At 66.2% G+C, this 113098-nt stretch carries 106 protein-coding genes and 1 pseudogene (1 of these 107 cut by a window edge); 58 read left to right on the forward strand and 49 right to left on the reverse strand.

Annotation, left to right across the window (positions count from 1 at the left end):
* Positions 1–50: 50 nt before the first annotated feature.
* Positions 51–707 (reverse strand): CoA transferase subunit B, encoded by a 657-nt coding sequence (locus tag N7422_RS02960; protein WP_279805104.1) that lies wholly within the window; start codon positions 705–707, stop codon positions 51–53.
* 35 nt (positions 708–742) lie between these two features.
* Positions 743–1441 carry a CoA transferase subunit A gene (locus N7422_RS02965; RefSeq protein WP_279805105.1) on the reverse strand — a complete coding sequence of 233 codons (699 nt, stop codon included), beginning with the start codon at positions 1439–1441 and terminating at the stop codon, positions 743–745.
* A 120-nt stretch (positions 1442–1561) separates the two neighbouring features.
* On the opposite strand from N7422_RS02965, the gene N7422_RS02970 reads away from it, so the two are divergent.
* Positions 1562–2467 (forward strand): LysR family transcriptional regulator, encoded by a 906-nt coding sequence (locus tag N7422_RS02970; protein WP_279805106.1) that lies wholly within the window; start codon positions 1562–1564, stop codon positions 2465–2467.
* Positions 2455–3276 carry an aldo/keto reductase gene (locus N7422_RS02975; protein WP_279805107.1) on the forward strand — a complete coding sequence of 274 codons (822 nt, stop codon included), beginning with the start codon at positions 2455–2457 and terminating at the stop codon, positions 3274–3276. Before N7422_RS02970 ends, N7422_RS02975 begins: the two co-directional genes overlap by 13 nt.
* A gap of 92 nt (positions 3277–3368) precedes the next feature.
* Here N7422_RS02975 and N7422_RS02980 read toward each other — a convergent pair whose 3' ends face one another.
* Positions 3369–4712: an OprD family porin gene (locus N7422_RS02980; RefSeq protein WP_279805108.1), complete on the reverse strand. Its 1344-nt coding sequence runs from the start codon at positions 4710–4712 to the stop codon at positions 3369–3371.
* A 285-nt stretch (positions 4713–4997) separates the two neighbouring features.
* On the opposite strand from N7422_RS02980, the gene N7422_RS02985 reads away from it, so the two are divergent.
* Complete coding sequence (locus N7422_RS02985; protein ID WP_347815258.1) at positions 4998–5321, forward strand: DUF2790 domain-containing protein; 324 nt, start codon at positions 4998–5000, stop codon at positions 5319–5321.
* 6 nt (positions 5322–5327) lie between these two features.
* Here N7422_RS02985 and N7422_RS02990 read toward each other — a convergent pair whose 3' ends face one another.
* A complete protein-coding gene (locus tag N7422_RS02990; protein WP_279805111.1) occupies positions 5328–6482 on the reverse strand; it encodes a GGDEF domain-containing protein in 1155 nt (384 codons plus the stop codon).
* A gap of 131 nt (positions 6483–6613) precedes the next feature.
* Positions 6614–7498 carry a LysR substrate-binding domain-containing protein gene (locus N7422_RS02995; protein WP_279805112.1) on the reverse strand — a complete coding sequence of 295 codons (885 nt, stop codon included), beginning with the start codon at positions 7496–7498 and terminating at the stop codon, positions 6614–6616.
* A gap of 101 nt (positions 7499–7599) precedes the next feature.
* Between N7422_RS02995 and N7422_RS03000 the strand changes: the two genes are divergently transcribed.
* Positions 7600–8556: a DMT family transporter gene (locus N7422_RS03000; protein ID WP_279805113.1), complete on the forward strand. Its 957-nt coding sequence runs from the start codon at positions 7600–7602 to the stop codon at positions 8554–8556.
* 20 nt (positions 8557–8576) lie between these two features.
* Here the strand turns inward: N7422_RS03000 and N7422_RS03005 are convergent, their stop codons facing one another.
* From N7422_RS03005 to N7422_RS03035, 7 genes are all read right to left on the reverse strand, one after another.
* Entirely contained in the window at positions 8577–9284 is a 708-nt protein-coding gene (locus tag N7422_RS03005; RefSeq protein ID WP_279805114.1) for a putative DNA-binding domain-containing protein, read from the reverse strand.
* Positions 9277–10110: a DUF692 domain-containing protein gene (locus tag N7422_RS03010; RefSeq protein ID WP_279805115.1), complete on the reverse strand. Its 834-nt coding sequence runs from the start codon at positions 10108–10110 to the stop codon at positions 9277–9279. The genes N7422_RS03005 and N7422_RS03010 overlap by 8 nt, the downstream gene beginning before the upstream one ends.
* Before the next feature lie 82 nt (positions 10111–10192).
* On the reverse strand, positions 10193–10684 hold the full coding sequence (locus tag N7422_RS03015; RefSeq protein ID WP_279805117.1) for an EF-hand domain-containing protein: 492 nt from the start codon (positions 10682–10684) through the stop codon (positions 10193–10195).
* 167 nt (positions 10685–10851) lie between these two features.
* On the reverse strand, positions 10852–11403 hold the full coding sequence (locus tag N7422_RS03020) for a DUF4174 domain-containing protein (RefSeq protein ID WP_279805118.1): 552 nt from the start codon (positions 11401–11403) through the stop codon (positions 10852–10854).
* Positions 11404–11562: 159 nt separating this feature from the next.
* Positions 11563–16083: an NEL-type E3 ubiquitin ligase domain-containing protein gene (locus N7422_RS03025; protein WP_279805119.1), complete on the reverse strand. Its 4521-nt coding sequence runs from the start codon at positions 16081–16083 to the stop codon at positions 11563–11565.
* Between the two features lie 90 nt (positions 16084–16173).
* Positions 16174–18540: a DNA polymerase II gene (locus N7422_RS03030; protein ID WP_279805120.1), complete on the reverse strand. Its 2367-nt coding sequence runs from the start codon at positions 18538–18540 to the stop codon at positions 16174–16176.
* Positions 18541–18636: 96 nt separating this feature from the next.
* Complete coding sequence (locus tag N7422_RS03035) at positions 18637–19842, reverse strand: MFS transporter (protein WP_279805121.1); 1206 nt, start codon at positions 19840–19842, stop codon at positions 18637–18639.
* 114 nt (positions 19843–19956) lie between these two features.
* On the opposite strand from N7422_RS03035, the gene N7422_RS03040 reads away from it, so the two are divergent.
* Positions 19957–20868 carry a LysR family transcriptional regulator gene (locus N7422_RS03040; RefSeq protein ID WP_279805122.1) on the forward strand — a complete coding sequence of 304 codons (912 nt, stop codon included), beginning with the start codon at positions 19957–19959 and terminating at the stop codon, positions 20866–20868.
* On the opposite strand, the gene N7422_RS03045 is transcribed toward N7422_RS03040, so the two are convergent.
* Positions 20849–21769, reverse strand: coding sequence for a LysR substrate-binding domain-containing protein (locus N7422_RS03045; protein WP_279805123.1), 921 nt, complete (start codon positions 21767–21769; stop codon positions 20849–20851). The two genes, N7422_RS03040 and N7422_RS03045, sit on opposite strands and share 20 nt — an antisense overlap.
* Before the next feature lie 171 nt (positions 21770–21940).
* Here N7422_RS03045 and N7422_RS03050 point away from each other — a divergent pair, with 171 nt between their 5' ends.
* From N7422_RS03050 to N7422_RS03085, 8 genes are all read left to right on the forward strand, one after another.
* Positions 21941–22717 carry a YqcI/YcgG family protein gene (locus tag N7422_RS03050; protein ID WP_279805124.1) on the forward strand — a complete coding sequence of 259 codons (777 nt, stop codon included), beginning with the start codon at positions 21941–21943 and terminating at the stop codon, positions 22715–22717.
* Positions 22718–22719: 2 nt separating this feature from the next.
* Positions 22720–23355 carry a LysE family translocator gene (locus N7422_RS03055; protein WP_279805125.1) on the forward strand — a complete coding sequence of 212 codons (636 nt, stop codon included), beginning with the start codon at positions 22720–22722 and terminating at the stop codon, positions 23353–23355.
* Positions 23356–23380: 25 nt separating this feature from the next.
* Positions 23381–24481: a hypothetical protein gene (locus N7422_RS03060; RefSeq protein ID WP_279805126.1), complete on the forward strand. Its 1101-nt coding sequence runs from the start codon at positions 23381–23383 to the stop codon at positions 24479–24481.
* Between the two features lie 92 nt (positions 24482–24573).
* Positions 24574–25314: a sel1 repeat family protein gene (locus N7422_RS03065; RefSeq protein WP_279805127.1), complete on the forward strand. Its 741-nt coding sequence runs from the start codon at positions 24574–24576 to the stop codon at positions 25312–25314.
* A 128-nt stretch (positions 25315–25442) separates the two neighbouring features.
* Positions 25443–26066, forward strand: a complete 624-nt coding sequence (locus tag N7422_RS03070) for a ferric reductase-like transmembrane domain-containing protein (RefSeq protein ID WP_279805128.1) — start codon at positions 25443–25445, stop codon at positions 26064–26066.
* Between the two features lie 17 nt (positions 26067–26083).
* Complete coding sequence (locus N7422_RS03075) at positions 26084–26575, forward strand: DoxX family protein (protein WP_279805129.1); 492 nt, start codon at positions 26084–26086, stop codon at positions 26573–26575.
* A 62-nt stretch (positions 26576–26637) separates the two neighbouring features.
* Positions 26638–27501 (forward strand): LysR family transcriptional regulator, encoded by an 864-nt coding sequence (locus N7422_RS03080; protein ID WP_279805130.1) that lies wholly within the window; start codon positions 26638–26640, stop codon positions 27499–27501.
* Between the two features lie 49 nt (positions 27502–27550).
* Entirely contained in the window at positions 27551–28735 is a 1185-nt protein-coding gene (locus tag N7422_RS03085; RefSeq protein ID WP_279805132.1) for a glycosyltransferase, read from the forward strand.
* A 3-nt stretch (positions 28736–28738) separates the two neighbouring features.
* Here N7422_RS03085 and cobF read toward each other — a convergent pair whose 3' ends face one another.
* Both cobF and N7422_RS03095 read right to left on the reverse strand, forming a co-directional pair.
* Positions 28739–29488: a precorrin-6A synthase (deacetylating) gene (gene cobF / locus N7422_RS03090; protein ID WP_279805133.1), complete on the reverse strand. Its 750-nt coding sequence runs from the start codon at positions 29486–29488 to the stop codon at positions 28739–28741.
* A gap of 63 nt (positions 29489–29551) precedes the next feature.
* Entirely contained in the window at positions 29552–30841 is a 1290-nt protein-coding gene (locus tag N7422_RS03095; protein ID WP_279805134.1) for an OprD family porin, read from the reverse strand.
* A gap of 359 nt (positions 30842–31200) precedes the next feature.
* Between N7422_RS03095 and N7422_RS03100 the strand changes: the two genes are divergently transcribed.
* From N7422_RS03100 to N7422_RS03110, 3 genes are all read left to right on the forward strand, one after another.
* A complete protein-coding gene (locus tag N7422_RS03100; RefSeq protein WP_279805135.1) occupies positions 31201–31560 on the forward strand; it encodes a histone-like nucleoid-structuring protein, MvaT/MvaU family in 360 nt (119 codons plus the stop codon).
* Positions 31561–31769: 209 nt separating this feature from the next.
* A complete protein-coding gene (gloA, locus tag N7422_RS03105) occupies positions 31770–32297 on the forward strand; it encodes a lactoylglutathione lyase (protein WP_279805136.1) in 528 nt (175 codons plus the stop codon).
* 95 nt (positions 32298–32392) lie between these two features.
* Positions 32393–32635 (forward strand): hypothetical protein, encoded by a 243-nt coding sequence (locus N7422_RS03110; RefSeq protein ID WP_279805137.1) that lies wholly within the window; start codon positions 32393–32395, stop codon positions 32633–32635.
* An 82-nt stretch (positions 32636–32717) separates the two neighbouring features.
* On the opposite strand, the gene N7422_RS03115 is transcribed toward N7422_RS03110, so the two are convergent.
* Positions 32718–33539, reverse strand: a complete 822-nt coding sequence (locus N7422_RS03115; RefSeq protein ID WP_279805138.1) for a shikimate 5-dehydrogenase — start codon at positions 33537–33539, stop codon at positions 32718–32720.
* Positions 33540–33699: 160 nt separating this feature from the next.
* Between N7422_RS03115 and N7422_RS03120 the strand changes: the two genes are divergently transcribed.
* Positions 33700–34038, forward strand: a complete 339-nt coding sequence (locus N7422_RS03120; protein WP_279805139.1) for a hypothetical protein — start codon at positions 33700–33702, stop codon at positions 34036–34038.
* Positions 34039–34056: 18 nt separating this feature from the next.
* Here N7422_RS03120 and N7422_RS03125 read toward each other — a convergent pair whose 3' ends face one another.
* Positions 34057–34689, reverse strand: coding sequence for a response regulator transcription factor (locus N7422_RS03125; protein ID WP_279805446.1), 633 nt, complete (start codon positions 34687–34689; stop codon positions 34057–34059).
* Positions 34690–34700: 11 nt separating this feature from the next.
* On the reverse strand, positions 34701–36107 hold the full coding sequence (locus tag N7422_RS03130) for an ATP-binding protein (RefSeq protein WP_279805141.1): 1407 nt from the start codon (positions 36105–36107) through the stop codon (positions 34701–34703).
* A gap of 182 nt (positions 36108–36289) precedes the next feature.
* Here N7422_RS03130 and N7422_RS03135 point away from each other — a divergent pair, with 182 nt between their 5' ends.
* From N7422_RS03135 to N7422_RS03145, 3 genes are all read left to right on the forward strand, one after another.
* A complete protein-coding gene (locus tag N7422_RS03135) occupies positions 36290–37912 on the forward strand; it encodes an acyl-CoA synthetase (RefSeq protein ID WP_279805142.1) in 1623 nt (540 codons plus the stop codon).
* Between the two features lie 35 nt (positions 37913–37947).
* The gene (locus tag N7422_RS03140) at positions 37948–39717 is read left to right on the forward strand and encodes an acyl-CoA dehydrogenase C-terminal domain-containing protein (RefSeq protein ID WP_279805143.1); all 1770 of its coding nucleotides are present in this window, start codon (positions 37948–37950) and stop codon (positions 39715–39717) included.
* Between the two features lie 158 nt (positions 39718–39875).
* Positions 39876–40883 (forward strand): FecR family protein, encoded by a 1008-nt coding sequence (locus N7422_RS03145; protein ID WP_279805144.1) that lies wholly within the window; start codon positions 39876–39878, stop codon positions 40881–40883.
* Between the two features lie 69 nt (positions 40884–40952).
* Here the strand turns inward: N7422_RS03145 and N7422_RS03150 are convergent, their stop codons facing one another.
* Complete coding sequence (locus tag N7422_RS03150; RefSeq protein ID WP_279805145.1) at positions 40953–42272, reverse strand: Na+/H+ antiporter NhaC family protein; 1320 nt, start codon at positions 42270–42272, stop codon at positions 40953–40955.
* A gap of 263 nt (positions 42273–42535) precedes the next feature.
* Here N7422_RS03150 and N7422_RS03155 point away from each other — a divergent pair, with 263 nt between their 5' ends.
* The 3 genes from N7422_RS03155 to N7422_RS03165 all read left to right on the forward strand — a co-directional run bounded on the left by N7422_RS03155 (position 42536) and on the right by N7422_RS03165 (position 46665).
* The gene (locus N7422_RS03155; RefSeq protein ID WP_279805146.1) at positions 42536–44683 is read left to right on the forward strand and encodes a methyl-accepting chemotaxis protein; all 2148 of its coding nucleotides are present in this window, start codon (positions 42536–42538) and stop codon (positions 44681–44683) included.
* A gap of 120 nt (positions 44684–44803) precedes the next feature.
* A complete protein-coding gene (locus N7422_RS03160) occupies positions 44804–45820 on the forward strand; it encodes an ABC transporter substrate-binding protein (RefSeq protein ID WP_279805147.1) in 1017 nt (338 codons plus the stop codon).
* Positions 45817–46665, forward strand: coding sequence for an ABC transporter permease subunit (locus N7422_RS03165; protein ID WP_279805148.1), 849 nt, complete (start codon positions 45817–45819; stop codon positions 46663–46665). Before N7422_RS03160 ends, N7422_RS03165 begins: the two co-directional genes overlap by 4 nt.
* 39 nt (positions 46666–46704) lie before the next feature.
* Here the strand turns inward: N7422_RS03165 and N7422_RS03170 are convergent, their stop codons facing one another.
* The 3 genes from N7422_RS03170 to N7422_RS03180 form a co-directional block, all read right to left on the reverse strand.
* A complete protein-coding gene (locus N7422_RS03170; protein WP_279805149.1) occupies positions 46705–49842 on the reverse strand; it encodes a CusA/CzcA family heavy metal efflux RND transporter in 3138 nt (1045 codons plus the stop codon).
* A 15-nt stretch (positions 49843–49857) separates the two neighbouring features.
* Positions 49858–51054: an efflux RND transporter periplasmic adaptor subunit gene (locus N7422_RS03175; RefSeq protein WP_279805150.1), complete on the reverse strand. Its 1197-nt coding sequence runs from the start codon at positions 51052–51054 to the stop codon at positions 49858–49860.
* 160 nt (positions 51055–51214) lie between these two features.
* Positions 51215–52417 carry a TolC family protein gene (locus N7422_RS03180; RefSeq protein ID WP_279805151.1) on the reverse strand — a complete coding sequence of 401 codons (1203 nt, stop codon included), beginning with the start codon at positions 52415–52417 and terminating at the stop codon, positions 51215–51217.
* A 231-nt stretch (positions 52418–52648) separates the two neighbouring features.
* Here N7422_RS03180 and aroQ point away from each other — a divergent pair, with 231 nt between their 5' ends.
* From aroQ to N7422_RS03195, 3 genes and pseudogenes are all read left to right on the forward strand, one after another.
* Positions 52649–53098: a type II 3-dehydroquinate dehydratase gene (aroQ, locus tag N7422_RS03185; RefSeq protein WP_279805152.1), complete on the forward strand. Its 450-nt coding sequence runs from the start codon at positions 52649–52651 to the stop codon at positions 53096–53098.
* Positions 53095–53940 carry a shikimate dehydrogenase gene (locus N7422_RS03190; protein WP_279805153.1) on the forward strand — a complete coding sequence of 282 codons (846 nt, stop codon included), beginning with the start codon at positions 53095–53097 and terminating at the stop codon, positions 53938–53940. Before aroQ ends, N7422_RS03190 begins: the two co-directional genes overlap by 4 nt.
* Before the next feature lie 93 nt (positions 53941–54033).
* A pseudogene (locus N7422_RS03195) lies at positions 54034–54123 on the forward strand (GntR family transcriptional regulator); the annotation flags it as partial.
* A 54-nt stretch (positions 54124–54177) separates the two neighbouring features.
* On the opposite strand, the gene N7422_RS03200 reads toward N7422_RS03195, so the two are convergent.
* Positions 54178–54840 (reverse strand): TetR/AcrR family transcriptional regulator, encoded by a 663-nt coding sequence (locus tag N7422_RS03200; protein ID WP_279805154.1) that lies wholly within the window; start codon positions 54838–54840, stop codon positions 54178–54180.
* Positions 54841–54989: 149 nt separating this feature from the next.
* On the reverse strand, positions 54990–56897 hold the full coding sequence (quiC, locus tag N7422_RS03205) for a 3-dehydroshikimate dehydratase QuiC (RefSeq protein ID WP_279805155.1): 1908 nt from the start codon (positions 56895–56897) through the stop codon (positions 54990–54992).
* 407 nt (positions 56898–57304) lie between these two features.
* Between quiC and N7422_RS03210 the strand changes: the two genes are divergently transcribed.
* Positions 57305–58678 (forward strand): MFS transporter, encoded by a 1374-nt coding sequence (locus tag N7422_RS03210; RefSeq protein WP_279805156.1) that lies wholly within the window; start codon positions 57305–57307, stop codon positions 58676–58678.
* A 116-nt stretch (positions 58679–58794) separates the two neighbouring features.
* Here N7422_RS03210 and N7422_RS03215 read toward each other — a convergent pair whose 3' ends face one another.
* The gene (locus tag N7422_RS03215) at positions 58795–59706 is read right to left on the reverse strand and encodes a LysR substrate-binding domain-containing protein (RefSeq protein ID WP_279805157.1); all 912 of its coding nucleotides are present in this window, start codon (positions 59704–59706) and stop codon (positions 58795–58797) included.
* A 95-nt stretch (positions 59707–59801) separates the two neighbouring features.
* On the opposite strand from N7422_RS03215, the gene N7422_RS03220 reads away from it, so the two are divergent.
* The 5 genes from N7422_RS03220 to N7422_RS03240 all read left to right on the forward strand — a co-directional run bounded on the left by N7422_RS03220 (position 59802) and on the right by N7422_RS03240 (position 66381).
* Entirely contained in the window at positions 59802–60893 is a 1092-nt protein-coding gene (locus N7422_RS03220; RefSeq protein ID WP_279805158.1) for a tartrate dehydrogenase, read from the forward strand.
* A gap of 258 nt (positions 60894–61151) precedes the next feature.
* Positions 61152–62750: a BCCT family transporter gene (locus N7422_RS03225; protein ID WP_279805159.1), complete on the forward strand. Its 1599-nt coding sequence runs from the start codon at positions 61152–61154 to the stop codon at positions 62748–62750.
* Between the two features lie 145 nt (positions 62751–62895).
* On the forward strand, positions 62896–64017 hold the full coding sequence (locus N7422_RS03230; RefSeq protein WP_279805160.1) for a ring-hydroxylating oxygenase subunit alpha: 1122 nt from the start codon (positions 62896–62898) through the stop codon (positions 64015–64017).
* Between the two features lie 63 nt (positions 64018–64080).
* Entirely contained in the window at positions 64081–65055 is a 975-nt protein-coding gene (locus tag N7422_RS03235) for a PDR/VanB family oxidoreductase (protein ID WP_279805161.1), read from the forward strand.
* A gap of 165 nt (positions 65056–65220) precedes the next feature.
* Positions 65221–66381: a heparan-alpha-glucosaminide N-acetyltransferase domain-containing protein gene (locus N7422_RS03240; protein WP_279805162.1), complete on the forward strand. Its 1161-nt coding sequence runs from the start codon at positions 65221–65223 to the stop codon at positions 66379–66381.
* A gap of 32 nt (positions 66382–66413) precedes the next feature.
* On the opposite strand, the gene N7422_RS03245 is transcribed toward N7422_RS03240, so the two are convergent.
* From N7422_RS03245 to N7422_RS03255, 3 genes are all read right to left on the reverse strand, one after another.
* The gene (locus N7422_RS03245; RefSeq protein ID WP_279805163.1) at positions 66414–66734 is read right to left on the reverse strand and encodes a hypothetical protein; all 321 of its coding nucleotides are present in this window, start codon (positions 66732–66734) and stop codon (positions 66414–66416) included.
* A 200-nt stretch (positions 66735–66934) separates the two neighbouring features.
* Positions 66935–68020 (reverse strand): hypothetical protein, encoded by a 1086-nt coding sequence (locus tag N7422_RS03250; RefSeq protein WP_279805164.1) that lies wholly within the window; start codon positions 68018–68020, stop codon positions 66935–66937.
* A gap of 138 nt (positions 68021–68158) precedes the next feature.
* Positions 68159–68533 carry a GFA family protein gene (locus N7422_RS03255; RefSeq protein ID WP_279805165.1) on the reverse strand — a complete coding sequence of 125 codons (375 nt, stop codon included), beginning with the start codon at positions 68531–68533 and terminating at the stop codon, positions 68159–68161.
* Positions 68534–68705: 172 nt separating this feature from the next.
* Between N7422_RS03255 and N7422_RS03260 the strand changes: the two genes are divergently transcribed.
* The gene (locus N7422_RS03260) at positions 68706–68858 is read left to right on the forward strand and encodes a hypothetical protein (protein ID WP_279805166.1); all 153 of its coding nucleotides are present in this window, start codon (positions 68706–68708) and stop codon (positions 68856–68858) included.
* Positions 68859–68870: 12 nt separating this feature from the next.
* Here N7422_RS03260 and N7422_RS03265 read toward each other — a convergent pair whose 3' ends face one another.
* The 4 genes from N7422_RS03265 to N7422_RS03280 are packed head-to-tail and all read right to left on the reverse strand — an operon-like array spanning position 68871 to position 71510.
* Positions 68871–69917, reverse strand: coding sequence for a DUF1615 domain-containing protein (locus N7422_RS03265; RefSeq protein ID WP_347815259.1), 1047 nt, complete (start codon positions 69915–69917; stop codon positions 68871–68873).
* Positions 69918–69949: 32 nt separating this feature from the next.
* Positions 69950–70501 (reverse strand): hydrolase, encoded by a 552-nt coding sequence (locus N7422_RS03270; RefSeq protein ID WP_279805167.1) that lies wholly within the window; start codon positions 70499–70501, stop codon positions 69950–69952.
* A gap of 57 nt (positions 70502–70558) precedes the next feature.
* The gene (locus N7422_RS03275) at positions 70559–71278 is read right to left on the reverse strand and encodes an alpha/beta fold hydrolase (protein WP_279805168.1); all 720 of its coding nucleotides are present in this window, start codon (positions 71276–71278) and stop codon (positions 70559–70561) included.
* 10 nt (positions 71279–71288) lie between these two features.
* On the reverse strand, positions 71289–71510 hold the full coding sequence (locus N7422_RS03280; protein WP_279805169.1) for an MbtH family protein: 222 nt from the start codon (positions 71508–71510) through the stop codon (positions 71289–71291).
* A gap of 157 nt (positions 71511–71667) precedes the next feature.
* On the opposite strand from N7422_RS03280, the gene N7422_RS03285 reads away from it, so the two are divergent.
* Positions 71668–72285, forward strand: coding sequence for a LysE family transporter (locus tag N7422_RS03285; RefSeq protein ID WP_279805170.1), 618 nt, complete (start codon positions 71668–71670; stop codon positions 72283–72285).
* A 3-nt stretch (positions 72286–72288) separates the two neighbouring features.
* Here the strand turns inward: N7422_RS03285 and N7422_RS03290 are convergent, their stop codons facing one another.
* Entirely contained in the window at positions 72289–72684 is a 396-nt protein-coding gene (locus N7422_RS03290; protein WP_279805171.1) for a hypothetical protein, read from the reverse strand.
* Between the two features lie 62 nt (positions 72685–72746).
* On the opposite strand from N7422_RS03290, the gene N7422_RS03295 reads away from it, so the two are divergent.
* Positions 72747–73406: a nicotinamidase gene (locus N7422_RS03295; protein ID WP_279805172.1), complete on the forward strand. Its 660-nt coding sequence runs from the start codon at positions 72747–72749 to the stop codon at positions 73404–73406.
* Between the two features lie 24 nt (positions 73407–73430).
* Here N7422_RS03295 and N7422_RS03300 read toward each other — a convergent pair whose 3' ends face one another.
* Both N7422_RS03300 and N7422_RS03305 read right to left on the reverse strand, forming a co-directional pair.
* Positions 73431–74822: an FAD-dependent oxidoreductase gene (locus N7422_RS03300; RefSeq protein ID WP_279805173.1), complete on the reverse strand. Its 1392-nt coding sequence runs from the start codon at positions 74820–74822 to the stop codon at positions 73431–73433.
* A gap of 14 nt (positions 74823–74836) precedes the next feature.
* Positions 74837–76153 carry an MFS transporter gene (locus tag N7422_RS03305; RefSeq protein ID WP_279805175.1) on the reverse strand — a complete coding sequence of 439 codons (1317 nt, stop codon included), beginning with the start codon at positions 76151–76153 and terminating at the stop codon, positions 74837–74839.
* A 262-nt stretch (positions 76154–76415) separates the two neighbouring features.
* Here N7422_RS03305 and N7422_RS03310 point away from each other — a divergent pair, with 262 nt between their 5' ends.
* A complete protein-coding gene (locus N7422_RS03310; protein ID WP_279805176.1) occupies positions 76416–77285 on the forward strand; it encodes a LysR substrate-binding domain-containing protein in 870 nt (289 codons plus the stop codon).
* Between the two features lie 78 nt (positions 77286–77363).
* Here the strand turns inward: N7422_RS03310 and N7422_RS03315 are convergent, their stop codons facing one another.
* A complete protein-coding gene (locus tag N7422_RS03315) occupies positions 77364–78389 on the reverse strand; it encodes an Ldh family oxidoreductase (RefSeq protein ID WP_279805177.1) in 1026 nt (341 codons plus the stop codon).
* 143 nt (positions 78390–78532) lie between these two features.
* Between N7422_RS03315 and N7422_RS03320 the strand changes: the two genes are divergently transcribed.
* The 11 genes from N7422_RS03320 to N7422_RS03370 all read left to right on the forward strand — a co-directional run bounded on the left by N7422_RS03320 (position 78533) and on the right by N7422_RS03370 (position 91214).
* The gene (locus tag N7422_RS03320) at positions 78533–79405 is read left to right on the forward strand and encodes a MurR/RpiR family transcriptional regulator (RefSeq protein WP_279805178.1); all 873 of its coding nucleotides are present in this window, start codon (positions 78533–78535) and stop codon (positions 79403–79405) included.
* 26 nt (positions 79406–79431) lie between these two features.
* Positions 79432–80184 (forward strand): transporter substrate-binding domain-containing protein, encoded by a 753-nt coding sequence (locus N7422_RS03325; protein WP_279805179.1) that lies wholly within the window; start codon positions 79432–79434, stop codon positions 80182–80184.
* A gap of 148 nt (positions 80185–80332) precedes the next feature.
* Positions 80333–81052, forward strand: coding sequence for an ABC transporter permease subunit (locus N7422_RS03330; protein ID WP_279805180.1), 720 nt, complete (start codon positions 80333–80335; stop codon positions 81050–81052).
* On the forward strand, positions 81049–81759 hold the full coding sequence (locus N7422_RS03335) for an ABC transporter permease subunit (RefSeq protein WP_279805181.1): 711 nt from the start codon (positions 81049–81051) through the stop codon (positions 81757–81759). Before N7422_RS03330 ends, N7422_RS03335 begins: the two co-directional genes overlap by 4 nt.
* A gap of 16 nt (positions 81760–81775) precedes the next feature.
* Positions 81776–83020 carry an FAD-binding oxidoreductase gene (locus N7422_RS03340; protein WP_279805182.1) on the forward strand — a complete coding sequence of 415 codons (1245 nt, stop codon included), beginning with the start codon at positions 81776–81778 and terminating at the stop codon, positions 83018–83020.
* A 23-nt stretch (positions 83021–83043) separates the two neighbouring features.
* Positions 83044–83826 (forward strand): amino acid ABC transporter ATP-binding protein, encoded by a 783-nt coding sequence (locus tag N7422_RS03345; RefSeq protein WP_279805183.1) that lies wholly within the window; start codon positions 83044–83046, stop codon positions 83824–83826.
* Between the two features lie 484 nt (positions 83827–84310).
* Entirely contained in the window at positions 84311–85120 is an 810-nt protein-coding gene (locus N7422_RS03350) for a type 1 glutamine amidotransferase (protein WP_279805184.1), read from the forward strand.
* A gap of 445 nt (positions 85121–85565) precedes the next feature.
* Entirely contained in the window at positions 85566–86477 is a 912-nt protein-coding gene (kdgD, locus tag N7422_RS03355; RefSeq protein WP_279805185.1) for a 5-dehydro-4-deoxyglucarate dehydratase, read from the forward strand.
* 102 nt (positions 86478–86579) lie between these two features.
* Entirely contained in the window at positions 86580–87929 is a 1350-nt protein-coding gene (locus N7422_RS03360; RefSeq protein ID WP_279805186.1) for an MFS transporter, read from the forward strand.
* A 51-nt stretch (positions 87930–87980) separates the two neighbouring features.
* Complete coding sequence (garD, locus tag N7422_RS03365; RefSeq protein WP_279805187.1) at positions 87981–89534, forward strand: galactarate dehydratase; 1554 nt, start codon at positions 87981–87983, stop codon at positions 89532–89534.
* Positions 89535–89633: 99 nt separating this feature from the next.
* A complete protein-coding gene (locus N7422_RS03370; protein ID WP_279805188.1) occupies positions 89634–91214 on the forward strand; it encodes an aldehyde dehydrogenase (NADP(+)) in 1581 nt (526 codons plus the stop codon).
* Between the two features lie 150 nt (positions 91215–91364).
* Here N7422_RS03370 and N7422_RS03375 read toward each other — a convergent pair whose 3' ends face one another.
* Complete coding sequence (locus N7422_RS03375; RefSeq protein ID WP_279805189.1) at positions 91365–92114, reverse strand: FadR/GntR family transcriptional regulator; 750 nt, start codon at positions 92112–92114, stop codon at positions 91365–91367.
* 79 nt (positions 92115–92193) lie between these two features.
* A complete protein-coding gene (locus N7422_RS03380) occupies positions 92194–92961 on the reverse strand; it encodes a helix-turn-helix transcriptional regulator (RefSeq protein ID WP_279805191.1) in 768 nt (255 codons plus the stop codon).
* Between the two features lie 111 nt (positions 92962–93072).
* Between N7422_RS03380 and N7422_RS03385 the strand changes: the two genes are divergently transcribed.
* The 3 genes from N7422_RS03385 to N7422_RS03395 all read left to right on the forward strand — a co-directional run bounded on the left by N7422_RS03385 (position 93073) and on the right by N7422_RS03395 (position 95007).
* Entirely contained in the window at positions 93073–93888 is an 816-nt protein-coding gene (locus tag N7422_RS03385; protein ID WP_279805192.1) for a sulfite exporter TauE/SafE family protein, read from the forward strand.
* 64 nt (positions 93889–93952) lie between these two features.
* Positions 93953–94603, forward strand: coding sequence for a DUF998 domain-containing protein (locus N7422_RS03390; RefSeq protein ID WP_279805193.1), 651 nt, complete (start codon positions 93953–93955; stop codon positions 94601–94603).
* 74 nt (positions 94604–94677) lie between these two features.
* A complete protein-coding gene (locus N7422_RS03395; protein WP_279805195.1) occupies positions 94678–95007 on the forward strand; it encodes a hypothetical protein in 330 nt (109 codons plus the stop codon).
* 88 nt (positions 95008–95095) lie between these two features.
* On the opposite strand, the gene N7422_RS03400 is transcribed toward N7422_RS03395, so the two are convergent.
* Positions 95096–95416 (reverse strand): I78 family peptidase inhibitor, encoded by a 321-nt coding sequence (locus N7422_RS03400; protein WP_279805196.1) that lies wholly within the window; start codon positions 95414–95416, stop codon positions 95096–95098.
* Between the two features lie 288 nt (positions 95417–95704).
* Between N7422_RS03400 and N7422_RS03405 the strand changes: the two genes are divergently transcribed.
* Positions 95705–95917 (forward strand): hypothetical protein, encoded by a 213-nt coding sequence (locus tag N7422_RS03405; RefSeq protein ID WP_279805198.1) that lies wholly within the window; start codon positions 95705–95707, stop codon positions 95915–95917.
* Here N7422_RS03405 and N7422_RS03410 read toward each other — a convergent pair.
* The 7 genes from N7422_RS03410 to N7422_RS03440 all read right to left on the reverse strand — a co-directional run bounded on the left by N7422_RS03410 (position 95889) and on the right by N7422_RS03440 (position 103006).
* Positions 95889–96899: a nucleoside hydrolase gene (locus N7422_RS03410; RefSeq protein ID WP_279805199.1), complete on the reverse strand. Its 1011-nt coding sequence runs from the start codon at positions 96897–96899 to the stop codon at positions 95889–95891. The two genes, N7422_RS03405 and N7422_RS03410, sit on opposite strands and share 29 nt — an antisense overlap.
* A gap of 136 nt (positions 96900–97035) precedes the next feature.
* Positions 97036–97440 (reverse strand): D-ribose pyranase, encoded by a 405-nt coding sequence (gene rbsD / locus N7422_RS03415; RefSeq protein ID WP_279805200.1) that lies wholly within the window; start codon positions 97438–97440, stop codon positions 97036–97038.
* Positions 97437–98345, reverse strand: coding sequence for a ribokinase (gene rbsK, locus N7422_RS03420; protein WP_279805201.1), 909 nt, complete (start codon positions 98343–98345; stop codon positions 97437–97439). Before rbsK ends, rbsD begins: the two co-directional genes overlap by 4 nt.
* Before the next feature lie 9 nt (positions 98346–98354).
* Positions 98355–99380, reverse strand: a complete 1026-nt coding sequence (locus tag N7422_RS03425; RefSeq protein ID WP_279805202.1) for a LacI family DNA-binding transcriptional regulator — start codon at positions 99378–99380, stop codon at positions 98355–98357.
* A 4-nt stretch (positions 99381–99384) separates the two neighbouring features.
* Positions 99385–100377: an ABC transporter permease gene (locus N7422_RS03430; protein ID WP_279805203.1), complete on the reverse strand. Its 993-nt coding sequence runs from the start codon at positions 100375–100377 to the stop codon at positions 99385–99387.
* Positions 100374–101927: a sugar ABC transporter ATP-binding protein gene (locus tag N7422_RS03435; RefSeq protein WP_279805204.1), complete on the reverse strand. Its 1554-nt coding sequence runs from the start codon at positions 101925–101927 to the stop codon at positions 100374–100376. The genes N7422_RS03430 and N7422_RS03435 overlap by 4 nt, the downstream gene beginning before the upstream one ends.
* A gap of 131 nt (positions 101928–102058) precedes the next feature.
* Complete coding sequence (locus N7422_RS03440; protein WP_279805205.1) at positions 102059–103006, reverse strand: sugar ABC transporter substrate-binding protein; 948 nt, start codon at positions 103004–103006, stop codon at positions 102059–102061.
* Positions 103007–103347: 341 nt separating this feature from the next.
* Between N7422_RS03440 and N7422_RS03445 the strand changes: the two genes are divergently transcribed.
* Positions 103348–104436, forward strand: a complete 1089-nt coding sequence (locus N7422_RS03445) for an asparaginase (protein WP_279805206.1) — start codon at positions 103348–103350, stop codon at positions 104434–104436.
* A gap of 60 nt (positions 104437–104496) precedes the next feature.
* Here the strand turns inward: N7422_RS03445 and nfsB are convergent, their stop codons facing one another.
* Complete coding sequence (gene nfsB / locus N7422_RS03450) at positions 104497–105150, reverse strand: oxygen-insensitive NAD(P)H nitroreductase (RefSeq protein WP_279805207.1); 654 nt, start codon at positions 105148–105150, stop codon at positions 104497–104499.
* Between the two features lie 103 nt (positions 105151–105253).
* Between nfsB and N7422_RS03455 the strand changes: the two genes are divergently transcribed.
* The 4 genes from N7422_RS03455 (at position 105254) to N7422_RS03470 (ending at position 108365) form a co-directional block, all read left to right on the forward strand.
* Positions 105254–106174 (forward strand): LysR family transcriptional regulator, encoded by a 921-nt coding sequence (locus tag N7422_RS03455; protein WP_279805208.1) that lies wholly within the window; start codon positions 105254–105256, stop codon positions 106172–106174.
* 34 nt (positions 106175–106208) lie between these two features.
* Complete coding sequence (locus N7422_RS03460; RefSeq protein WP_279805209.1) at positions 106209–106823, forward strand: LysE family translocator; 615 nt, start codon at positions 106209–106211, stop codon at positions 106821–106823.
* 77 nt (positions 106824–106900) lie between these two features.
* Positions 106901–107731 (forward strand): AraC family transcriptional regulator, encoded by an 831-nt coding sequence (locus tag N7422_RS03465; protein ID WP_279805210.1) that lies wholly within the window; start codon positions 106901–106903, stop codon positions 107729–107731.
* Between the two features lie 49 nt (positions 107732–107780).
* Positions 107781–108365, forward strand: coding sequence for a LysE family translocator (locus N7422_RS03470; RefSeq protein WP_279805212.1), 585 nt, complete (start codon positions 107781–107783; stop codon positions 108363–108365).
* A gap of 22 nt (positions 108366–108387) precedes the next feature.
* Here the strand turns inward: N7422_RS03470 and N7422_RS03475 are convergent, their stop codons facing one another.
* Positions 108388–109596: a sugar transporter gene (locus N7422_RS03475; protein ID WP_279805213.1), complete on the reverse strand. Its 1209-nt coding sequence runs from the start codon at positions 109594–109596 to the stop codon at positions 108388–108390.
* A 222-nt stretch (positions 109597–109818) separates the two neighbouring features.
* Between N7422_RS03475 and N7422_RS03480 the strand changes: the two genes are divergently transcribed.
* On the forward strand, positions 109819–111126 hold the full coding sequence (locus N7422_RS03480) for a hypothetical protein (RefSeq protein ID WP_279805214.1): 1308 nt from the start codon (positions 109819–109821) through the stop codon (positions 111124–111126).
* A gap of 12 nt (positions 111127–111138) precedes the next feature.
* Here N7422_RS03480 and N7422_RS03485 read toward each other — a convergent pair whose 3' ends face one another.
* The gene (locus N7422_RS03485) at positions 111139–112191 is read right to left on the reverse strand and encodes an NAD(P)-dependent alcohol dehydrogenase (protein WP_279805215.1); all 1053 of its coding nucleotides are present in this window, start codon (positions 112189–112191) and stop codon (positions 111139–111141) included.
* Between the two features lie 177 nt (positions 112192–112368).
* On the opposite strand from N7422_RS03485, the gene N7422_RS03490 reads away from it, so the two are divergent.
* Positions 112369–113098, forward strand: partial view of an AraC family transcriptional regulator gene (locus N7422_RS03490; protein WP_279805216.1) — the 5' portion only. Its footprint extends 176 nt past the window's final position; the window shows 730 of its 906 coding nt (coding positions 1–730); its start codon is at positions 112369–112371; its stop codon lies beyond the right edge, outside the window.

Consider the following 113098-nt stretch of genomic DNA (forward strand, 5'->3'; position numbering starts at 1 on the left):
CCCTTTCGCGACACAAGGCCGCTCCTACAGGGGCAGTGTATGGCGAGTGATTAGAAGGTCATTTCCTTCACATCGTCCGGCACGATCAGCTTGCCGGCGGTCTTCTCGATGATTTCCTCGACGCTCACACCCGGCGCGGTCTCGCGCAGGATGAAGGCGCCGTTGTCGATTTCCAGGTAGGCCAGGTCGGTCAGCACCTTGCGGATGCAGCCGGCACCGGTCAGCGGCAGGCTGCAGCGCGGCAGCAGCTTGGACTCGCCGTCCTTCGAGGCGTGGGTCATGGTGACGATGATGTTGTCGGCGCCGGCCACCAGGTCCATGGCGCCGCCCATGCCCTTGACCAGCTTGCCGGGGATCATCCACGAGGCGATGTTGCCTTCCACGTCCACCTCGAAGGCACCGAGCACGGTGAGGTCGACATGGCCGCCGCGGATCATGGCGAAGGACTGCGCCGAATCGAAGATCGACGCGCCACGGCGGGCGGTGACGGTCTGCTTGCCGGCGTTGATCATGTCGGCGTCGATAGTGGCTTCGGTGGGAAACTCGCCCATGCCCAGCAGGCCGTTTTCCGATTGCAGCATCACGTCCATGTCGGCGGGCACATAGTTGGCCACCAGGGTGGGAATACCGATGCCCAGGTTGACGTAGTAGCCGTCCTGCAGTTCACGGGCGACGCGTTGCGCCATTTGTTCGCGGGTCAATGCCATGGTCAGGATCTCTTTGTTGTTCTGGAGGGCGGCGCTCAGGCCTTGACGGTGCGCTTCTCGATGCGCTTCTCGAAGGTGCCGACGATGATCCGGTCGACATAGATGCCCGGGGTGTGGATCTCGCTGGGCAGCAGCACGCCGGGCTCGACGATCTCTTCGACCTCGACCACGGTGATCTTGCCGGCGGTGGCGGCCAGCGGGTTGAAGTTCTGCGCGGTGTTGCGGTACACCACGTTGCCGTAGTGGTCGGCCTTCCAGCCCTTGACGATGGCGAAGTCACCGGTGATGGATTCTTCGAGGATGTATTTGCGGCCGTTGAATTCGCGCACTTCCTTGCCTTCGGCGACCGGGGTGCCATAGCCGGTGGCGGTGAAGAACGCCGGGATGCCAGCGCCACCGGCGCGCATCTTCTCGGCCAGCGTGCCTTGCGGGGTGAGCTCCACTTCCAGTTCGCCGCTGAGCAGCTGGCGTTCGAATTCGGCGTTCTCGCCGACATAGGAGGCGATCATCTTGCGGATCTGCCGGTCTTCGAGCAGCACGCCCAGGCCGAAGCCATCGACGCCGCAGTTGTTGGACACCACGGTCAGGCCCTTGACGCCGCGGCGCTTGATCTCGGCAATGAGGTTTTCCGGGATGCCGCACAGGCCGAAACCACCGGCCAGCACCGTCATGTTGTCGGTCAGGCCTGCCAGGGCCTCTTCATAGGTTGCTACACGCTTGTCCAGTCCGGCCATGCTCAGTCGCCTTTTGTAGTTGTTGGAACCGTGCGGTCATCTTCACCGCAGCCGACTGATTTGTTAATTTTGTTTTCGTCATCGATTGATAACTTTTACAAAACAAAGGTCGAGCCTGTCATGAACGTCAAGCAGTTGCGTGCCTTCGTCACCGTGGCCAAGTACCAGAGTTTCGCCCAGGCCGGCGAGCACCTGCACGTGTCGCAACCGGCCCTGAGCCTGACCATCAAGGCGCTGGAAGACAACCTCGGTGGCGCCCTGCTCACCCGCACCACCCGTAGCGTCAGCCTCACCCCCGAGGGCGAGGTGCTGCTGCCCCTGGCCCGGCGTCTGCTGGCCGACTGGGACGACACCGAAGAGATGCTGCGCCAGCGCTTCACCCTGCAACTGGGCCGGGTGTCGGTGGCGGCCATGCCGGCCTTTGCCGGCAACCTGCTGCCGCAGTCGCTGAAGGTGTTTCGCCAGCGCTACCCCAAGGTCAATGTCACCGTGCACGACGTGATCAACGAGCAGGTGCTGGAACTGGTGCGTCACCGCCGCGTCGAACTGGGCATCGGCTTCGAACCCGACAGCAGCGAGGCGCTGCGCTTTCACCCGTTGTACATGGACCGTTTCGTCGCCGTGGTCCCGGCCGACTCGCCCCTCGCCCGGCAGCCCCAGGTACGCTGGCAGGAGCTGCTGGCCCAGGACTTCATCGCCCTGCAACGTCCCTCGGCGGTGCGCCTGCTGCTCGAACAGCACCTGGCCGCCAACCACGGCAAGCTGGCGGTGGCGTTCGAGAGCCACCAGCTGTCGACCATCGGCCGCATGGTCGCCAGTGGCCTGGGAGTGAGTGCGGTGCCGGCCTTGTGCATCGGGCAGATGCAGGAGCTCGGCGCCCGTTGCGTGCCCCTGGTCGAGCCGACCGTGGAACGCCGCATCGGCGTGATCGCGCTGAACGATCACAAGCTGTCCAAGGCCGCCGAGGCGCTGCTCGACGTCCTGCTTTCCCACACCCATCCACAGGAGGTGACATGCGTTACGTGAATCTTGCGGGCAGCCGCGTTCCAGCCATTGGCCAGGGCACCTGGTACATGGGCGAGGACCCTGGCCGCCGCGCCGCCGAAGTGGCCGCCCTGCAACAGGGCATCGACCTGGGCCTGACACTGATCGACAGCGCCGAGATGTACGCCGAAGGAGGTGCCGAGCGGGTGGTCGGCCAGGCTATCGCCGGGCGCCGCGACCAGGTGTTCCTGGTCAGCAAGGTGTACCCGCACAATGCCAGCCGGCGCGAGGTGCCGACGGCCTGCGAGCGCAGCCTCAAGCGCCTGGGCGCCGACTGTATCGATCTGTACCTGCTGCACTGGCGCGGGCAGTACCCGCTGGAGGAAACCGTCGAAGCGTTCGAACGCTTGATCGACCAAGGCAAGATCCGTCGCTGGGGCGTGTCCAACTTCGACCTCGACGACCTGCGCGAACTCGACAACCCCGCCTGCGCCACCAACCAGGTGCTGTACAACCCGGCCGAGCGCGGCATCGAGTTCGATCTGCTGCCGTGGAGCCGTCAACATGACCTGCCGACCATGGCCTACTGCCCACTGGCCCAGGCCGGACGCCTGCTGGATCATCCGGTGCTGGCGCAGATCGCCGAACGCCATGCGGCGACACCCGCCCAGGTGAGCCTGGCCTGGGTAACGCGCGACGATGGCGTGATCGCCATCCCCAAGGCCGTGAGCCCGGAGCATGTGCGTCTCAACGCGGCGGCGGGCACCCTGGTGTTGGATGAAGACGACCTGCGCGCGATCGACCTGGCCTTCTCCCCGCCGAAACGCAAGCAGCGTCTGGCGATGGTCTGAGCGGTGCAAAAAAAGGCGCCTCGTCCGAGGCGCCAAACATTCACCTGTAACCAAAGGAGCACGTGGGCTTCTCAAGGTGAATCCGGATGTGATCAGAGAATCGACAGCGGGTACTCGACGATCACCCGCACTTCGTCCAGGTCCGACTCGAAGGCCGTGGCGCGGGTGGTGGCCTGGCGCACGCGCAGCGAAAGGTCCTTGGCCGGGCCGGTCTGCACCACGTACTTGACCTCGATGTTGCGCTCCCAGCGCTTCTGGTCGGTGAGCGGGTCGCCATTGTCGTCACGGCGCATGTAGTAGGCGTTGGCGCGGCTGTAGTCGGCATCGCTGCCACGCCCGTAGCGGGTCATGAACGACAGGCCCGGCACACCGTAGGCCGCCATGTTCAGGTCGTAGCGCAGCATCCATGAACGTTCTTTCGGCGAGTTGAAGTCGCTGTACTGGATGGAGTTGTCGAGGAAGATCGAGTCGGACTGGCGCAGGTAGTCGAAGTCGTCGTCACCGTTGTTGCGCTGGTGAGTCAGGGCCAGGGTATGGGCGCCATAGCGCACGCCGACCTTGGCACTCCAGATGTTGTTGTCGAACTGGCCGAGGCGCTGGCGGCCTTCATCCCTGGCATTGTAGAAATTGAACCCGCCGATCAGCGCCAACTCGTCGCTGAGCGGCCAGGTGACGCTGGTGCCGGCGTAGTACTGGTTCCAGACATCCTTGAGGCGGCTGCCGAACAGGCTGACGCTGACATTTTCGTTGATCGCGTAGTCACCACCGCCGTAGGCGATCCACGGCGAATCCACCGGGCCGCCATAGAAGGTCACGAAGTTGTCGCGCAGGTCGCTGGACACCGGCTGGCTCATGGCATGCAGGCGCCCGGCCTGCAGCGTCAGGCCCGACAGGCTGGTGTTCTCCAGCGTCACGCCGCGAAAGCTCTCCGGCAGCAGGCGCGAATCGCCGGCCGCCACCACCGGGTTGAGCGGAAACACATCGCCGACCCGCAGCACCGTGTCGAACAGGCGCACCTTGGCGGCGCCGCCGAGCTTGGTGTATTCGTCACGGGCCTGGCCGTCGCGGTCCACCGGCAGCACATCGAAGGAGCTGCGCCCGCCATTGCGCCCTCCCCCGGTGTCGAGCTTGAGCCCGAGCATGGCGAAGGCGTCCACGCCGACGCCGACCGTGCCCTGGGTGAAGCCGGACTCGAAACGGGTGATCACGGCATGGGCCCAGGCCTCGGAGTAACCGTTGTCGCTGGCCTTGCCGCTGTTGTAGGTAGGTGCAGGACCGTCGCGGTGATCGCGGTTGAAGTAGAAGTTGCGGTTGAGCACCGTCAGGGTGCTGCCCTCGATGAATCCCTCTTTCCGTTCGTCTGCGGCCCAGGTGGCCGGCGCGACGCCGGCCAGCGCCACGAGGGTGGCCAGGGAAAGTCTTGGATTGTTTTTCATCCATTGCTCCTTTGCTTGCGGCTGTTCTTTTTTTTTGTCGGGCCTTGGCGCTGGAGCGTCCCTGGTCTGGCCAGATGCATGCGCACCCAGCCCCGTCGGCCGAAGCTGATGCTCGCTGGCGGCAGATAACGGGAAGATGATCGGCGCATTACAATCGCGTCATGCGCGGCGGGTGCTGGCCGCGGCCACAGGGCACCTTTCACATCTGTAACCCTCGCGTCATGCCGCTGTTGGCTGGCCCTCGCTAGCGTGGACTTCGAAATGAACCTTTCGGAGGCACGCATCATGCTGCGACTGACCCTGACCGCCACACTGCTGGCGCTTTCCCTTTCGGCCCAGGCCACGGGCTTTTCCAGGCAAGCCAACGAGCAATTGCTGGAAGACCACCAGCAAGCCATCGCGGCCTACGCGCAGAAACGCGCCAAGCCGATGCCGGAGATCGTCGACTATCGCTACGGGATGAAACTGGATGTCGCCCGCTTCGTGCGCCAGTCGGGCGACCCGCGCAACTGTGAGGTCATCCCGCGGCTGATGACCTTCGAGGACAGCCAGGGCGCCCTGCGCACCGTGCGCTATTCGGTGCAGTCACAGTGCATCAACAACAAGTGACGCGGCTCAACCACGCAGGCCGTCCACCAACTGCAGACTGTTGCGCCCGGCGCGCTTGGAGGCGTAGAGCAGCACATCGCCCTGCTCGATCAATGCCGCCAGGCTGGCTGGTGGTCGGTCGAACAGGTTGGCGCCGATGCTCAGGGTCACCGCCTCGGGCGTGCTGAAGGACTGCGCGGCGGCGGCCTGGAACTGCTGGCGCAACGTGTCGGCCAGGCGCTGGATCGCCTCGCGCGATGCATCGCCCAGCAGGATCACGAACTCGTCCCCGCCCAGCCGCGCGGCGATCGCCCGCTCCGGCAGCAAGGCCCGGATCATTTCGCTCAGGGCCACCAGCAGGCGATCACCGGCGGCATGCCCGTGCAGGTCGTTGACCAGCTTGAAATGGTCGATGTCGATCAGCAGCAGCGCCCCCGGACTGGCCGGCGAGATGCCCTTGAACAGGTGCGAGGCCCGCACTTCCAGGGCCCGTCGGTTGTACAGCGCGGTCAGCGGATCGCGCGCGGCCAGGCGCTCGATGCGCTCTTCGCGGCGGTAGCGCACGGTGCCGGTCATCGACAAGGCGATCAGCATGATTGCCATCGCCCCCTCCACCAGCGACACCTTGATGATCTGCCCGCGAAACGCGGTCAGGTCGATCAGCGTGCCCGGCACCAGCGCCGGCAGGGTCTTGGCCAGGTAGAACACGCCATGTAGCAGCAGCACATAGCGCAACTGCACCGCGCCCACGCTCAGCGAGCGCCCATGAGGCCGCAACAGCCAGCTGGCGTACAGGGTGAACAGGGCGACCAGCAGCGAGTTGACCACCAGGAACGTCTTCGACCACAGCGGCCACTGTGGCAGGAGCAACAGGGCGCACCAGGCAACCGCTGCCAGGTAACACAAGCGCGACAGCCGCACCTCGGTGAAGCGCGACACGCCCAGCAGGAACAGCCAGTGGGCGATGATCAGCATGCCGTTGGCGAACCAGATGCCAATGAACAGATAGCCGCTGCCGCGCATCAGCGCGAGCGTGGAACCGACGCTGATGGTGGCGAAGCTCGCGCTCCAGCACAGCAACGAGGACTCGCGCACGCTGCGCCATTCGACGGCCAGGTAGAGCGCCGCGGCGGCGGCCAGCGCGATGGTGAGGGTGAGCATGGTGGAAGCGTCGAACGCCATGGGTGCGGGTGGCCTGTGCAGTACCTTTCAGAGCCGCTGATTGTATGCGTTCGCCGGTGTTTGCACAGTGCCGGATGATATCCAAATGATGGCATTCTGACGAAGAGTCGATTCGCTCGAATCTGCAGGCTTCACTGCCCGGACAGGAAGCTCACCAGCTGCCGCCCGTGGGAGCTCAGCGCCTCCCAGCCACGGAAGCAGATGCGCAGCTCCAGCGTCGCCCAGCGTTCCTCCAGCGCCACGCGTCGCACCGCCAGCTCCTGTTCGGCCCGCACGGCGGCGGTCTCCGGCAACATGGCGATACCGGCGTGCTGGGCCACCAGCTGGGCGATCGCCTCGAAACTCGGGGCACGCACCCGCACCTTCAACGGCATGGCCAGGTTCAGCGCCAGCTCCTCGACGAAGCGCTGCATGGCCCGCTCGGCCGGCAGGCAGACGAAGGCGAAACCCAGCGCATCGGCCAAGCGCAGTTGCTCGCGTCCGGCCAGCGGGTGGTCGGCGGGCACCAGCAGCACCAGGCGCTCGGTGCGAAACGGCAGCGACACCAGGCCGTCGTTGACCAGGTTGCCGTCGTACACGCCGATCTCGCACTCGCCGGCCAGCACCACCCGCAGCACATCGACGCTCTTGTGCTCGACCAGCTGCAGGTCCACCTCCGGGTAATCGGCCAGGAACGGGCCGAGCACCGCGGGCAGCAGGGTGCTGTTGGTCACCGTCGACGCCGCCAGGTGCAGGTTGATGCGCCGTTGCCCGGCCAGTTCGCGCAGGGTGTCGTGCAGTTTCTGCGCCTCGCCCAGCACGCCGCGCGCCGACTCCAGCACCAGTCGCCCGGCCGGCGTCAGCTGCATACCGCCGGCCTTGCGCACGAACAACGTCAGGCCAGTGCGTGCCTCGAACAGACGCAGCCGGGTACTCGCCGCCGATACCGCCACCGGAAAAGTCGCCGCCGCCTTGCTCAGGCTGCCGGTGGCGGCAATGGCAACCAGCAGGCGCAAGTCGGTGAGATCGAAATGCATTGAGGCTTCTCCGAATCAGAACGCCATGTTCGAAAAATAGCGATTCTATCGCACAGGGCATTCTGCACAGAATAAATCCATTCCCTTACCCCGGATGCCCCATGGACCGTCTCTCCGCCTCCCTCCAGCGTGCCCTCGCCAACGGCAGTCTCTATGCCGTGCTCGCGGCCCTGGGTTTCAGCTTCAAGGCCATTTTCGTCAAGCTCGCCTATGCCGCCGGGCCGGTGGACGCCATCAGCCTGCTGGCGCTGCGCATGCTCCTGGCGCTGCCGTTGTTCGCCTGGCTGGTCTGGGCCAGCCGCGGTCAGGACGGTGCGCCGCTGACCCCGGCTGACGGCATGCGCGTGGCCTTGCTCGGCTTGTTCGGCTACTACCTGGCCAGCCTGTTCGACTTCTACGGCCTGCAATACATCAGCGCCGGGCTGGAGCGGCTGATCCTGTTCACCTACCCGACGCTGGTGCTGGTCTTCCAGGCCGTCGTCCAGCGTGAACGCCCTACCCTGCGCACCCTGGCGGCCATGGGCCTGTGCTACCTGGGGCTGGGTATCGCCTTCGTCCATGACCTGAGCGTGGCGGGCATCGGCAGCCAGGTGGTGATCGGTTCGTTGTGGGTGTTCGCCAGCGCGGTGACCTACGCCCTGTATTACTCGGGCACCGGCATGATGCTCAAGCGCATGGGCTCGATGCGCCTGGCGGGGCTGTGCGGCACGGCGTCATCGCTGATGGTGCTGACGCACTACCTGCTGGTGGCGGATGTCGCGCCGCTGTGGCAGCTGCCGGGCGCGGTGTGGCTGAACGCGGCGCTGATGGCGGTGTTCTCCACGGTGCTGCCGATCTACTGGGTGGCGTTGGCGATACAGCGCATGGGGCCTACCCATACCGCGGCGGTGGGCAACCTCGGGCCGGTGCTGACGGTGCTGGCGTCGTGGGCGATTCTCAGCGAGCAGGTGTCGTTGTACCAGGTGGCGGGGCTGGCGCTGGTGCTGTTCGGCGTGTCGCGGCTCAAGCCCCGCAACAAAGCAGAGGTGGCAGCGGCTGCGAGAACGGCCGAACGCTGAGGGAAACCGCCGCGCCTCTGCTAGGCGGCGGTTCCGACGATGATGCCCTGCTCGCGTAGCTGCTCCAGCAGCCGCACCCCCTGCGCTTGCGCCTGGTCGTCGGCCAACGCTCGCAAACGCTCGCGTCCGGTGCCGGTCAGCCCCGCCAGCAACTGCCAGGCCATTGGCGTGAGCCGGAAGAACCGTACCTGCAAATCGGCATCGCGGTGGACCAGCAGCAGCGTGGGCATCGCCGGCGGCTCGAGCGGCTGGTCGTACGGGCCGATGCGCTCCACCGGCCAGCGATAGGCCAGCACCCGCGCCGTGCACGACAGCAAAGGTTCGCCGTCGAGCAGGTCGCCCACCGGGTCATGAGGAAGGTCCTGGGCGTCGCTCAGGTACAGCTGCGCCTCGACCCATTCGTAGTGCGCCAGCTCCAGTTGCCACGGTGCATCGGGTTCGATGCCCTGCAGGTAGTCGACGAAGGCTTCGGCGATCTCGGTGAACAACGGTGTCTGGCTGCGGTAGCGGGCATAGAAGTCGCGCACCCGGGCATGCCAGCGCCGGTCACCCAGGGTCTGGCGCAACACCGGGAAACTGCCGGCCAGCAGCCCCTCGATGGCGCCGTAGAACAGCTCGCGGTATACCGCCAGCCGCCGAGCTTCGATGCCCGGTGGTGGCGGGTTGGCGGCGGGATCGCGCAGGTGGTGGGCCAGGGTGAACTGCTGGATGCGCAAGGTCTCAGTCATCGCCTGGTCCTCCATGGGCCTGCTGCAGGCTGCGGATATGCTTCGTCTCGGCCAGCAGTTCGGCCAGGGGTGGATAGTTGAAATCACGTTCGAGCACGGTCGGCTGCGCGCTGAACCGTTGGCAGGCAAGCGCGAACAAGGCCCAGACAGCATCCTTGACCGGCGCGCCGTGGGTATCGACCTTGAGGTCCGGGGCTTCGTCGTAATGGCCGGCCACATGCATGCCCACCACCCGTTCGACGGGGATGCCATCAAGGAAGGCCTGGGCGTCGTAGCTGTGGTTGCAGGCATTGACGAAGACATTGTTCACGTCCAGCAACAGGTCACAGTCCGCCTCGTCGAGCACCGCGCGGAGGAAGTCCAGCTCAGGCATGGCCTGGTACGGCGCGGCGTAGTAGCTGATGTTCTCCACGGCAATGCGTCTGCCCAGTAGGTCCTGGGCCTGGCGGATGCGCGCGGACACATGATGGACGGCTTCATCGGTGAACGGGATCGGCAACAGGTCGTAGAGGTGGCCGTCGTCGCTGCAGTAGCTCAGGTGTTCGCTGTACAGGCTTACCTGGTGACGTTCGAGGAACTGCCGGGTGCGTTCGAGGAACCCGAGGTCCAGTGGCGCAGGACCGCCCAGCGAAAGGGACAGGCCGTGGCAGGCGATGGGAAAACGCTCGGCAAGGCGTTCGAGGCCCTGCCCGAAGGCGCCGCCGACGCCGATCCAGTTTTCCGGGGCGCACTCAAGAAAGTCCACCGCGCCCGCCTCCATCTTCAACAGGTCGGGCAGCAGGCCGCGGCGCAGGCCAAGGCCTGCGTACAAGGTGGGATTGGCCATGATCGAGGCTCCAGGGGGCGAACTCAGGGGCGCCGACCCGCCTGTTCCCACGTGGGGAGGCTGGCCGGCGGACAACTGGCGGTCAGGACTTGCCGGTCAGATGGCTGAACAGCCCGTCCGGCATCGCCTTGCCATTGGCCTTGTAGACCGCCGCCAGGTGATCGTGAGCTTCCTGTTCCGAGATGAAGCCGTCGTGGTTGCGGTCGATCTTGTCGAAATCGGCGGCGCGGTCCTTGGCCACCGCCAGGAATTCCTCACGGGAGACCTTGCCGTCGTGATTGCTGTCGGTGCGGGCGAAGGAGGCATCGCCGCACTTGCCTTCACCGCATTTGCCTTCGGCGCCGGCCTTGGCGCTGGCGCCACACTTGCCTTCGCCGCACTTGCCCTCACCTTGCGTCGCCTTGCCGCTGGCACCGCACTTGCCTTCACCGCACTTGCCTTCGCCCGGTGTCTTGGCGGCGGCCAGCTGGTAACCCTGGGACAGCGGCTCGACGGCAAAGGCGGTGTTGCCAAGGACCATGCCCCCGAACAGGGTGGCACCAAGCAGGCCGAGGGTTTGACGGGTCGTTTTCATGATGCAGCTCCACGTGTGGTTGAAAGTGGAGCCATTTGGCCGTGGCGGTGTGTCGTCGGTGTATCGTCGAGGGCGGGGTTTTGTATGCCAGTGGATCCTGGCGACGGGCTGATACACAGGGATACACAGTGCGGCCCGCTGCCGATGCAGGGGCCGCGCTGCGAGGGTCAGTCGTCCAGAGGCTTGGGCGGGGCGGCGGGCTTGGCCGGCTTGGCCTTGCTCTCCTTGGCCTTGGGCTCGGCAGGCGCGGCGGCGACGGGCTCGGGCGCGGTGATCGCCTTCTCGCTCGCGGGCAGCTCGTCCACGGCCTTGAAGATCTTTTGCGGATCGAGGGTCTCGCCGCTGTCATCGTCCTTGAGCATGTGGCGTTCGCCGTCCTTGCCGATCAGGATCACCTTGGTGCCCTTGCTCGCACCGAGCTTGAGCTCGCGGATCAGGGCCATGGTGGTCTGCTGCTCGAGGTTCTTGTCCTCACGCTTGCCCATCATGTTGGCCACGCTGTACAGCACCAGATTGCGTTCCTTGAATCCCGCCTGGGTGGCCGGGTCTTCCAGTGCCTTGTTCAGGCCACGCAAGGTCGGGTCGGCGCTGCTGGGCGCGATCACCACCAACGGCCTTGCCTTGCCCAGTTCCTTGGCCAGCGGTGCATCGCTGTCGGCGGCGTACAGGGGGCCGGCAACGGCGAGCAGGGTAGCGAGGGTCAGTGACCGGACGAGCATGCGCATCTCCTTGTTTTCTCGATAAACCTAAAGACTACGGATCAGGGAGAAAGATCCGGCGTGGAGCCTAAACCAACTGGCCAGGCGACTGCTCGGGGCAAAAGTAACTGGGCATGTCCCACGCTTGACCAGAGCATAGTCCAAGGACGCCGGGTGTACTCAGGGTCGTGTCTGCTGCGCGGCGGTGTCTTCGGGCTCCAGCGCCGCACGGGTCAGCGCCAGCAGCAATTCCCGTCGCCCGCTGTCCCATTGCGCGCGCAGGGCGTTTTGCCGCGTCACGTAGTCGTCGTCGGACAAGGTCTGCGCGCCATCCATCAAAGCCGTCGAGCGTTCCTGGAACGGCGCATTGAAAGTCGCGAAACGCTCGCCGTGGCTACGCCGCAGGTGCTCCTCCCAGAAGGCCCGCGCCACCAGCGAATGGGCCAGGTTTTCCGTGGTTTCGGCCGCCTCGATCCGCGTGCGAGCGCTCTGCAGCTGCTGCGTCCGGACCCCGGCCACCTCGCCGAACAGCATGTCGTCCGGTTGTGCCGGCAAGTCGAGTTCGTCGCGCAGTCCCACCCGGTAGGCCAGCCTGATCTCGATTTCATCGGGGCTGGCACCCTGGCTTCTGCGCGCCTGGATATCCTCGCCGGCGATCCGGTCCACTTCGTCCAGGCGCCACAGGCGTCGGCCCAGTCGCAGCAGGGCCTGCTCCTGGTTGCCTGCCTCGGCTTCGCGGCTCGCCTGCCACACCAGCATGCGCAGCTCCAGATTGCTGAAACACAACGCGACGCTGTCCTGACAGGTGAGATCCTCGGTGGCGTGCAGGAACAGCTCCTGGCTCAGCCCGGGGTGATCACGCATGCTCGTCAGCATGCCGAAGACCCGGTTGGCCAGGTTGCGCCGCTGATGCTGGTAGTCCGACGTTTCCTGCAGGCGAGTCAGCAGCTGAAAGAAATCGCCCGCACCAGGCTCACCTTCCAGTTCGTCCCAGGCGGCGGACTGCTCGGGGCGCTGGGTGCTGTCAGCGGCATCGAGCCAGCTCTGGCGCAGGGAAATCTCGCCCCCTCCGGCCGGATCCTCCACGGCAACTTCGCGCAGTTGCACGAACGCCTGCAGGCGCTGCGCTGCCGACGCCGACAACGGGTTGTCCGCCAGCAGCACGCTGCTGCCGAGCCATACCGGGGAGCGGAAGAAACGCGAAGGCAACTCGCTGATCAGATTGCCACGCAAGTCGGCGATCACCAGTTCCATGCGGTCCATCAGGGCCGGCGGCAACTCGCTGATCCCGGTATTGCGCAAGTGCAAACGGCTCAGACGGTCCAGGCGATAGAGCGGGAAAGTGCGCCCCAGTGGGTTGTAGGACAGGTTGATGTACTCCAGCGAAACACAGTTGCCGAGGGTCATGGCCTGGGAGGCATCGAGCACGATGGCATTGCCGTAGAGATCCAGCTCGCGCAGGTGCCCCAGGTTCACCAGCTCCGCTGGCACGCGGGTCAGCTGGTTGCTGGACAGCTCCAGAGTGCGCAGGCGCGGGAAAGCCTGCAGGAAACCTGGCGGCACCTCGCTCAGCCCCAGCCCCATCAACGACAGCTCCCGCACATGGGCGAAGCTCACCGCCTCGGGCAGGTCTGGCAACACCTGCAGGTTCACCGACCAGACACTCAGGCGAAAACCGACGGTGGCCACATCGTCGCCGCTGGCCCGGGTCGGCCGGCGCTGCCAGCAGTTGATCAGCGTCTCTGTGAAGTAGCGCCGTTCGACGCGCTGCATCGACGTGCTGGCCAACCGAGTCCAGCTCTGCAGATGGCTTTCGAGGGTTTCGAGCTCGCGGGCAAGGCTGGCGATTTCATCCTCAGGCCTTCGCCCGCTCTGCCGCACATCGTTCAACCAGGCACTGACCTCACCGTCAGTGAAGGACGGGTAGATTTCCCTAAGCGTCACGGACAACGACCGCGCCCTGCGCCGCCTGGGAGTGCCAGGGCTACGCCCGCTCAGCGGATAGCCGATGCGCCCGTCGCGCAGGCGCCGTGGCGGCTGGAACCAACCGCTCGCTTCGCGTTGCCCCAACGCCTGCGCGATCTGGTCACGCCGCCCCGTGGCCAGGCGACTCACCATCACCCTCAGGTTATGGGCAAAGGGATCGGCCAGGCCAAGGGCCTCGCGCCGATCGGCATCGTAGGCGGTGGCGAGGACCTCGAACAGCTCGCCGGGCTCGCCAATGCTTTTTCCTTGATTGTCCTGCAACTGAAACCGCCCGTTGAGGTGGATCAAGTCGAAGTCGAAATCGACGGCATCGGCGCTACCGAACAACAGAGGCCCATCGCTGGCGCCTTCGAACAGGCGCCAGCGAATCGCGCGCCCCTGCCCCGGCAGGGGCTCGGCCAGCCCCAGCACCGCCCTGGCCAGATCGGCATCCTGTGGGGTGTCCAGAAACAGGCCCTCGTGCACACGTGCCAGGCGTGCCTGTCGCTCGGCCGCCCTGGCGGCAGTGGCCAGGCGTAGCGCGACCCGTCCGCTGTCCCGCAAACGCTGGCGATCGACCGGTCGCGCCGCATCGAGAAGCGCCGCCGCCACCGATACGGGCAGGCGGGGGAACTGCCGACGCAATGCCGCCACCTCGTTTGTCTCGCTGTCCTGAACGGCCGCGTACAGATGCTCGAACAACCCCCTTCGCTGGCGCCAGGCCAGCTCCGCCAACGCCTGGTCGCTCATCCCGCGCGCCCCCGGCAACGCGCGGGCATGATCGAGCACCGTGACATCATCGACCGATTCACCCCCACGCAGCTGACTGACCAGTCGCCGAATACGTGCGTCGAGGCGAACACGCCGGACCCCATCGCGCAGCCCCGCGTCTGGCGTGCGAGCGTGCACATGCAGGGCCCGCAGGTGATCGTCGTCCAGTCCATGGGCAACCAGCACCTGATCGATCTGCTCGTCATCGAGCCGAGCGAAGTCGCCCCCCAAACGCCGAAACAGATTACGCACGTCTTCCCACTGCGCCGGCTGCTCGTGGTACACCCGCCAGGCACCGGCACCATTGTGGCTCAACCGAGGCGCATGCCCCGCCTGCGCCAGTAGTCGCCAACGGCCGGTGACGCCGTGCTGGCTGACGCGATAGTGATGTCCGGCCATTTCTATCCAAGCCTGGTCGCCCAGGCAATGAACACCCTCGGTATCGCGCACGGCTTCGGCCGGTGGCGCCTCACCGAGAAACGGGGTGAGGCTCTGGTCCCAAAGGCGCGTCGTACCATCCTCCAGCCGTGCCGGCACCAGGCTGTCCACCAGCGAGGCACGCGCCCATGCGCTGCGCAACACGGCCACCCCGCCAGCCGTCAGCGCCATGACCGCCAGATCGCCGGCAACGTTCATCAGGTGATCGAGCGCGGCGCTGGTGTCACCCTCGTGCCAGACTTCGAAACCGTGAAAGACCTCGCCCAGCAACTCCCAGGCGGTCACTGCCAGCAGCCCCACGCCGACCACCGGAATGAACATCCCCGCCAGGCTCAGCAGGGCCCAGCCTTCGGCCGCCAGGCGTTGTTCGTGGGCCTGCCGGACTTGCGCATCGACAGCCGCGGTCGGCACCGCGATCATCGCGGCATCGTCCTTGATCTGCTCGATCCGCGTGCTGGCGAGGCTGTCGAACACCGCCTCTGGCCACGCCAGCAGGTGCTCGTCCAGGGCGATGTTGGCCAGGTCCGACACCCCCTTGTACCCGGCGACCACGGCGGCGAAGAAGCGCTGGCTGTCGCGCCGGCGCACGAAACGGCTGAAGAAGCGCTGATAGGAAGGCGTGCGCAGGTGCTTGCCAAGGGCGTTGGCGAAATGGCGCAGATCGGGGAATGCCCGCCACGCCCCCTGAGGGTCACCCGGCACATGCACCAGCACCCGCCAGGTGGCACTGCGCAGCGGGCTGAAACGCTCATCGCGCACATCGAGCACGACGATCTGCTCGAGCGTCACCCCCAACAGGCTCAGGCGCTTGACCTGTACCGCGCGCCCCTGCAGGCGCAGCGCCCGGCGCAGGCCGCAGAAGTCGACCAGCAACTGGTGTTCATCGTCGCCCAGATGCCCTCGTATCCGCGCGACATGCGCATCGACCAGCATGGCATAGCGCTGCGAACGGGCGATCAGCGACGCCACCGGGCTGTCCGGCGCCTGCAGGATCGAAGACAGATGCGCCTGGTAGCGTCGCCCGAGATCCAGCTCCCGGCACAGGCGGGCAAACACCGGCGCACCCGGCAGGCCGTCCCGTCCCTCCAGACGATTGCCCGGCGGCTGCCCGCCGGCAGAGGCCTGCTCGCTGTCGAAGTTGGTCAATGCCGCAGTGATCAGCGGGACATGCTCGTACACCACCGTGCTCAGGTGGCTGCCGACCGGTTGCGCGTTGATGATCGGTTCCCGGTGGCCCTGGCGAAAACGCAGGCCTGCTACATCGGTTGCAGTGGGCAGATACGGTGCCAGGGCCCGTTGCAGCAGGGGCATGGCAAATCGGTCGATGCTCTCGATCTTGTCCAGCACGGCGCTCACGCGCTGGCGAAAGTACAGGCTGAGGGTCAACGCCTCGCCCAGTGCCTCCACTTGCGTGGGGCTGGCCGTGCGCAGCCAGGCCGGCAAGCGGGCGGCGATCAAGGCGTCCTGGAACGCGTCGTGCGCGCTCGCCGGATCGGGTGCAAGGGAATCCTGTTCGTGGCTGTCCATGGCTCGTGCCTCCTGAAATTGAAGGCACGAGCGTATGAGCTGGGGCAGCCCATCGACCGCTAGATAGATAGCACCCGGCGCGTGGCGGGCTCAGAAGTCGAAGGTGAGCTGGTCCATCTGTCCCAGGTCGATCGTGCGGCCCAGCACGAATGGCAGGATGGCGTCCGCCACGGGTTGCAACTGCCGCGTCACATAGTGCTCGTAGTCGACCGGTGACTGCAGGCTCTCCAAGGGTTCAGGCCCCGACGTGGTGATCATGTAGCTGATCCAGCCTCCGTTCTGGTACTGCGTGGGGCGCCCCACCCGGCGACTGTGCTCGTCGGCCAGGCGCGCCGCGCGCACGTGCGGTGGCACGTTGCGCTGGTAGTCGGCCAGCGGTCGGCGCAGGCGCTTGCGGTAGACCAGCAGTTCGTCCTGCTCGCCGGCCAGGGTCCGGCGCACGTAGGCGTTCACATAGTCACGGTAGGGCTGGCCGCGGAACACCCGGCCATAGAGTTCCTGCTGGAACTGCCTGGCCAGCGGCGACCAGTCGGTGCGCACCGACTCCAATCCCTTGAAGACCATTTCGTCCTGGCCGTCCGCGCGTCGTACCAGGCCGGCGTAGCGCTTCTTGCTGCCCTCCTCGGTGCCGCGGATGGTCGGCATCAGGAAGCGCTGGTAGTGGGTCTCGAACTGCAGCTCCAGCGCACTTTCCAGGCCCATGTCCTGGCCCAGGTGCTGGCGCCACCACTGGTTGACCTCGTTCACCAGCGCCCGGCCGATACGCGTCGCGGCCTCCTCGTCGTGGGCACCCTTGAGCCAGACGAAGGTGGAGTCGGTGTCGCCGTAGATCACGTCGTAGCCCTGCGCTTCGATCAACGCCCGGGTCTGGCGCATGATCTGGTGGCCGCGCAGGGTGATGGATGACGCCAGGCGCGGGTCGAAGAAGCGGCAGCCACTGGAGCCAAGCACGCCGTAGAAGGCGTTCATGATGATCTTCAGCGCCTGTGACAACGGCGCGTTGCCAGCTCGCTTGGCCGCCTCGCGCCCCTGCCACACCCGCTCGACGATCGCCGGCAGGCAATGCCTGGCGCGCGAGAACCGCCCACCGCGAAAACCCTCGACCGAATGCGCGTCGTCCGGCTGGCGCAGGCCTTCGACCAACCCCACCGGATCGATGAGAAAGGTGCGGATGATCGACGGGTACAGGCTCTTGTAGTCCAGCACCAGCACCGAATCGTACAGCCCGGGGCGCGAGTCCATGACGAAACCGCCGGGGCTGGCGGCGTCCGGGCGGCTGCCCAGGTTCGGCGCGACATAGCCCAGGCGATGCATGTGTGGCATGTAGAGATGACAGAACGCCGCCACCGATCCACCGCTGCGGTCCACGGCCAGTCCGGTGACCGACGCGCGTTCGAGGAGGAATTCGAGCAACCGGGTATGGGCGAAGATCCGCGTGACCAGCTCGCAGTCCTTGAGGTTGTAACGGGCCAGGGCCGGCTTGTCCTCGGCGAACATGCGGTTGATCTCGTCCATGCGCTGGTAGGGCGTGTCGATGGCCTTGCCCTCGCCGAGCAACTGTTGCGCGACACTTTCCAGGCTGAACGAAGGGAAGCTCCAGGTCGCCGAGCGCAGGGCCTCGATGCCGTCGATCAACAGACGGCCTGGCGCCTCGGCGAAGAAATGGCTGCGACTGCCGTGCTCGCGCAGGTGCATCGGCGCACCATCGCGGCCCAGGCACAGCGGCACGCCGAGCCTTGCCGCGTGTTCATGCAGCAGGCGCAGGTCGAACTGCACCAGGTTCCAGCCGATGATCGCGTCGGGATCGTGGCGGGCCAGCCACTGGTTCAGGCAGTGGATGAGCCCGGCCCGGTCGTCGCAGTAATGCAGGTCGAAGTCCACCGCCGCGGCGTCGCCATTGGCCGGGCCGAGCATGTACACCTGGCGCTGGCCGCAGCCTTCCAGGGCAATGCTGTACAGCTCGCCACGCTCGCTGGTCTCGATATCCAGCGACACCAGGCGCAAGGGCGGACGATAGTCCGGGTCGGGCTTGAGCTGGGCATCGACCAGCAGCCCCTGCTCGCGCGGGCGACCATCGAACCGCACCGCCGCGGTGATGAAGCGCTCCATCAGGTAGCGCTCCGGAGGGCGAACATCGGCTTCGAAGACTTCGACGCCGGCCGCGCGCAGGCGCTTTTCCAGCGCGATCAGCTGGCGATGCTGGCGGCAATACAGGCCGTGCACCGGACGCAGGTCGAAATCGCGCAATTGCAGCGGCCTGAGTTCGACGCCCGGTTCGTCGGCCAGCAACCTGCGGGCCTGTTCGGCATGCGCCGCGGGGATGAACGCCACCGAGGGTTGCGGCGCAAGGCGCAGGCGCCGCGGTCCCTGATCGGTGGCCAGCCAGAACTCCACGCAGGTGCCCTCGGGGGTGTCGTGCCAATGGCGGGTGAGGACAAAACCCTGTTGCAACTGCACTGCATGGACCTCGGACCGGTTCGTTGTTCGCACGAAAGCGATTGTACCGCTCCTGTCGCTACAAATGCCTGCTTCCTGGGCCTGCACCGCCCCGGACTAACGGGCTCCGACCGCGAACCCCGCCCGCCGTCCGCAGAAGACCAGCAGCCACGCCACGGCGATCAGCGCCAGCACCACGCAACCGAACCACTCGACCCCGGCGCCGGTCAGCAACAGCCCACCAATGATGCCACCCAGGGCGATCGCACTGTTCCACACCGTCACCAGCATCGACTGCGCCACGTCACCGCCCTCGCCCGCCGCATCGGCACAGGCGGTCTGCAACAGCGTCGGCGCGCCGCCGTAGGTCAGCCCCCACAACGCCACGCTGGCATGCATCAGCCAGCTCGAGTCCTGAATGCGCGCCAACGCCAGCGTGGCCAGGGCGAAGCCGGCCAGGCACAGCAGGACCAGGGTGCGCAGGTGGCGGTCGACGCACATCCCGACCAGGAAGATGCCGGTTAGCGAGGCCAGGCCGAAGGTCATCAGCACCTGGCCGACCTCCCCGGCCATGCCGGCCGCCGCCAGCAACGGCACGATGTAGGTGTAGAGAATGTTGTGGCCGAGAATCCACGCCAGAATCACCAGCAGTACCCGAGCCACGCCTGGCGTGCGCAGCACCGCGAGCGCCGCCGGGCGCCTGCCGGCGACCTGGCCGGGAAAATCCGGCACCGCCCGCAGCACCCAACCCGCCAGCGCCAGCGCGGCCAGGGTGACCAGGACGAAGGTCGCACGCCAGCCCAGCCAAGCCCCCAGCCAGGTGCCGATGGGCAGGCCCAGCGACAGTGCGATGGGCTGGCCGAGCATGGCCACGGCCATCGCCTTGCCCTGCTGAGCGGGCGCCACCATGCGCCGTGCGTGCCCGGCGATCAGGCCCCAGGCCAGGCCGGCGGCGGCGCCGGTCAGAAAGCGCAGCAACAGGGTCAGGGTGTTGTCCGGCGACACCGCCGTCAGGCCGTTGAATACGATGAAACCGCCAATCGCCAGCAGCAATGCGCGGCGCCGCCACCAGCCCTGGGTCAGGGTGACCAGCGGGATCGCCGTGAGCAGCGAGCCCAGCGCGTAGGCGGTAACCCACTGCCCCGCCATCGCCTGGCTGATGTGCATGCCATCGGCAATCTGGTCGAGCAGCCCTGCCGGCAGCGTTTCGCTGAGGATGGCGATGAAGCCGGTCAGGGCCAGGGCCAGCAGCCCGCTCAAGGGCAGGCGCGCGGAGTTGGAAGAGGTCGCGGCGGCGCACGTCGCGGGGGAAGGAGAATTCATCAATGCCTCCGGCTATCGGTAGAGGCCGGCATCTTGCGCCGGCGAGGCATTGCGGAAAAAGACGGGTAGTATTCCACTCACCCAGGACATCAATGTCCGCAATCGGAGTGCAACATGGATAGCCTGAGCGGTTTCGTGGTCTTCAACCGGGTCGCCGAGGCCCGCAGCTTCGTCGCCGCCGGACAGTCGCTGGGCATCAGCGCCTCGGCCGTCGGCAAGCGCGTGGCCCGGCTGGAAGGCCGCCTGGGCGTGCGTCTGTTCCACCGCAGCACGCGCAGCATCACCTTGACGGCGGAAGGCGCGCTGTTTCTCGAGCGCAGCCGGCGCATCCTGGCTGAAATCGAGGCCACCGAGCAGGCCCTGTCCCAGGCCAGCACCAGCCCGCGCGGGCGCTTGCGGGTCAGCCTGCCGCAGGTGACCGGGCTGGTGATGCCGGCACTGGCGCAGTTCATGGTGCGTTATCCAGACATCGAACTGGACCTGGACTTCAGCGACCGCATGGTGGACATCGTTGGCGAGGGCTTCGACGTGGTGATGCGCGGCGGCCAACCGCTGGACTCGCGCCTGAACGCCAAATTCCTCGGGCACTTCCAGCACCGCCTGGTGGCGTCTCCCGAGTACCTGCGCGAACAGGGCACGCCTCAGCACCCGCGCGAGCTGGCCAGGCATCGGTGCCTGCACTACCGCTTCCCCAGCACCGGCAAGCTGGAAACCTGGCCATTGCGCCGCGAACACCCCGAACAGGATTACGCCATCCCCATCTCGATGGTCTGCAACCATGTCGAGACACGGATCTGCTTCGCCCTCAATCACTGTGGCATCACCTGCCTGCCGGACTTCAGCGTGCGCAAGGAGCTGGCCAGTGGCAACCTGGTGAGCGTGCTCGACAGTTTCATGGAGCGCCGCGGCAGTTTCTACCTGCTGTGGCCGTCCGGCCGCCAGGTCCCGCCGAAGTTGCGGGTGTTCATCGATTTCATGCTCGAGCGGGTCCTGCCGGCCAGCGACATCAGCCGTACAGGTAGCTGATGTCCTTGTGCGCCAATGGAGGGACCTGCGCCAGCAGGTACTCGCGCAGCTTGTGCATCTGGTGCGCCTTGGGGCTGGCCTTGAGCCAGGTCATGTAGTAGCCGTCGCCGGTGGCCACGGCCTGCGGGAACGGCGTGACCAGGTTGCCGGCCGCCAGGTCGGCGCTGGCCAGCACCAGGTCGACCACCGAGATTCCCAGGCCTTGCTGGGCCGCCGAAATGCCCTGGTCGAGGGTATCGAACACCTGGCCCTGATCGATGCTGACGTCCAGCGCGTCCATTCGCGCCAGCCAGCGCCGCCAGTCGCGCCGGTCCGGCGAGGGGTGCAGGAACTCGCAGCGCCGCAGCACCGAGAGATCCGGCGTCGGCGTGTCGAGATAGGTGGGGTGACATACCGGGATCAGCCATTCGTCGAACAGCTTGAGGCTCTCGACCTCTGCCGGGAAACGCCCGTTACCCAGCAGAATCGCGCAGTCGTAGGGCTCGGAGTAGAAATCCACCGAATCGATGTCCATCCACACGCTCGACAACTGCACAGAGCAGCTGTTGTCGACCTTCTTGAAGCCGTCCAGCGCCCTGAGCAGCCAACGCACGGTCAGCGTGGACGGTGCCTTGAGGCGCACACCATAGCGATCCTGGCGCAGCAGGGCGCAGGCGTTCTCGATGATCTTGAAACCGACCTTGAGCTCCTGGGCCAGCAGCCGGCCATGTTCGGTCAGGCGCAGCTTGGGGCCACGACGCTCGAACAGATCACAGCCGAACAGCGCTTCGAGGGTCTTGATGTGATGGCTGACCGCGCCCTGGGTGAGCGCCAGCTCCTGGGCCGCGCGGGTAAAGGAGCCGTAGCGCGAAGCCACTTCGAAGGCACGCAGGGCGTGCAAGGCTTGAATCCGTTCCGACATGGGGCCTTCCAGAGCATGAGCGAAGCTAATAGTAGGTCATAGTTCCAGGCGTTTTACAACGTGACGACCTTCTCGGAAAATGCCGGTAAATAACAATTACCTATAGCCAAACCGCGTGGATATGACAGAAAAGTTCATTTAACGCTGCATTCGGATATACCTGGGGAAATCATGTTTACGGGTTATGGAAACTGCTACCGCCTGGATGCGCTGGAGCTGGCCGATGAACATGTCCAGAACAAACATCACTGGACGCACAAGACCATAGAACACTTCAAGGAAACGCTGGCCAACCCCGACTTTCCCTGCCTCTTCGGGCGCAAGGCGGTCATCGCGCGCACCTGCCACATCGTCTTCGCCCAGGCCGCCCGGCTGGCGGACGACATGGCCCAGGGGCTGGCCGAGTACATCCGCACCATCGAGCCGATCCCGCTCAAGCAGCGCATCGGCAATCCGCTGCTGGTCTTCCTCGAGACCTCGCCGGACACCTCGCTCATGGAGCAACAGGCCCTGGCCTGGAACGTGCTGCGCCAGGTCCATGTCCGCGACCCGCAGCCCTGGCCGGCGCAAGTGCCCCAGGATCCGCATGACGCTCGCTGGTCGTTCTGTTTTGCCGGCATGCCCCTGTTCATCAACATGAACTTTCCGGCCCATCGACAGATGAAAAGCCGCAACCTGGGCAAGCATATCGCCTTCGTCATCAATCCTCGCGAAAGCTTCGACGAAGTGGCCAGCGCCACCACCGAAAGCGGTCAGCGCATTCGCGCACGCATCCGCGAGCGGGTGCACCACTACAACGACGGCGTGATGCCCGACTCGCTTGGCTTCTTCGGCCAGGACGACAACTTCGAGTGGAAACAGTACCAACTGCAGGAGCCTGGCTCGCTCAACCCGGCGCGCTGCCCGTTCCATGCCCATGCAACACCCGAATCACTGATCGAGAACTGAATGTGAATACCGCACTGACCGCTACCTACGCCCTCACCGTCCTGCTGCTGATCGCCACGCCCGGCCCGGTGGTGGCACTGATCGTCAACACCGCCGCCGCCTCGGGCTCGCGCAAGGCCCTGTTCACCGCCGTCGGGACCAATTGGGCCTCGCTGGTGCTGATCGGGGCCGCCGCCTGGATCATCATGACCAGCGCGGCAATCGACAAGGCCTGGCTCAACGGCATGAGCCTGCTGGGCTGCCTGTTCATCGGCTACATTGCCCTGGGTACCCTGCGCGACGTGCTGCAGGCGCCGGCCGACAGCGCGCCGGCACAGGCCCAAACCACCGTGCCGGCAGGCCGCGGCGGCCTGCTGCAAGGCTTCATGGTCGGCATTTCCAACCCCAAGGACATCATTTTCTTCATCGCCTTCTTCCCACAGTTCATCCAGATCACCGAATCGTTCGGCAAGAGCATGATGGTGCTGTCGCTGCTGTGGATCGCCATCGATTTCGCCGTGCTCAGCCTGTACATCTTCGCCATCGGCAGGATCGCCTCGCCGCGCGCCAACCGCCTGATCAGCCTGGCCTCGGGTGTCGCACTGCTGCTGATCGCCGCCGTCGGCCTGGCCTACAACCTCAAGGAGCTGGCCGCCTGAGCCCGCCCTGCCCGAAGGAGCGCCCATGACCTCGATCAACACCTCACCTGCCGGCGCCATGGACGCTCCCGCCCCCCTGCCGACGGACTACCAGCACTTCCTGCAGCTGGGCAGCCGTCGGGCACCGCATACCCTGTACATTCACGAGCGCGGCTATCGCTCCGGCACCATCAACACCGATGCCCTGGGCATGCGCTACAGCCATTGCGCCGGCAAGCGCTTCTCGCTGGCCGAGCGCGGTGGCAAGGCGCGCGTCAACCTGCTGGTGGGCGGCTCCACCGCCATGGGCATCGGTGCAAGTTCCGACGAACATACCGTGGCTTCGTACCTGTCGATGCTGACCGGGGAGATCTGGCTCAGCCTGGCCGGTTGCGGGTTGAACGCGACGCAGGAACTGCTGATGTTCCTCACTCACCAGCACCGTGTCGGCCAGATCGGCCATGTCGTGGTGCTCAGCGGCCTGAACACCCTGGCCCAGGAAGCGCTCGCCGAAATGCTCGCGGGTGCCCAGGACCCTCATCACGCTCAGGCGTACCAGGCCTTTCTCAACCGCTTCAACGAAGGGGTGCAGCCGCCTGCGATACCACGCAGCGAGTCCTTTCTGCAACGCCTCGGCCAGGCCTTCGCGCCGCGTCGAACCGCGCAGTGGCCGCAGATCGAAGCACTGTCGAGCCCAGACAAGCGCCTGATTCGCGCCGCCGACTGCATCGGTCGCACCCTGCGTCAGTGGGACCGTCTGCTGGCCGGCGGCCACACTACCCTCACCTTCATCCTCCAGCCCCTGCTGCCGTGGTGCCGGGAAAGCCTGCCCAGCGCCGAACAAGCCATGCTGGAACGACTGCGCCGCCAGCCGACCCACTTCGACCGCCTGCTCGACAGCACCTTCGACAGCCAACTGCACATGGCCTTCTTCCGCCGAATCAAGAGCCAGGCCGACCCCGTACCTTGCTACGACATGAACTGCATGCTCGGCAGCTCGCCGGTGTTCACCGAGAACCTGTTCGTCGATCGCCTGCACTTCAACGACCTGGGCAACAACGCCCTGGCCAAGGTGATCACCGCCAAGCTCGGCCTGGCCCAGGAAAAACACGCCCTGCGCAAGGTCGCGCCGATCAAGCTGGTCTGATAGTGCCTTGCCGGGCTTTCGGCGAGCGGCCTTGGCTGGCTAGAATACGCCGTCGTCGCTCCTGATTCGCCTGAGGCACACGCGTACCCGTCATGACCTACCCAGCCGCCCCACAGCCTGTGACCTTGCGTCAGGTTCGCCGCGTCCGCGCGCGCCGAGCCGTATTCCTGCCCCTGCTGCTGGCGACGGCCAGCGCGCAGGCGCTGGAGGTGAGCATCGACCCTCATGCCGACCTGCTCTACCGCCAGGCCCTGCCCCTGCTGGAGCAGGCTGACAATCAGGATGCCAGTGCCAGCCCCCTGCGCACCGCCAGCGGCGACCCCGAACTGAGCCGCCAGGGCCAGGCGCTGGCCCATACCCTGCCCACGGCGGTGGCGCTGCTGAAGAAGTCCGTCGCCCTCGGCCACCCGGTGGCCCAGTACCGTCTGGCCCTGTACTACACCACCTACCTGCCGGCCGGCCAGATCGCCGAGGCCGCCTGCCCACTGCTGGAAGCCAGCCTCAGGCAAGGTTTCGCCCCGCCCGCCCTGGCCATTGCCCACTGGTGCCAACCGTACAATGCCAGCCCTGGCTACCGCGAAGCGCTGGAAGCGGTGCCCAGCATGGCCACCCTGTACGCACCGTACTACCCGCAGCCAGCGACCCGGCTGGCCTGCAATCGCACTCGACCGCAAGGGCTGCAGATGCAATGGGGCCGTCAGCGCGACTATCAGGCCGAGATCTACCGCCTGCTCGCCGAGATCGATCCGCAGCAGCGCCAGGCCTACCTGCACAAGGCAGTGGACATCAATGGCTGTGCGGCGGCGCAGCAACGCCTGACCAGCAACCGCTGAGCGCCGCTACAGACCGATACATAACCCCCCTCACCGCGACACACGGCAGATACCCGACCCCCGCACACTCCCGGCCACCCCAGCGCGACGGCACCCCGCCATCGCCCTGAACTCCGGGAGCCCCGCCCATGAAAGCCCTGCCCTTGCCCTCCGGCTGGAGGTTGTTCGCTGCCCTCGCGGCCCTGACCCTGGCGATGAGCGCTCTCGTGCTGCTCAGCCAGCCGCTGGGGCCGGACGGTCTGCGCAGCGCCATCCGCGCCACCGCCCGCAGCTCGTTCGCGTTGTTTCTGCTGACCTTCCTCGCCTCGGCCCTGGCCATCCTGCTGCCGAGCACCGCCAGCCGCCAGTTGCTGCGTGAGCGCCGCTACCTGGGCCTGGCATTCGCCTTCTCGCACACGGTCCACGGGGTGTTGATCTACCTCTACGCCAAGGCCTTCCCGGAACTGTTCTGGGCCGGTCGGACGGCCGTGGCGAACATACCGGGCTCGGTAGGCTACCTGTTCATCGCGCTGCTGGCCCTCACCTCGTTCAAGGCACCGATGCGCCTGCTCGGACCGCGGCGATGGAAGGGCCTGCACAGTACCGGCACCTGGGTGCTGGCGGCAGTGTTCTGCCTGTCGTTCTACAAGCGCATTCCCCTGGGCGGCTGGTATCCCCTGGCCTTTGCCCTGATGTTCGCCGCCATCGCCCTGAAACTCATCGCCAAGCAATCCCAGCGCCTGCGCCGGGTCGCCCCGGCGCTGTCGCACTGAACATCTGGAGACCGATCATGCCAACCCTCCTCCTGACTCGCCCCTTCGCCGCCCTCGACCGCGTCGGCAGCTGGGGCGCCGACCTGCCGCTGCGCCTGTTCCTGGCCTGGGAATTCTTCGAATCGGGCCTGGAAAAGTTCAACGGCAGCAACTGGTTCGCCGACCTGCAGGCGAGCTTCCCGTTTCCCTTCGACCTGTTGCCGGCGGGCCTGAACTGGCAGCTGTCGATGTGGGCCGAGCTGATCTGTCCGCTGCTTCTGCTGCTCGGACTGGGCACACGCCTGGCTTCGGCGGTGCTGATGGTGGTGACCGTGGTGGCGATTGCCGCGGTGCACTGGCCGGGCGCATGGTCGAGCCTGGCCGACCTGGCCCGCGGCTATGCGATCACCGATCAGGGGTACGGCAACTACAAGCTGCCGCTGATCTACCTGGTGGCGCTGTCGCCATTGCTGCTCAAGGGCGCCGGACGCCTGAGCCTGGATGGCTGGCTCAGGCGCCGCTGCCGCTAGACGCTTGCCAGCGCTGGGGCCGGGCCGGACAATGCCCCCACCTGCTCGCCCCGGAGCCTTTCGTGTCTCTCAAAGCCCTGCGCACCCTGGTGACCATCGCCCGCCACGGCACCTTCGCCCGTGCCGCCGACCTGCTCAGCCTGACGCCTTCGGCGGTCAGCCTGCACATCAAGCTGCTCGAAGACGAACTGCAGGTCATCCTGTTCGACCGCAGCCGTCGCCAGGTGATGCTGACCGAAGCCGGCCAGCTCGCGGTGGCCCGCGCCGAAGCCATCCTGGCCGCCTACGACGAACTGGCCGATACCCTGGCCAGCGCGCCAAGCCTGCGCGGCCGCCTGCGTATCGGCGCCATACACACGGTTCTGGCCCGGCGCCTGCCCCAGGCGCTGGTGTGGATCAAGGCGCACCACCCGCTGCTGCACATCAGCGTGGTCTCGGGCATGTCGGCCGAGCTTGCCCGGCGTGTCGAGGACGGCGAGCTGGATGCCGCCATCACCACCGAACCCGTCAGCCCGTACCCACAGTGCCTGCAGTTCGTACCGCTGTTCGAGGACCGCTTCTGGGCCATCGCCAGCCCGGAACTGGCGGGTCAGGGCCTGCCACAGCTGCTCGCCAGCCAGCCGTTCCTGCGCTTCGACAAGCGCGCCTGGGCCGGCCGGCAGATCGAACAGGAGCTGCGCCGCCAGCGCCTGCAGGTCAGCGAGCAGATGGAGCTGGACAGCCAGGAGGCCCTGGCCCGCATGGCGGCCATGGGGCTGGGCGTGGCGATCATTCCCATGAGCGATGACGACCTCGCACGCCTGCCCCCGGCCACCGTGCTGCCCTTCGGCGAACCACAGCTGACCCGGCGCATGGTGCTGCTCGAACATGAAAAGAGCCAGCGCCGGCATCTGAGCGCGGTGCTCAAGACCGCGCTGGAGGCGTGACCGCGCCACGCATGGTTAAATAGCGCCTTTTCCGCCAAGGCCCTCGCCCATGCCCCAGCTCCTGGTCATCGCCCACACCTGGCCCGAACCCACCGCGTGGAGCGCCGGACGGTACATGACGCAGCTTCTTGAAAGCTTCCGCGGGCACGGTTGGCGGATCACCGTGGCCAGTGCCGCCGCAACCGGTCCGCACAAGTCCGCCCTGGGCGTGGACGAGCTGGCTATCAGCCCTGGCGCGCTGCCTGAGGGCATATCGGCGCCCGACGTGGTGCTGTTCGACCATTTCCTGATGGAGGAGCAGTTCGCCGGCCCTGTCGCGCAACGCTATCCCCAGGCCCTGCGCATGCTCGCCGGCAACGGTCTGCAAAGCCTGCGCGAAGCGCGCCAGCAATTGCTTCGCCGGCGTCTGGTGGAGGGCCTTGACCCCAACGACTTCGGCGCCCTGTTCGCCACCCCCGGCCCCGATCTGTTCCGGCAGATGGCACCCGCCGCGACCACCCAGCGCGAAGTCGCGGCGATCTGGCGTTGCGACCTGACACTGCTCGCCACGCAGCGCGAGATCGACCTGCTGGTCAACGGCTTTGGCGTGGCGGATTACCTGCTGCACCACTGCCCGCCCTTGGCCGGCCCGCTCCACCAGCCCTTGCCCTCCTTCGGCGAACGCCAGCACTTCGTCAGCTTCGGCCATTTCGGCCAGGCGGCCTACCACGACGCCCTGTTGTGGATGAAGCACAACCTCTGGCCGATGCTGCGCCGGCGCCTGCCGGATGCCCGGTTGCAGCTGTACGGTACCGGGCCGGCGGCCAAAACCATGGCCTTGCATGCACCGGACGAAGGGTTCCATGTACTGGGCCAGGCCGAGGATCCCCAGGCCGCGATGGCCAGCGCCCGGGTATGCCTGGCGCCGCTGCGCTTCGGTGCCGGGGTTGTCGGTGAGCTGATGGACGCACTGCGCTGCGGCACACCCAGCGTGACCACGCCTGTCGGCGCCGAAGGTCTGCAGACGCATCGCCCCTGGCCCGGCGGCATCGCCACCAGCACCGAGGAGTTGGCCGCGCAGGCGGTCCGGCTGCACAGCGATGAAGCTGCCTGGCAGCAGGCCCAGGAGGCCTGCGCGCCGTTGCTCGCGGCCCGGCGTGACCCGGTACTCCTGCGACGGGTCGAACATGCCCTGCAGCATCTGGAGGAGCAGCGTTTGTACAACTTCACCGGCGCGATGCTGCGCAGGCGTTGATGCCTACAGCTGCCGCCGCAGCAGATAGGTATCCATGATCCATCCCTTGCGCCGCCGCGCCGCTTCGCGCAGCTCAAGGATGCGCGCCTTCACCGCCGACAACGGCCCGCTCACCAGCAACTCGTCGGCCGTGCCCAGGTGGGCGCCCCAGTAGATCACCAGCTGTGGATCCTCCAGGGCGGCGAAGGCGCACTGCCCATCGAGCATCACCACGACATTGTCGATCCGTGCCTGCTCGCCAAGGCGCCGCCCCGGAAGCACGGTCAGCGGCTCACCGATACGGTTGAGGGGGATCTGGTGCCTGGCGGCCAGGGCCTGGACGCTGCTGATACCGGGAATCACCTCGAGCGCGAGCGACACCCCACGCTCACGAACCAGGTCGAGGATGCGCAAGGTGCTGTCGTAGAGCCCGGGCTCGCCCCAGAGCAGGAAGGCGCCGACATCGTCGGTGCCCAGTTCCTCGTCGATCAGGCGTGCGTACAGCGCGGCGCGCTGGGCGTGCCAATCCTGCACGGCGCCGACATAATCCGTCGCCTGGCCATCACGCAGTGGATCGCCCACCTGCACCAGGCGATAGCCGCCTTGGGGCAGGTAGCGCTCGAGGATCGTCCGCCGCTGGCCCGCCAGTTCGTCCTTGACCGCGCCCTTGTCGAGCACGAAGAACACCGTGGCGCGCCGCAGGGCTTCCACGGCCTCGTAGGTGACCTGGCGAGGGTCACCGGGACCGATGCCGATCAATAGAAGTTGTTTCATCGCCTGACCTGCCTGGAAACCGGTGGCCATTGTCGGTCGGCCACCGGCGTTTGGCAAAGGCGCTCAGAGAATCGAGAAGTTGTAGCTGACGATGACCCGGGTCTCGTCCATGTCACGCGCCCACTTCTCGTAGTTGCTGCGGTAGGTGGAGTTGCGCAGGCGCACGCTGACGTCCTTGAAGGTGCCGCTTTGCACCTGATACTTCAGCTCGGTGTCGCGTTCCCATTCCTTGCCTTCGGCGCTGCTGCCCGGGGCCTTGATGTTGTCGCCATTGATGTAGCGGGTGAAGAAGGTCAGGCCGGGCACGCCCAGGGCCTTGAAGTCGTAGTCGTAGCGTACCTGCCAGGAGCGCTCCTGAGCGGCGGCGAAGTCGTTGACCTGGGCGTAGTTGACCAGGTAGGGATTGCTGCCATCGAGGTACGGCATGGCGCTGTCGCCGTACATGCGCTGCCAGCCGGCGCTGAGCTTGTGTCCACCGAGGCTGTAGCCGAGCATGCCGCTGAAGGCGCGGTGGTCGATCCGGCCGGCACGGGCGTTGCCGATGTCGTCGCTCTTGATCACCCGCAGGTCGGCCGACAGGCTACCGACTTCCAGAGGCTGACTGGCGACCAGGCCAAGGAAGTGTTGACGGTAGATGTTTTCCAGCTTGGAGACCTGGTACTGGGCGCTGACACGGTCGTTGAAGCGGTAGTCGACACCCGCCAGGTCGAAGTGATCGGCCTCGATGTCGCAGGCGTAGCGCTTGTTCTTGCAGTGGACGCGAATGTCCTGGCGGTCGGTGGAGTCCCGCGCGGTGTACTGGTTCAGGCGCGCCAGGGTGAACTTGAGGTCGCGCACCTCTTCGGAGGTCAGCCAGGCGCCGTGGAACATGGTCGGCAACAGGCGGCCATCGTTGTACTTGAGCAGCGGCACATCCGGCATCATCGAACCGTACTTGAGTACGGTATTCGAAACCTTCACCTTGCCGGCGATGCCCATCTTGGCGTACTGGTCGGCGGAGTGGCGCGGGTCGTGCCCGGAAGACGGCAGCAAGCCGCTGTTGCTGTCCGCCGGGCTCGAATCCAGCTTGAAACCGAGCATGCCCAGCGCATCCACGCCAAAGCCTATCGGACCCTGGGTATAACCGGACTGGACATTGAGGATGAAGCCCTGGGCCCATTCTTCGCGCTTCGACGCACCCTGGCTGGAACTGCTGTGGCCGTCACGGAAATCCCGATTGAAATAGACATTGCGTGCTTCGACCTTGGCACTGCTGTCTTCAAGAAAACCGGCGGCCTGAGCGTTGATACCGGCACACAGGAAGAACAGGCCGGCAACTCGGCGCCCAGGGGCGAGGGGGAAAGGGGCAAACATGCGGGGAAACATCCAAAAGAAGGGCAGAAAAACGATCCGGGCAACCACTTGCACCGGCACTACAGGACGGCCGAGTACATTTCGACCATCATCGTAAATTTTCCACCAATCGCTCTAGCTCGGGCCATGGGACCATGGTCTAAGGCCCCAGGCCAGTCATTGCGGCACACGCTTCGAATACGGCGCGAAAATCCGCCAAAGTTCCCGGCTAATGGATTGAAAGTTTGCTGTTTACCCACTTGCCTGCGACTACTACACTCACACTCAGCGAACAGCTATACCCACCCGCGTGGCCGGCGTTCAATGCAATCTTCATGTTCGTCACGTCATGCCACGGCAGACTTACAGGAGTGATGACAGTGTCCAGACTTGCAGAGTTTCGTGCTGCCGAAAAAGCGCTTCAGGAACAAATGGCACAATTGGAGGCGCTAAAAAAGGATGCCGGCCTTAAACGCGAAATCGAATTCGAGCAGAAACTAGTCGGCCTGATGAAAAGCTATGACAAGAACCTGCGCGACATCATTGCCATTCTCGATCCCAAGGCCGTGCCCCGTGCACCGGCCGGCGCGGTCAAGCAGCAGCGTCGCCCACGCGTGGTGAAGGTCTACGAGAACCCCCACACCGGCGAACGGATCGAGACCAAAGGCGGCAATCACCGGGGGCTGAAGGCCTGGAAAGAACAGTATGGCGCGCAGACCGTGGAAAGTTGGGTGCGCTGATGAAACCTCGACAAGTGCTTCACACTTTTTTCACAAGCACAGGCTCAATATTGAACCAGCTAAAGGACTAGCGACCCCATCACGCGCCCGCACATGCGGGCCTCTAATTCCGGCGCCCCGCACTCGTGCGGGGCGCTTTCATTTGCGCTGCAGGCTCACTGCCGTATCATGGCCCGTCTGAATGACCTAGGCCTGATTCCGGAGTACCCATGAGCCTGCACGATCTGCACACCCTGCCAGGCGTCACTGCCCAGCCAGACGCCGCCACCGCCAACTTCGTGTTCAACCACACCATGCTGCGGGTCAAGGACATCGAGAAATCGCTGGATTTCTACACCCGCGTGCTGGGCTTTCGCCTGGTGGACAAGCGTGACTTCCCGGAAGCGGCCTTCAGCCTGTACTTCCTGGCCCTGGTCGACCCGGCACAGATCCCGGCCGACGACGCCGAGCGCCACCAATGGATGAAGTCGATCCCCGGCGTGCTGGAACTGACCCACAATCACGGTACCGAAAACGACGCTGGGTTCGCCTACCACAATGGCAACACCGACCCACGCGGCTTCGGCCACATCTGCATCTCGGTGCCGGACGTGCGCGTCGCCTGTGCCCGCTTCGAGGCGCTCGGCGTACCGTTCCAGAAGCGCCTGCAAGATGGCCGCATGAACCACCTGGCCTTCGTCAAGGACCCGGATGGCTACTGGGTGGAAGTGATCCAGCCGACCGAGCTGAAAGGCTGATCCGTCCGCTCGCGCTCGTCGGGCCGGGAACTCCCGGCCCCTCGCTGTGGTATATGGAAGTAACAGCGCTTCCAAGCCACAGCGAGGTAAGGACGATGCAAACCCTTCACTGTGAATATCGCGACCACACCATCACCGCCAGCGTGATGCCCCACCCAGACTCTCCCCTGCCCTACGCCGCCGGATGCCTGATCACCGATCCCGAAGGCCATACCAGCAAGCGGATCTCGATGCCGATGAAATTGTTCTGCGACCTGGACAACGCCCAGCACGTCTCCCTGGCCCATGGCCGGGCGCTGGTCGACCAGCTGCTCGACGAGGGGCACAAGGTCTTCTGAGGTCGTTGCCGGCGAAAAGGACGCAGTTTCGCGGGTAAGCTCCCACAGGGATCAGCGCTCCGCGCAGGGGTTTACCCGCGATTCAGGCCTGCCGTGCATACGCCACTGCCGCATCGACCTGCGCCGGCGTCGGCCGCACCCCGGTGTACAGCACGAATTGTTCCAATGCCTGCAGGGCGATCACCTCCAGCCCGGTGATGACCGGCTTGCCCAGTGCCTGGGCGTGGCGGATCAATGGCGTCAGTGCCGGCATCGCCACGACATCGAAGACGCGCTCGGCCGCTGCGATGGCCGTTTCCGGGAAGGCCAGCTGATCCGCCTCCGGCCCCCCGGCCATGCCGATCGGCGTGACGTTGACCAGCAGCGGCGGGCAGCGGCCATCCAGTTCGGGCAGCCAGCGATAACCGCAGACATCCGCCAGCTGCCGCCCTGCCTGCTCGTTGCGGGCAACGATGATCCCATCACCGAACCCTGCGTCGCGCAGCGCGCTGGCCACGGCCTTGGCCATGCCGCCGCTGCCGCGCAGGGCAAAGCCGCTGGCGGGGTCGACCCGGTGGTGGGCCAGCAACTGGCGTACCGCGAGGTAGTCGGTGTTGTACGCCTTCAGGTGCCCGTCGGTGTTGACCAGGGTGTTCACCGAGTCGATGGCCGCAGCGGATGGGTCGATCTCGTCCACCAATGCCATGCAGGCCTCCTTGTAAGGCATCGACACACCGCAGCCACGGATGCCCAGCGCGCGGATGCCGCCTACGGCGGCGGGCAGGTCCTGGGTGGTCATGGCCTTGTAGTAGTAGTCCAGCCCCAGCTGCTGGTAGAGGTGATTGTGAAAGCGCACCCCGAAGGTGCCGGGGCGGCCGGCCAGGGAAATGCACAGAACCGTGTTCCTGCTGGGTGGAATGCTCATCGCTGCTCCTCAGTCATGGCTGAAACGATTGTGCGAGGGTAGCAGACGCCACCGCCGGTCGCCCCTTACACAACCTTTACCCTTTCCCCCGGCGCACCTCGGGCGCCTTGCGGTCATAGTAGGCAAGCCCCGAACGAGGGGTCTTGCGCGAGGTGTCACCATGAAACGTTTCATCCCCGGAATCGCCCTGCTGGTCGGCGCACTGGCCATCAGCGGGCAAGCATCGGCCCATGGCGGCGGCTGGTATGGCCCGGGGCCCGTGATCGGCGCCGCCGTGGTCGGCGCAGTGGTCGGCGCGGCCGTTTCGGGCGGGCGTGACCGCACCGTGTACGTTCAGCCACAGCCAGTCTACGCACCGCCGCCGGTGTACGTGCAGGCGCCACCGCCGCCGGTGTATTACCAGCCCTACGTAGTGGAGCGCTACGTGCCAGCGCCGCCGCCGGTGTATCGCCGCTACTACGGCCCGCCACCGGTCTATTACGGCCCGCCGCGCTGGTGATCGCCAGACGCTGAGCGCTCAGCTCGCCCGCAGCCCCAGGGCCTGTACCTGGCCGCAGGCGATCGCCATCCCTACCAGTTCCGCCAGGCTCTCGGCCTGCATGCGTTTCATCACGCGTCCACGATACAGGTCGATGGTCTTCACGCTCACGCCCAGGCGCTCGGCGATCTCGCGATTGCCCTGCCCCTGGACCAACGGAATGAACACATCTCGCTCCCGTGGGGTGAGGCTGTCGATCCGCGCCTGCACCTGCGCCACCTCGCCACTGCCCGCATGGCTGGCTCCGGCGCGGTTGAGCGCGGCCTGCACACTGTCGAGCAGCAACTGATCGTTGTAGGGCTTCTCGATGAAGTCGACGGCACCGGCCTTGAATGCCCTGACCACGATGGGCACGTCGGCATGGGCGCTGACGAAGATCAGTGGAATCCGTACCCCCCGCTCGCGCAGCGCCTGCTGCACCGCCAGGCCCCCCAGCCCCGGCATGCGCACGTCGAGCAGGACACAGGCCGGCCCGGAGTCCTCGCAGGCATCGAGAAAGGCCTGCCCCGAAGTGAACGGCAATGCCTGCAGCCCCACGGACTCGAGCAGCCACACCGTGGAATCGAGCATCCCGGCATCGTCGTCGACCACATACACCTTCGCTTGCACCACCGCATCCCCCGTCATGTCCGGTTTACCGCCAGGCGACAGCACAGGACCAGTCCATGCTCTTCACCTGCACGCGCCCACAAGCTGCCGTCGAAGCCCTCGACGATGCTGCGGCTCATGCTCAGCCCCAGGCCAAGGCCATCGGCCTTGCTGGTGATGAAGGGCGTGAACAGCGTGTCCATGCGTTCAGGCGATACGCCCGGGCCCTGGTCGGCCACTTCCACCTGCAACCCATCGGCCTCGCGCCGGGCGCTTAGCAGGATACGCGACGGACGGCCCGGATGCTGCTCGCGGTTGGCATCGATCGCGTTGCGCAGCAGATTGAGCAATACCTGCTCGAGCAGCACACGGTCGGCATACACCCTCGGCAACTGCGCAGCCAGCCGCAACTCGATGCGCACCTGCGCGCCAGCGGCCTCCCAGGCACACAGGCGCAGCGCTTCCTCGGCCACCTCGTTGATATCCACCGCCTGCAGCTGGCGCGGGCCTTTACGAAGAAAAGCGCGCAGGCGGCGGATCACCTGCGCGGCATGGGTGGCCTGGGCGTTGATGCGCTGCAGCCCCTGGGCGACCCGCTCCCGCGCCTGGGGGTCGTGGTCCAGGTTGTTCAGGTAGCGCAGGCTGGCATTGCTGTAGTTGAGCACCGCGGCCAGCGGCTGATTGATCTCGTGGGCGATGCCCGAGGCCAGCTCGCCCAGGGTGGCGACCCGGGCGCTGTGGGCGAGACTCTCCTGGGCCTCGATGCGCAGGGTGATGTCGCGCGACACCGCGACGATCTCCACCACCGCGCCGGTATAAGTTTCGCGGATCGCCCGGCAGGCGATCTCGAACCAGCGGTAGCGCCCGTCGGCATGGCGCACGCGGCAGGTCACGGTGTGATAGCCGTCCGCCTCCAGCGCGGCGCCCGCCTGCAGCAGTACCTGGCGCCGCTCGCGCGGGTGCAACAGGCCGTGCGCAGGGCTGGCGCGCAATTGCTCCGGCCATACCCCGAGCAGGCGAAACGCCGCGGGTGTGGCGTCGAGAAAACGCCCATCCGGGCTGTGCCGGGAGATCAGGTCGGTGGTGTTCTCGGTGATCAGCCGGTACAGCCGCCGGGCGCGACTGGCCTCACGCTCGCCATGGCGCTCGGCACTGGCATCGCGGCAGCGCGCCAGAACCTGCTGGCGCGGCGCATCGGGGATGAAGGTCCAGAGCAGGATGCGCTCACCCACTTCGGCTTCGACGTCGCTGATCGCCCGCGCCTGGGACAGGCAGGCACGCACCAGCGCGGCATGGTTGGCCGGCAGCCAGTGCGTCAAGGGCGGGCCGCCCTGGATCAGCGCCTGCAAGGCAGGATTGAGTTGCCACGCCAGCGCATCCGGGCCGATCAACAGACTGGGTTGAGGGTCCAACGCCAGCAAGGGGGTACAGGTGAGGTCCACAGGTAACAGCCTTTATTATAGTAGTTTTACTATATTGCTATAGTCGATCTTCCAGATACGATAGCGGCTCGCGTAAAAAAGCGACAGGGAGGCCTGCACCTCCCACCTGATCAGAGCTAACAATCAGCCACCAGGGAGACAAGCGCGCCACGGTGCGCCCGCCTCCCTTACAGGACAACCGTATGTCGATCTTCTCCCAGGGCCTGATGCCCGCGCCCGTCAACCACGTCGCCCTGACTCCCCTGAGCTTCATCGAACGCACCGCCGCCGTCTACGGTCGCTACCCGGCCGTGATCCACGGCGCCATCCGCCGCGACTGGCAGCAGACCTACGCCCGCTGCCGGCGCCTGGCCAGCGCCCTGCAAGGTCGCGGCATCGGCCGCGGCGACACGGTGGCGGTGATGCTGCCGAACATCCCCGCCATGCTCGAGGCGCACTTCGGCGTGCCGATGATCGGCGCGGTGCTCAACACCCTCAACGTGCGCCTGGATGCCGAGGCCATCGCCTTCATGCTGCGCCACGGCGAAGCCAAGGTACTGATCGGCGACCGCGAGTTCCACGGCGTCATCAAGGACGCCCTGGCGCTGCTGGAGCACCCGCCGCTGGTGATCGACGTGGACGATCCGGAATACGGCGAAGGCCAACCGGTCAGCGACCTGGATTACGAGGCACTGCTGGCCGAAGGCGATCCGGCGTTCGCCTGGGCATGGCCCGACGACGAGTGGCAGGCCATCTCGCTCAACTATACCTCCGGCACCACCGGCAACCCCAAGGGCGTGGTCTACCACCACCGCGGCGCCTACCTCAACGCCATCGGCAACCAGATGACCTGGGCCATGGGCCACCGCCCGGTGTACCTGTGGACCTTGCCGATGTTCCACTGCAACGGCTGGTGCTATCCCTGGACCATCACCGCCCTGGCCGGCACCCATGTGTTCCTGCGCCGGGTCGACCCGCAGAAGATCCTCACCCTGATCCGCGAGCACCGGGTCAGCCACCTGTGTGGCGCGCCGATCGTGCTCAACGCCCTGGTCAACATGCCCGACACCGCCAAGGCGGCCATCGACCACCCGGTGCAGGCCATGGTCGCCGGCGCGGCGCCACCGGCCAAGGTGATCGGCGCGGTGGAGCAAATGGGTATCCACCTCACCCACACCTATGGCCTGACCGAGGTCTACGGGCCGGTGACGGTGTGCGCCTGGCATGACGAATGGGACGAACAGCCGTTGGAGGCGCGGGCGCGGATCAAGTCTCGCCAGGGCGTGCGCTACCCGACCCTGGACGGACTGATGGTGGCCGATCCGCAGACCCTGGCGCCGGTGCCGCGCGACGGCGAAACCCTCGGCGAGATCTTCATGCGTGGCAACACGGTGATGAAAGGCTACCTGAAGAACCCCGAGGCCACCGCCGAAGCCTTCCGTGGCGGCTGGTTCCACACCGGCGACCTGGCGGTCTGGCACCCCGATGGCTACGTCGAGATCAAGGACCGGCTCAAGGACATCATCATTTCCGGCGGCGAGAACATCTCCACCATCGAGGTCGAGGACGTCCTGTACAAGCACCCCGCCGTGCTCGAGGCCGCCGTGGTCGCGCGTCCGGATGAAAAATGGGGCGAGACGCCGTGCGCCTTCGTGACCCTGAAGACCGGCCATGGCGCCACGCGCGAAAGCGACGTCATCGCCTGGTGCCGTGAGCACCTGGCCGGCTTCAAGGTGCCGAAGACCGTGGTATTCGGCGAACTGCCCAAGACCAGCACCGGCAAGATCCAGAAGTACGTGCTGCGCGATCGGGCCGGAACGCTCTGAGCCCCCGCCCTCCAATCCCTTCGACGAGCCCCGCCATGACCGAATACAACGCCCCGCTACGCGACATGCGCTTCATCCTCAAGGACGTCTTCCAGGGCCCGGCCCTATGGGCGCGCCTGCCGGCCCTGGCCGAACGGGTCGACGCCGAGACCGCCGACGCCATCCTCGAGGAGGCCGCGAAACTCACCAGCCAGTTGATCGCCCCACTCAGCCGCCACGGCGATGAACAAGGTGTGCGCTTCGAAAACGCCGAGGTGCGCACCCCCGACGGTTTTCGCGAAGCCTGGCAGATCTACCGCGACGGGGGTTGGGTCGGCCTGGGCGGCAACCCCGACCATGGCGGCATGGGCATGCCGAAAATGCTCGGTGTGCTGTTCGAGGAGATGATGTACGCCGCCGACAGCAGCTTCAGCCTCTACTCGGCGCTCAGCGCCGGCAGTTGCCTGGCCATCGACGCCCACGCCAGCGATGCGCTCAGGGCAACCTACCTGGCACCGCTGTACGAGGGCCGCTGGGCCGGCACCATGTGCCTGACAGAACCTCACGCCGGTACCGACCTGGGCCTGATCCGCAGCCGCGCCGAACCCCAGGCCGACGGCAGCTATCGCATCAGCGGCAGCAAGATCTTCATCACCGGCGGCGAGCAGGACCTGACCGAGAACATCGTCCACCTGGTGCTGGCGCGCCTGCCCGATGCGCCGCCCGGGCCCAAGGGCATCTCGTTGTTCCTGGTGCCGAAGTGGCTGGTGGGTGCGCACGGCAGCCTCGGCGCACGCAATGGCGCGCACTGCGGTTCGATCGAACACAAGATGGGCATCAAGGCCTCGGCCACTTGCGTGATGAACTTCGACCAGGCCGAAGGCTATCTGGTCGGCGAGGTGAACAAAGGCCTGGCGGCGATGTTCACCATGATGAACTACGAACGCCTGTCCATCGGCATCCAGGGCATCGGCTGCGCCGAGGCGTCCTACCAGAGCGCCGCCCGTTATGCCCGTGAGCGCCTGCAGAGCCGTGCCGCCGGCGGCGCCCAGGACCAGGCCCGGCTGGCCGACCCGATCATCGTGCACGGCGATGTGCGGCGCATGCTGCTGACCATGCGCACCCTCACCGAAGGCGGGCGGGCATTCGCCGTCTACGTCGGCCAGCAACTGGATATCGCCCGTTACGCCGAGGACGCGGGCGAACGCGAGGGCGCCCAGCGCCTGGTCGCCCTGCTCACCCCGGTGGCGAAAGCCTTCTTCACCGACAATGGGCTGGAAAGCTGCGTGCTCGGCCAGCAGGTGTTCGGCGGCCATGGCTACATTCGCGAATGGGGGCAAGAGCAGCGCGTGCGCGATGTGCGCATCGCGCAGATCTACGAAGGCACCAACGGCATTCAGGCCCTGGACCTGCTCGGGCGCAAGGTGTTGGCCGACGGCGGCCAGGCACTGGCCGGCCTGGCCGCCGAGATCCGCGCCTTCTGTGTCGATGCCGCGCTGCACCGCGAGGCCCTGCTGCAAGCGCTGGTGCGCCTGGAGAGCGTGAGCAAGTGGCTGCAGACGCGCGCCGGCGAGGATGCCAACCTGGTCAGCAGCTCGGCAGTGGAATACCTGCATCTGTTCGGCCTGACCGCCTATGCCTACATGTGGGCACGGATGGCCGGCACGGCACAGCGACAGTACGACACCGACCCGGCCTTCCACGGCGCCAAGCTCGAATGCGCGATGTTCTTCTTCCAGCGCGTGCTGCCGCGCGGCCTGGCGCTGGAAGCGACGATCCGCGCCGGCAGCGCCAGCCTGTACGGCCTGGCGGCCGAGCAGTTCTGAATCGGGTGCCAGGCCGGCGCGTCCGACCCGCAGGCCTGGCACAGATGGGACTCAACCGCATATACGACGAAAAATCATACAATTGATAGTCATTCGCCATTAACTCGTTCTCGGGAGCTCCCGCCAAGGGTAGAATGCCGGCAAAACCGGGAGCCGAAATGAACCAGGACCGCCACCTTCCCAGCGAAGACGATGCCATCACCGATGCCGCCGCGCACTGGTGCATGCGCCTGCACTCCGAAGACTGCACGGCGGCTGAAAGGGGCGCTTTCGCTCGATGGCTGGCAACCGATCCACGGCATGCCGAGGAATACCAGGCCATGTTGGAGATCTGGCAGACCGCCGACCTGCTCCCCCGCAACGCCGAAGTCGTCGAACTGCAGCCTGCGCCACGGCGTCAGCCGCGCGCACGTCACTGGCGCCCCTATGCCTCGGCGGCGGCCATTGCCCTGCTGGCCCTGCCCCTGGCCGGCTGGATCGGCTGGGAGCAAGGGTGGCTCCCCGACAGCTACCAGCACTTCGAAACCAGCCATCAGGTAGCGCACGTTCGCCTGAACGATGGCAGCAGCGTCGAGCTGAATCTCAACAGCGAGCTGCGCTTCCTGAACTACAAGAACGAGCGTCGGGTCACCCTGGTCAAGGGCGAAGCCTTCTTCAAGGTCGCGCACGACAGCAACCACCCGTTCATCGTCCGCGCCGCCAGCGGCCAGACCCGGGTTACCGGCACCCAGTTCAACGTGTGGAAGTATGAGGACCAGGTCAAGGTGACGCTGGTGGAGGGCTCGGTGCTGGTCAGCAGCGATGGCAACTCCGGCGGCTATCGCCTCGGCCCAGGGATGCAAGCCAGCTATCACCAGGGCGACTTCGAGCCCGAACTGAACCAGAGCAACGACTACGGCAACAGCCTGGCCTGGCGCAACGGCAAGCTGGTGCTGGACAACCTGAGCCTGACGCAGGCGCTGCCGGTCATCAACCGATACCTGAACAAGCCGCTGCTGCTGGCCGACGAGAGCACCGGCAATATCCGCATCAGCGGCATCTACAACACCGCCGAGGTGGCACGGCTGGTCGATACCCTGCCCAAGGTGCTACCGGTCTACCTGACCCGCAGCAAGGACGGCAGCACCGTCCTCAACCGCATCGTCCCGGCACCTTCCCGCGGCTGAAATCTCGCCCCGGGCCTTTCGCCGGCTCGCCGCCGAAAGGGCCGCGCGGCAGCCCCCGACGATATCAGTTCAGAGCATCATCGCCGCCAGCCAGCCGAAGGCCAGCAGCGGCAGGTTGTAGTGGATGAACGTCGGCACCACGGTGTCCCAGATATGATGATGCTGGCCGTCCACGTTCAGGCCGGCGGTCGGCCCGAGGGTGGAGTCGGATGCCGGCGAGCCGGCGTCGCCCAGGGCGCCGGCGGTACCGACGATGCAGACGGTGGCCAGCGGGTCGAACCCCAGCTGCACGCACAGCGGCACGAAGATCGCGGCCAGGATCGGCACCGTGGAAAACGACGAGCCGATACCCATGGTCACCAGCAGGCCCACCAGCAGCATCAGCAACGCGCCGATCGCCTTGCTGTGGCCAATCCACTGCGCCGAAGTCTCCACCAGGCTGCTCACTTCACCGGTGGCCTTCATCACCTCGGCGAATCCCGACGCGGCGATCATGATGAAGCCAATCATCGCCATCATCTTCATGCCTTCGGTGAACAGGTCGTCGCTCTCCTTCCAGCGCACGATGCCCGACAGCGAAAACAGCAGGAAGCCAACCAGCGATCCCAGAATCAGCGAGCCCAGCCACAGCTGGACGACGAACGCGGCAACGATCGCCGCCGCGGCCACCAGCAAGGTTCTCGCGGTGTAGCGCACATCCACCTGCTCGACCTCCTGGATGCGCGCCAGGTCATAGTCGCGTTTCTTGCGATAACTGAAGAACACCGCCACCAGCAGCCCGACGAACAGCCCGGCGGCAGGAATGGCCATGGCCTGGGTGACGTTGACGGCACTGACGTCGACCCCGGCACGGCTGACACTGGCCAGCAGGATCTCGTTGAGGAAGATGTTGCCGAAGCCCACCGGCAGGAACATGTACGGGGTGATCAGGCCGAAAGTGATCACGCAGGCGATCAGCCGCCGGTCGATGCGCAGCTTGGTCAGTACGTACAACAACGGTGGCAGCAGCAGGGGAATGAACGCGATATGGATCGGCACCAGGTTCTGCGAGCACACCGACACGATCAGGATCAGCGTGACCAGCACCCATTTCACTTCCCGGCCATCGCTGTGCCGCTGGCGACTAATCATCGTCCGGGCCTGGTCGGAGAGCGCGTGCGCCAGGCCCGACTTGGCGATGGCGACGGCAAAAGCGCCCAGCAGCGCATAGGACATAGCCACCGTGGCTCCGCCGCCCAGGCCACCATTGAAGGCTTTGAGCGTGCCCTCGACACCAAGGCCGCCCACCAGCCCTCCGGCAAAGGCGCCGGCTATCAGGGCGATGACGACATGCACGCGGGAAAGGCTCAGGACCAGCATGAGCCCTACCGCGACAATTACTGCATTCATTAGTGTGCAAACCTCGTTACTACAGACAAAAAAGCGAGCGCTCCAGCGACAGGCTGCTCGGCGCCGTGGCCAGACCTGGGGGGATCTTGTATGAAGGGCGCACACTCTGATGCACGATTGACCGGAAGTCAAAGCCGGTCGCTTCACGCCAAAGCGTAGGAATCGACCAAAGTCTTACATTTTTATTGAACGCACGGATAAAGAAAAATCCCTGATCGCCGACACATTCGGCAGCATCAAACCTATTACAAGGGATTTTCCCCATGCCTTTGCTGCGACAACTTTCCATCCAATGGAAAATCACCCTGTTGGCAGGCCTGTGCCTGGCCAGCATCGTCACCCTGCTCGTCGGCCTTTCGCTGTACCGCATGGACCACAGTTCGGACCTGGTGAAGGCCAGCAGCATGCAGATGCTGACCGAGGCGGCCCAGTCACGCATCGAATCCCAGGGCGAGGTCCAGGCCTTGAACATCCGCCGCCAGTTCATGGACGCCTACCAGTACGGCGCCGGCTTCGCCCGCCAGGTGCTGTTCCTGCGCGAGCAGGCCGAGAAACGCTTCCTCGATGCCTATGACCTGCGCCAGGACCTGACCGCGCAGGTGCAGGCCGCGCTGCAGGCCAACCCTGACCTGCTCGGCCTGTCGCTGGTGTTCGAACCGGGCGCGCTGGATGGCAAGGACAAGCTGTTCGCCGGCCAGGGCGAGCTGGGCAGCAACGAGACCGGCCGCTTCGCCCTGTACTGGTCGCAGCCGCGCGCCGGCCAGCTGACCTCGATGGCCCTGCCCGAGCACGACATGGCCAACACCGAGATCGGCCCCAGCGGCCAGCCCGCCAACACCTGGTGGGTCTGCCCGCGCAGCAGCGGCAAGGTCTGCGTGGTCGAGCCCTACTTCTATGACATCGATGGCCAACGGGTGCTGATGACCAGCATCGTCTTCCCGCTCAAGGCCGGCGACAAGGTCATCGCCACCCTGTCCATCGACATCAACCTCAACAGCCTGCAGGCCCTCAGCGAGACCGCCAGCCGCGGCTTGTACGAAGGCCGGACCACGGTCGGCATCCTCAGCCCGGTCGGCCTGTTGGCCGGCTACAGCGCCGACGCCGGCAAGCTGGCCCAGCGTTTCGACCAGGTCGACAAGCCCCAGGGCGCGGAACTGGTGCGCAAGCTCGCCGAGGGCAAGCTGCAGATCGTGCACGACCAGCAGCGCCTGAAAGTCCTGGCCGCCTTCGAGCCGATCCCGGGTGGCAAGCCCTGGGGCGTACTGCTGGACGTGCCGGAAAACGCCCTGGCCGGCCCGGCCGAGAGCCTCAAGCACGAGCTTGACGCCCTCAACACCAGCGGCACCCTGCTCGAGCTGGGCCTGGGCCTGGCCGCCGCCATCGCCGGCCTGCTGCTGGTGTGGCTGATGGCCCGCGGCGTGACCCGGCCGATCCTCGGCGTGGCCGCGATGCTCAAGGACATCGCCAGTGGTGAAGGCGACCTGACCCGTCGCCTGCAGTACGACAAGCGCGACGAACTCGGTGAGCTGGCTGGCTGGTTCAACCGCTTCCTCGACAAGCTGCAACCGACCATCGCCGAGGTGAAGCGCTCGGTCCAGGCCGCACGTGGCACCGCCGACCAGTCCGCGGCCATCGCCGCCGAGACCAGCGCCGGCATGGAGCAGCAGTACCGCCAGGTCGACCAGGTGGCCACCGCCTCCCACGAAATGAGCGCCACCGCCCAGGACGTCGCCCGCAGCGCCGCCCAGGCCGCCCAGGCCGCGCGCGACGCCGACCAGGCGACCCGCGAGGGCCTGGCGGTGATCGACCGCACCACCACCAGTATCGACACCCTGGCCGCCGACATGAGCAGCGCCATGGCCCAGGTCGAAGGCCTGGCGCAGAACAGCGAGAAGATCGGCTCGGTGCTCGAGGTGATCCGCTCGATCGCCGAGCAGACCAACCTGCTGGCGCTCAACGCCGCCATCGAGGCCGCCCGCGCCGGTGAGGCAGGGCGTGGCTTCGCCGTGGTCGCCGACGAAGTGCGCAACCTGGCGCGACGCACCCAGGAGTCGGTGGAGGAAACCCGCCAGGTGATCGAGGCCCTGCAGGCTGGCACCCAGGAAGTGGTCGGCGCCATGGACAGCAGCCATCGCCAGGCCCAGGGCGGCGTGGAACAGGTCGGCCAGGCGGTGACCGCGCTGCAGCGCATCGGCCAGGCCGTGACGGTGATCACCGACATGAACCTGCAGATCGCCAGTGCCGCCGAAGAGCAGAGCGCGGTGGCCGAGGAGATCAACAGCAACGTCGCCACCATCCGCGACGTCACCGAGTCGCTGAGCGGCCAGGCCAACGAATCGGCGCGGGTCAGCCAGTCGCTCAACAGCCTGGCCAACCAGCAGCAGGGGCTGATGGATCAGTTCCGCGTCTGAGTCCCGACCGCCGGGGGCTGCCACGCAGCCCTTGCGCGGCGCAAGCCCGCTCCCCAAGCGAAAAACCTCGTCGTCTACACTTTTGCCGGACCCCATGGAACGGCTACCGACGAGGCCCCGATGAAGAAAATCCCGACCCTGCTCGCCAGCCTGCTGCTCACCTTCGGCCTGGCCAGTACCGACTCCGCCGCCGCGGCCGAGCAACCGGCGCCCATCCACTTCGGCGCCATCGGCTGGGAAAGCGGCGCCCTGACCACCGAAATCCTGCGGCTGATCGTCGAGCACGGCTTCGGCTACGCCACCGACACCCTCCCCGGCAGCACCGTGAGCATGGAAGTGGCCCTGGCGCGCAACGACCTGCAGGTGATCGCCGAAGAATGGGCCGGGCGCAGCCCCGCCTGGGTCAAGGCCGAGCAGGCCGGCCAGGTGTTCGCCCTCGGTGACACGGTGAAGAACGCCGAGGAAGGCTGGTGGGTGCCGGCCTACGTGATCAAGGGCGATCCGGCGCGCAACCTGAAACCCTTGGCCCCGGACCTGCGCAGCGTCGACGACCTCAAGCGCTACCCCGACGTGTTCAAGGACCCCGAAGCCCCGGGCAAGGGCCGCTTCCTCAACAGCCCCAGCGGCTGGACCTCCGAGACCGTCAATAGCCAGAAGCTCAAGGCCTATGGACTGGACGGGCTGTACAACAACTTCCGCAGCGGCTCGGGCGCCGCCCTGGACGCCGAGGTCGGCTCGGCGATTCGCCGTGGCCAGCCCGTGCTCTTCTACTACTGGAGCCCCACCCCGCTGATGGGCCGTTACGACCTGGTACGTCTTGAAGAGCCGCCGTTCAGCGAAGCGGCCTGGGCCACGCTCACCGACGCCACGAACGCCAACCCGCAGGGCAGCCGCTCGCTCCCCGCCAAACTCTCGATTGGCGTGTCGAAGGCATTTCGCGACGCTCATCCCGAGCTGGTCGCCGTGTTCGAAAAAGTCGACCTGCCCATCGACACCTTGAACAAGGCGCTGGCCCGCATGAGCGAATCCCGCCTGCCGCCACGCGAGGCCGCCCTCGCCTTCCTGCGCGACAACCCGAGCGTGTGGAAGGCCTGGCTGCCCGCCGAAAACGCGGCCAAGGTCGAGGCCGCCCTGTGAGTGGCGGCTTCCCCGAAGCCCTGCAATTCTCCTTCGCCGCTTGGGTCAACCGCCTGGTCGACTGGCTGGTGCTGCACTATGGCGATCATCTGCGCAGCGTCTCCGACCAGTTGCTGCAGTTGCTCGTCGGCCTGGAAAACCTGCTCCGCCTGTTGCCCTGGTGGCTGCTGCTGACACTGGTCGGCCTGCTCGCCTGGCACGCCAGCCGCAGCCTGCTGCGGGCGCTGCTGCTGCCCTTGCTGCTCGCGCTGATCGGCATGCTCGGGCTGTGGGACAAGCTGCTGCAGACCCTTGCCCTGGTGCTGGTGAGCACCGGGCTGTGCGTGCTGATCGGCGTGCCGCTGGGCATCCTGCTGGCGACCCGCCCTCTGGCCCGGCGCCTGCTGGTGCCGGTGCTCGACGTCATGCAGACGCTGCCGGCGTTCGTCTACCTGATCCCGGTGCTGATGCTGTTCGGCCTGGGCAAGGTGCCGGCGGTGTTCGCCACCCTGATCTATGCCCTGCCGCCGCTGGTGCGCCTGACCGAGCTGGGCCTGGCGCAGATCGACCCCTCGCTGCTGCAGGCCGCCCACGGCCTGGGCGCCACCCGCTGGCAGCGCTTGCGGCGCATCGCCCTGCCGCTGGCGTTGCCGAGCATCATGGCCGGGCTCAACCAATCGGTGATGATGGCACTGTCCATGGTGGTGGTGGCTTCGATGATCGGCGCCCGGGGCCTGGGCGAGGATGTACTGGCCGGGATCCAGACCTTGAATGTCGGCCAGGGCGTCGAGGCGGGACTGGCGATCGTCGCCCTGGCCATGGTGATCGACCGGATCAGCCAGGCGTATGGGCAACCCCGGCGTTGAACCCCGAGGGCGCCAGCCTTGCCGGCGCCCTCGGTGGCCTCACTCCTCGTCGCGTCGGTGCGCCCACTGGTACAGCGCCGGCAGCACCAGCAACGTCAGTGCCGTCGACGACAGGATCCCGCCGATCACCACCGTCGCCAGGGGACGCTGCACCTCGGCCCCGGTCCCGGTGGCCAGGGCCATCGGAATGAAGCCCAGCGAGGCCACCAACGCCGTCATCAGCACCGGCCGCAAGCGGGTCAAGGCCCCCTCCTCGACCGCCGCGCGCAGGCCACGCCCCTCTTCGCGCAGGCTGCGGATGAAGGCGATCATCACCAGGCCATTGAGCACCGCCACGCCGGACAGCGCGATGAAGCCCACCCCCGCCGAGATCGACAGCGGGATGTCCCGTAGCCACAACGCCAGCACGCCACCGGTCAGGGCGAAGGGGATCCCGGTGAACACTAGCAGGCCGTCCTTGAGGTTGTTGAACATCATCAGCAGCAAGGCCATGACCAGCAGCAACGACACCGGCACCACCACCTGCAGGCGTTCGGCCGCCGACTGCAGCTGCTCGAACTGGCCGCCCCAGCGGGTCCAGTAGCCCGGCGGGATCTGTACCTGGTCGATCAGCGCCTGCGATGCCTCCTCCACGAACGAGCCCAGGTCACGCCCGCGCACGTTGGCGCTGACCACCACCACGCGCTTGCCGTCCTCGCGGCTGATCTGATTGGGGCCCAGTTGCAGGTCCAGGGTGGCCACCTGCGACAACGGGATGAAGCCGATCTGCGCGGTGCCGCTGGCGGCGCTGGCCGGCACCGGGATCAGCAGGCTGGAAAGCCCGTCGACGTCGGTGCGCAGCGTTTCCGGCAGGCGCACCACCATGTCGAAGCGACGGTCGCCCTCGTACAGCGTGCCGGCGGTGCGTCCGCCCACGGCGATGGCGATGGCGTCCTGTACGTCACCCACGTTCAGGCCATGGCGGGCGGCCTTGTCGCGATCGATGTCGATGGTCAGCACCGGCAGGCCGGTGGTCTGCTCGGTCTTGACCTCCGAGGCCCCCGGCACCTGCTGCAGGCGCGCGGCGATCTGCGCGGCGGTGCGGTTGAGCACGTCCATGTCGTCGCCGAACACCTTCACCGCGACATCGCTGCGCACCCCGGAGATCAGTTCGTTGAAGCGCAGCTGGATCGGTTGCGACAGCTCGTAGTTGCTGCCCGGCACGCTGGCCGCGGCGCGCTGCACTTCGGCGATCAGTTCCTCACGCGGCTTGCTTGGATCCTTCCACTGCTCGCGCGGCTTGAGCATCACATAGGCGTCGGAAATGTTCGGCGGCATCGGGTCGGAGGCAATCTCCGCGGTGCCGGTACGGGCGAACACGCGCTCGACTTCCGGTACCCGTTCGATGATGGTCTTCTCCAGGCGCTGCTGCATGTCCACCGACTGCGACAGGCTGGTGCCCGGCACGCGCAGCGCCTGCAGGGCGAAGTCGCCTTCGCTGAGGCTCGGGATGAACTCGCTGCCCATGCGCGCGGCCAGCACGCCCGACAGCAGCACCACGGTGGCGGCGCCGGCAAAGGCCAGGTTGCGTCGGCCCAGCACCCAGTCCAGCACCGGGGCGTAGCGGCGCCGAGCGGCGCGCATGACCATGCCCTCTTCCTCTTTCACCTTGCCGCTGACGAACAGCGCGATGGCGGCCGGGACGAAGGTCACCGACAGGATCATCGCCCCCAGCAGCGCCATCACCACGGTGAAGGCCATGGGGTGGAACATCTTGCCCTCGACCCCGGTCAGGGCAAAGATCGGCAGGTACACCACCATGATGATCAACTGCCCGTAGATCAGCGGCCGGCGCGCCTCGCGCGCGGCGGCGAACACCTCGTGGAAGCGCTCGGCGCGGGTCAGCATGCGCCCGTGGCGCTGCTGGGCATGGGCCAGGCGGCGAATGGCGTTCTCGACGATCACTACCGCGCCGTCGACGATGATGCCGAAGTCCAGCGCCCCCAGGCTCATCAGGTTAGCGCTGACCTTGTTGCTGAACATGCCGGTGAAGGTGAACAGCATCGACAACGGGATGACCATGGCGGTGATCAACGCCGCGCGGATGTTGCCCAGGAACAGGAACAGCACGGCGATGACCAGGATCGCGCCTTCGATGAGGTTCTTCTTCACCGTGGCGATGGCTTTCTCGACCAAGTTGGTGCGGTCGTACACGGTGATCGCCACCACGCCCTTGGGCAGGCTGCGGTTGATCTCCTCGAGTTTGGCGGCCACGGCCTGCGATACCGTGCGGCTGTTCTCGCCGATCAGCATGAACACCGTGCCCAGCACCACTTCCCGACCGTTCTCGGTGGCCGCGCCCGAGCGCAGCTCCTGGCCCAGGCCGACCTGGGCCAGATGGCTGACGCGGATCGGCGTGCCATCGACGCTGGAGATGACGATATTGGCGATGTCATCGGCCGAGGCGACCTGGCCCGGAGCGCGGATCAGCAGCTGTTCGCCGTTGCGCTCGATGTAGCCGGCGCCGACGTTGGCGTTGTTGCGCTCCAGGGCGGCGATCAGGTCATTGAGGGTCAGCTTGTAGGCGGCGAGGCGCTTGGGATCTGGCGCGATCAGGTATTGCTTGGCGTGACCGCCGATGCTGTTGACCTCGGCCACCCCGGGCACGTTGCGCAACTGCGGCTTGATGATCCAGTCCTGGATCACCCGCAGGTCGGTGGCCGTGTAGGGCGTGCCATCGTCCTTCACTGCGCCCTCCTTGGCCTCGACCGTCCACAGGAAGATCTCGCCCAGGCCCGTGGAGATCGGCCCCATGGTCGCCTCGATGCCTTCGGGCAGCTGCTCGCGGGCCACCTGCAGGCGCTCGTTGACCAGTTGGCGGGCGAAGAAGATATCGGTGCCGTCATCGAAGATCACCGTCACCTGCGACAGCCCCGAGCGCGACAGCGAACGGGTCTGCTTGAGGCCCGGCAGGCCGGCCATGGCGGTCTCGATGGCGAAGGTGATGCGCTGCTCGGTTTCCAGCGGCGAGTAGCCAGGCGCGGCAGTGTTGATCTGCACCTGGACGTTGGTGATGTCGGGCACGGCATCGATGGGCAGCTTCTGGTAGCTGTGGATGCCCACGGCGGCCATCAGCACCACGGCGAGCATCACCACCAGGCGCTGCTCGATGGCGAACTGGATCAGGCGTTCGAACATGTAGGACGTCCCCGGTCAGTGGCTGTGTTCAGCCGAGCCTTTGCCCAGCTCGGACTTGAGGACGAAGCTGCCGGCGGCGGCAACGACGGTGCCGGCGGCCAGGCCTTCACGGATCTCCACCTGGCCGTTGTCGCGGCGCCCGGGCTTGACCGGACGGGCCTCGAAGCCTTCCTCGGTGCGGGCGAACACCACGCTCTGCTCCTCCCAGGTCTGCAGCGCGGCTTCCGGCACCACCACCGCGGCAGCGAAGCGCTCGACGTTGACCGCGATATTGACGAACAGCCCCGGGCGCCAGGCGCCGTTGGGGTTGGCCAGGGTGGCGCGCACAGTGGCGGCGCGGTTCTGCTCGCCGAGCAGGCTGCCGACGTAGTTGACCTTGCCCTCCACCTGCGCGCCGAGGTCCGGCGCGCTGACGCTGACGTCACGGCCGCTGACCACCTTGTCCAGGTCGCGCGGGGCGACGGCGAAGGTGGCCCAGACCCGGCTCAGGTCGGACAGGGTGAAGGCATTGCTGGTCTCGTCCACCACCTCGCCCACGGTCAGGTGCTTTTCCACCACCACCGCGTCGAACGGCGCGCGCAACTCGTACCGGTTGCCCTTGCCGGCCGGCGCCACGGCGGCGACCTTCTGCCCGGCGTTGGCCGCGGCGATCTCGGCCTCCTGCAATGCCTGGCGCGCCTGCAGGTAATCCTGCTCGGCGCTGATGCGCTCCTGCCACAACTGCTTTTCCCGGGTGAACGTCAGTCGGGCCAGTTCCAGACGGCGCTGGGCAGCCTGCTGCTCGCTGCGCAGCTCGGAAATCTGCTGGCTGGCGATCACCGCCAGCACCTGGCCGCGCTTGACCGCCTGGCCAAGGTCGGCGTGCACCGACTCGACCACGCCGGGGACACGCGGCACCACGTGGGCAGTGCGGTCTTCGTCGAAACGGATCTCGCCAGGGAAATTGATGGCGGTGCCCAGGGTGCGCGGGCCGGCGGTGACCAGCTCGACGCCGGCGGCCTGGATCTGCTCGGCGGAAAGGTGCAGCTGGCCCTCTTCGTCGCCATGTTCTTCAGCTTGTGCTTCTTCATGACCATGGCCTTCTTCGCCATGGTCGTCGTGCTGGGCCTGGTCGCTGCCAGCCTTGCCGAGGGTGCCGGTCCATACCGCGCCACCTAGACCGAGAACGGCCAGGGCGGCGGCGAGGATGGCAAGTTTGCGTGGGTTGGTCATTGTTGCTCCTGATTCCAGGCTTGGGCGTTACCTCGTCGGGGCCGCTGTGCGCCCCATCGCGACACAAGGCCGCTCCCACAAGGCTTTGTATTGATCGTCAGTTCTGCGCGTTCCCTGTGGGAGCGGCCTTGTGTCGCGATGGGCTGCGCAGCAGCCCCTTTTAGAGCTCCCCGTAGATTCGCTCCACCTGCGCCCGGGCATCGGTCGCCTGGGCCAGTGCCTCGAGGTACAGGCCGCGCGCCTCGATCAGCGTGCGCTGCGCGTCGAGCACATCGAGGAAGGCGAACTTGCCCATCTCGAAACCGCGGGTGGCGGTGTCCACCGCCTGCTGCGCCGACGGCAGGATGGTGCGGTCGTAGGCCTGCACCTCGCCCATGGCCGTGGCCCATTGGTCGAGGGCGCTGCGGGTGTCGCTGCGCAGGCGCAGTTCCACGGCGTTGCGCAGGTCGCGGGCCTGGTCGGCACGGCGCGCGGCGGCCAGCACGTTGCCCTGATTGCGGTCGAACAGCGGCAGCGGCATCGACAGCCCCACAACGTTGACCCGCTCGCGCTCCTCGCGGCTGTACTGGCTGCCCAGGCTCACCGTCAGGTTGGGGATGCGCTGGGCCTTTTCCGAACCCAGGCTGGCGTCGCCGCGCTCGATCTGCGCCGCGGCCAGGCGCCATTCGGCAGTCTGCTCGACCTTGGCCAGCAACTGCTCGGCGCGCGGGGCCGGGCCAGGCGAGAGGGTCGCGGCATCTAGGCGGTCAAAGCCGGTCTCGGCGCTGCCGGTCAAACGCGCCAGCGCCTGCCAGGCGACACTGCGCTCGGTCCTGGCACGGCGCACCGCCGCCTGGGCCTGGGCCAGCTGGACCTGGGCGCGGGTGGCCTCCACGGGGGAGGACTGACCAGCCCTGACCCGCCCGTCCACCACGCGCAGGCCACGCTCGGTCAAGGCCTGCGACTGCTGCGCCAGCTCCAGCGCGGTCTGCGCCCGCAACGCGGCGTGGAAGGCCTGGATCACATCGGCGCGCAGGCCGTTGCGCTGGCGCTCCAGTTCCAGCCGTGCCACGGCCTGGCCGGCCTCGGCCACCTCGATGCGCGCGCCGCGCTTGCCACCCAGCTCCAGGGCCTGGCTGAGGGTGACGGTGGTGGTGCTGGTGTCGCGACGGGTGTCCTCGACTTCCCAGGACAGCTCCGGGTTGGGGATCAACCCGGCCTGACGGCGCTCGCCTTCGGCGATGCCGATTTCACGGCCGACGGCGGCGAACTCCGGGTTCTGGGCAAAGGCGGCGGCGAGCGCCTGGTCCAGGCTCAGGCCCTGGGCGCCGGCAGGGCCGGCCAGCAGCAGGCAGAGCAAGGCGATCTTGCGGGGGATGGGCACGGCTTGGGTCCTCGTCGACAAGCGGCGGAATGCGTTGGCGAGGGACTGTAGGGAGCGATGGTTATCGGGGCGGTGGCGTGAAAATTACAATTTTGTAATCAAGCTGTCCCCCAGGGGTACTGGGGAATGGCCGTCCGATAATCGCCCGTTTTCCGGCAACCGTCATTTGACGAAACTAACCAGGTAGTACAAATATCAGGACATCCAAAAACAACAAAGCGACGCCCCGCCATGACACCCCGAATCCTCGTGCTCAACGGCCCCAACCTCAACCTGTTGGGAAGCCGCGAACCCACCCAGTACGGCCACGAAACCCTTGCCGACCTCGCCAACCTGTGCGCCAGCAGCGCCCGCGAACTGGGGCTGGAGCTGGAGTTCCGCCAGACCAACCACGAAGGCGAGCTGCTCGACTGGATTCATGCCGCCCGTGGGCGCTGCCACGGCATCCTGATCAACCCCGCCGCCTGGACCCATACCTCGGTGGCCATCCGCGACGCGCTGGTGGCCGCCGAACTGCCCGTGATCGAGGTACACCTGTCCAACGTGCACAAGCGCGAACCGTTTCGCCACTTGTCGTTCGTCTCGAGCATCGCTGTCGGCGTGATCTGCGGCCTGGGCAGCCAGGGCTATGCCATGGCTCTGCGGCACTTCAGCCAGCGGCTCAAGGAGCAGGCGCCATGAGCACCCAGAGCATCCTTGCCGGCCTGATCGGCCGTGGCATCCAGGCCTCACGCACGCCCGCGCTGCACGAGCGCGAAGGCGACGCCCAGGCGCTGCGCTACCTGTACCGGCTGATCGACGCCGATCGGCTGGGCCTGGACGACGACGCCCTGCCCCAGTTGCTCGAGGCGGCCGAGCGCACCGGCTTCACCGGGCTCAACATCACCTTCCCGTTCAAGCAGGCGATCCTGCCGTTGCTCGACGAACTGTCGGACGAGGCCCGTGGCATCGGTGCGGTGAATACCGTGGTGCTGCGCGATGGGCGGCGGATCGGCCACAACACCGACTGCCTGGGCTTTGCCGAAGGCCTGCGCCGGGGTCTGCCGGGTGTCCCCCAGCGCCTGGTGGTGCAACTGGGCGCGGGCGGCGCCGGTTCGGCGGTGGCCCATGCGCTGCTCGCCGAGGGGGTCGAGCGCCTGCTGCTGTTCGAGGTGGACCCGGCGCGCGGCCAGGCCCTGGTGCACAACCTCACGCAGCGTTTCGGCGCCGGCCGCGCCATGCTTGGCGGCGACCTCGCTGGCGCAGTGGCCGAGGCCGACGGCTTGGTCAACACCACCCCGGTGGGCATGGCCAAGCTGCCAGGCCTGCCGTTGCCGGCCGAGCTGCTGCATGCCCGCTTGTGGGTGGCGGAAATCATCTATTTCCCGCTGGAAACCGAACTGCTGCGAAAGGCCCGTGCGCTAGGCTGCCGTACGCTCGATGGCGGCACCATGGCGGTGTTCCAGGCGGTGAAGGCATTCGAGCTGTTCAGCGGACGCCCGGCCGATGCCGAGCGCATGCAGGCGCATTTCGCCAGTCTCTAGCGAGACTGCGGCTCATCGCGCAGTGTGGGGCCGGGCATCGCTGCGCTAGGCCCCAGTCGCCGGCCAGCCATTGCCAGGCGGCTTCGCCTGGTCCCTGCCGAACAGGTCTCGGCCGCCGACACCTTCCAACTGCGCTACGCTCTGGAACGCTTCGTCGCTGGCCCGGCGGCCCTGGCGTTGACCGAGGCGATGGCCAGGGAGCTGCGCGCCGAGGTGGTGTTCGCCGGTTGAACGGCGTCAGGCCTTGATGTAGCGCATCACCGCCTCGCAGATCATCGCCTTGTGACGCTGCTTGATCTGCTCGTCGGCCAGGTCGATCTGGAAGATGTCGCCGAAGGTGTGGCGGTTGGAGACGCGGTAGAAGCAGAACGAGCTCATCAGCATGTGCAGATCGATCACTTCGATACCGGGGCGGAACACGCCCTGCGCCACGCCACGGGCAAGGATCTTGCCCAGTGCCTCGAGCACCAGGCTGCTCATCTCGCGGATCGCCGGCGACTGCTTGACGTACTCGCCGTAATGGATGTTTTCGGTGCAGACGATGCGCACGAAGTCGACGTTGTGGTCGTGGTGGTCGAAGGTGAACTCCACCAGGCGCTGGATTGCCTGCTCGGGCGTCAGGGACTCGAGGTCCAGGCTGTGCTCGGTCTTGCGGATATCGCCGTAGAGCTTGACCAGGCACTCGACGTACAGCTGCTCCTTGCTGCCGAAGTAGTAGTAGATCATGCGCTTGGAGGTGGCGGTGCGTTCGGCGATGGCGTCGACCCGGGCGCCGGCCAGCCCCTGCTGGACGAACTCGGTGATGGCGGCCTGGAGGATGTTCTCGCGGGTCTTTTCCGGGTTGTTCTTGCGCGACTTGCGCAGCCCTTCGACTTCAGGCTTGGCTACCGAATCACTCATACCGACTCACAGGCTCGTTGTAGGAATCCGAGCGATTATCCGTGAGCCGGGCGGTGCAGGGAAGCACGCGGTTGATCGAGCGATCAGGTCTCAGGACCCTTTCGCGGGTAATACCGCGAAAGGGCCAGAGCAGGCAATCCCCACTTTCACTACAACACCACCTTGCGGCCCGCCCCGCTGCGCGCCTTGGCCATCGCCGCCAACCGTACCGCCACGTTGGCCGCGCCATACCCGGAATAACCACCCTGGCGCTGCAGGATCTCGAAGAAAAACCGCCCTTCGAACGGCTCGGTATACACATGGAACAGCTCGCCGCCCTGGGCATCGCGGTCGTACAGCACGTTGTAGTACGCCAGTTCGCTCAGGAACTCGTCATCGAACTCGAAGCGCGCCGCCAGGTCGTCGTAGTAGTTCAGCGGGATCTCCAGCAACGGCACCCCGGCCTCCTTGGCCCTTGCCACTTCGCGGAAGATGTCGTCGCAGGCGAAGGCGACATGGTGCACGCCAGAGCCGCGATAGCTGTCCAGGGCATGGGCGATGGCGGTGTTGCGATTTTCCGAGATATTCAGCGGCAGCCGCAGGGTCCCGCAGGGGCTGCGCAAGGCACGGCTCTTGACCAGGCCATAGGGGTCGGGCAGCACCACCTCGTCATCGGCGGTGAAGTCGAACACGCTCTTGTAGAACAGCACCCAGCTGTCCAGGGTCTCGGCCGGCAGCGCCAGGGCCATGTGGTCGATACGCTTCAGGCCACCGCTGACGCGGACCGCGGGGTCCAGGCAGAAATCGGTGTGGTAGATGCTCTGGCCGCTGCCGTCGGGCTCCACCAGGTACAGCAGGCTGCCGTCCGGCGCGCGCACCGCCGGGATCTCGCGCTCGTTGGGACCGACCAGTCCACGGAACGGCTGGCCACGGTAGGCGGTGGCCCGTTGCAGGGCGGCCTGGCCATCGTTCACCCGCAACGCCGTGGCGCACAGCGACGGACCGTGGGCCTCGAAGAAATGGTGGGCGAAGGAGTATGGCTCGGCATTGAGCACGATGTTGATATCGCCCTGGCGCAGCAGGCGCACCGCCTTGCTGCGATGCTCGCCGGCCTCGGCGAAGCCCAGGCGCTTGAGCCACCCGCCAAGGCGGGCGCCAACCGCCTCGTCGACGGCGAACTCGAGAAACTCCACCCCCTCGTAGGCGCTGGCGACCGGCGGCGCGAACAGCACGCCCGGCTCGACGGCCCGCGCCTCACGCTCGAGCTGGCGCCGGGTCTTTTCCTCCAGGTACAGCAGCGAGCGCAACCCATCGGCGGCGTTCTGCCTGGGCGGTGCGGCACGGAAGCCATCGTTGAAGACCTCCAGCGACAGCGGCCCGCGATAGCCGGTGGCGAGAATCGGCGCCAGAAAACCCGCCAGGTCCATTTCGCCTTGCCCTGGGAAGCAGCGGAAATGCCGGCTCCACTCCAGCACGTCCATGGCCAGGATCGGCGCATCGGCCATCTGCACGAAGAAGATCTTCTCGCCAGGGATGTCGCGGATGGCGCTGGGGTCGCCGTTGAGCGACAGGGTATGGAAGCTGTCGAGGATCACCCCCAGCGCCGGGTGGTCGGCCTGGCGCACCAGGTTCCAGACCTGCTGCCAGGTGTTGACGTGACGACCCCAGGCCAGGGCCTCGTAGCCGATGCGCAGGCCCCGGTCACCGGCGTGTTCGGCGAGCAGGCGCAAATCGTCCAGCAACAGTTGTTCGTCGCCGAGGGCATCAGGCTGCACGTTGCTGCACGCCAGCACCAGGTCGGTGCCCAGTTCCTGCATCAGGTCGAACTTGCGTTCGGCACGGTCGAGGTTCTTGTGCAGCCGGTCGCGGCGACAGCCCTCGAAATCGCGGAACGGCTGGAACAGGGTGATGGCGATACCCAGGTCCGCGCACATCTGGCGAATCTCGCGGGGACTGCCGGCGTGGTAAAGCAGGTCGTTCTCGAAGATCTCCACGCCATCGAAACCCGCGGCGGCGATGGCTTCGAGTTTTTCCGGCAGAGTGCCGCTGAGAGACACGGTGGCAATCGAGCGCTGCATGGCGAAGTTCCTTGTTGTTGTGGGGCCGGCCCGACAGCATCTGTCTGGCACGATCGATTATTCGCAGGTAAAGTCGCCCGGGCAACGCACTTTGTACGGAACAGTTAGTTTTCGTTCGATTACCGCACAATACCGATTTCAGCGAATTGATTCACCCACCCCCGTGAACAACCATGAACGCCAGTCGCAGGCCCGCCGGCCCTTCTCGCTGCCACGCCGGTCGTTCGGCGGGCCCTGCGCTGCAATACCCAACGTCACCACATAATAAGTTCAAGAAAACGGGTACCGACCTATGCACACCTTGCTCGCCCTGCGATCCGCACCGCCTCGTTCGTCTTCTCCACACAGCCTTCGCGTGCCCTGCGCACGCTGACCATCCGGCCCCTGACAAGAACAACGGAGACAACATGGCCCGCTCAAGCTCACAAGCCAAGAAAGCCACCGCCAGCGGATGGATCGGCTCTGCCCTCGAGTACTACGACTTCTTCATCTACGCCCAGGCCGCGGCGTTGATCTTCCCGCAGATCTTCTTCCCGTCAGCCGACCCGAAGATGGCCATCATCGCCTCGCTGGCCACCTACGGCGTGGGCTACCTGGCACGCCCGGTCGGCGCCTTCGTGCTCGGTCACTGGGGCGACACCCGCGGACGCAAGAACGTGCTGCTGCTGTGCATGTTCCTGATGGGCCTGTCGACCATGGCCGTGGGCCTGCTGCCCACCTACCACGACATCGGCCTGCTGGCGCCGGCGCTGCTGGTGGTGCTGCGCCTGGTCCAGGGCTTCGCCGTGGCTGGCGAGATCTCCGGGGCCAGCTCGATGATCATGGAGCATGCGCCGTTCGGCCGTCGCGGCTACTACGCCAGCTTCACGCTGCAAGGCGTGCAGGCCGGCCAGGTGATGGCCGCGGCGGTGTTCCTGCCACTGGCCTACTTCATGCCCAGCGAAGCCTTCAACGAGTGGGGCTGGCGCATTCCGTTCCTGATGAGCGCCGTGGTGCTGATCGCCGGCTTCATCATCCGCAAGGAGGTGCACGAGACCCCGGCCTTCGTCCAGGAAGAAAAACAGGACAAGGTCGCCAAGTCGCCGATCAGCGAAGCCTTCCGCCACAGCTGGAAACACATGGTGCTGGTGATGTTCATGGCGCTGATGAACGTGATCCCGGTGGTCGCCACCATCTTCGGCGCGGCCTACGCGGTGCAGCCGGCCTACGGCATCGGCTTCGACAAGAGCGTGTACCTGTGGATCCCGGTGGTGGGCAACATCGTCGCGGTGCTGGTGATTCCCTTCGTCGGCAACCTCTCGGACAGGATCGGTCGCCGCCCGACCATGATCGCCGGCTGTCTGGGCTCGGGCCTGCTGGCGTTCGTCTACCTGTACGCGATCAGCATCCAGAACGTGCCACTGGCCTTCGCCGCGTCGATCGTCATGTGGGGCATGGTCTACCAGGGCTACAACGCGGTGTTCCCAAGCTTCTACCCGGAGCTGTTCCAGACCCGCTACCGCGTATCGGCCATGGCTATCGCGCAGAACATCGGCACCATGCTCACCGCCATGCTCCCGGCGCTGTTCGCCGCCGTGGCGCCACCGGGGTCGGAGCATATCTGGCTGGTGGTCGGTGGGCTGGCGTTCCTGGTCACCTGTGTGTGCGCGTTCGCCGCGTACCTTGCGCCGGAGACTCATCGACTGGCCATGGAGGACCTGGGCAACCCGCAGGCCCGGCCGATGGAGCGTGAAGCCTATGAGGCCAGCCGCAAGGGCAACCTGAAAGCGTTCGGCCACTGAGACCCTCGGGCCGCTTTGCGGCCCATCGCTGGCAAGCCAGCTCCCACACTGACTGCAGCGCTGTACCCGTGGGAGCCGGCTTGCCGGCGAAAGGGCCGTGAAAACAGCCCCAGCGCTCAGTCAGGCAACCGATACCGCTCGGCGAAATACTGCCGGAAGAACTCCACCGCCACCCGCACCTTGGCCGAGCCCGCCAGCGGCGCGGTATACACCGCCCAGATGTCCGCCGCCTGCTGGTAGTCCGGCAACACCTGCACCAGCCGCCCATCGGCGATGCTGTCGTGCACGTCCCACCACGAACGCAGCAGAACCCCCCGGCCATCCAGGCACCATTGATGCGCCACCTCGCCATGATTGCTCGACAGAGGCCCGGTCACCCGCACACTTTCCTCGCCTTGCGGTCCTTCGAGATGCCATAGCCCGAACGGATGGTCGCGCTCCTTGATCACCAGGCAGTCATGGCTGGCCAGGTCCGCCAGCGCCCGTGGCGTGCCGTGTTCGGCCAGGTAAGAGGGCGCCGCGCACAGCACCCGGCGGTTGCGCGCCAGCGGCTTGGCGATCAGGTGCGGGGCGATGACGTTGCCAACGCGGATATCCAGGTCCACCCCTTCGGCAATCAGGTCCACCAGGCGATCGTGCACGTCCAGGCGGATGTCCAGGCGCGGGTAGCGCGCCGCCAGCTCCGACAGGGCCGGCGCGACGAAACGCCGGCCAAGGCCCAGGCTGCTGGCGATACGCAGCTGGCCGGCAGGCTCGCGCTGGCCGGCGTTGAGGTCATCGTCCATGCGCTGCAGGGTCTCGAAGATCTGCTGTGCCCACTGGTACACCCGTTCGCCCTCCTCGCTCACCGTGACGCGTCGGGTGGTGCGGTGCAGCAGACGCACGCCGAGGCTGTCCTCCAGCAAGCGGATGCGCTTGCTGACGAACGCCGCCGACATGCCGCGCTCGTCGGCGACCGCGGCGAAGCTGGCGCGGCGGGCCACCTGCAGGAAGATATCGAGGTCATCCAAGTTTGGCAGATTATTCACGCTTCGTGCACCAAGAATTGATGAATTGCCGGATTATCTCCGAAGCACAGCCTTATAGCATGACTCGTATCTTTCCCGGACACGAGATGCGTACCATGACCAAGACCTTCAGAATCGCCGCCATCCCCGGTGACGGCATCGGCAACGAAGTCCTCCCCGAAGGCCTGCGCGTGGTCGAGGCCGCCGCGCGCAAACATGGCCTGGATCTGGAGTTCCAGTTCTTCGAATGGGCCAGCTGCGACTACTACCTGGCCCACGGCAAGATGATGCCCGATGACTGGTTCGACCAGCTCAAAGGCTTCGATGCCCTGTACTTCGGCGCCGTCGGCTGGCCGGACAAGGTCCCGGACCACATTTCGCTGTGGGGCTCGCTGCTCAAGTTCCGCCGCGACTTCGACCAGTACGTGAACATCCGCCCGGTGCGCCTGTTCCCCGGCGTGCCCTGCCCTCTGGCGAACAAGCAGCCTGGCGACATCGACTTCGTGGTGATCCGCGAAAACACCGAAGGCGAGTACTCGTCCCTGGGCGGACGCATGTTCGAAGGCACCGACAACGAGTTCGTGCTGCAGGAGTCGGTGTTCACCCGCCGTGGCGTGGACCGCATCCTCAAGTACGCCTTCGACGTGGCCCAGACCCGCGAGCGCAAGCACCTCACCTCGGCGACCAAGTCCAACGGCATGGCCGTGAGCATGCCCTACTGGGACGAGCGTACCGCCGCCATGGCCGCCCACTATCCCGAGATCAGCTGGGACAAGCAGCACATCGACATCCTCTGCGCACGCTTCGTGCTGCAACCGGAGCGCTTCGACGTGGTGGTGGCCTCCAACCTGTTCGGCGACATCCTGTCGGACCTGGGCCCGGCCTGCGCCGGCACCATCGGCATCGCGCCATCGGCCAACCTCAACCCCGAGCGCAAGTTCCCGTCGCTGTTCGAACCGGTGCACGGCTCGGCGCCGGACATCTACGGCAAGAACATCGCCAACCCGATCGCGATGATCTGGTCCGGCGCGCTGATGCTCGAGTTCCTCGGCCAGGCCGGCAACGACGTCCGCTACCAGGCGGCCCACGACGACATCCTCAAGGCCATCGAGACGGTGATCGCCAATGGCGACACCACCCGCGACATGGGCGGCAGCCGCTCGACCCAGGAAGTGGGCAAGGCCATCGCCGAGCTGCTTGGGGCCTGATTCGGCGGCGCCTGCTTCGCGGGTGAACCCGCTCCCACAGGATTGATGCAAAACCCTGTGGGAGCGGAGTTAGCCGCGAAGAGGGCAACACCAGTCATCCAGATTGTCCGACGATTCTATTGCTACCCAAGCCGATTCAATGCAGAATCTGTAAACCAAAAGATTCGTGTTATCCAATAGTTAACAAAAAGGAACAACCAACCCGATACGCCCAACGCCTGACGCCTACTACAAAAAAAATGCACCAGGAGACAATTGATGTCCCCCGATAACAAAAAGATCGATGTGTTCCTGATCGCCGTGAGCCTGTTCGCCGTGCTGCTCACCGTGATCGGCCTCGCTGCCTTTCCCGCCCAGGCGCAAACCCTGGCCAACCAGCTGTTCGAACTGTCCACCCGCACCTTCGGCACCAGCGTCCAGGTGCTGGTCTTCGGCAGCTCGCTGGCCGTGCTTTACCTGGCTTTCAGCAAGTACGGCAACATCCGCCTGGGTGCCGGCAAGCCGGAATACTCCACCGCCACCTGGGTGTTCATGTTCATCTGCGCCGGCATGGGGTCCTCGACCCTGTACTGGGGCGTGATGGAATGGGCCTACTACTATCAAACCCCGGGCCTGAACATCGAGCCGATGTCGGCCAAGGCGCTGGAGTACAGCGTCAGCTACTCGTTCTTCCACTGGGGCATCAGCGCCTGGTCGATCTACGCCCTGGCCTCGCTGGCCATGGCCTATCACTTCCATGTGCGCAAGAAGAGCGGACTGAACCTGGCCTCGATCATCGAAGCGGTGACCGGTTTCAAGGCCACCGGTCCAGTGGGTCGCGCCGTCGACCTGATCTTCCTGCTGACCATGATGGGCGCGCTGACCGTGTCGCTGGCCCTGACCGCCTCGACCCTGACCCGTGGCCTGTCCGACCTGGCCGGCACCCCCAACACCTTCACCGTGCAGTTGCTGGTGATCGGCGCGGTGGCGCTGCTGTTCTCGCTGAGCTCGTACATCGGCATCGACGGCGGCCTGCAGCGCCTGTCGAAGATGGTCTGCATCGGTGCGCTGGTGTTCGCTGCCATCGTCCTGCTGGTCGGCCCGACCCAATTCACCCTGAACAACACCGCCAACTCCATCGGCCTGATGCTGCAGCACTACGTGCAGATGAGCCTGTTCACCGACCCGGCCGGCGACGGCGCCTTCACCCGCAACTGGACGGTGTTCTACTGGCTGTGGTGGGTCTCCTACGCCCCGGGCGTGGCGATGTTCGTCGCCCGCGTATCCCGTGGCCGACTGATCAAGGAAGTGGTGTTCGCCCTGCTGCTGGGCGGCAGCTTCGGTTGCTGGTTCTTCTTCGGCGCGCTGGAAAGCTACAGCATGCACCAGTTCATCAATGGCCAGATCGACGTGCCCAAGCTGCTCGGCACGCTGGGCGGCGAAGCGGCGGTGACCGACCTGCTGCTGGCCCTGCCGTGGGGCACGCTGTTCCTGGCGGCCTACCTGTTCATCATGGCGGTGTTCTGCGCCTCGCACATGGATGCCGCCGCCTACGCCGTGGCCGCCACCAGCACCCGCAACCTGCGCGAAGGCGAGGACCCGAGCCCGACCCTGCGCCTGTTCTGGTGCGTGGTGCTGACCCTGGTGCCGCTGGCCATGCTCTTCGCCAAGGCCTCGCTGTCGACCATGAAGACTGCCGTGGTGCTGACCGCGATCCCGTTCATGGTGATCCTGCTGGTGAAGATCTACGGCTTCTTCAAGTGGCTGGCGGCCGACTACGGCCAAGTACCGGCGTACCGCATCGAGGAAGAGGCCACGCGCCTGGCGGGTGAGGAGCCGCAAGCGCACGCGCCACGCAGCGCGGCGGCGGTGCACTGACGTGACATGACGTGGGAGTGGCCCAGGGCCTGCCATCGCTATCGCGGGGCAAGCCCGCTCCCACGCCTGCAGACCTGCGACAAATTTTTTTGCCCAAGCTGTTAACCAACAGATACGCGTTAACCAATAAGAACCGAGATAAGCCATGAACGATTTCAAACGCCTGCCCGCCGACTTCTGCGCCAACCCCGAGGAAGCCTTCACCCTCCCGGCCAAGTTCTACACCCAGGCCGCGGTGTTCGAGCACGAGAAGGAAGCGATCTTCGCCCGCAGCTGGATCTGCGTCGGCCACCGTAGCGAGGTCGCCGAGAAGAACGCCTACATCACCCGCCAGGTGATCGGCGAAAGCATCATCGTCGTGCGTGGCCGCGACGACGTGCTGCGCGCCTTCTACAACGTCTGCCCGCACCGTGGCCACCAGTTGCTCGAAGGCAGCGGCAAGGCCAAGAACGTGATCACCTGCCCGTACCATGCCTGGACCTTCAAGCTCGACGGCGAGCTGGCGCACGCGCGCAATTGCGAGAACGTCGCCAACTTCGACAAGGACAACTCCACCCTGGTCCAGTTGCGCGTCGAAGAGTACGCCGGTTTCATCTTCATCAACATGGACAATGACGCAGGCCCGGTGGAGGAGCAGCTGCCCGGCATGCAGAAGCGCATGCGCGAGGCCTGCGCGGTGATCGACGACCTGCACCTGGCCGCGCGCTTCGTCAGCGACACCCCGGCCAACTGGAAATCGATCGTCGACAACTACCTCGAGTGCTACCACTGCGCCCCGGCGCACCCCGGCTTCTCCGACTCGGTGGACGTCGGCCAGTACAGCCACAGCCTGCATGGCAACTGGACCCTGCAATACGGTCTGGCCAAGCCGTCGGAGCAATCGTTCACCTTCGACGAATCGGTGAAGGACCCGTCCTTCGCCGGCTTCTGGGCCTGGCCGTGCACCATGTTCAACGTGCCGCCGGGAGCCAACTTCATGACCGTGATCTACGAGTTCCCGGTCGATGCCGAAACCACCCTGCAGCACTACGACATCTACTTCCTCAACAAGGACATCACCGAGGAACAGCAGAAGCTGATCGACTGGTACCGCGAAGTGTTCCGCCCCGAGGACCTGCGTCTGGTCGAGAGCGTGCAGAAGGGCCTGAAGTCCCGCGGCTACCGTGGCCAGGGACGGATCATGGTCGACGCCCAGCGCAGTGGCGTGAGCGAGCACGGCATCGCCCACTTCCACAACCTGATCGCCGTCGCCCACCTGGACGACTGACCGCTCCCGTTCGTTGTTCGCCCTGCGCCGGGCCGGCGCGGGGCTTCGTTGTCGAGGTAAGCCATGGCCAAGCAATACGAAATGTTCAAGGTGCGGGTGACCGGTGTGGAACAGGCCACGCCGCAGATCAAACGCTTCACCCTGGCCCGCGTCGACGGCGCCGCCCTGCCCGCCTTCACCGGTGGCAGCCATGTGATCGTGCAGATGCAGTCAGCCTGCGGCAGCCAGTTCAGCAACGCCTACTCGCTGATGAGCGACCCGCGCCAGTTGCACAGCTACCAGATCGGCGTGCGCCTGGAGGAGCAGTCCAAAGGCGGCTCGGCGTACATGCACAAACAGGTCGAAGTAGGCAGCGAGCTGACCATCTCCACGCCCAACAACCTGTTCGCGCTCGACCCGCGTGCCGGGCGCCATGTGCTGATCGCCGGTGGCATCGGCATCACGCCGTTCCTCGCCCAGTTGCACGAACTCGAAGACGGCGCCACGCCGTACGAGCTGCATTACGCCTTCCGCGCCCCTGAGCACGGTGCTTTCCAGGCCGACCTGGAAAACGGGCCTCACGCCGACAGCACCTGTTTCTATATCGACAGCCTGGATCGCAAGCTTGATCTCGCCGCCCTGTTCGCAGGCCTGGCCGTCGACGCCCATCTGTACGTGTGCGGCCCCAAGCCACTGATCGACGCGGTGATCGCCACGGCCGCAGCAATGGGCATCGATGAATCGCGGGTGCACTGGGAGCAGTTCGCCGCCGCCGCGCCGGCCGCCGGTTCCGCCTTCACCGTGGTATTGGCGCGCTCCGGTACCGAGCTCGAGGTCGAGGAAGGCATGACCATTCTGCAGGCCATCGAGAAGTCCAAGGCTGCCAAGGTCGAGTGCCTGTGCCGCGAAGGTGTGTGCGGCACCTGCGAGACGGCGATCCTCGAGGGTGAGGCGGAGCATTTCGACCAGTACCTGAGCGACGAGGAGAAAGCTTCGCAGCAGACCATGATGCTGTGCGTCTCGCGGGCGCGCTCGGCGCGGCTGGTGCTGGATCTCTGATGCGAAATCGATCGGGGCGCCAATCGCCCCTTTCGCCGGCAAGCCCAGTGGAAAGCGACAGCGCAGTCGAATCGGCCAGTGGGGATCATCGAGCTATCCAGGTGCGAATCAATCGTTATAGGATAACGTTTCACTCCGTATCCATTCCTGTCGCGACCTCTCTCGATGACCACCGCCTCCCCCATTCTTTCAAGCCAACGCCTGCAAAGCATCGACGCCCTGCGCGGTCTGGTGATCCTGTTCATGCTCCTGGACCACGTCCGCGAAACCTTCTTCCTGCACCGCCAGGTCAGCGACCCGATGACCATCGACGCCACCGAACCGAGCCTGTTCGCCAGCCGCACCCTGGCGCACCTGTGCGCGCCGGTGTTCGTGCTGCTCACCGGCCTGTCCGCCTGGCTCTACGGCGAAAAGCACCAGGGCCGTGGCGACGTTTCGGCATTTCTGTTCAAGCGCGGCCTGGTCCTGGTGGTCCTGGAATTCACCCTGGTCAACTTCGCCTGGACCTTCCAATTGCCACCGAGCGTGATCTACCTGCAGGTGATCTGGGCCATCGGCCTGAGCATGATCGCTCTGTCGCTTCTGGTCTGGCTGCCGCGCTCGGTGCTACTCGCCGTGGGCGCGCTGATCGTCGCCGGGCACAACCTGCTCGACGGTCTGCACTTCGGACAGGCGTCAGCGCTGCATGTGCCCTGGGCGATCCTGCATGACCGTGGCTGGCTGGAAGTATCCGATACCCTGCGCCTGCGCACGTCCTACCCGGTACTGCCCTGGATCGGCGTGATCGTCCTCGGCTATGGGCTCGGCCCCTGGTTCGGCCGCCGCAGCAACGCCGGTCAGCGCCAGCGGCGATTGCTGCTGGGCGGTGCGGCACTGCTGCTCGGTTTCGTCGTCCTGCGCCTGCTCAACGGCTATGGCGAGGCCCCTTGGAGCAGTTACCCGACCGTCAGCCGGAGCTTGATGAGCTTTTTCAACATCACCAAGTATCCGCCGTCACTGCTGTTCCTGGCGCTCACCCTGGGCTGGGGCCTGCTGTTGCTGCGCGGCTTCGAACGTGCCGGCGACGCGCGCTGGATCCGCCTGCTGGCGGTGTTCGGCGCCGCGCCGATGTTCTTCTACCTGCTGCATCTCTACGTGCTGAAGCTGTTGTACCTGGCGGGCGCCACGCTGTTCGGCCTCAACCAAGGCAGCTATTTCGGCTTCGACGGTATTGGTGGGGTCTGGCTGGTCGCCGCGTCACTGGTCGTCGCGCTGTACCTGCCTGTGCATTGGTTCGCTCGGCTGAAGGCGCGCCGCCGCGATATCGCCTGGCTCAAGTACCTGTAAGACGGTCGGGCGCGAGGACCGCGCCCGCGCAGTCAGGCCGGGAGTTGTTCCGGCGACAGCTTCCAGTCTCGCAATTCCTGTGGGGTCAGGCTGGCCAGCACCTGCATGAAGGTTTCCGTGAGTTCACTGCTGACATTGCCGTGCACCTTGTAGTTGCTCAGCAGGTAGCGCTTCACGGTGTCCGGCCAGTTGTTCGCCAGGTGAGCGGCAATGATGATGCCCTTGGCGTCCTGGTAGTTGGCGGCGGGCTTGACCTGGGTCAGCCGGCGCTCGAACTGGGCGAAATTCCATTCATCGTCACGTGCCTCGAATTCGTCCAGCAGTTTCACCTTGTACAACGCAAGCTCTGGCATGCGCGTTCTCCTTTGTCATTGAGGGAGGGAAGACGGTAGAAGAATGCGCCGAGGTTGGAAATGAACGTGTTGTTGAGAATGACCTGGCAAGTCTGGATGTGTCTGACGGGATCACATTCATCACTGGCAAAGTGCTTCGTTCGACGCAAGCAAGGGCCCGGAAAACCGGGCCCCCATACCGTGACCCGCCACGGAACAAGTCAGTCGAACGGACGGGTGTCCATCTGCATGCCGTTTTTAACGTCCCTGATCAACGCCGTCAGCGTGTTTTTGAAACTGATGGCGGCATCGACATAAGTCTTCTCTCGGGTTTTGGCCATCAACACGCCGTCCACCATGAAGAAGAGTTTTTCCTCCTTCTCATTGCAGTAGCCATTGCCCAGATCGACCCTGATGATGTTGGGCATCTCCCAATCGCGCTCGAGTGCGCACGCAGTATTGTTCTGCCCCTCGGCCTTCTCCGCCAGGCTGGCGCGAACGTCGTCGTACTTGGCATCGACGATATCCTTGAGCAAGCCGGGTTTCAGGAAAACGCTGTCATGGTTGGCCAACTCGAAATAGAAATACGCTCGCCCCTCCGTGCCCTCGTCAGCGGCAAAGAACTCCAGTTGCGGCTTGGTGTACGGGACAATGTTGTGCTTGAGGCAGTTGTTCAAGTCGATGTAGATGCCATATTTCACGCCACCGTAAAAATGGGCATTGCAATAGAATCGCTCCATCAGGCAGTGGTATTTGCACAGCACCTTTTCGATCTCGAACGCCTTCTCCTCTTTGTCGTAGGAAAATTCAAATGCGGATTTGTCGACAAGGCCGACGTCGGACAGCAAGCTGGAGACGGCATCAGCAAAATAACAATGCCAGTAGTTATGGAGATCGATCTCATCAGGCTTCAAGCCCGATAACGCCTTGTACCTTGCATCAAATCGAGCGTCGATATCCGCCAACTTCACCGCTTCTCGCTTGTCCCGCTTGAACTGACTCTTGAGGCGCAACAGGTGATTGTTGATCGGCCGATACTGAGTTCTGGTGACGTCGCTCGAATCGCCGCCCATCCGCAGGAAGCAATGGATGCAGTAGTAGTCCAGCAGCGAGGCCATCGAGTTCAGCACCGTGTCCGTCAGCGCCTGGTTCACCGTTTCACTGTACGCAGTGGCCTGCCCCTTCTTCAGGGTCTCGTCCAACACCTGGGACTGTGCTTGTTCCTTGGCATCCCAGAGCAGGTTCAGCTTTTTCAGCTGGTACTCGATGTTGGTTTCCACTTGCTGCATCAACACATGTTTATCCATTGTCCAAATTCCCTTTCAATCATCGTTGTGGTTTGACGTGCCCATCTTGGGCGAGTGCATCACGGCTTGAAGCATCAGCGGATGCGAGCACGGGACGTTGGCAAATCGACGGCGACATATCCAGCCCTGACCGACCAATCAACACTCCATCTGCCACCAGCTAGGGCGGCCATCGGCAAAGGAATGCGAAGAAGGACGCAAGGCAAGCGCGTCGAGGCTGTCGAAACAACCAAGCAGCAATCCGACGGTAGGTGCATTGTCGATGGCCCCCAGCGAGCTGCCGCAGGATGGGCAGAATGCGCGGCAGGAATCTTCGGAAGATCGGTACAGGCTTGGCATCCCGCCCTCCCCGACCCAGCTCACGGCTGCCTTGTCGAACTCGACCCAGCACAGCGTCAGGCTGCCACTGTGGCGCTGGCACTGAGAGCACGAGCAGGTGTGGGGAAAACGTGGCTCGCCTGTGGCGACGAAGCGAATGCGGCCGCACAGGCAGCCACCCTGGTAGGTGTTCATGGTTACCCTTCCTTCAGCCCGTGAGGATGAGGACGATAGCCAGGCGGGGTCAGCACGAGGGTAAAAAAGTGTTACGCCGTGTGGCTCATTGGCCTGCGGTGGCTGCCAACCACGTTGCAGCGCTGTAGAGTGCGCGCCCTGGCCGAAACAACGTAACGATGGAAACCTGTTGATGCATAAAGTGATTCAGTTCTTCGTGGTGGTCGTGGCCGCCATGCTCATCGGCATCGCCTGCGACCAGTACGAGGTCAACCGCTACCTGAAATGGCTGCTGATGGCCCTGCCGGCCCTGGTCTGGGCGCGGCTGCGCAGCCAGGCCAGGTAGCCGCGCCAGCGCTCAACGCCGCATGCAGCGCTGGTAGCGTTCATCCACCCGCCCGGCGAACCAGGCCGTGGTCAGCTTGCGGGTGATCTTCGGGCTCTTCAGTTCGATGCCCGGCAGCACCGCCCGTGGCAACACCTTGCCCGCCTTGGCTTCGGCCAGGGCGAACACGCCGCGATACAGCTCGGTCTCTTCGAGTGTCAGGCTATTCTCCTGCTCCAGCTGCGCACGGATCTGCGAATTGCGCAGCCCAAGCTGACGCCCCAGCTGGCGCGCCGCCCGCTCGGTGGTCCCCGGCAGGATCGCACCCGGGGCGATCAGGTCGCCGTCCAGCGCCAGCGGCGCTCCCGTCACACGACTGAGCGCAGCCTGGAACGCGGCATTGCGGCTGGCGTACCAGCCGGCGTTGAAATCGGCGAAGCGGTACAGCGGCCGCTGATAATGCGTCGGATAACCCAGCAGGTGGGCGATGCCGAAGTACATCCCGCCACGGCGGCTGAAGACCTCCTGGCGAACCGTGCCCTGATGTGCGTAGGGATAGTCAGTGGCATGCCGCTCGGCGAAATCGACACTGACCTGCATCGGCCCGCCGGTATGTACCGGGTTCAGGCCCCCGAGCAGCGTGCGCCCCATGGGCAGGCCAGCGATGAAATCGTCGTACAGGGCACTGAGCTGCTTCTCGCTGCGCACCGCCAGCAGCCGTTGCTGGTAGGTCTGGCCGTTGCCGGAGGGCGTGCGCAAGGCGCCATCGACCAGCAGTTGCGGGATATGCAGGCGCGAGGCCCGGCGGTCGATCTCGCCCCGGGCGATACGCCCCAGGTTGGGCACCTGCGGATCGGCATTGAAGGTCGACTCCTGCTCGGTCACCGCCAGCACCGCGCACAGGTTGCTCTTGCTCGCTTCGATGCGCTGCGTCTGGAACGCCACCTGAATGTCCGTGGCCCAGCCCTGGCGATCCTTGACCTGGGCTGGCAGCAGACGCATGAGCTGGGCGCGGACCTTGGCCGGATCAGCCTCCGGCACCTCGTCGCGACGCCCGGCGCAGCCCTGCAGCACGGCCAGGCACAGCAGCCCGACCGCCAGCAGCCGCCCGTTCAGGGCTGTTCACCGACCAGGTAGGTCTTGCTGATCTGGCGGAACAGCGGGTGGCTGGAGCTGCCCAGCAACTCGAACAGCACCATTTCGCGGGTCACCACCTGCGCGCCGGCATCACGCATGCGCGCCAGGCCCGCCGCCTTGCTGGCCGGAGTGCGGCTGTCACAGGCATCCTCGACGACCAATACCTGCTTGCCCTGGGCCAGCAGCCCAAGCACGGTCTGCAACACGCAGACGTGGGTCTCCATGCCACAGACGATCACTTGCCGGCGCCCCAGCAAGCTGGCTGGCAGGCACTCGGCGGCCACGCAGGAGAAATGCAGCTTTTCGACGATTTCAGCCGACGGCGACGCGGCCTTGAGTTCGGCCAGCGTGTGGCCAAGGCCCTTGGGATACTGCTCGGAGATGACCGTGGGCAAGCCCAGCTCGCTGGTGGCGGCCAGCAACCAGCGCGCGCGGGCGCGGGTGCCTTCGGGGTCGCTCATGGCGCCGATGAGCTTTTCCTGGATATCGACGACCAGCAACGTGGCCTGGCGGGGATCGATCAGCATTGTCAGCCTCTTGCCTGGAAAAAGGCCTAGCCTCCCCCAGGCAAGGGATGACGTCAATCAGGCGGACAGCCGATGCGGCTCGAGGGACGCACCGAGCACCCCGAGCAACCGGTCCTCATGCTCATGGATGAAGAAGTGGCCACCGGGGAACAGTTGCAGGGAGAAATCGCCCAGCGTCTCTCGGCGCCAGGCCTGCAGTTGCTCCTGCGTGGCACGATCGCTTTCGCCACCGAGCACATGCAGCGGACAGCGCAGCGGTGCGCGCTGCCGATAGGCGTAGCGCCCGCAAAGGAGAAAGTCGGCACGCAGCACCGGCAAGGTCAGGCTCATCAATTCTTCGTTGGCGAGCACTTCCTCGGGAGTGCCTTGCAGCGTACGCAGTTCGTCGATCAGCTCGACATCGCTCTTGGGGTCACGCCAGTTGCCACGCTCGTAGTCCTCGCGCCGGGTCGGCGCGGCGGTACCGCTGGCGAACAGCGCCACCGGCGGCGGGCAACCGAGCGCCTGCAGTTCATGGGCCAGCTCGAAGGCGAGCAAGGCCCCGAGGCTGTGGCCCAGCAATGCATACGGCGTCGAGGTGGCCAGGCGCTGCTCGGCGGCCAATTGCCGGGCCAGCGCCTGCATGTCGGTCTGCAGCGGCTCGCCCAATCGCGCGCCGCGCCCGGGCAGCTCCACCGGCCGTACCTGCAGCCAGGCCGGCAGCTTGCGTCGCCAGCGGCTGTAGACCATGGCACTGGCCCCGGAATACGGCAGGCACAGCAGGTTCAGTGTCGACACTGCCCCGGCCTCACTGCGCCACGGTTTCGGCCATCTTCTGGCGCAGGCTCAGCGGGCGCATGTCGGTCCACACCTCGTCGATGTAGGCCAGGCAGTCCTTTTTCAGGCCGCTCTTGCCGACGGCGCGCCAGCCGTTGGGGATCGCCTTGTAATCAGGCCAGATGGAATACTGTTCTTCGTGGTTGACCACTACCTGGAACTGGATGTCGTCGCGGTCGAAAACGGAAGTCATTGCCTGTCTCCTTGAATGATGAAGGCCGAACGCGCCAGGCGCAGGGCGGCTTCCAAGAGAACGAAGGATGACGGCGGAAAATTAGTGGCCCATCGCACTTTGCAAGCGACCGGGATGGTGGCATATATCCTGTTTCGCCCCTTCCAGGAGATTTCCCATGCTCGGCGTGACCGACTACGGCGCATTCGTGATCGCGTTCCTCATCCTCCTGGCGATTCCCGGCCCCGGCAACTTCGCCCTGATCACCGCCACCGGCAAAGGCGGAATCAAGGGCGGCCTGGCGGCGACCTTCGGGGTGATTCTCGGTGACCAGGTACTGATGTGGCTGGCCGTGGCGGGTGTCGCCACGCTGCTGGCCACCTACCCGACCGCCTTCCATGTGGTGCAGTGGGCCGGCGCCGCCTACCTGGCCTGGCTCGGCCTGCGCATGGTGCTCAGCAAACCCGGAGGCGCGCCGCGAGACAGCCGTATGGCCAGCGGGCACTACCTGCGCCAGACCATGATGATCACCCTGCTCAACCCCAAGGCGATCATGTTCTACATGGCGTTCTTCCCCCTGTTCATCGACCCGGTGCGTCACCAGGGCGTGGTGACCTTCGCCTTCATGGCGCTGACCGTGGCCGGGCTGACCCTGCTCTACGGGCTGATCGCCGTGCTGCTCACCCACCGCCTGGCCGAGCGCATGCGCGCCAGCCCGCGCATCGCCAACCTGCTCGAGCGCCTGGCTGGGGCCTGCCTGGTAGGATTCGGCATCAAGCTGGCGGCGATGCGCTGATGTTCAGGCGTCGCGCAGCAGGTCGTGGGCATCGAGCAGGCGGAAGGCCACCTGCGGGTTGCGCTCCAGGCCACGGCGAATCGCGGCCGGGATCGCCTGGCGGGTCTTGCGGCACAGGCCGGGCTGGGCGTCCAGCTCGATGACGATGCCGCGCATGGTGCGTACTTCGTTGAAGCCTGGGCTGATGCGCACACGGATGCCCAGCTGCTCGTAAAGGCGCAGTTGCAGGCGCTGGAGGTCTTCCAGGTCGCGAAGGTTTTCCAGGCGGGCGACCAGACGCTTTTCTTCTTCGCGCGTCAGCAGCAGAATGCGCCGCTCCAGCCCGTCGGCCAGGCGTTCACGGCCGCAATCGCAGGCGCCCGGGGGGCATGGGTGGCGTAGAGGGGGTTGGCTGGTCATGGGGCAAGGATAGTCGTTCAACACATGAAACATACAGACATTGCAGCCGAGGATTCCCGCCAATGAACATCGCCAGTTTCGACGTCGATGCGCAGAACGGTTTCACCGCCAACGCGCCTCGAGAGCTGCCCGTGCCGGGTGGCAACGAGATCGTGCCAGCCCTGAACGCCATGGCCCGGCGCGCCTCGCTGCGCCTGGGCAGCAAGGATGCCCACCCGGCCAACGCGGCCTGGAGCGTCGCCGAAACGCAGCAGATGCTCCAGCCCTTGCCACTGGCCAATGCCGACCTGACCTGGGTCAGCCATTGCGTGCCGGGGACGCCCGGCTTCGAGCTGCTGCCCGGGCTGCCCGCCCCGATCGACTACGACTACTTCGTCTGGAAAGGCGTGGAGCCCGACCTGCACCCGTATGGTGCCTGCTACCACGACCTGGCCGAGCGCCGCTCCACCGGCGTCATCGAGTACCTGAAGGTGCATCAGGTCCAGGCGATCATCGTCGGTGGCCTGGCACTCGACTATTGCGTGCGCACCACCGCCCTGCAACTGCGCCGCGCCGGGTTCGACGTGCTGCTGTACCTGCCGGCCTGCCGCGCGCTGAGCGCCGAAGGCGCCCAGGCGGCCTGTTCGGCATTGGAGGCGGCTGGCGTACAGCTGTGCCGTGACGAGCAGGCACTCGACGCGCGGCTACAGGCGCTCGTCGCAGGCAGCCAGGTATCGGCGTGACCGACGGCGTCGGCCGGGGCGCTCTCAGCCCTTGTCCGCCTTGCCCGCCGCCGCCGCGAACTTCGCCAGCCGCACGTCCAGCCGCCGCGGCCGCACCCCGCGGTCCTCGGCCCGCTCCTTGCGGCGGATGGCGTTGCGCACCATCAGCGAACCCAGGTAGCGGATCGGCTCCGGCGGGAACTGCCCCAGCGGCCCCTTGACCAACGGCGAGCGGGTCCAGGGGTTGTCCAGCCCCAGCGCCAGCGACGCCAGGATCTGCCCGCCCATATGGCACGGCCCCACCCCGCTGCCGGAATAGCCGAAGCCGTAAAACACATTGCCCTGTCCATCCAGTCGGCCAAAGAACGGCAGGCCGGTCACCGAGCGATCGGAAGGCCCGTTCCAGCTCGCCGCCAGCGGTACCTCGGCCAGCGCCGGGAAGAACTCGGCCAGGCTGTCGCGCAACAACGGCTGGTACGGCGACGGCTGGTCGAACACCGGCAGCATGCGCCCGCCATAGGCGAAGGTGTTGCCGCCCTTGCCCAGCATCAGCCGGCCATCGGAGGTGTTGTGGTAGTAATGCACGAAGATCCGCGAGTCGAGCACGCTGACGCCGCTGTCCAGGCCGATCTGGCGCAGCAGTTGCGGGCACGGCTCGGTGATCACCATGTCGCTGGAGACGATCGCCACGCTGCGCTCGAACTGCGGGAAGGCCCTGGCCATCCAGGCGTTCAGGCCCAGCACCACGCGGTCGGCGCGAATGCTGCCGGCGCGGGTGCGTACCTGCACCGGGCTGCCATGCTCCAGTCCGGTCATCGCCGTGCCTTCGTGGATGCGCACGCCGCGCTGCAGGGCGACCCGGCGCAAGCCTCGCACCAGCCGCCCTGGCTGAACCGTGGCGGCGGCCGGTGAGTACCAGCCCTCCAGATGGCGCTCGGAGCCGGCCAGGCGCTGCAGCTGCTCCAGCGGCAAGCGTTGGAACGAGTTGATGCCCTTGTGTTCCAGCGCGGCGATCACCGCATCGGTGCCGCCGAGCTGGGCCCGGTTGGTGGCGGTGTACAAGGTGCCGTCCATGCGGTAGTCGCATCGGATGCCGTTGGCCTCGCAGAACTGGCCGATGGCCGCGATGCTGCGCTCGGACTCCTGCACCAGGCGCACCGCCTCGGCCACCCCGAACAGCCGCTCCAGGGTGAAGTACTTGGCCGACCACGACAGCGCGCAGCCACCGTTGCGCCCGCTGGCCCCGGCCCCGCAGATGTCCGCCTCGATCAGCAGTACATCCAGCTGGGGCGCCTGCTCCTTGAGCATCAGGGCGGTCCACAGCCCGGTGTAGCCCCCGCCGACGATGCACACGTCGCAACGGGCATCGCCAACCAGCGGTGGACACAACGCTTCATCTTCCTGCTCGAGGGCCTGTTGCAGCCAGAAGGGTCTCATCTGCTCGCTTTCCTTCAAGTACGCATTGGCTTGATTGCCATGCTGGTGTTGGGTGCCACGTCAACGGCCTGTTCGTCACTCACCGGGCGGCTGTTCCAATGCGGCAGCAGCACCAGGGCGGAGAACAGCGCGGTGCCGGCGAAGATGATGAACACCGTGACGCTGTCGAAGTAACCTGGCAGCAGCCCGCCGAGCACCGCGCCCACCGAGCCGCAGCCGTTGACGAAGCCTGCCGCGGTGGCGCCGGCCTTGGCGGTGCCGAAATCGATGGCTGCCGCGCCACTGATCATCGAGTCCGGGCCGTAGAGGGTCAGGCCCATCACGAACAGCAGGGCCACCACCAGCAGCACACTGCCGCTGTGCATCGCCGCCATGAAGCCCGCCAGGGTCATGGTCAGCAGCAGCAGACTGATCACGCAGGCCGGCATGCGCCGCGCGCCGAACAGCTTGTCCGAGGCCAGGCCGATGATGATCGGGCCAAGCAGGCCGGCCAGTTCGAAGGCGGTGGGGATGATCGCCGCGCCGACCTTGCCCACCGAGGGCATCTGTTCGAAGACGATCACCGGCCCCCAGAGCAGGATGGCGTAGCGCGCAGGCTTGAGCATGAAATAGGCAAGGCCCAGGGTCAGCACCGTGCGGTTGCGCAGGATCTCGCGCAGCGGCGCCCAGACACTGCACAGGTTCGCGCCCGGCGCCATGCTCTGTGGCTCGGGCTCCACCGCCGGCAGGCCGACATCTTCGGGCTTGTTGCGCTGGAAGATGAAGAACAGCAACGCCACGACGGCCACCACCGCGGCGCTGGAGAAGAACGCCGCATGCCAGCTGCCGACCAGGGTATAGGCCCACCAGCCGGCGAACGGCGAGGCCACCAGACCGCCGAAGGCATAACAGGAGCTCCACAGCCCCAGCACCCGGCCGCGCTGCGAGGCCGGGAAGAAACTGCCGATGTTCTTGCACAGTCCCGCCCAGCCGGTGGACTGCGCCAGGCCCTGGATCAGCATGCAGGTGGCGAAGATCGGGAAGGTCGCATAGCTGCCCATCACCACCGCCGCCACCGCCGAGATCAGCAGCCCGCCCAGCACCACCACGCGCGGCCCGAACCGATCGGCGAGCATGCCCCAGGTGAACTGACCCACGGCGTAGGCGGCCAGGTAGATGGCGTCGAGGTTGGCCATGGCGGCCTTGTCGAGCATGAACGTCGGGTCTTCGCCAATGCCAAGCTTGGCCACCGAGAAGGCTTTGCGGGTGAAGTAGAAGGCGGCGTAGGCCAGCCAGGTGATCGCGAAGATCTGCATGCGCCACCGCTTGATGGCGCCCAGGGATTGGTTCATGTGACTCTGACCTCTTGCTTGAGTGTGCCGGCAGAATGTGAAGAAACGCCTGTCTTGTTGTTGTGTTGCGCACTGCATGACGGAGGGACGTCGACTGGTCAGATGGCGGCCCGGGTCTGGCGTGACCGGGCGCGACCATGACCGACTGGCGGCTGCTTGTGGCGGCGCCGTCGGTTGAAACACATGGAAACAGCTGCTGACTGATAAATAAAATCGATTTATCGTATTTCACACATAAGCCCAGCTTTTAACAGGAGTGCCCATGTCGGTCTCGCACGCTCAACTCAAGGCCTTCCACGCCGTCGCCGAACAAGGTGGCTTCACCCGCGCGGCGCAAAAGCTGTTCCTCACCCAGCCGGCGGTTTCCGACCAGGTGCGCAAGCTCGAGGAGCGCTTCGGCGTGCTGCTGTTCCAGCGCAACAAGCGCTCGGTGCAGTTGACCGACCTGGGCGAGCGCCTGCTGGGTATCACCCAGCGTCTGTTCGCCTGCGAAGCCGAGGCCGTGGAGCTGCTGCAGGACTCCCGGGCATTGCACACTGGCAGCCTGGTGCTGGCGGTGGACGCCCCGGTGCATGTGCTGCCGCAGATCGCGCGCTTCTGCCAGCGCTATCCGGGCATCCAGGTGAAGATCGAGACCGGCAACACCGATGAGTCGCTGGCGCGGCTGTTCAGCTACCAGGCCGACCTGGCCCTGCTCGGTCGTGATGTCGATGACGAACGGTTGTACTGCGTGCCGCTGCGCCGCGACCCGATGGTCGCCTTCGTTTCCCATCACCACCCCTGGGCCAGTCGGGGCGAGATCAGCCTGGCAGACCTGGACGACGCGCCGCTGGTGCTGCGCGAGCCGGGCTCGGTGACGCGACAGACACTGGAAGAAGAGATGCAGCGGGCCGGCTTGCGGATTCGCCCGGCGATCCAGGTGGAAGGCCGTGAGGCCGCGCGCGAGGCGGTCGTGGTCGGCATTGGCGTGGGCGTGGTTTCAGCGGCGGAGTTCGGCGCCGATGCAAGGGTTTGTGCGTTACCGATTGTCGATTGCCAGCGGCACCTGACCGAAACCCTCGTCTGCCTGAGCGAGCAGCGAACGCGGCGGGTGGTGGCCACGTTTCTGGAGATGGTGCAGGACGCCGTTTGATATCCGGCGCCGGCCCGGATGCATTCATCTGCGAGGCGGCGCACAGGCCTGGCGCCGCCTCGCAGGCATTCGCGCGGCTCAGCCAGCCAGTTCCCGCAGCGCCTGCCATTGCTCCCCGGTCAGCGCCACCCCTTCCCGCTCGGCCACCTCGCGCTCACGGTAGCGCCGCTCCCCCGGCATCCGCGTCAGCCCCACTTCCCGCATCTGCTCCACCAACGCGCGGCTGCGTCGGGCAAATCGTTCACCCTCGGCCTTGCGCGGATCGATCACGATGATCAGTTGCCCGGTCCAGGGGGTCTTGGCCCCCGGATGTCCGGACCAATCGAATTCCCAGGAGAAGTTGCCACCGGTCAACGCCGCCGCCAGCAACTCGACCATCATCGACAACGCCGAGCCCTTGTGCCCGCCGAACGGCAGCAGCGCGCCACCCTCGAGAATCGCCCCAGGGTCGGTGGTCGGCTGGCCCGCGGCATCCACGCCCATGCCCGGCGGCAGTTGCTCGCCCGCCCGTGCCGCGATCTGCACGTCGCCATGGGCCATGGCGCTGGTGGCCATGTCGAAGACGATCGGATCGTGCCCCTCGCACGGCGCGGCGAAGGCGATGGGGTTGGTGCCGAACAGCGGCTTGCGCGCGCCATGGGGCACCACGCAGGTCATGCTGTTGACCACGCTCAGGGCCACCAGGCCTTGGTCGGCGAACGGCTCGACATCCGGCCAAAGCGCGGCGAAATGGTGCGAGTTGTGAATCGCCAGCACCGCGATGCCCGCCGTGCGCGCCTTGTCCACCAGCAGCGGGCGCGCCGCGGCCAAGGCCGGCTGGGCAAAGCCGCCTTTGGCATCGACCCGCACATAGGCCGGCGCCAGATCGGTCACCTGCGGCACGGCGCGACCATCGACCCAGCCGCTGGCCAGGGTCGAGACATAACCGGGAATACGGAACACGCCATGGCTGTGAGCGCCGTCGCGCTGGGCGCTGGCGCAGTTGTGGGCGAGCACGGCGGCCACGTCCGCGCTGCAGCCATGCCCCTGGAAAATCGCCTGCAACAGTGCCTGCAGTTCGGCGAATGGCACGCGCACCACAGCGCGGGTGGAAGGTGAGGACATCTGGAGCTCCTTTCTTGGAATTGGAATCGCTACAGCGCAACAGACAGACTTTCCCGCCAATGACAGCTATCTGTCAAATATTGACTTGATGACAGAAAACAGCCATTTTGGCTTCCACGCCAGAAATCAACCGGACGCCGACCATGAGCCAATCGATCAAGCAACGCCTGGAAAGCAGCCTGCACACCGCTGCCGCCTCGGGTCGCCAGATCGCCAGCTACATGCTCGCCAACCTCCACGAACTGCCGTTCCAGACCTCGGCCAGCATCGCCGCCAAACTGGGGGTGAGCGAGTCCAGCGTCGGGCGTTTCTGCCGCGCCCTGGGCTATGCCCACCTCAAGGCGCTCAAGCAGGACCTGCAGAGCGACCTGGGCGATGGCCCCTGGCTGGTGGGTGACCGCCTGCAGGAATTCCGCCAGCAACCCGAGGACGACCAACGCTCGGGCAGCCTGGAGCTGGAAATGGCTGCGCTGGTGCGCGTGCACGAATACAGTCGCGGCGAAGCCTGGCAGCAAGTCGCCCGGCGCCTGGCCGAAAAGCCACGGGTTTTCATCGCCGGTTTCCAGACCGAGCGCGGCATCGCCATGTGCATGAGCCACCTGCTGCAATACCTGCGCGACGGCGTGCAACGGGTCGATGGCAGCGCCGGGCATTTCGGCGAAGTGCTGCTCGGATGCCCGCAAGACTGTGCGCTGGTGGTGTTCGAGGCGCGCCGCTATTCACGCCATGCCCTGCAGCTGTGCCACAAGGCGCGCGAGCTGGGTATCCCGGTGACGCTGGTCACCGACACCTTCTGCGACTGGGCCGATGCCAACGCCGACGAGGTGTTCCGCATCCCCACCGAGTTCAACCTGTTCTGGGAATCCACCGCGACGATGCTGTCGTGGGTACACCTGATGGTCAACGAGGTCTGCAAGGTCCTCGGGCCGGATGTCGAAAGACGCTTGGAAGCAACTGCCGCTCTACATAACGAATTCGTCGGCTACACCTCGTGGCCGACGGGCAAACAACAATAGCAAGCGTGCAACTACCGAGGTGCGAGATGAAAAGAACCATGGCTGTCGTGGGTGCGTGCGCCCTGCTGCTGGCGGGCCACGCCAGTGCCGAGACCCTGCGCTTCGCCACTGAAGGCGCCTACCCGCCCTTCAACTACGTCGATACCGACAACAAGCTGCACGGTTTCGACATCGATATCACCCATGCTCTGTGCGAGCAGATGAAGGTCGAATGCACCCTGGTGGCCCAGGACTGGGAAGGCATCATCCCGGCACTGATGGCCCGCAAGTACGACGCTGTGGTGGCCTCGATGATCGACACCGAGGAGCGCCGCCGGAAGATCGCCTTTACCGACCGCTACTACCGCACCCCGCTGACCGTTGCCGTCGCCAAGGACAGCAAGATCAGCGACGCGCAGACCGACTTCAAGGGCTACACGGTCGGCGCCCAGTCCGCCTCGACCCAGGCGATCTACGCCGAGGACGTGTACGGCAAGGCCGGCGCGGACGTGAAGTTGTACCCGACCCTGGACGAAGCCAACGCCGACCTTGCCGCCGGGCGCCTGGACGGGGTGATCGCCGACAAGTTCCCGCTGCACGAATGGCTGAACAAGAACGGCCAGGACTGCTGCAAGATCCTCGGCGACGTCGACGGCACCAAGGCCGACGCGGCGATTGCCGTGCGCAAGGATGACGAGGCCCTGCGCGTGCGGCTGAACGAGGCGCTGGCGGCGATCGTGGCCAATGGCACCTACCAGAAGATCGCGAGCAAGTATTTCGCCTTCGATATCTATAACTGATCCAATTCCTGGGGCTGCTGCACAGCCCTTTCCGACCGGTCCGACACTTCGGCAACGCCGCTCCCACAGGGCGCGCGCGATCCCTGTGGGAGCGGCCCTGTGTCGCGATCGGGGCGCTATGCGCCCCGCCGACCTCGAGGATGCACACATGCTCGATCAACTCTCCCTGCTCTCCTTCGCCAGCGGCGGTTGGGGCCAGGCGCTCTTGGCCGGCGCGCTGGTGACCGTGTCGCTGGCGCTGGCCTGCCTGCCCATCGGCCTGCCGCTGGGCCTGCTGGTGGCGCTCGCCGCGCGCTCGCGCAAACGCCTGCCGCGGGCCTGGGCCACGACGTTTTCCACGGTGTTCCGCGGCCTGCCCGAACTGCTCACCCTGCTGATCATCTACTACGGCTGCCAGATCGCCGCGCAAAAGCTGCTGGCCGCGCTGGGTTATGAGGGCGAGGTGCTGATCAACACCTTCCTGGCCGCGATGGCCGCCTTCAGCCTGGTATTCGCCGCGTTTTCCAGCGAGATCTGGTTGATGGCCTTCAAGACCCTGCCCAAGGGTCAGCTGGAAGCGTGCGCGGCCTTGGGCCTGAGCAAGCGCACCGGGTTCTTCAAGGTGCTGCTGCCGCAGCTGACGCGCATCGCTCTGCCGGGCCTGTCGAACAACTGGCTGAGCCTGCTCAAGGACACCTCGCTGGTGTCGACCATCTCGCTGATCGACCTGATGCGCCAGACCAACCTGGCGGTCAGCGTGACCAAGGAGCCGATGCTGTTCTACGGCGTCGCCTGCCTGGTCTACCTGCTGTTCTCGGCGCTGTCGGGCAGGGTCTTCGCCCTGCTGGAACGGCGCAGCAACCGCCACCTGCAAGGAGCCCGCCCATGAGCCTGGAGCAACTGCTGGCCCACGTGCTCGATCCGGACCTGCTGGAACGCTACGGCGCGCGCTTCGTCGATGGCCTGCTGGTCACCGCCAAGCTGGTGGCGATCTCGTTCACCCTCGGCGCGCTGCTGGGCATGCTCCTGGCCCTGGCGCGGATGTCGCATAGCGTTGTGCTGAGGCGCCTGGCGGGCGGCTACGTGTACTTCTTCCGTGGTTCACCGCTGCTGGCCCAGCTGTTCCTGCTGTACTACGGGCTGGGTTCGCTCAAGGGCTTCTGGCAGGACCTGGGGCTGTGGTGGTTCTTCCGCGAGGCCTGGTACTGCGCCCTGCTGGCCTTCACCCTCAACACCGCCGCCTACCAGGCCGAGATCTTCCGCGCCAGCCTCATGGCCGTCGCGCCAGGCCAGTACGAAGCGGCCAAGGCGCTCAACCTCAAGCGCTCCACCACCTTTTTCAAGGTGGTCCTGCCGCAGTCGTTGCTGGTGGCCATCGGCCCGCTGGGCAACGAGCTGATCATGATGATCAAGGCCAGCGCCATCGCCTCGCTGGTGACGATCTACGACCTGATGGGGGTGACCAAGCTGGCGTTCTCGCGCAGCTTCGACTTCCAGATCTACCTGTGGGCGGCGGTGCTCTACCTGCTGATCGTCGAGGTGGTCCGGCGCACCCTGAAACACCTGGAGGCCCGCCTGGGCCGCCATCTGAACTGATTGAAGGAATCGTTCCATGCATTGCCAGACCCTCGTTCTGGGCGCCGGTATCGTCGGCGTCAGTACCGCCCTGCATCTGCAGGCCCGCGGACGCCAGGTGATCCTCATCGACCGCGACGAGCCGGGCTGCGGCACCAGCCATGGCAACGCCGGGCTGATCGAGCGCTCCAGCGTGATTCCCTACGCCTTCCCGCGCCAGTTCGGCGCCTTGCTGCGCTACGGTCTCAACCGCCAGCCCGATGTGCGCTACAGCCTGTCGCACCTGCCCAAGGCCGCGCCATGGTTGCTGAGCTACTGGCGCCAGTCCGCCCCCGGACGCCTGGCCAAGGCCGCCGCCGACATGCTGCCGCTGGTGCAGCGCAGCGTCGCGGAACACGACGCACTGATCGAGGCCGCCGGCCTGCAAGGGCTGGTACAGGCCAAGGGCTGGATCGAGGTGTATCGCGACCAGGCGCTGTTCGACCAGGCCAAACGTGGCCTGCAAGGCCTGGCCCGTTACGGCCTGCGCCACGAAATCCTGGAGCACGACCAACTGCAGGCCCGCGAGCGGCAACTCGATGGCGGCGTGGTCGGCGGCATCCACTGGCTCGACCCGAAGACCGTGAACGACCCCGGTGGCCTTACCCGTGGCTACGCCGCGCTGTTCATCCAGCGCGGCGGGGCGTTTCTTCACGGCGATGCGCGCAGCCTGCGCCAGACCGGCAACGGCTGGCAGGTGGACACGCGCCGTGGCGCGGTCAGCGCCGACGAAGTGGTGGCCTGCCTCGGCCCGCAGTCGGCCGACCTCTATGAGCAGCTGGGTTATCAGTTCCCGCTGGGGATCAAACGTGGCTACCACATGCACTACGGCATCCGGGCCGGCGCCAGGCTGGAGCACTCGATCTGCGACACCCAGGGTGGCTATGTCCTGGCGCCGATGGCCAGGGGAGTCCGCCTGACCACCGGCATCGAATTCGCGGCCAGCGACGCCGCCGGCAACGAAATCCAGTTGCGCCGTTGCGAGGCTCTGGCACGCAAGCTGTTCCCGGCCCTGGGCGAGCGCCTGGACGACACGCCCTGGCTGGGCCGCCGTCCGTGCCTGCCGGACATGCGCCCGGTGATCGGCCCGGCCACCCGGCACAACAACCTGTGGTTCAACTTCGGCCATGCCCACCACGGCCTCACCCTGGGGCCGGTCAGCGGCCGCCTGCTGGCCGAACTGCTGACGGGGGAAGCCCCGTTCACCGACCCTGCGCCCTACAGCGCCGCACGCTTCGACTGACCCTTGAGCGGGAGAACAACAAGATGACCGTACCCTTGAGCCATGCCAGCCTGCACCCTGCCCCCGACCCGCGCCCGGAACTGATCCGGATCGAGGGCCTGAACAAGCACTACGGCGCCTTCCAGGTGCTGCACGGCATCGACCTGTCGGTGCGCGAGGGCGAGCGCATCGTGCTTTGCGGCCCGTCGGGCTCGGGCAAGTCGACGCTGATCCGTTGCATCAACCGCCTGGAGATCGCCCAGCACGGCAGCATCCGCGTGGCCGGCACCGACCTCGCCAGCACCAGCCGCCAGGCGGCCCAGGTGCGCAGCGAGATCGGCATGGTGTTCCAGCACTTCAACCTGTTCCCGCACATGAGCGTGCTCGACAACTGCCTGCTGGCGCCGATGAGCGTGCGTGGACTGCCGCGCCAGGAAGCCGAAGAACGGGCACGGATGTACCTGGACAAGGTCGGCATCGGGAACCAGGCGCACAAGTACCCCGGCCAGCTCTCCGGCGGCCAGCAGCAGCGGGTGGCGATTGCTCGGGCGCTGTGCATGAAGCCCAGGATCATGCTGTTCGACGAACCGACCTCGGCGCTCGATCCGGAGATGGTCGCCGAGGTACTGGAGGTGCTGGTGCAGTTGGCCGGCACCGGCATGACCATGCTCTGCGTCACCCACGAAATGGGCTTCGCCCGGCAGGTGGCGGAGCGGGTCCTGTTCCTCGAGGGCGGGCGGATCATCGAGGACAGCCCGCCCGAGGTGTTCTTCGAGCAGCCCAGGACGGCGCGGGCACAGGCGTTCTTGAAGCAGATCCTGCATTAGCGATTCGCAGCCGTGGGCGCATTCATTTGCGATGGCGACGCATAGTCAACTTTTCGCCTTTACGGCCAGGCCTTTCAGGTGTTCGCCGCGAAGGCTTGCACGCCTATGAGATCGAGCGCCCAAAGACCTGGAATGGATCGGTAACCGTCTTTAACGGGCAGGGTCGGTTTTCGCGGATCTGAGCATGCCAATCACGATCATTGCAGCGACGCAAAGACCCGACTGCGTCGTTAAATATTATTGACCCAAGCCCCCGCCAAACCCTTGTCACCAAAGGCCTAGAACGCCTCAAGCCCCCGAAAAACGGCGCCTTCACGCCCCGCCACTCGTTTGACATATCGAACGGCTCTGGCAAGCTATGAGTCAGGCCCCGACCGGCATCGCCCCAGGCGAGTCGGCAGTGCTCGGAGCCCCAGGCAGCACACAAGGCCCCGGCCGTGCGCCTGCACAACAACGACAGGCATGACCTGTCCCAAGGTGACATATGTCCAACAGCAACATTGGCAACAAGCAACCCTCCCTGCGCAAACCCGTCGTCCTGATGACCATGGGCAGCCAAGAGCGCAAAGGCCATGACTATCAGGTCATGACCCACAAATACATCACCCCGCTGGTCGAATTCTCCGGTTGCGTCCCGGTCCTGGTGCCCACCTGCTGTGGCGTCGAAGACCTCGAGACCTACCTGGACATGGCCGACGGCGTCTACCTGACCGGTGCCGGCAGCAACATCGACCCGGCCCTCTACGGCCAGGAAAACCAGACCCCCGGCAAGGGCCAGGACCAGGATCGCGACCTGTTCGACATCCCGCTGGTCAAGGCGGCGATCAAGCGCGGCCTGCCGATCTTCGGCATTTGCCGTGGCATGCAGGAAATCAACGTGGCCCTCGGTGGCGACATCTACCAGAAGGTCTACGCCGAGCCAGGCTTCAACGACCACCGGGAAAACCCGCAAGACCCGGTCGAGGTGCAGTACGCCCAGGTGCACGGCGTCAAGATCAAGCCGGGCAGCTGGCTGCGCGACACTCTGGGCAGCGACGAGATCCGCGTCAACTCGCTGCACGGCCAGGGCCTGCGCAACCTGGGCGCCGGCATCGAGCCGATCGCCCACGCCGAGGACGGCCTGGTCGAGGCGATCCATGCCCCGAGCCTCTCGCCCTTCCTGTTCGCGGTGCAATGGCACCCGGAGTGGCAGGCGGCGAAGAACCCCGATTCGATCAAGATGTTCCAGGCCTTCGGCGACGCCTGCCGTGCCCAGGTCCGCAAGTCCCAGGTCAAGCGCAATCAGGCCGCCTGACCCACTGAAGCTTCGTTAGCTTTGATCGCGGGGCGGTGCAAGACCGCCCCCGTTTCCCCGGTCACCCTCTGCTGGTCCCAGAACACTTCCCGTGGAAGCGGGCGGCGGGCTTGTGCCTGTCTCCGCGATCTTTTTTCTCCCTGCAAGTCATACGACAACACTCCTCTGCCGAATTCTCAGGTTTACGCTTTCCCCCTGTAGGAGCGGCCTTGTGTCGCGAAAGGGCCGCAGCGCGGCCCCGGCGATTGATGCGTCTGCGCTTGGACCCTGGGGCCGCTGCGCGGCCCTTTCGCGACACAAGGCCGCTCCTACAGGGGTTGCGTTGTCATGGCTGAAACGAATTACAAATTCTGTGCAGAGGGGACTAGTCATCGTACATGTTGTACGATAACTTACCTCTCACCTTGGTTCACCCTCCTCCAAGCGCCACAGGATGCCTACAACAATGACCCCACAAGAACTGCAATCCATCCTCTCCCACGGCCTGCTGTCGTTCCCCGTCACCGACTTCGACGCCCACGGCGACTTCAACCCGGCCGGCTACGCCAAGCGCCTGGAATGGCTCGCCCCCTACGGCGCCAGCGCCCTGTTCGCCGCCGGCGGCACCGGCGAGTTCTTTTCCCTGGCCGCTAGCGAGTACAGCCAGGTGATCAAGACCGCCGTCGACACCTGCGCCACTTCGGTGCCGATCCTTGCCGGCGTCGGCGGCTCGACCCGCCAGGCCATCGAATACGCCAGGGAAGCCGAGCGCCTGGGTGCCAAGGGCTTGCTGTTGCTGCCCCACTACCTCACCGAAGCCAGCCAGGACGGCGTCGCCGCCCATGTCGAGGCGGTGTGCAAGGCCGTGAACATCGGCGTGGTGGTGTACAACCGCAATGTCTGCCGCCTCAACGCCGACCTGCTGGAGAAACTCACCGAACGCTGCCCGAACCTGATCGGCTACAAGGACGGCCTGGGTGACATCGAGCTGATGGTGTCGATCCGACGCCGCCTGGGCGATCGCTTCAGCTACCTGGGTGGCCTGCCCACCGCCGAAGTGTATGCTGCGGCGTACAAGGCCCTCGGCGTGCCGGTGTATTCCTCGGCGGTATTCAATTTCGTGCCCAGGACCGCGATGGATTTCTACCACGCCATCGCCCGTGACGATCACGCCACCGTGGCCAGGCTGATCGACGATTTCTTCCTGCCGTACCTGGATATCCGCAACCGCAAGGCCGGTTACGCCGTGAGCATCGTCAAGGCCGGAGCGAAGATCGCCGGCTACGACGCCGGCCCCGTGCGCACGCCCCTGACCGACCTGACCGCGCAGGAATACGAGATGCTCGCCGCGCTGATGGACAAGATGGGCCCGCAGTAAGCGCGCTTCCTGCGGCCTGCCGATGCCGCCGCCGGAGCAGGCACGCCCTGCTCCGGCCCACAACCGATCCCCGTATAAAAATAACGAGTGGGAGTAACCAGCATGCAAGCGACGAAAAAGACGCATGTACGCTACCTGATCCTGTTGATGCTGTTCCTGGTGACCACCATCAACTACGCCGACCGCGCCACCATCGCCATCGCCGGCTCCAGCCTGCAGAAGGACCTGGGCATCGACGCGGTCACCCTCGGCTATATCTTCTCCGCCTTCGGCTGGGCCTACGTGGCCGGGCAGATCCCCGGCGGCTGGCTGCTCGACCGCTTCGGCTCGAAGAACGTCTACGCCTTCAGCATCTTCACCTGGTCACTGTTCACCTTGCTGCAAGGCTTCGTCGGCGGCCTGCCGGTGGCCTGGGCAGTAGTCACGCTGTTCACCCTGCGTTTTCTGGTCGGCTTCGCCGAAGCACCGTCGTTCCCCGGCAACGCGCGGATCGTCGCGGCCTGGTTCCCCACCCAGGAACGCGGCACCGCCTCGGCGATCTTCAACTCGGCGCAGTACTTCGCCACCGCGCTGTTCGCCCCGATCATGGGCTGGATCGTCTTCACCTTCGGCTGGGAGCATGTGTTCGTGGTGATGGGCGCGCTGGGCATCGTGTTCTCGGCGGTGTGGCTGAAAACCATCTACAACCCCCGCCAGCACCCGCGCATCGGTCAGGCCGAGCTTGAACATATCGAGCAGAACGGCGGCCTGGTGGACATGGACCAGAAGCGCGGCGGCGACGGCCCGAAATGGGGCTACATCAAGCAGCTACTGACCAGCCGCATGCTGCTGGGCGTCTACCTGGGCCAGTACTGCATCAACGCCATCACCTACTTCTTCCTCACCTGGTTCCCGGTGTACCTGGTGCAGGAGCGCGGCATGACCATCCTCAAGGCCGGCTTCATCGCGTCGCTGCCAGCGGTGTGCGGTTTCATCGGCGGCGTGCTTGGTGGCGTGCTGTCGGACTGGCTGCTGCGCCGCGGCAACTCGCTGACCTTCTCGCGCAAGCTGCCGATCGTCTGCGGCCTGCTGCTGTCGACCACCATGGTCTTCTGCAACTACGTCGACGCCGAGTGGATGGTGGTCGGTTTCATGACCCTGGCGTTCTTCGGCAAGGGTATCGGCGCCCTGGGCTGGGCGGTGGTCGCCGACACCTCGCCCAAGCAGATCGCCGGGCTGTCGGGCGGGCTGTTCAACACCTTCGGCAACATCGCCTCGATCACCACGCCGATCGTCATCGGCTACATCATCAGCGCCACCGGCTCGTTCAAGTGGGCCCTGGTGTATGTCGGCGCCAACGCCCTGGTGGCAGTGTTCAGCTACCTGGTGATCGTCGGTCCGATCAAGCGCATCGAGCTCGACGAGCCGCCCAGGCGCGAACCTGCGCCCAATGCCGAACTGGCCCGCCAGTGAGCCGGACACGCCAGCACCCCGCCTGAGAGAAAAGACAAGAAGGGCCTGAACATGCAGTTGATCGAACATTCCGAGTCGCCCCGCTATGTACGCCTGCACCCCGAGGACAACGTCGTGGTGGTGGTCAACGACGGCGGCCTGGGCGAAGGCGCGCGCTTCGCCGACGGCCTGACCCTGGTCGAGGGCGTGCCGCAGAGCCACAAGGTCGCCACCGTGGATATCCGCCAGGGCGAGGCGGTGCGCCGCTACGGCCAGGTCATCGGCCATGCCCTGGAGGACCTGCGCCAGGGCAGCTGGGTCAAGGAGGATCAACTGGCGATGCCAGCCGCGCCCGAGCTCGACAGCCTGCCACGCTGCGACGCCGTGCCCGCCGCCCTGGCGCCGCTCGACGGCTTCACCTTCGAGGGCTACCGCAACGCCGACGGCAGCGTCGGCACCCGCAACATCCTTGGCATCACCACCACCGTGCAGTGCGTGACCGGCGTGCTCGACCACGCGGTCAAGCGCATCCGCAACGAGCTGCTGCCCAAATACCCCAGTGTCGACGACGTGGTCGCCCTCACCCACAGCTACGGCTGCGGTGTGGCGATCAACGCCCGCGACGCCCATATCCCCATCCGCACCGTGCGCAACCTGGCACGCAACCCCAACCTCGGCGGCGAGGCGCTGGTCATCAGCCTGGGCTGCGAGAAGCTGCAGGCCGGCCAGGTGATGCACGCAGGCGACCCGTCGGTGGACCTCAGCGAGCCCTGGCTGTACCGCCTGCAGGACGCCTCGCTGGGCTTCACCGAAATGATCGAACAGATCATGGCCCTGGCCGAAACCCGTCTGAAAAAGCTCGACCAACGCCGCCGCGAAACCGTGCCGGCCAGCGAGCTGATCCTCGGCATGCAGTGTGGTGGCAGCGACGCGTTCTCAGGCATCACCGCCAACCCGGCACTCGGCTACGCCGCTGACCTGCTGGTGCGCGCCGGGGCCACGGTGCTGTTCTCGGAAGTCACCGAAGTACGCGACGCCATCTACATGCTCACCTCCCGCGCCGAAACGCCGGAGGTGGCCGAGGCGCTGGTGCGCGAGATGGACTGGTACGACCGTTACCTGCGACAGGGCGCGGCGGATCGCAGCGCCAACACCACGCCAGGCAACAAGAAGGGCGGGTTGTCCAACATCGTCGAGAAGTCCCTGGGATCGATCGTCAAGTCCGGCAGCTGCGCCATCCAGGGCGTGCTCGGCCCTGGAGAGCGCGTCACCGGCAAAGGCCTGATCTTCTGCGCCACCCCGGCCAGCGACTTCGTCTGCGGCACCTTGCAGCTGGCCGCCGGAATGAACCTGCACGTGTTCACCACCGGCCGGGGCACGCCCTACGGCCTGGCCATGGCGCCGGTGGTCAAGGTGTGCACCCGCAGCGAGCTGGCCCAGCGCTGGCCGGATCTGATCGACATCGACGCCGGGCGTATCGCCAGCGGCCGGGCGAGCATCGAGGAGCTGGGTTGGGAGCTGTTCCACTACTACCTCGACGTGGCCAGCGGCCGCAAACGCACCTGGGCCGAGCAGCACGGCCTGCACAACGACATCACCTTGTTCAATCCCGCGCCGATCACCTGAACGACAACGCTTGGCATGGCAGCGGGCTTGCCCCGCGCCAACTCGATCGCGGGACAAGCCCGCTGCCACGCCCTTTTTATCACTTCTCCAGGAGTCCCCATGCCCAAGATCCTCGGCCACAACTTCATCGCCGGCCAGCGCAGTGGCGTTGGCCCGCAACACCTGCTGAGCCTGGACGCCACCAGCGGCGAGGCACTGCCATACCGCTTCGCCCAGGCCACCGAAGGCGAGGTCGATCGCGCCGCCCGTGCCGCGGCCAACGCCTTCGGTGAATTTCGCCAGTTACCGCCGGCACGCCGCGCCGAATTCCTCGAGGCGATCGCCGCCGAACTGGACGAGCTCGATGACGGCTTCGTCGCCATCGTCTGCCGCGAGACCGCCCTGCCCGCCGCCCGCATCCAGGGCGAGCGTGGCCGCACCAGCGGGCAGATGCGCCTGTTCGCCCAGGTGCTGCGCCGCGGCGACTTCCTCGGCGCGCGCATCGACCTGGCCCTGCCCGAACGCCAACCGCTGCCCAGGGTCGACATCCGCCAGATGCGCATCGGCGTCGGCCCGGTGGCGGTGTTCGGCGCCAGCAACTTCCCGCTGGCCTTTTCCACCGCCGGGGGCGACACCGCCGCGGCCCTGGCCGCTGGCTGCCCGGTGGTGTTCAAGGCCCACAGTGGCCATATGGCCACTGCCGATCTGGTCGCCTGCGCCATCCAGCGCGCCGCCGAACGCACCGGCATGCCCAAGGGCGTGTTCAACATGGTGTTCGGCGGAGGCGTCGGTGAATGGCTGGTCAAGCACCCGGCCATCCAGGCGGTCGGCTTCACCGGTTCGCTCAAGGGCGGCGAGGCCTTGTGCCGCATGGCCGCCGACCGCCCACAGCCGATCCCGGTGTTCGCCGAGATGTCGAGCATCAACCCGGTGATCGTCCTGCCAGGCGCCCTGGCCAAGCGCGGCGAGGCCATCGCCCGTGAGCTGGCCGGCTCCGTGTGCCTGGGCGCCGGGCAGTTCTGCACCAATCCGGGCATGGTGATCGGCTTGCAGTCGCCCGATTTCAGTCAGTTGCTGAGCACGCTGGGTCAGCATCTGGACCAGCAGGCCGGCCAGACCTTGCTCAATGCCGGTGGCCTGCGCAGCTATGTCGGCGGCCTCGAGCACCTGCATGCGCATGCGGGCGTGCAGCACCTGGCGGGTCAACCGCAAGCAGGCGAGCAAGCCCGCGCCCAACTGTTCAAAGCGGACGCTCGCCTGCTGGTGGAGTCCGATCCGCTGCTGCAGGAGGAGGTGTTCGGCCCGGTCACCGTGGCCGTCGAGGTCAGCGACGACGGGCAACTGCGCGCCGCCCTGCTTGGCCTGCGCGGCCAGTTGACCGCCACGCTGATCGGCGAGCCGGAAGATCTGGAAGCCTTTGCCTGGCTGGTGCCACTGCTGGAGGAGAAGGTCGGGCGGATCCTGGTCAACGGCTACCCGACCGGGGTCGAGGTGTGCGACGCCATGGTCCACGGCGGGCCGTATCCGGCCACGTCCGATGCCCGCGGCACTTCGGTGGGCACGCTGGCCATCGATCGCTTCCTGCGGCCGGTGTGTTACCAGAACTACCCGCAGGCGCTGCTGCCCCAGGCGTTGCGTGACGGCAACCCGCTGGGGCTGCGGCGATTGGTGAACGGGCAGTGGCGTGATGGCGCGATCTGAGCGCCGCGATATACAGAGAGCCCCGCGCAAGCGGGGCTTTCTTGTGTTGCCTGGGCCGACCTCTTCGCGAATAGACCCGCTCCCACAGGGATCACCTTCCGCCAGAAAGCATCGGACAGCCCCCAACAGGCTGCTCAGCGGCCAGGAGATTCAGGCCCCGTGCGCCTCGGCCTCTTCATGTGCCTGGCGCAACCGCTCGCGGCTGTTGCTCAGGTGCATGCGCATGGCCATCTTCGCGCCCTCGCTGTCGCGCCGGGCGATGGCTTCGTAGATCGCCTCGTGCTCATGCATCAGCCGGCTCATGTAGTGCGCCTGGTCGTCGTGGGCCAGGCGCGCCGAGTTGAGCCGGGTACGCGGGATGATGCTGGTGCCCAGGTGGTTGATGATGTCGGCGAAATAGTGGTTGCCGCTGGCCTGGGCGATGCGCAGGTGGAACTGGAAGTCCGCCGACACGGCGTCGCAGGCATGGGCCGCGCCCTCGTTCAGTTCATCCAGCGCGGCACGCATGCCGGCCAGTTCCTCGTCGCTGCGACGCTGGGCGGCCAGGCCCGCGGCCTCGATCTCCAGGGCGATGCGCAGTTCCAGCACCGCCAGCACCTCGCGCAGGGTGACGATGGTTGCCGGGTCGATACGCAAACCGCCAGTGCTCGGCGCATCCAGCACGAAGGTGCCGATGCCGTGGCGGGTCTCGACCTGGCCGGCGGCCTGCAGCCGTGAGATGGCCTCGCGCACCACGGTGCGGCTGACGCCCTCCTCGGCCATGATCTGCGATTCGGTGGGCAGCTTGTCGCCGCGCTTGAGCTGGCCACCGCGGATGCGCTCGGTCAGCACCGTGACCAGTTCCTGGGCCAGACTGCGCGGCTTGCGCCGGGTCCGTGCCTGTACCTGCTGCTCTGTCATGCCCTGTACATCGTGTTGTGAAAGACAGGCGAGATGATAGCGCAAGCAGTTGTACGATCACATACGTCACCCAGGGCTTTCATGTCATCTGCCGTGCGGCTGACGGCGGCTGGCCCATGACCCGACGGTACAGGCTGGAAAACGCACTGGGGCTTTCGTAGCCCAGGTCCAGGGCAATGCGGGTCACCGCCTCGCCTGCCGCCAGGCGCGTCACCGCGGCCATCAGGCAGGCCTGCTGACGCCACTGGCCGAACGACAGCCCCGTCTGCTCGCGGAAACGCCGGCTGAAGGTGCGCGGGCTGCAGTTGAGCTGCCGCGCCCAGGCCGCGGCCCGAACATGGATCAGCGGCTGCGCCAGGAACGCCTGGCACAGGTTGGCCAACCGGGGCTCGGCCGGCATCGGCGCGAACAGTGGCAGACAACGGGCGTTGCCCAGTTCGTGCAGGACCAGCCCCAGCAGCAGGCCATCACGGCCGGTCTCGTCATGCAAGGCCGGCACCTCGGCGCTGGCCAGCAGCAGCTGATGCAGCAATGGCCCCACCCGCAGCGCCTCGCACGCTTCACCCAGCCTGGGCCGCGCGCTCGGCTCGATGTACAGGCTGCGGGTGCTCACCCCGCGCATGCGTACCTGATGCGGCTTGCCCGGCGGAATCCACACGCCGCTGCCGGGCGGGATGACCCAGGCACCATCGTCCGTGAGCACCTCCATCAATCCGCTCATGCCATACAGGAACTGCGCCCGGCGATGGACGTGCCTGGGCAGCAAGGTGTCAGGCGGGTAGTCGGTGGCGATGGCCAGCACCGCACGTGGCGTGGCATCGACCTGGGACAGTGGAATGTTGCGCATGGCAGCGGACTCTGGCTGAAACGCGATGATTATTGGCCAACTCGCGGATGCCAGCCAATAGACGAACCGCCTACGCTGCCAAGCCTCCCCCTGGCCCGAGGTCAAACGTCCATGTTCTATCCCCTGCTCGGCCTGTTCGGCCTGTGCGCCGGCATCACCACCCTGCTGTTCGGCTTTGGCGGCGGTTTCTTCGCCGTGCCACTGCTGTATGCCCTGCTGCTGGCCAGCCACGGTGCGGGCACGGCGGTGGCCCAGCATGCCATGCAGATCGCCGTGGCCACTTCTGCCATGGTGATGATCTTCAGCAGCGCCCTGGCCACCTGGCGTCATCAGCGCGCCGGCAGCCTGCGCTGGGACCTGGTGCGGCCGCTGGCGCCGGCCATTGCCGCGGGCGCGCTGCTCGGCGCCTGGGCGGCGCTCTACGTGGCCAGCGCCTGGCTGCGCTGGCTGTTCATTGCCTACCTGCTGCTGAGCCTGCTGGATGCCTGGCTACGGCCAGGTTTCGTGCGCGCGAGCGAGCGCCGGCTGGACACCCTGGGCAGCGCCAGCGCGACCCTGATCGGTGTCCCCATCGGCGCGCTGGCCGCCCTGCTCGGTGTCGGCGGCAGCGTGATGACCGTGCCGTTGCTGCGGCGCCGCGGCGCCAGCATGCGCACCGCCACGGCCATGGCCAACCCGTTGTCGCTGCCCATGGCGCTGGCGGCCACGCTGGTCTATGCCCTAGTGCCGGTCGGCCAGATCGAGCTGGGCGACGGCCTGCTGGGCCTCATCGACCTGCGCGCGGCCCTGGTGATGACCGCCGGCGCCTGGCTCGGCATGCACCTGGCAGCGCCCCTGCTCGGGCGCATCCCCGACAGCGTGCATGCCCGAGCCTACCTGGCGCTGCTCGCCTGCGTGCTGATGGTGATGCTGGTCAATGGCAACTGAGGCTGGCCAATGGCCAGGCCAGGGCTGTAGGCTGCGCCGTGCACTCACCAAGGAAGGCAACTGCATGAAGACATTCGATCGCCTGCTGCTCGCCAGCGGCCTGCTCATTCCCCTCTGGCTGCTGCTGGGGGTGGCCCTGACCGCCCTGGCTTATCCCGGCTACGACCATCTGCAACAGGCGATGAGTCTGCTCGGCGCGGTCGGCGCGCCCACCCAGCAGCTGTCGCCCTGGGTGAACAACTTCCCCCTGGCCGTGCTGTTCGCCTTGTTCGCCTGGGGTCTGGCGCGACGCTGGCGGCAGTCGAAACTGGCGCGGCTCAGCGCACTGCTGGTGCTGCTGCACGGGCTGGGCAGCCTGGGAACTGGCTGGTTTGCCTGTGACCAAGGCTGCGCACCGCTGGAGCCATCCTTCTCGCAACAGATGCACAACCTCAGCGGCCTGCTGATGTTCCTTTCGCTGACGCTGGCCTGTGTGCTGTGGATCGGGCTGGGCAAGCGCCTGGCGCGCTCTGCGGGACTGGCCGGCTGGTCACTGCTGTGCGCCGTGTTGTCGGTGGTCACCGTGGTGCTGATGGCGAAGGCTGCGCAGAGCGGTGAGCTGTTCGGCCTGTACCAGCGGCTGAACTACGGCATCTGCGTGCTATGGATAGCGACCCTGGCCGCGCAGTCGCTGCGCACACCCCGGCAGGGTGGCCTGCGAATGGCCATCGCCTGACGGCAAATTGCTGGCCCCCAGGCAGGGAAAGCGAGGGCAAACTTCGTTTTCCTTCAGATACTTAGGACAGCAACATGCGGGTAATTCTAGTAACCGTGGCTGGCTGCCTGCTGACCACCGCTGCCTTCGGCGCCCAGGCCCGGGCCCTGAGCCAGAATGATCGCCAGGTGTGTGGCTGGGGTTCGCAGATCGCCGCCGAGGCGCAGCAGGCCAAGCTTTCCGGGGTGACCCTGTACGCCACGCGCAAGAAGCTGCAGGTGCGCAAGTTCGCCAAGCCCTGGATGCGCATGACGGCGTTCGGGATTACCGAGCAAACGTACAACAGCCGGTCGCGACTAAAACCGGCGGCGATCAAGCAGACGTATTACGAGCAGTGTGTGCAGCACGCCGTCGCAAAAAGATAAAAGTCTTATAAATTAGACATTTATAAGACTTTATTAATGCTGCTTATGCAAAAACTGCCTTACGGCTCTTCACAGAAGCAGCGCCAGGTCAGCCGCAGTTGACGCGGGTGACCACCCCTTTGTCATCGACATTCAGGTTCAACCGTTCGGAACGGTACTCCAGGGTGATCACGTCATGGGGCTTGAGGATGCGCGCCATCTGCGAGCCGCTGGCCTTGCGCGCCTGTTCCAGCAGCTCCGGGCTGGCCGGCTTGCCGATGGTGAAGTCGGCGCCACTGGCCTCGCAGCGGCCATCGTTGCCGGCCGGGGCCGCTGGGGCACTGCCGCCACCCGAAGAGCCACCGGTGCTGCAGCCAGTCAGAACGGAAGCCACCAGCAAGGTCGCCAGGGAAGCGCGGGTACGTAACATGAATCCTCCTAAATAAATCCGGGAACTGCCTGATGCGACAGTTCCTCCAGGCGTTTGTTGCAAAACCGCACGATTCTGCCTGACAGTAGCGCCAGACACGAAAAGCAATCGTGACCGGATTTTGCATCAAACCAGTGGTTCGGCCAAACGCGCGCCTTATGCTTAAGTCGCAGCTCACTTGCGGCAAATGAATGATTTACTGCAAGAAGTGGAGTGCGATATGACACCCCTTCGAACGCCAGGACGCGGTATTCGACCTATCACCCAGGCCCCAGCGAGAACCGCCCCATGAGCAGCCACAGCATCGACGCCGATATCAAGGTCAAATGGGACGAAGGCCAGAGCGCCTACAGCCCAAGCACGCCCGAGGAACTGATGCTGATCGCCGTCGACCTGCTGGTGCGCGATCGCGGTGGTGAAGCGGCGCGCAGCTTCATCGAGCAGGTGCTCGAGCGCCACGCGCCGCATGAAGCTATTTCAATCGAGCCAAGCGGGCGCTGAGCAGGTCGAAGAAGCCCTGGGCGTCGCCCTCCTCGATCCACGTCACGTTGGCCGGTTGCTTGAGCACACCGTACCAGTCGGCGACGGTCTGGCCGAAGGTCGGGCCTTCGCGACTGTCGACCACCATATGGATCTGCCTGCCCTTGAACAGCTCCGGCTTGAGCAGGTAGGCGATCACGCTGGCGTCGTGCACAGGGCCGCCGGGCATGCCGTAGTTGTCCATGTCGAACTTGATGTAGGCGTTGAGGATGTCCACCACCAACTTGCTGGCGTTGTTGTTCACCGCGGCCAGTTGCTTGAGGCGGGCGTCGCTGGTGAGCACCTTGTGGGTCACGTCCAGCGGCAGGTAGGTAAGCTTGACGCCACTGGCCAGCACCACCTCGGCGGCATGGGGGTCGGCGAACAGATTGAACTCGGCCGCCGGGGTGATATTGCCACCGTTGAAATGGGCGCCGCCCATCACCACCACTTCCTTGATGCCATCGACGATCTCCGGCTTCTGGATCAGCGCCAGGGCCAGGTTGGTCTGTGGGCCGAGCATGGCGACGGTGATGCTGTGCGGCTCGGCGGCGCTCAGGGTATCGATCAGATACTGCACGGCGTTGCCCTTGGCCAACGGCGCTTTGGGCTCGTGGACCTGGACACCGGTCAGACCTTCCTCGCCGTGGACGTTGGCGGCGTAGATCGGCGTGCGCACCAGCGGGCGGCCGGCCCCGGCATATACCGGGATCTCTTCGTGGCCGCCCCATTCGCGGGCCAGGCGGGCGTTGCGCGAGGTCTTCTCCAGACGCACGTTGCCAGCGACGGTGGTGATGGCACGGATCTTCAGCTCTTCGGGCGAGGCCATCGCCAGCAGCAGCGCCACCACGTCGTCGGCGCCGGGGTCGGTATCGATGATCAGGTCGCGGGGTGCGGCCATCAGGGTGGTGGCGGCCAGCGCGGACATGAGGACGGTTCCTTGGAGCAGGCGTTTGAGGGACATTCAGCACTCCTTGTTGCTAGGGGTATGGATTCACAGGGGCCCTTTCGCCGGCAAGCCGGCCCCCGCAGAGACAGCCAGGGCCCCACCTGTGGGAGCCGGCTTGCCGGCGATCGAGGGCGCAGCCCTCGCATTCGGTCTAGAAGGTGACACCCGCCACCAGGGCGATATTGCTGTAGGGTTTGCACTCCCCCGTACGCACCACGGCTCGGGCCTGATGGCACAGGGTCTTGAAATCGGCATGGCTGAGCACCTGGCGCTGGCCCAGATCGCCGCTCGCATGCAACCGCTCGACCTCGGCCAACCCCGGCGGCAGGGCCTGGAACAGCTCTTCGGCCAGCACATGCCGTTCCACCTGCATCTCGCTGAGCACCACGCGCAGCACGCTGGCAAAATCCGGGATGCCCGGCGTCAGGGCCAGGTCGATCAGCTCCACGCCGGGCGGCACCGGCAACCCGGCGTCGCCAATCACCAGGATGTCGCCATGCCCAAGCCCGGCGATGGCCCGCGACAGGGCGATATTCAACAGCGGCGTCTTCTTCATGGCGCCAGCTCCTTCAGATAGGGAATCGACGGCTGCGCGCCGACACGGGTCACCGACAACGCGGCCGCGCGCTGACCGAACCCGATTGCCTCTTCTTCCGACAAGCCACGCGCCAAGCCCGCGGCAAAGCCACCGACGAAGGTGTCGCCGGCCGCCGTGGTATCCACCGGCTGCACTCGCGGCGCCGGGAAATGCCGGCTGCCGAGGGCATCGACCAGCAACGCGCCGTCGGCACCGAGGGTGACGATCACCTTGCCCGCCCCCAGCTGCCGCAGGCGCTCGGCCGCCCGGCGTGCGCTGTCCTGGTCATTCACCTGCACGCCGGCCAGGGCCTCGGCCTCGCTTTCGTTGGGGATCAGGTAGTCGATATGGGCGAACCACTCCGCCGGTAGCGGGCCGCTGGCAGGCGCCGGGTTGAGGATCACCGTCTTGCCCAATTCGCGGCCACGGGCCAAGGTCCAGGCCACGGTGGCGTTCGGCACTTCCAGTTGGCAGATGATCACCTGCGCTTGCTGCAGCAGGCTGTCGAAACGACGCACCGACTCCGGCCCCAGCAGGCCGTTGCCGCCTGGGATGATGACGATGGCGTTCTGGCTGGCGGCGTCCACCACGATCAGCGCCACGCCACTGGACACCCCCTCGCACACGCTCACTCCCTGGCAATCGACGCCCTCGGTCAGCAGCGCCTGGCGCAACTGCTGGCCATAGGCGTCGTTGCCGACGTTGCCGACCATCGCCACGCTGGCGCCCAGCCGGGCCACGGCCACGGCCTGGTTGGCGCCCTTGCCGCCGGGCGCGGTGAAAAAGCTGTCGCCGGCCAGGGTCTCGCCGCCCCGGGGCAGGCGCTGAGCGCGGGCCACCAGGTCCATGTTGAGGCTGCCGACCACTACCACCTTGGCATCCATGGGTATTCCTTAACGGTAATCGTTGAACAGGTCCGGGCGTGGCCCGGTGGATTCACGCAGGACGATGCGCGGGGCGATGATGCGCTGCTCGGCGACGCAGTCGCGCCGGGGCGTAATGATGCGCGACAGCAACAAGTCCGCGGCGCTCTCGCCCAGTTCGCGGATCGACTGGCCGACAGTGGTCAGCGATGGGTACACGTAGCGGCTGAGCTCAATATCGTCGAAGCCGATCACCGACAGCTCGCCCGGCACGTCGATATTGCGCTCGGCGGCGGCGCGCAACACGCCGAAGCCGATCATGTCGTTGCCGGCGAAGATCGCCGTGGGCCGCTCGCCATCGAGCAGGCGCGCCGCGGCGGCGTGGCCGCCGAGGCTGGTGAAGTCGCTGTGCAGCACATGACCCGAGGCGACGCGCACGCCGGCCTCGGCCATCGCCCGGCGGAAACCGGCCAGGCGCAGCTGGCTGACGCCGGTATCCACCGGTCCACCGATGGTGGCGATCTCGCGATGGCCCAGCTCGATCAGGTGGCGCGTGGCGAGGTAGGCGCCCTGCTCGTGGTCGATGCGCACCAGGTCGGCTTCGACCCCTTCCAGGGCGCGGTCGACGATGACCATCGGCGTGCGCACGCCGCTGAGGCTGTCGAGCAGGTCGCGGTCCTCGCCCACCGAGGCGACGATCAGGCCGTCGATGCGCTTCTCCAGCAGCACGCGCAGGTAGCTGCGCTGCTTCTGCGGGTTGTCGTCGGAATTGCACAGGATCACGCAGTAGCCGTTGCGCTCGCAGCCGTCCTCGATGCCCCGGGCCAGCTCGGCGAAATACGGGTTGACGCTGTTGGGCACCAGCAGGCCGATGGTGGCGGTGCTGCGCGCCTTGAGCGAACGGGCCACGGCACTGGGCACGTAGTCCAGCTCGGCGATCGCCGCCTCGACCTTCACGCGCACATGTTCGCTGACCGGGCGGGTCTTGTTCAGTACATGGGACACGGTGGTGTAGGAGATACCCGCCAGTGCCGCGACATCTTTGATGGTTGCCATGGTTTCAGTTCCGCCGGTTCGCACGCCGGCTGCGGTAAGTGTCGAGCACCACGGCGATGACGATGACCGCCCCGGTGATGATGCGCTTGGTCGGTTCCGAGGCGCCGATCTGGGCCAGGCCTGCAGCCAGCACCGAGATGATCAGCACGCCGAAGAAGGTACTGATGACCGAGCCGCGCCCGCCCATCAGGCTGGTGCCACCGATCACCACGGCGGCGATCACCTGCAGCTCGAGCCCGGAGCCGGCGTTCGGGTCGGCGGCCTCCAGGCGCGAGATCTGGAACAGCGCGGCCAGCCCCGCGAGCACGCCCATCAGGGCGAACACCAGGATCTTGTATGGGCGCGGGTCGATACCGGCCAGGCGCACCGCCTCTTCGTTGGTGCCGATGCCGATCAGGTAACGACCGAACACCGTGCGGGTCAGCACCAGCTGGGCCAGCACGATGACCAGCAAGGCGATGATGAAGGCCGGCGAGATGCCAAAGGCGATGGGGTTGGAGAACCAGGCGAAGGCATCGCCGATATACGCGGTACGCGAGTCGGTGAACTGGTAGGCCAGGCCACGGGCCATTTCCAGCACCCCCAGCGAGACGATGAACGAGGGGATGCGCCAGGCCACGGTGATACTGCCGGTGACCGTGCCGGCCAGCGCCGCCACGGCCATGCCGAGCAGGGCCGCGGGCAGCACGCTCCAGCCCCAGCCAAGGATCGCCACGCTGACCGCCGAGGCGGCCAGCGCCAGCACCGAGCCTACCGACAGGTCGATACCGCCGATGATCAGCACGAAGGTCATGCCCACCGCCAGCACCATGAGGTCGGGAATCTGGTTGGCCAGGGTGCTGAACGTAGCGTAGGACAGGAAGTGGCTGCTCAGCAGCGAGAACAGCACGATCATCGCCAGCAAGGCGCCGGCCAGGCCCAGGTAGGTGCCCAGGCCGAAATAGGTGCCGCTGCGGCGGGCGGGCGCTGCGCCCGGGGTGTCGAGTGTGGTTTTCATGCGTCGTTCCTGGGGGCTGCCTCATGCAGCAGAGCGTCACGTTTCTGGTAGCCGGCGAAGGCGGCGGCAAGGAGCTGGTCCTGGCTCCAGCGGTCGCGGTCGAAGGTGTCGATCAGGCGGCCGGCCGAAAGCACGGCGATGCGGTCGCAGATCAGCATCAGCTCGCGCAGGTCGCTGGACACCACCACCAGGGCCTTGCCCTGGCGGGCGAGTTCGGCGAGCAGGCCATAGATGTCGAACTTGGCGCCGACGTCGATGCCGCGGGTGGGTTCGTCGAACAGCAGCACCTGGCAGTCGCGCTCCAGCCAGCGGCCGATCACCACCTTCTGCTGGTTGCCACCGGACAGCTCGCCCACCGCTTGCGCGGGGCTGGCACTGCGGATGCGCATGGCGCCGATCTGGCGCTCGGCCAGTGCGCGCTCGGCATCACGGTCGAGCACGCCGGCGCGGGACACGGCAGCGAGGTTGCCCAAGGCAATGTTGGCGCTGATCGACTGGCTCAGCAGCAGGCCTTCGCCCTTGCGGTCCTCGGTGATCAGGGCGATGCCCGCCTTTACCGCGGCCTTGGGCGAGTCGATGGTCACCGGTTGCGGCGGCTGGCCGAGGGCGACCTGGCCACTGTCGGCGCGGTCGGCGCCGTAGATCAGGCGCAGCAGCTCGGTGCGCCCGGCGCCGATCAGGCCGGAAATGCCGAAGATCTCCCCTGCCCTGACCTCGAACGACACCTCGCGCACCTTGTCGCCGCGGCTGAGCTTGTCGACCTTGAGCAACGGCGCGCCGATCGTGCGCTGGCCGAGGTCGATATGCTCGCCCAGCTCGCGGCCGACCATCAGGTTGACCAGTTGCTCGCTGCTGTAGCGCTGGATCGGCTCGGCGCAGACCAGCTTGCCGTCGCGCAGCACGGCGATGCGCTGGGCCACGCGCTGCAGTTCTTCGAGGCGGTGGGAGATATAGACGATGGCCACGCCGCGCTGGCGCAGACGCTCGATCTGAGTGAACAGCAGCTCCACTTCGCGGGCGGTGAGCATGGCCGTGGGTTCATCGAAGATCAGCACATGGCAGTCGCCGATCAGGTTGCGGGCGATCTCCACCATCTGCTGGTGGCCGATGCCCAGCTCGCCGACGAGGGTATCCGGGTCGATGGCGTCCAGACCCACCTGGGCCATGGCCGCGGCAGCCAGCTGGCGCAAGCGCTTCTGGCTGATCCAGCCGAAGCGACTGGGCAGGTTGTCGAGGAACAGGTTCTCGGCCACGGTCAGGGTGGGCAGCAGGTTGAGCTCCTGCATCACCATGCGCACGCCGAGGCGCTCGGCCTCGGCGCGGTTGCCAGGGCTGTAGGGCTGCCCGCGATACTGCATCTGGCCGCTGGAGGGAATCTCCAGGCCGCTGATCAGCTTGGACAGCGTCGACTTGCCCGCGCCGTTCTCGCCGGTCAGGGCCAGCACCTCGCCGCCGCGCAGCTCGAGGGTGACGTCGCCGAGCACGGGCTGGGCGTAGGTCTTGCCGAGGCCGCTGACGGCTAGCACGGTTTCATTGGCCGGTACTGACATGGCCATTCTCTCCTAGGTTGGCACAACACCCCTGTAGGAGCGGGCTTGCCCCGCGAAGCAGGCGACGCGGTGCATGGCATCGGCTACGCCGGTGATCGCGGGGCAAGCCCGCTCCTACAGGGATCGCAACATCACTGGGTGATCAGCTCGACCGGGGTCTGGATGACATTGTCGGCATCCACGCCAGGCTTCTCACCCTTGAGCATCTTCAGCGCCGCCTGGATGCCGAACACCGCCTGCTGGCTGGCCGCCTGGTCGAGGGTGGCGAGCACGCGGCCGTCCTTGAGCATCGGCTTGATGGCATTGATGTTGTCGTAGCCGACCACCTGCACCTGACCGGTCTTGCCGGCGGCGCGCACGGCCGAGACGGCGCCCAGCGCCATGCTGTCGTTGCCGGCCAGCAAGGCCTTGAGTTCGGGGTATTCGTTGAGCATCGAGGCCGCCACGGCATTGCCCTTGTCGATCTCCCAGTTGCCCGACTGCACCGAGACGATCTTCATCTGCGCGGCCTCCATGGCGTCCTTGAAGCCGGCGGTGCGCTGCTGGGCGTTGGTGGTGGTCGGCACCCCTTCGATGATGCCGACCTGGTCGCCGGCCTTGAGCTTCTGCTGGACCAGATAGTCACCGACCAGGCGCGCGCCCTTGCGGTTGTCCGGCCCCACGAACGGCACGCTGATGCCCTTGCTCTTGAGCACGTCGGGGTCCAGGCGGTTGTCGATGTTGACCACGGTGATGCCTGCATCCATGGCCTTCTTGACCACCGGCACCAGCGCCTTGGAGTCGGCCGGGGCGATCACCAGGGCCTTGGCGCCGGTGGCGATCATCTGCTCGACGATGCGGATCTGGTTGCCGGTGTCGGTCTCGTCCTTGATGCCGTTGGCCACCAGGGTGAAGTCGTTGGGATGCTCTTTCTGATAGGCCTTGGCGCCATCTTCCATGGTGCGGAAGAACTCATTGGCGAGGGATTTCATCACCAGGGCGACCTTGGGCGCTTCCTCGGCGTGGGCGGGAGGCAGGGAAAAGATCAGCGACGAGAAAACGGCGAGGGCCAGCGGACGACCGAGGAACGGCAGTTTCATGGAAATGACTCCGAATCTTGTGGTTTTTATCGGATCGCAAACGTTTGCGGTGACTCACTATGGAAACGGGGCCCGCTTTTGTCAAATCCATTGCGTAGGGCATGACGGCCATGCCGGTCGGATTATCCGCAAATTATCCGAAAAACCGAACATCTTTCCTACGCTTTGTTCGGCAATCCGAACGATTCCATGTTGCGACCAAATGGTCAGCTTTTGACGCGTGCAGTCAGGCCGGGAATTTCATGATGAAACTCGACGAACGGTAGTTGCTGGTACGAAATCTGCCTTACCTGCCGTGCGACACAGCAAACATCTCATCCAGGAAGAGAGAAGCAGAAATGATGAAATCCACTCTTAAGACCTTCACACCGGGCGCCCTGGCCCTGCTGCTGGTCCTGCCAACCATGGTTTGCGCCAAGGAAGCCGCGCAACAACAGAAGCTCGCCAACGTGGTGATCCTCGCCACCGGCGGCACCATCGCCGGCGCCGGTGCCAGCGCCGCCAACAGCGCCACCTACCAGGCCGCCAAGCTGGGCGTCGACAAGCTGATCGCCGGCGTGCCGGAGCTGCAGGACCTGGCCAACGTGCGCGGCGAGCAGGTGATGCAGATCGCCTCCGAAAGCATCGGCAACGAAGACCTGCTGAAACTGGGCAAACGGGTCGCCGAGCTGGCCGAGAGCAAGGATGTCGACGGCATCGTCATCACCCACGGCACCGACACCCTGGAAGAGACCGCCTACTTCCTGAACCTGGTGGAGAAGACCGACAAGCCGATCATCGTGGTCGGCTCGATGCGCCCCGGCACCGCGATGTCCGCCGATGGCATGCTCAACCTCTACAACGCCGTGGCCGTGGCCAGCAGCAAGGAGGCGCGCGGCAAGGGCGTGCTGGTGACCATGAACGACGAGATCCAGTCGGGTCGCGACGTGAGCAAGGTGGTCAACATCAAGACCGAAGCCTTCAAGAGCCAGTGGGGCCCGCTGGGCATGGTGGTGGAAGGCAAGTCGTACTTCTTCCGCATGCCGGCCAAGCGCCACACCGTCAACTCGGAATTCGACATCAAGAACATCAGCAGCCTGCCTGCCGTGGACATCGCCTACGGCTACGGCAACGTCACCGACACCGCCTACAAGGCGCTGGCCGCGGGTGGCGCCAAGGCGATCATCCACGCCGGCACCGGCAACGGCTCGGTCTCCTCGCGCGTGGTCCCTGCCCTGCAGGAGCTGCGCAAGAGCGGCGTGCAGATCATTCGTTCGTCCCACGTCAACCAGGGTGGTTTCGTCCTGCGCAACGCCGAGCAGCCTGACGACAAGAACGACTGGGTCGTGGCCCACGACCTGAACCCGCAGAAGGCGCGGATCCTGGCCATGGTCGCCATGACCAAGACCCAGGACAGCAAGGAGCTGCAGCGGATCTTCTGGGAATACTGATCGACGCCTGAAACGGGCCGGTGATGTCGCCGGCCCGTCCTTGATCTTCGGCTGCGCGGATCAGAGGAAGGTGAACACTTCGCTGGCCGGCAGACGCGACTTGCTCAGGCCGGCATTGAAATCCTCTTCGCTGCGATAGCCCAGGCTCATCAGCACCACGCTGGTGAAGCCCCGTTCGCGCAGCCCCAGTTCGGCGTCCAGCGCCTTGGCGTCGAACCCTTCGATCGGCGTGGCATCCAGGCCATGGGCGGCGGCACCCAGCAGCGCGGTGCCCAGCGCCAGGTAGACCTGCTTCTCCATCCAGTGCTGCAGATCCTTGAAGTCATGCCGGTGCAGGTCGACATAACCACGGCGGCTCTGGTCCTGCGCGCCGCGTGCCTGCTCGGTGCGGAAACGCCCGTCGGCGGCTTCCTGCTCCAGCACCGCCTGCAGGTGTTGTTCGGTGATGTTGGTGCGGGCGGCGAACACGATCACATGGGAAGCATCGCGGATCTTCGGGCTGTTGTAGGCGAACCGGCCGTCGGTGGCCTTGGCCAGGCGGTCCTTGCCTTCGGCGCTGTCGGCGACCACGAAGTGCCAGGGCTGCGAATTGACCGAGGACGGGCTGTGACGCAGTTGCTCGAGCAGGGCATCGACGGTGGCCTGGGGGATCTTGCGGCTGGCGTCGTAGGCTTTGGTGGTGTAGCGGCGCTTGGCGAGGGTAACGGTGTCCATCTGCGGCAGTTCCTCAAGGGGTCGTGGATGGAGCGAATCTTATCTTCCCGGCACGAAAGAAAAACCAGCACAATGCAGCAACACTTTCATCCCTGGAGTGAAAATGCTGCGCATCAACGACCTCGAACTGTTCACCCGTGCCAGCGCCCTGGGCAGCTTCACCGCCGCCGCCCACGAAGCCGACCTGTTGCCCGGCCAGGTGGCCGCGGCGATCAAGCGCCTGGAGCGCGAGCTCGACGTACGCCTGTTCGCCCGCACCACCCGCAGCCTGCGCCTGACCGCCGAGGGCGAGCTGTACCTGCCCACCGCCCAGCGCGTGCTCGACGCCCTGCGCCAGGGGCGCGAAGACCTGCACGGCAGCCACAGCTGCCTGCGTGGCGTGCTGCAGGTGGCGGCGCCCTCGGACCTGGGGCGCAATCTGCTGCGCCCGTGGCTGAGCGCGTTTCGCCGCGAGCACCCGGGGCTGGGCCTGCGCTTCTTTCTCTCCGACCAACTGGCCGACCTCTACCGCGACCCGGTGGATGTCGCCATCCGCTACGGCCTGAACGAAGACGCCAACTACATCGCCCTGCCCCTGGCGCCGTGGAACCGCCGGGTGCTGGTGGCCTCGCCCGGCTACCTGGCCCGTCATGGTCGCCCCCGCAGCCCTGATGACCTGCTGCAGCACGACTGCCTGCTGTACCTGCAGCAAAGCCGGGTGTACGACAAGTGGCGCCTGGGCAACCGCACCGTGCAAGTGCGCGGGCCGCTGTTCAGCGACGACGCCGATGTGGTCCGGCGCTGGGCCCTGGAGGGCGAAGGCATCGTCTACAAGTCGTGGCTGGATGTCAGCGCCGACGTCGCCGCCGGGGAGCTGGAAGTGCTGCTGCCCGAGCATCCCGGCGAACTGACCCCGGTGACCCTGGTCTGCCCGCACCGCAAGCAGCTCACGCCCGCGGTGGCACAGCTGCACCTGTGGCTGCGCGAGCGCTTCGCCGCGCTGCGCCCGGAGGACATGTTGCAGCGGCTGTCGCCGGGCGTATAGTGCATCCACCCCCGACCGCAAGGAGCTGTCATTCATGCCGAGCCTGGAATTCCTCGTCACCGCGCTGATCATCGTGCTGATCCCTGGCAGCGGGGTCATCCTCACCGTCTCCAGCGCCCTGGTGGCCGGGCGGCGCGCCTGCCTGTGGACCGCCTCGGGCTGCACCCTGGGGATCGTCCCGCACCTGCTGGCCTCGGTGCTGGGCCTGTCGGCCCTGCTGCACACCAGCGCCCTGGCGTTCCAGGGGCTGAAGTTCGCCGGCGTCGCCTACCTGCTGTACCTGGCCTATGCCACCTGGCGCGATCGCGCCGCCTTCGCCGTGGACGAGCACGCCACCCCGGCCCCGGCCAGCCAGCTGGTGCTCAAAGCCTGCCTGCTGAACATCCTCAACCCCAAGCTGACCCTGTTCTTCCTCGCCTTCCTGCCGCAGTTCATCGACCCGCGCGCGGGCTCCGCGACCGTGCAGATGCTTGGCCTGAGCGCCGTGTTCATGGCCATGACCTTCGTCGTGTTCGTGCTCTACGGCCTGCTCGCCCACCTGTTCCGCCGCGCGGTGATCGACTCGCCCAAGGTCCAGGCCTGGCTGCGCCGCAGCTTCGCCGCCTCGTTCGCCGGGCTGGGCATCAACCTGGCGTTCGCCCAGCGCTGAACGCTGCACAATCGTTCTAAACCTGCGGGCCGATTCTGCGTTAAGGTCGACTTCCCGACACCGCCACGGCCCGCCCCATGAGCAACTGGATCGACCTCAGACAGGACGCCGACACCGGCATCGAGTCGGTCCGCGCGCATTTCACCGGCCATGCCTACGACCCGCACTGGCACGACAGTTTCCTGGTCGGCGTGACCGAACAGGGCGTGCAGCAGTTCAACTGCCGACGCGAGCGCCACCGCAGCACGCCCGGGCAGGTATTCGTGCTCGAGCCGGGTGACCTGCACGACGGCCACGCGCCCACCGTGGACGGCTTCACCTACTCCACCCTGTACCTCGACGCCAACTGGCTGGACACCGAGCTGCGTGCGCTGTTCGGCCACGCCCCGTCCAATGCCCTGCCCAGCTTCGGCGCCCTGCTGCACCGCGACGAGCGCCTGGCCGGCGCCACGGCCCGGGCCTTCGCGGCGGTCCACCAGCAGGAGTTGCGCATCGTTCGCCAGACCGCGCTCGACGACCTGCTGGGTTGCCTCACCGGGCACCTGCACTGGCGCAAGCGTCTGGACCCGGATCCGCGCCTGCCGTTGACCGCGCAGATCGCCCGCGACTACCTGCATGCCCACCTCGACCAGGACATCGGCCTGCAGGACCTGGCGCAGGCCTGTGGCGTCGATCGCTTCCGCCTCACCCGCGCCTTCAAGGCGGCCTTCGGCCTGGCGCCGCACGCCTACCTGATCCAGCTGCGCCTGGCCCGGGCCCGGCGTCTGCTGGCAGGCGGCATGACCCCCGCCGAGGTCGCGAGCACGCTGGGCTTTGCCGACCAGAGCCACCTGGGGCGCTGGTTCCGTCGCGCCTACCGGCTGACCCCGGCCGACTACCGCAGACGCTGCTCAAACCTTCCAGACTGAACGCCCGACAAACGCGAGCATGGTGCTTCGAACAATCGGAGCTTTCGCCATGTCGCACACCTTGCTGCCCTTCGTCCTGTTTGCCCTGGCCGCCAGCATCAGCCCCGGGCCGACCAACCTGCTGATCCTCGCCCACGGCGCCCGTAGCGGGCTGCGCGCCAGCCTGGCGCCGATCCTGGCGGCCTGCGTCGCGGCGGCGGCGGTGGTGCTGCTGGTCGGGCTTGGGCTGGGCGAGCTGTTGCTGCGCTATCCACTGGCGCAACGGCTGATGAGCTGGGCCGGCGCGCTGTGGCTCAGCTGGCTGGCCTGGAAGATGCTGCGCAGCGCCGGGGCGCCGTTGCAGGCGGGCGCGGACGATGGTTTCGGCGCGGTCAGCGCCGCGACCCTGCAGGTGGTCAACCCCAAGGTCTGGGTGACGGCGGTGGCGATGGTCGGCCTGTTCGCCACGCCGGCGCTGCCGATGTGGTGGCTGACGCTGGTGTTCCTGCTGGTCGCGCTGCCCAGCATGACGGCCTGGGCCTTGATGGGCGTGGGCAGCGCGCGCTGGCTACGCTCGCCGGGCCGGCTGCGCGGCTTCAACCAGGGCCTGGCGGGATTGCTGCTGGTGTCGGCGTGGTCGGCGCTGCTGCTGTAGTCGCCGCCGGCCTGTACCGACCTCAGGCCGATGGGTGACTCAACGCCTCACGGAAACGCCGGGTGCTGGCCGCCGCCAGCAGCAGGCCGACGAGCGCCACGCTGCCGCCCACCCAGCCGATGTCGGCCACGCCCATCTGGCTGCTGACGATACTGCCCAGCAACGCGCCGCCACCAATGCCGATGTTGTAGATGCCGGAGAACAGCGCCATGGCCACGTCGGTGGCGTCCGAGGCGAGCTTGAGGGTCTTGGACTGCAGCGACAGGCTGAAGCTGAGGATCGCCACGCCCCAGACCATGCTCAGGCCGGCGAACACGTAGAAGTTGCCCGATAGCGGCAACAGCAACAGCAGGCAGGCGGCGAGCGCGCCGATCGCGCCCACCAGGAAACCATGGGGGAAGCGCTCGCTGTAGCGACTGAACAGCAGCGAGCCGAACACCCCGGCCCCACCGAACAGCAGAAGCAGCAGCGTGGTGCGCTCGCCGCCGATCTGCGCCACGTGCAGGGCGAACGGCTCGATGTAGCTGTAGGCGGTGAACTGCGCGGTGATCACCAGCGTCACCAGCACGTAGGTGATCACCAGCGCCGGACGCCTGAACAGGATCGGCAGGCTGCGCAGCGAGCCCGAGTTCTGGCTCGGCAGCAGCGGCAGCGACTTCATCAGGCAGAGCATGGTCGCCAGCGCCACGCCGGCAATGCACAGGAAGGTGATGCGCCAGCCCAGCGCCTCGCCCACCACCCGCCCCAGCGGAATGCCCATGACCATCGCCAAGGTGGTACCGGTGGCCAGCAGCCCCAGCGCCTTGGCCTGCTGGCCGGGTGGCGCCACGCGCACCGCCAGCGAAGCGGTGATGGCCCAGAACACGGCATGGGCCAAGGCGATGCCGATACGACTGACCAGCAGCATGGCGAAGCTCTGCGACAGCCACGACAGCAGGTGGCTGACGATGAACACCAGGAACACGAACAGCAGCAGGCGTCGGCGTTCGACGTTGCGGGTCAGCAGCATCATCGGCAGCGACGCCAGCGCCACCACCCAGGCGTAGATGGTCAGCATCAGGCCGACCTGCGCGGTGCTCATGTCGAAACTGCGGCCGATGTCGCTGAGCAGCGCCACCGGCACGAACTCGGTGGTGTTGAAGATGAACGCCGCCAATGCCAGGGCGATGACGCTCATCCAACTGCCATTGCCGACAGTCGGTGGCAGCGAGGTGGGTACGGGACCATTCATGTGAAGAAGCTTTTCTCCGTGCGCAAGGCAATACGGCGCGCGTCGCCTGCCTGCTTCCAGGGTCGGTGACACACGTTTTTTTATTGAAAGGATGTCCGGCATGGTACGCATCAAGCCCGGGCCTCACAACCACGGGCGCGGACGGAGTACCATGCGCGCTTTCGTGCACCATTTTGTTGCACGGCCACCAGCAGCATCGCGGAACAAGGAGCCCGATCCGCCATGGACAAGCAGCATCCCCAGCAGCAGTGGCGCGAGGCGGTGGTCGCCTACGCCCAGGCCATCAATCGCTATGTCGCGCAGGGCCGCGCGCACGGCTGGGACGAACTCGAGGAACCCCAGGCACCTGCCACCGGCCACCTGCTCGATGCCTGGCGAGCCGCTCTGCTGGCCATCAACCAGCCCGGCATCGGCGAGCAGCAGCGCCAGCTGTTCCGCGAAGCCTGGCCCCCCGCGCACCTGCCCCTGGTGCCCCTGCTGGACGAACACGCCCAGGGCATCGGCCACCTGCTGTTGCTCGACGACGGCAGCCTGCTGGCCCGTATCGGCATGCCTTTCGACAAGGGCCAGGTGGTGCGCATCGACGATCACAGCGTCACACCGGTGATCGGTGTCGAGCATTTCGGCCGCTGCCCGCAACGACGCTACCATGCCCTGGCCAATGCCGAGGGCGTGCGCATCACCGATGGCTGGGGCGGGCCGCTGGTGGCGCGATTGGCCTGGCCCCATGGCCTGGAAGGGTTGCCGCCCGGCTACCCGTTCGAGCCACTGGACCTGCCACCGACACCCACCGCGCTGATCCCCTTCCCCGACGGCCAACGCGTGCTGCTGGTCAGCAGCGACGGCATCTTCGTGCTGGCCGCCGGCGGAGCGACCCGCCTGCTGCCCCGCGAGCAGACGATTGTCGCCGACCTGCGCCGCGGCATCGACCCGGACGATATCGCCCTGGAACTGGCCATGGAACATGCCGCCCTGTCGCCGGATGGTCGCCTGATCGCCCTGGGCGAACAGTGCGGGCGCCACCTGTTGCTCGACGCACAATTGCAGCCGTTGGCCGAAATCGAACCGGCCAGCGAATACCCGCACTTCGCCCTGTTCAATCGACGCGGCGATCACCTGCTGCTCAACGCCTGCCATTTCTATCACGGCACTACCCTGGGCGTGGGCGTGGCCGACCTGGACGGCCAACACCAAGGCACGGACCCGCGCACGCTCTTGCTGCAGGACGGTGCACGCATCCACGCCGGTGTCGCTCGCGACGGCGAGTACATCGTCGGCGACGCCCAGGGCTACCTGCGCGCCTTCGGCGAGGATGGCCGCGAGCACTGGCAGCACTACCTCGGCTCGACCATCAGCGCCATGGACATCAGCGCCGATGGCAAGACCCTGGCGGTGGCCAGCCACGCCGGGTTCATCTCGCTGGTCGCCCTCGACAGCGGGCGACCGGAGTGGCAGATCGGCACCGGCCCCCATGGCGAGGTGCGCCGCTGGGTGTGCTGGAAAGGCCTGGACGGGCCGCTGGCCTGGTGAACCCACACAACCTCAGGCCTTGAGCGTGGCCATGTCGATGACGAAGCGGTACTTCACGTCGCCGGCGATCATCCGCTCGTAGGCCTGGTTGATGTTGCGGATATCGAGCATCTCGATATCGCAGCCGATCCCGTGCTCGGCGCAAAAATCCAGCACTTCCTGGGTTTCGGCGATGCCGCCGATCAGCGAGCCGGCCAGCACCCGGCGCTTGGTCACCAGGGTGGCCGCGTGCACCGGCGGGTCGACCGGCTCGATCAGGCCGACCAGGATGTGCACGCCATCGAACTTCAAGGTTTCCAGGTAGGGGTTGAGGTCGTGCTGCACCGGAATGGTGTCGAGCAGGAAGTCGAAGCGGCCCGCCGCCGCACGCATCTGTTCGGGGTCGGTGGACACGATCACATGGTCGGCGCCCTGGCGATGGGCCTCCTCGGCTTTGGCGGCAGAACGGGTGAACAGGGTCACCTCGGCGCCCAGGGCCTTGGCGAGCTTGATGCCCATATGGCCCAGGCCGCCCATGCCGAGCACGCCCACCTTGTGCCCTGGACCTACGCCGTGGTGCCTGAGCGGCGAGTAGGTGGTGATGCCGGCGCAGAGGATCGGTGCCGCGCTGGGCAGGTCCATGCCCTCGGGAATGCGCAGAACGAAGTGCTCGCTGACCACGATGCTGCTGGAGTAGCCGCCCAGGGTGTTGCTGCCGTCGACCCGGTCGGGGGTGGCGTAGGTCTGGGTCGGGCCTTCCAGGCAGTACTGTTCCAGATCCTGGCGGCAGGCCTCGCAGTGGCGGCAGGAGTCGACCATGCAGCCGACACCGACCAGGTCGCCGACCTGGTAGCGGCTGACCTTCTCGCCCACCGCGGTGACCCGGCCGACGATCTCGTGGCCCGGCATCAGCGGGTACACGGCGATGCCCCACTCGTTGCGGGCCTGGTGGATATCGGAGTGGCACACGCCGCAGTAGAGGATCTCGATGGCGACATCGTCGGCGCGCGGGCTGCGGCGCTGGAAAGTCATGGGGGCCAGGGGGCTGGTGGGGGACTGGGCGGCGTAACCGATGGCGGTGTACATACGGGACCTCACTGAGTGAAACGGTTCAGGTTGCGCATTTTCCGCAGCCTGGCCACCCTCGCCCATCGCCGATTCTCCGGCATGCATGCCGGATTCTCCGGAAGTGTCCGCCCGCATCTGGCGCTGACGGGCCATTCTGCGAAGATGCCACTGTCCGATTCTCTGCCCAGGTAGACCATGCACCTGACTCGCCACGTGGATGCCAACGCCACCCTCTGCTCATTGATCCGCAGCCTTGCCACACGCCCCGGGTTCGTCCCCACCGCCCTGCCCCAGGTGCAGGTGCTGACCTGGGATCACTATGTCGCCAGCAGCCCGCAGATCTACGAACCGAGCCTGATCATCCTCGCCCAGGGCAGCAAGCTGGCGCGCCTGGGGCCACGTACCCTGGAGTACGGCGCCGGGCATTACCTGGTGCAGGCCCTGTCGGTGCCGTTCATGTGCGAAACCTTCGCCACCCCGCAGGCGCCGTTGCTGGGCGTGGCCGTGGACATCGACCGAGGGCTGCTCAGCGAACTGGTGCAGAGCATGAGCCTGGCCCCGGACGCCAGGGTGCAGGCACAGACGCCGCAATCGATGACCTCGGCGGTGCTGGATGCGGCGATGCGCGACAGTGTCGAGCGCCTGCTGCAGTGCCTGCAGGATCCACTGGACGCCAAGGTGCTAGGCCCGGCGCGGGTGCGCGAGGTGATCTACACCGCCCTGCGCGGCCCCCAGGCAGGCGTGCTGCGGGCACTGGTCGAGCAGCAGGGGCATTTCGCCCGGATCGCCGCCGCCCTCGCCTACCTGCGCGAACACTACGCCGAGCCGCTGGGCGTGGATGAGCTGGCCAGCCGGGCCAACATGAGCGTGTCGACCTTCCATGAACATTTCAAACGCTGCACCGACCTGGCACCGATGCAGTACC

Source organism: Pseudomonas sp. GD04091 (assembly GCF_029836165.1).
Taxonomy (GTDB): Bacteria; Pseudomonadota; Gammaproteobacteria; order Pseudomonadales; family Pseudomonadaceae; genus Aquipseudomonas.

Coding starts and splice junctions, on each gene's coding strand:
- N7422_RS02960 (WP_279805104.1), bottom strand. CDS start 707: ATGGCATTGACCCGCGAACAAATGGCGCAACGCGTCGCCCGTGAACTG.
- N7422_RS02965 (WP_279805105.1), bottom strand. CDS start 1,441: ATGGCCGGACTGGACAAGCGTGTAGCAACCTATGAAGAGGCCCTGGCA.
- N7422_RS02970 (WP_279805106.1), top strand. CDS start 1,562: ATGAACGTCAAGCAGTTGCGTGCCTTCGTCACCGTGGCCAAGTACCAG.
- N7422_RS02975 (WP_279805107.1), top strand. CDS start 2,455: ATGCGTTACGTGAATCTTGCGGGCAGCCGCGTTCCAGCCATTGGCCAG.
- N7422_RS02980 (WP_279805108.1), bottom strand. CDS start 4,712: ATGAAAAACAATCCAAGACTTTCCCTGGCCACCCTCGTGGCGCTGGCC.
- N7422_RS02985 (WP_347815258.1), top strand. CDS start 4,998: ATGCTGCGACTGACCCTGACCGCCACACTGCTGGCGCTTTCCCTTTCG.
- N7422_RS02990 (WP_279805111.1), bottom strand. CDS start 6,482: ATGGCGTTCGACGCTTCCACCATGCTCACCCTCACCATCGCGCTGGCC.
- N7422_RS02995 (WP_279805112.1), bottom strand. CDS start 7,498: ATGCATTTCGATCTCACCGACTTGCGCCTGCTGGTTGCCATTGCCGCC.
- N7422_RS03000 (WP_279805113.1), top strand. CDS start 7,600: ATGGACCGTCTCTCCGCCTCCCTCCAGCGTGCCCTCGCCAACGGCAGT.
- N7422_RS03005 (WP_279805114.1), bottom strand. CDS start 9,284: ATGACTGAGACCTTGCGCATCCAGCAGTTCACCCTGGCCCACCACCTG.
- N7422_RS03010 (WP_279805115.1), bottom strand. CDS start 10,110: ATGGCCAATCCCACCTTGTACGCAGGCCTTGGCCTGCGCCGCGGCCTG.
- N7422_RS03015 (WP_279805117.1), bottom strand. CDS start 10,684: ATGAAAACGACCCGTCAAACCCTCGGCCTGCTTGGTGCCACCCTGTTC.
- N7422_RS03020 (WP_279805118.1), bottom strand. CDS start 11,403: ATGCTCGTCCGGTCACTGACCCTCGCTACCCTGCTCGCCGTTGCCGGC.
- N7422_RS03025 (WP_279805119.1), bottom strand. CDS start 16,083: ATGGACAGCCACGAACAGGATTCCCTTGCACCCGATCCGGCGAGCGCG.
- N7422_RS03035 (WP_279805121.1), bottom strand. CDS start 19,842: ATGAATTCTCCTTCCCCCGCGACGTGCGCCGCCGCGACCTCTTCCAAC.
- N7422_RS03040 (WP_279805122.1), top strand. CDS start 19,957: ATGGATAGCCTGAGCGGTTTCGTGGTCTTCAACCGGGTCGCCGAGGCC.
- N7422_RS03045 (WP_279805123.1), bottom strand. CDS start 21,769: ATGTCGGAACGGATTCAAGCCTTGCACGCCCTGCGTGCCTTCGAAGTG.
- N7422_RS03050 (WP_279805124.1), top strand. CDS start 21,941: ATGTTTACGGGTTATGGAAACTGCTACCGCCTGGATGCGCTGGAGCTG.
- N7422_RS03060 (WP_279805126.1), top strand. CDS start 23,381: ATGACCTCGATCAACACCTCACCTGCCGGCGCCATGGACGCTCCCGCC.
- N7422_RS03065 (WP_279805127.1), top strand. CDS start 24,574: ATGACCTACCCAGCCGCCCCACAGCCTGTGACCTTGCGTCAGGTTCGC.
- N7422_RS03070 (WP_279805128.1), top strand. CDS start 25,443: ATGAAAGCCCTGCCCTTGCCCTCCGGCTGGAGGTTGTTCGCTGCCCTC.
- N7422_RS03075 (WP_279805129.1), top strand. CDS start 26,084: ATGCCAACCCTCCTCCTGACTCGCCCCTTCGCCGCCCTCGACCGCGTC.
- N7422_RS03085 (WP_279805132.1), top strand. CDS start 27,551: ATGCCCCAGCTCCTGGTCATCGCCCACACCTGGCCCGAACCCACCGCG.
- cobF (WP_279805133.1), bottom strand. CDS start 29,488: ATGAAACAACTTCTATTGATCGGCATCGGTCCCGGTGACCCTCGCCAG.
- N7422_RS03095 (WP_279805134.1), bottom strand. CDS start 30,841: ATGTTTGCCCCTTTCCCCCTCGCCCCTGGGCGCCGAGTTGCCGGCCTG.
- gloA (WP_279805136.1), top strand. CDS start 31,770: ATGAGCCTGCACGATCTGCACACCCTGCCAGGCGTCACTGCCCAGCCA.
- N7422_RS03110 (WP_279805137.1), top strand. CDS start 32,393: ATGCAAACCCTTCACTGTGAATATCGCGACCACACCATCACCGCCAGC.
- N7422_RS03115 (WP_279805138.1), bottom strand. CDS start 33,539: ATGAGCATTCCACCCAGCAGGAACACGGTTCTGTGCATTTCCCTGGCC.
- N7422_RS03120 (WP_279805139.1), top strand. CDS start 33,700: ATGAAACGTTTCATCCCCGGAATCGCCCTGCTGGTCGGCGCACTGGCC.
- N7422_RS03135 (WP_279805142.1), top strand. CDS start 36,290: ATGTCGATCTTCTCCCAGGGCCTGATGCCCGCGCCCGTCAACCACGTC.
- N7422_RS03140 (WP_279805143.1), top strand. CDS start 37,948: ATGACCGAATACAACGCCCCGCTACGCGACATGCGCTTCATCCTCAAG.
- N7422_RS03145 (WP_279805144.1), top strand. CDS start 39,876: ATGAACCAGGACCGCCACCTTCCCAGCGAAGACGATGCCATCACCGAT.
- N7422_RS03150 (WP_279805145.1), bottom strand. CDS start 42,272: ATGAATGCAGTAATTGTCGCGGTAGGGCTCATGCTGGTCCTGAGCCTT.
- N7422_RS03155 (WP_279805146.1), top strand. CDS start 42,536: ATGCCTTTGCTGCGACAACTTTCCATCCAATGGAAAATCACCCTGTTG.
- N7422_RS03160 (WP_279805147.1), top strand. CDS start 44,804: ATGAAGAAAATCCCGACCCTGCTCGCCAGCCTGCTGCTCACCTTCGGC.
- N7422_RS03170 (WP_279805149.1), bottom strand. CDS start 49,842: ATGTTCGAACGCCTGATCCAGTTCGCCATCGAGCAGCGCCTGGTGGTG.
- N7422_RS03175 (WP_279805150.1), bottom strand. CDS start 51,054: ATGACCAACCCACGCAAACTTGCCATCCTCGCCGCCGCCCTGGCCGTT.
- aroQ (WP_279805152.1), top strand. CDS start 52,649: ATGACACCCCGAATCCTCGTGCTCAACGGCCCCAACCTCAACCTGTTG.
- N7422_RS03190 (WP_279805153.1), top strand. CDS start 53,095: ATGAGCACCCAGAGCATCCTTGCCGGCCTGATCGGCCGTGGCATCCAG.
- N7422_RS03200 (WP_279805154.1), bottom strand. CDS start 54,840: ATGAGTGATTCGGTAGCCAAGCCTGAAGTCGAAGGGCTGCGCAAGTCG.
- quiC (WP_279805155.1), bottom strand. CDS start 56,897: ATGCAGCGCTCGATTGCCACCGTGTCTCTCAGCGGCACTCTGCCGGAA.
- N7422_RS03210 (WP_279805156.1), top strand. CDS start 57,305: ATGGCCCGCTCAAGCTCACAAGCCAAGAAAGCCACCGCCAGCGGATGG.
- N7422_RS03220 (WP_279805158.1), top strand. CDS start 59,802: ATGACCAAGACCTTCAGAATCGCCGCCATCCCCGGTGACGGCATCGGC.
- N7422_RS03225 (WP_279805159.1), top strand. CDS start 61,152: ATGTCCCCCGATAACAAAAAGATCGATGTGTTCCTGATCGCCGTGAGC.
- N7422_RS03230 (WP_279805160.1), top strand. CDS start 62,896: ATGAACGATTTCAAACGCCTGCCCGCCGACTTCTGCGCCAACCCCGAG.
- N7422_RS03235 (WP_279805161.1), top strand. CDS start 64,081: ATGGCCAAGCAATACGAAATGTTCAAGGTGCGGGTGACCGGTGTGGAA.
- N7422_RS03240 (WP_279805162.1), top strand. CDS start 65,221: ATGACCACCGCCTCCCCCATTCTTTCAAGCCAACGCCTGCAAAGCATC.
- N7422_RS03245 (WP_279805163.1), bottom strand. CDS start 66,734: ATGCCAGAGCTTGCGTTGTACAAGGTGAAACTGCTGGACGAATTCGAG.
- N7422_RS03250 (WP_279805164.1), bottom strand. CDS start 68,020: ATGGATAAACATGTGTTGATGCAGCAAGTGGAAACCAACATCGAGTAC.
- N7422_RS03255 (WP_279805165.1), bottom strand. CDS start 68,533: ATGAACACCTACCAGGGTGGCTGCCTGTGCGGCCGCATTCGCTTCGTC.
- N7422_RS03260 (WP_279805166.1), top strand. CDS start 68,706: ATGCATAAAGTGATTCAGTTCTTCGTGGTGGTCGTGGCCGCCATGCTC.
- N7422_RS03270 (WP_279805167.1), bottom strand. CDS start 70,501: ATGCTGATCGATCCCCGCCAGGCCACGTTGCTGGTCGTCGATATCCAG.
- N7422_RS03280 (WP_279805169.1), bottom strand. CDS start 71,510: ATGACTTCCGTTTTCGACCGCGACGACATCCAGTTCCAGGTAGTGGTC.
- N7422_RS03285 (WP_279805170.1), top strand. CDS start 71,668: ATGCTCGGCGTGACCGACTACGGCGCATTCGTGATCGCGTTCCTCATC.
- N7422_RS03290 (WP_279805171.1), bottom strand. CDS start 72,684: ATGACCAGCCAACCCCCTCTACGCCACCCATGCCCCCCGGGCGCCTGC.
- N7422_RS03295 (WP_279805172.1), top strand. CDS start 72,747: ATGAACATCGCCAGTTTCGACGTCGATGCGCAGAACGGTTTCACCGCC.
- N7422_RS03300 (WP_279805173.1), bottom strand. CDS start 74,822: ATGAGACCCTTCTGGCTGCAACAGGCCCTCGAGCAGGAAGATGAAGCG.
- N7422_RS03305 (WP_279805175.1), bottom strand. CDS start 76,153: ATGAACCAATCCCTGGGCGCCATCAAGCGGTGGCGCATGCAGATCTTC.
- N7422_RS03310 (WP_279805176.1), top strand. CDS start 76,416: ATGTCGGTCTCGCACGCTCAACTCAAGGCCTTCCACGCCGTCGCCGAA.
- N7422_RS03315 (WP_279805177.1), bottom strand. CDS start 78,389: ATGTCCTCACCTTCCACCCGCGCTGTGGTGCGCGTGCCATTCGCCGAA.
- N7422_RS03320 (WP_279805178.1), top strand. CDS start 78,533: ATGAGCCAATCGATCAAGCAACGCCTGGAAAGCAGCCTGCACACCGCT.
- N7422_RS03325 (WP_279805179.1), top strand. CDS start 79,432: ATGAAAAGAACCATGGCTGTCGTGGGTGCGTGCGCCCTGCTGCTGGCG.
- N7422_RS03330 (WP_279805180.1), top strand. CDS start 80,333: ATGCTCGATCAACTCTCCCTGCTCTCCTTCGCCAGCGGCGGTTGGGGC.
- N7422_RS03335 (WP_279805181.1), top strand. CDS start 81,049: ATGAGCCTGGAGCAACTGCTGGCCCACGTGCTCGATCCGGACCTGCTG.
- N7422_RS03340 (WP_279805182.1), top strand. CDS start 81,776: ATGCATTGCCAGACCCTCGTTCTGGGCGCCGGTATCGTCGGCGTCAGT.
- N7422_RS03345 (WP_279805183.1), top strand. CDS start 83,044: ATGACCGTACCCTTGAGCCATGCCAGCCTGCACCCTGCCCCCGACCCG.
- N7422_RS03350 (WP_279805184.1), top strand. CDS start 84,311: ATGTCCAACAGCAACATTGGCAACAAGCAACCCTCCCTGCGCAAACCC.
- kdgD (WP_279805185.1), top strand. CDS start 85,566: ATGACCCCACAAGAACTGCAATCCATCCTCTCCCACGGCCTGCTGTCG.
- N7422_RS03360 (WP_279805186.1), top strand. CDS start 86,580: ATGCAAGCGACGAAAAAGACGCATGTACGCTACCTGATCCTGTTGATG.
- garD (WP_279805187.1), top strand. CDS start 87,981: ATGCAGTTGATCGAACATTCCGAGTCGCCCCGCTATGTACGCCTGCAC.
- N7422_RS03370 (WP_279805188.1), top strand. CDS start 89,634: ATGCCCAAGATCCTCGGCCACAACTTCATCGCCGGCCAGCGCAGTGGC.
- N7422_RS03375 (WP_279805189.1), bottom strand. CDS start 92,114: ATGACAGAGCAGCAGGTACAGGCACGGACCCGGCGCAAGCCGCGCAGT.
- N7422_RS03380 (WP_279805191.1), bottom strand. CDS start 92,961: ATGCGCAACATTCCACTGTCCCAGGTCGATGCCACGCCACGTGCGGTG.
- N7422_RS03385 (WP_279805192.1), top strand. CDS start 93,073: ATGTTCTATCCCCTGCTCGGCCTGTTCGGCCTGTGCGCCGGCATCACC.
- N7422_RS03390 (WP_279805193.1), top strand. CDS start 93,953: ATGAAGACATTCGATCGCCTGCTGCTCGCCAGCGGCCTGCTCATTCCC.
- N7422_RS03395 (WP_279805195.1), top strand. CDS start 94,678: ATGCGGGTAATTCTAGTAACCGTGGCTGGCTGCCTGCTGACCACCGCT.
- N7422_RS03400 (WP_279805196.1), bottom strand. CDS start 95,416: ATGTTACGTACCCGCGCTTCCCTGGCGACCTTGCTGGTGGCTTCCGTT.
- N7422_RS03405 (WP_279805198.1), top strand. CDS start 95,705: ATGAGCAGCCACAGCATCGACGCCGATATCAAGGTCAAATGGGACGAA.
- N7422_RS03410 (WP_279805199.1), bottom strand. CDS start 96,899: ATGTCCCTCAAACGCCTGCTCCAAGGAACCGTCCTCATGTCCGCGCTG.
- rbsD (WP_279805200.1), bottom strand. CDS start 97,440: ATGAAGAAGACGCCGCTGTTGAATATCGCCCTGTCGCGGGCCATCGCC.
- rbsK (WP_279805201.1), bottom strand. CDS start 98,345: ATGGATGCCAAGGTGGTAGTGGTCGGCAGCCTCAACATGGACCTGGTG.
- N7422_RS03425 (WP_279805202.1), bottom strand. CDS start 99,380: ATGGCAACCATCAAAGATGTCGCGGCACTGGCGGGTATCTCCTACACC.
- N7422_RS03430 (WP_279805203.1), bottom strand. CDS start 100,377: ATGAAAACCACACTCGACACCCCGGGCGCAGCGCCCGCCCGCCGCAGC.
- N7422_RS03435 (WP_279805204.1), bottom strand. CDS start 101,927: ATGTCAGTACCGGCCAATGAAACCGTGCTAGCCGTCAGCGGCCTCGGC.
- N7422_RS03440 (WP_279805205.1), bottom strand. CDS start 103,006: ATGAAACTGCCGTTCCTCGGTCGTCCGCTGGCCCTCGCCGTTTTCTCG.
- N7422_RS03445 (WP_279805206.1), top strand. CDS start 103,348: ATGAAATCCACTCTTAAGACCTTCACACCGGGCGCCCTGGCCCTGCTG.
- nfsB (WP_279805207.1), bottom strand. CDS start 105,150: ATGGACACCGTTACCCTCGCCAAGCGCCGCTACACCACCAAAGCCTAC.
- N7422_RS03455 (WP_279805208.1), top strand. CDS start 105,254: ATGCTGCGCATCAACGACCTCGAACTGTTCACCCGTGCCAGCGCCCTG.
- N7422_RS03460 (WP_279805209.1), top strand. CDS start 106,209: ATGCCGAGCCTGGAATTCCTCGTCACCGCGCTGATCATCGTGCTGATC.
- N7422_RS03465 (WP_279805210.1), top strand. CDS start 106,901: ATGAGCAACTGGATCGACCTCAGACAGGACGCCGACACCGGCATCGAG.
- N7422_RS03470 (WP_279805212.1), top strand. CDS start 107,781: ATGTCGCACACCTTGCTGCCCTTCGTCCTGTTTGCCCTGGCCGCCAGC.
- N7422_RS03475 (WP_279805213.1), bottom strand. CDS start 109,596: ATGAATGGTCCCGTACCCACCTCGCTGCCACCGACTGTCGGCAATGGC.
- N7422_RS03480 (WP_279805214.1), top strand. CDS start 109,819: ATGGACAAGCAGCATCCCCAGCAGCAGTGGCGCGAGGCGGTGGTCGCC.
- N7422_RS03485 (WP_279805215.1), bottom strand. CDS start 112,191: ATGTACACCGCCATCGGTTACGCCGCCCAGTCCCCCACCAGCCCCCTG.